This is a genomic window from Sphingomonas mollis (assembly GCF_016427505.1).
Classification (GTDB): domain Bacteria; phylum Pseudomonadota; class Alphaproteobacteria; order Sphingomonadales; family Sphingomonadaceae; genus Sphingomonas; species Sphingomonas mollis.
Map to the genome: position 1 here is coordinate 1 of NZ_JAELXS010000002.1, position 115,343 is coordinate 115,343.

Below are 115,343 nucleotides of genomic sequence, written 5' to 3' on the forward strand. Positions count from 1 at the left end.
AGCCAACCACGCGATGTAATGGCAAGGCCCGTCTCCTCGGGGGCGGGCTGAGGCGTGCAGCGATCAAGGCATCGATCTGAGGTGGCCGCGCCAATCCCTCCTGTTTGCGGGGCCATCGCAGACTCCTTTGCGCAGCCGCATCGTTTGGCAGCCCTGACAGGATCGCGATGCTCCTCGCTGTCAATTGATGAGGGCCCCAACGGGCCCCGACCCGCATCGTGCACCTGTCAGACGGCATCCGTCATGATTCAGATTTAAAGGTCAATTGCATGGCAGACGAGCGACACGCGGATGAAAACACTGCCGCAACCGACTTTCCGGGCGAGAGCAAACGTGCGGGCAGCACGCGTGGCAATGAGAATTACGGTGGCACGAAAGAGCAGAAGATCGATTCAACCTCTTCAGAAGCCGAGAAAAACAATGACCAGCAAAATCGGTAAAATCATCGGCAAAGTGAACGAGGCGGTAGGCACGATGAAGTCCAACGCTGATGATGCGTCAGTGCGTGAAGACGGCGCGGAGCAGGAGGCGCTGGGCAAAAGGCAGCAGGCGGATACCACCGGTATGAAGAAGGCTGACCACGAGTGATGTAGCTGCCCCCCCGCTTTCCAAGCGGTGGTGGGTGGTCGCGAAGCTCGAGCAGCGCAGAATATGCGTCCCGCTAGGCTCGAATGTCCCAATGGCTTAGCTGCGCTTGGGGCAGGGATCAGAAACAGTAGCCGCCGCCTGCTGGCTAATGTGCGTGGCTCGGCGAACGCAGTCGATTGTGAACGTGTCGGAGGGATAAGGCGGCGATATCGTTGATCCCCGCAAGTGTCAGGGTACGGTTAAATTCGGCCCGCAGAATTGTCAGGACACGATTGACGCCCGGCTCACCTCCGGCTGCCAAGCCATAAAGGTAGGGGCGCCCGATCGAGCAGGCTGTCGCTCCCAACGCAAGCGCCTTTACCACGTCCGAGCCACGCCTGATGCCACCGTCACAAATTACATCCGCGGCATCGCCAACGGCTTCGCGTACTGCTTCAATTTGATCGACCGGGGCAGGGGCGCCGTCCAGCTGACGCCCACCGTGGTTGGAAATCATGACGCCGGTCGCTCCCGACGCTATCGAACGGTGCGCATCTTCGGGTGTCATCACGCCTTTGATCGCGAGCGGTCCGTCCCATTCGCGAGCAAGCCATTCGACCTCGCGCCAGCCGATCGACCGGTCGAATTGACCGCCAATATAGTCGAACAGGCTCATTGGCCCCGATGCCAACGCATCAACCTTGTGACTAACGTTCGCGAGGTCAAATTTGGACCCAGTCATTGCAGGAACCGACCAGCCAGGGTGGCGTAGGAAGCTGAGCAATGACCGGACCGTCAGCTTTGGGGGCATCGAGAGGCCGCTGACCCGGTCGCGCTCCCGATTGCCGGCGACTGGCGTGTCAACGGTCAGCGCTAGGCCGTGGAAGCCTGCCGCTCGGCAGCGGGCTACGAACTCAGCGGTGAGGCCGCGATCCTTGAAAATGTATATCTGGAAAACCTTTGGTCCGGCGAACGCTTGCGCAAGGTCCTCCAGCCGCGTGGTGCCCATCGTCGACAGGCTGTAAAGGAGTCCGTGGTGCGCCGCTGCGCCGGCCACGGCCAATTCAGCTTGCCCATGAAACATGCGGGTGAGGCCGGTCGGCGACAGCATCAGCGGCCAGCGCGACGGTTGGCCGAAGATGCTGGTCTCCGTCCTGATTTCTGTTACGTCGTTGAGGACGTCCGGGATCAGCTCGTAGTCGGCGAATGCGGCGACATTCCGGCGCAGGGACACCTCGTCATCGGCGCCGCCATCGATATAGTCGAAGATCGGCCGCGGCAACCGGCGGCGCGCCATCAGACGCAGGTCGGACACGTTGTTTGCACGTTCAAGTGGCGTCATGGCGGTATCATACCTTCCGACGGAAGTGTCTTGTTGCTGGTTGTCTAGAGTCGAGGCCGACAGAAGCATCGAGCCTTCCACTGATGCTCTTGCTGTCCCCCATTCGTTTCTTCGAAGCGACGATCGGTAACGCAACCTTGCTATTCAGGATCGCTATCGATCCCGTTTCCGAGTATTATCGATGACAGCGTGCTCCGGCGTCTTTCAACTACAATATTGCGCCGATCGACTGGTCAAAGTGCGCATCCATCAGGGTGACGGCGGCGGCAGTGTCGCGGTCGGCGATCGCCAATGCGATGTCTTCATGTCGTTTCAGTACGATCGCGCGCGCGTCAGCGGTCTGGCGCGTCTCCCATGCCACCGGCACCGCGATCGTCATCATCGGTTCGAACGAGCGGACGATCTGGAGGAACAGCGCATTGCCGCTAGCGCGGGCGATTGCTTGGTGGAAGACGATGTCGTGGCGGGTCACATCGGCGATGTTGGCCGCGGTCGCCATCGCCTGCGCGGCGGTCCGGATCATTGCCGCGCTGGCGTCGCTGCGGTTACGCGCGGCCAGTTCGGCGGTGCGCAACTCGAGCGTGCGGCGGACGTCCCAGACCTCGGCGACCGAGACCTGTGCGGTCGCGACCGCATGATCGATCGAGGTTCCCATCACCGATCCGTCGATCGCGCCGACGCGCGCGCGGCGACCATTGGCGACGTCGATCAGGCGGAGCGCAGCCAATGCGCCGAATGCCTCGCGCATCACCGCGCGGCTGACGCCCATTTCGGTCGCGAACTGGCCCTCGCCAGGCAGCGTATCGCCAACCTTGAGATCGCGCTCGCGGATATGGTCGCGGACGCGGCGCACCGCGCGTTCGACCAGAGAGCCGCTTTCGTCGAGACGATCCACGGTCTTCACGCCGCCGCCTGGAGCGCGCGCAGCCGCGTCGGGGGCACCCCGAACCGCCGCGCGAACGCGCGCGTGAAGCTGGCGTTGTTCTGGTAGCCGCATCGATAGCCGATCGCCGAGACGGGCAGGTCGGTCGCGAGCAGCAACCCGTGCGCGCCCGACAGCCGCTTGTCGGCGATCGCGTCGGCCACGGTCGATCCGAACATCTGGCGGAACCCGTGCGTCAGCTTGGCGCGGTTCAGCCCGCAAGCACGCGCAACCGAATCGAGCGTCAGCTTCTCCTGCCAGCGATCGTCGATCAACCGCCGCGCCGCCGCCAGCCGACCGGCGTCGAGTTCCGACAGGACGCCCGCTCCATCGGCGGGGATCAGTGCCCCCTGATGCAGGCACGCGAAGCTCGCGCAGAGCAGTTCGATGCTCTTGGCCAGCCGCAACGTGGTCCGCGCCGGCTCCGGCATGGGGCAATCGCGCAACGCAACTACCAGCGCGCGCAATTCGGTCGGCAGGTGCCAGACGGCATCCGCATCGGGCAGGAACCCGAAAATGCGTTCGCAAGCGGCAGTGGCGACGGTCAAGACGACCATGGCTTCGGCATCCGGTGTGAAACCAGACGCGATCGTCGCGGGCCGGTCGACATCCCCCAACCCGAAACGCAACGTGATCGTGTCGGCATCACGCCCATCATGTTCGATCGGTCCAGTGCCGATGAACGACAGCATTTCGGGTGAAACGTCGATCCGCTGTTTGGGCGTGACCGTCATGATCCTCTCCTCCGTCAAGATTGACGGCATCATGTACCTTTCTGACAGGTCGTCAACTGCTATCTGATAGGTCAGTGGTTGCGGATACCGGCGCGGAACGCATCGCCAGCACAAAACCCAGTACCGCCAGCATGCCGGTGCCAACGCCCACGATCGCAAGCGCCGGACCCAGATGGGATTCACCGCCCAGCACGCTGCTGATCCCGGTCACGAGCAAGGGTGCGATGCCGAAACCGATCAACCCGGCAAAGGCGATGAACGCGCCGATACACAGGCCGCGAAGCTCGTTGGGTATGAGCACGGTCAGTGCCACCGAGGTGATGAGCCCGGTGATCGCACCGCACAACGACAGCGCGCCAAACGCCACGGCGAACCACGTCACCGTCGGGCTGATCGGGAACAGCGCGGCGGGGACGCCGATCACGGCCGCGACGACCGCGCCCAGCAGCAGTCCGCCGCGCATTCCGCTCTTCTGTCCCCAGTCCGCTGCGAACCCGCCGAGCAGTGTCCCGGCCAGGCCGCAGCCGAACACCAGCGCACCCATCCAGCCTGCGAAGTCGCCGGGATGCAGGCCATAGTGGCGCGCCAGGACGGGTGCGGCCCAGACGAGCGCGGCGTTGTCCGCCATCACCACCGCGACCTGCCCGATGAACAGGGGGGCAAGGAACACGCGACGTGCCCACAGCTCGGTCGCCAGCACCCTGAACGGCGCGTGCGTCGTCGCTGCCACCTCGTGCCGGGCTGGCTCGCGCAGAAGGAACAGCGGCAGGATCAGGATCAGCCCGACGATCGCGAGCACCGCGTGCGTGCCGCGCCACGGTGCCATGCCGCCCATGATCGGCAAGCCGCCGGCGGCGATCCGGCCAAACAGCCAGCCGCCGACGCCGAACGCCGCGGCGAGGCCAGCCATCTTGCCGATGTTGACGAGCAGCATCGCACGCCCGCGCCGTTCTGGCGCACACAGATCGGCGGTGATCGACAGCGCCGCGGTCAACGCGCCGGTGGTGCCGGTGGCGGTCAGCACGCGCGCGACGAACAGCATCGTCGGACCGTTCGCGACCGCCGTCATCGCGGTGCCGACAGTCCAGACCAGCGCGAGGGCGACGAGGACATGCGTCCGCCTGAACCGATCGACGAGGATGCCCACGGGAATCGAGAAGACGACGAGCGCCAGCGCGGCGCTGACCCCCTGGATGACCCCCAGCATCGCGTCGCTGAGGCCTAGTTCGACCTTGGCACCTTCCTGCACGGTTCCAAACGAGGCCATCATCGTGAAGCCGATCGCCATCGCCAGCGTGAGCATTAACAGCGATGGCAGCGTCCGCGGTGGCGGGGCGGTAACGGTCATGTCAGCCCCCGGCGCAGCGCGTCGAGCCGCATGGCGTGCGCACGATTGGCGACACCCGGACCGGCCATCAGGTCGAAACCGTGAAAGGCGCCAGGGTGGACGTGCAATTCGGTCGCGATGCCCGCAGCGATCAGGCGGCGGGCATATTCGATGTCCTCGTCGACGAAGAGGTCAAGCGCGCCCGACATGAGAAACGTCGGCGGCAGGCCGGCGAGGTCCTCTGCGCGGGCAGCGGCGGCGTAGGGGGAGATGCCGTCACCCCCCGGCTCCTGTCCGAGCAGCGCGGCCCAGCCGAACCGGTTGTTGTGCGAGGTCCAGATGAACTCGCCGGCATGGGCATGCGGCGGCTTCACGCAGGTGCGGTCGTCGATCATCGGATAGGTCAGGTGCTGGAAAGCGATCGCCGGGCCGCCGCGGTCCCGCGCCATCAGCGCCAAGGCCGCAGCAAGCCCGCCGCCCGCGCTTTCGCCCATCACGCCGATCCGGGCGGGATCGATGCCGAGATCGGGGGCGTTCGCATGGGTCCACGCCAGCCCGGCATAGCAATCTTCGATCGCACCGGGAAAGACGGTCTCGGGCGCGAGGCGATAGTCAACCGAGACGATGACGCAGCCGAGTTCGGCGGCGAGTGGGCGGTGGCGAAACTCGAGGTCCTTCGCCGCTCCAGCGACATAGCCGCCACCGTGAATGTGATAGATGCACCCCAACGGCCCCGTCGCGTCGCGGGGGCGATAGATATGCAACATGATGTCGGGCGCGACCGCGGGACCTGGCACCGCGCGGCGATCGTAATCGACCCCACAGTCGGGGACGGGGGGCAGCGGCAGTTCGCGCGCACGCAGCACGGTGAGACCGTCGGGTGTCAGCGTCACCGTCGGCCATGCGTCGAGCAGCGGGCGAAGTTCGGGATCGACGATTGGCAGACTGGTCATCGGATAATCCCTCGGCTGTGCGACATGCCCCTCACAGCGAGAAGATCTTGCCCGGATTCATCAGGTTCCGCGGATCGAGCGCGCGCTTGATCGTGCGCATGGTGTCGACCGCGTCGCCCAGTTCGGCGACCAGCCAGTCCTGCTTGCCGATGCCGATGCCATGCTCGCCGGTGCAGGTGCCGTCCATCGCAATGGCACGCTCGACAAGTCGGCGGTTGATCGCCTCGACTTCCTCGAATTCATCGGGAGCGTTGGGGTCGATCGAGAAGATGACGTGGAAATTGCCGTCGCCGACATGCCCCAGGATCGAGGCGGGCACGGTGCCGGCGTCGATGTCGGCGCGCGTCGCCAGGATGCATTCGGGCAGGCGGCTGATCGGCACGCATACGTCGGTCGTCCAGCCGACCGCGCCAGGGCGGACGTTGACCGCCGCGTAATAGGCTTCGTGCCGCGCCTTCCACAGCCTGGCGCGCTTCTCGGGCTGGTTCGACCAGGTAAAGGCGCCGCCGCCATTCGCCTCGGCAAGCGCCGCAACCGTCTCGACCTGCTCAGCGACACCTGCGGGCGAACCATGGAATTCAAAGAACAGCGTCGTCACTTCGGGATAGTCGAGCTTCGACCAGCGATTAACCGCCGCCATCTGCTTGTCGTCGAGAATCTCGACGCGGGCGAGCGGCACGCCGCACTGGATCGACTGCACCACGGTATCGACCGCGCCTTGCAGCGAATCGAATCCGCACACCGCGGACATGATCTGTTCGGGGATCGGATGCAGGCGCAGGCTCACCTCGGTAATGATGCCGAGTGTGCCCTCCGCGCCGACGAACAGCCGGGTGAGGTCGTAGCCCGCCGCCGATTTGCGCGCGCGCGTCGCGGTGCGGATGACGTTGCCGTCCGCGGTGACGACGGTCAGCGACAGCACCGCCTCGCGCATCGTGCCGTAACGGACGGCGTTAGTGCCGCTGGCACGGGTCGAGGCCATGCCGCCGATCGTGGCATTGGCGCCGGGATCGATCGGGAAGAACAGCCCGGTATCGCGCAGATGCGCGTTCAGTTCCTCGCGGCAGACGCCTGCCTGGACGGTGCAGTCGAAGTCCTCCGCGTTGACGGCCAGGATAGCATTCATCCTCGACAGGTTGACGCTGACCCCGCCGTTGACGGGCAGCGCATTGCCCTCGATCGAGGTGCCCGCGCCGAACGGCACGATCGCGACGCCCGCTGCGGTGCACAGGCGGACGCAGTCGGCGACCTCCGCGGTCGAGGCGGCGAAGACGACCGCGTCCGGCAAAGCTTCGGCGAAATGCGCCTCGCTGGTACCGTGCTGGCGGCGGATGCCTTCCCCCAATGCCAGTGCATCGCCGAAGCGCTGGCGGAGGGTGGCGACAAAGCCGTCGTCGAGCGGCGGACGGGGCGGGATGGGATCGTGGCGCATGTCAGAACCGGACGGTGCCGCGGATGCCGACGCGGCGACGCGGCGTCTGGATCGCGAGGTTGGAGATCAGCGGCGCGGGCAACCCGGCCCGGCGAAGCAGCGACGCGTCGAGATAGGTCTCGAGATATTTCTCGTTGAACAGGTTGGTCGCGAAGGCCCCGACCTCGAGCGGCCCGCCCTGCCAGGTGAGCGAGGCGTTGACGAGGTGATAGGCTTCGAGGAACGGCACCGAGGCGGCATCGAGCGAGGCGCCGGTGCGCCGGCCCTTGGCGACCAGGTTGGTGTCGAACACGATCGCCTGGTCCTGATGGAAGGGCAACCGCAGATTGGTGCCGATCGCGTAATTGGCGTCGGGCACAAACAGGATGCGGTTGCCCGGATAGGCATAGCCGGTGATTGCCCGGAACTGGCTGGCATCGGTGACGCGGGCGTGGAGCAGCGTCGCATTGGCATAGACGCGCCACAGCTTGCTGACGTTGAACGCCAGCTCCGCCTCGGCGCCGTAGCTTTCGACATCGCCGGAATTGAGGTTTATCGCGACGAAGCCGACCGGCTGGCCGGTGGCGGGATTGCGGATGGTCGAGGGCGCCAGCGCATTGGCGCCGATGAAGTTCCTGTAGTCGTTGTAGAACGCCGCGACGTTGGCAGTCAGGCGACCGCCGAACCCGCTCGCCTTCGAGCCGACCTCATAGGTCCAGACGCTGTCGCCGCGATAGGTGAGGTTGGGCGCCCCCGGCCCGTTCTGGCCGCCGCCGCGAACGCCACGCGCGACCGAGGCATAGGTCATGAAGTCGGGGTTCCAGCGCTTGGTCAGCGTGGCACGCGGCTGCCATTCGTTGGCCTTGTAGGCGGCGTCCAGCCCGGCGGTGGAGGCGTCGAGCTTCTGATGGTCGTACCGGATGCCGACCGCCAGATCGAGGCCGCCGCCGAAGTTGAGGAAGCCGGTGGCGAAGCCGGCGATGTTCTCGTTCTCCGACGTGGCGGTGCCGGGCACGGTGAGGCGCGCGGGCACGACGGTGGTGGTGGTGACGGCATCGGTGGTCGAACGGCCGTAAAACGCGCCGATCAGCGTCGAGAAATTGTCGCTCCACCTGGTGTCGAAGCGCAATTCGCCGGTGCGGGTCTTCAGCGTGCGGTCGGACGTGGTGCGGAAGAAGTCGAGCGCGCTGTAGTCGCCGTCGCCGGCGCTCTTGGTGTTGCTCTGGTTGTAGGCGGCGATCGCGGTGATCGTGGTGTCGATGCTGTCGACATCGAACTCGCCCTTCAGATTGGCGGCGTAATAGTCGATCGTGGCCAGACTGCGCTGGTTGGTGCTGTTGTCGAGCGTGTAGTCGCGCGGGCCGGCGACGTGGAAATAAGGGGTGGAGCCACCGAACACCCGGTCATAGCCGCCGTTCAGCGTGAACCGCGCCCAGTTGGCGGGCAGGAAACGCAGCGTGCCGCTGATGCTCTTGGTCTCCAGCGGGTTCTGGTCGCCGCCGGCGAGCAGGTTGCGCTGGAACCCGTCCTCCTTGTGATAGGCGCCACCGATGCGGAACTGGAGAACGTCGGCGACGATCGGGCCGGAGACACTGGCCGAGACGGAGGCATAATTGTCGCCCGTCGCCAGCGCGCCGTCGACGCGGCCCTGCCAGTCGTTCGACGGCTGGCGGGTGACGACGTTGATCGCGCCGCCCAGCGTGTTGTTGCCGAACAATGTGCCCTGTGGTCCGCGCAGCACCTCGACCCGCGCGACATCGACCAGTGGCGAGTTCAGATAGGTGGTGTTTGGCTGGTAGATGCCGTCGATGAAGATGCCGACGCCCGGCTGCACCGTGTCGATCAGCGTGGTGCCGATGCCGCGGATCGAGACGAACGCGCGCCCGACCGAATCGGAGTTGATGTTTAGGCCGGGGGTATAGGCGGCGACATCGCGCACGACGACCAGCTGCTGCTGCTTGATCGCGTCACCCGAGATCGCGGTGACCGCGATCGGCACATCCTGCAGCCGCTCCTCGCGCCGCCGCGCGGTGACGACGATGTCGGATGCGGCGGGATCGGTCTGAGCCTTGGTATCGGCCTGCGGATCGGCGGGCGTTCCCTGGTCGGTCGTCTGCGCGCCTTGCGGCTCGGTCAATTGAGCCGGTGCGATCGCTGGCCATGCGATGCCGAGGGCGGTGGACAATGCGAACAGCGAGCGACGACGCATGTGAAAACCTCTCCAATGACGGCGGATCGATTCGCCCACCTGTCAGAAAGGTATGTCACCACCCATAGCTATCTGAAAGGTCGGGTGACTATGCCGATCGGCTTAAATGCTTCGCCCTACCAGCATGAATAGCCGCCATCGACGAGTACGATGCTGCCCGTCATCAGGCTTGCCGCGTCCGAAGCGAGGAACTGGACGACCGAGGCGACTTCTTCGGGTTCGCCAAGCCGCCCTTGCGGCGTGCCGTCGATCCAGCGGCGATACATGTCGCTCTTCTGGTCCGCGAAGGCGTTGAGCGGGGTCGCGATATAGGTCGGCGCGACCGCGTTGACGCGCACCCCGCGTCCCGCCCATTCGGCGGCGAGGCTTTTCGTCAGTTGATGCACCGCCGCCTTAGAGGCGTTGTAGTAGCTTTGCGGCTGCGGGCGGTTGACGATGACGCCCGACATCGACCCGATGTTGACGATCGATCCGCGCCCGCGCGCCAGCATGTGCCGCCCGAAGGCGCGCGCGCACCAGAAGGTGCCGTTGAGGTTGACATCCAGGACATTCAGCCAATGTTCGTCGGCGACGTCCTCCGCTGCGGTTTCGCTGCGTGCGATCCCGGCATTGTTAACGAGAATGTCGATCGGACCCGCGCGATCCGCGGCGGCAGTGACCGCAACGGAATCGGTTACGTCGAGCACCACGCCCTCGACACGGTGTCCCTTGGCGCGAAGCGTTTCGAGACTGCGTGCGAGCAGGTCGGCGTCGCGATCGGCGACCGTCACCGCGGCGCCGAATTCGGCGAGCGCGTCGGCGCAGGCCCAGCCGATGCCCTGCGCGCCGCCCGTGACGAACGCAGTGCGGCCGTCGAGCCGCAGGCGATTGGCGTACATGCGGTTATCCTTCAGGGCAGGAAGGCGGCGGCGGGCATCACCGGCTCGAACGCCGCGGCGCCCGCGCCGATACGATAGACCTGCCGCGTGCTGCGATCGAACGGCGCCCAGGGCAGCGATCCGTCACGCGCAAAATCGACCCACAAGCGATGCATATGCGTCGCGATGTCCTGCGGCGGTGCTGGTCCCAACAGTCCCTCGAGTCCGGTCGCACAGGTGAGCGTGTCGAACACGAACGGTACATCGATCGCGTGGGCCGCGCCAAGCTCACCGCCGAACGCCGGTGATCGCCATTCGAGCTCGTAAACATGCGTGCGACCGCGATGCTCCTCAGCGAAGCGGCGGGCGGGCCAGCGGAAGACGAGGTCGGTCATCGCATCGGTCAGCGCGCGTCCTGCAGGTCGCTTGCCCGCGCCATAGGCCTTGAGGGCCGCCCAGGCGCGCGGCTGCGACTTGCGCAGCACGAACCACGACAGCAGGCGTCCGATCCTGTCGCGTACACCCGACGGGACGAGGTAGAGGTTCATTTCCTCGGCATTGGTGCCGATCAGCACCTCGACCGCCGCGCCGGCGCCGGCGGCCAGCGCATCGAGTGGCGGCACCGGCAACACGTCGTCGCCGTGAACCGGCACGAAGCGGCTGATCCCGAACACCGGCTCGCGCCCATCTGGTCCGCGCAGATCGATCCGCGTCGTCGGCAGCGAGACCTTCTCCACGGCATCGAGCATCGCCACGGGGCCAACCCCGGCAAAGCCGTCACGGGTCGGCTGGACGCCAAGCAGCGCGGCGAGTCTGATCACCAGCCGCTGCATCGTGCCGATGCCGCGCGTCATGCCGCCGTGCCCGCTCTGGATGATCGCGCGGGCGAACAATCCTTGGGCAAGCGGGGAGGTGACGAGGTCTGCGATCGCCATTGCGCCCGCCGACTCACCGAACACGGTGACGTTCGCCGCATCGCCCCCGAACTGTCCTATCTCGGTCTGCACCCATTGAAGCGCGGCGATGACGTCGCGCAGGCCCAGATTGGTCGGTACGCCCGGGATCGGCAGAAATCCGTCGATGCCGAGGCGATAGTTGATCGCGACGCATACCACGCCGTCGCGCGCGAAGGTCGCTCCATCCTGTACCGGCGCATCCTTGCTGCCGATCAAGAAGCCGCCGCCATGGACGAATACCATCACCGGCAGTTGAGTGCGGTCGTCGTCGGGGCGCCAGACGTTCAACGTTAGATAGTCGTCGCCGGCGATCCAGCCGGCACCGATCAGCGCCGTAACGTCAAGTCCCGGCACTGACTTGATCCGCTGCGGCGCATTGGCGCCTGGTTCGACGACATCGCGCACTCCCGCCCACGGTAGTGGCGGCGCGGGCGATGCAAACCGTCTGTCGCCGACCGGCGACGCCGCGTAAGGTATACCGATGTAACGATGGACGCCATCCAACGTGCGTCCACGCACCGCGCCCGCCGCGACACGGACGATGGGATCCTGTTTTTTGTGCGATGGCATGGAGCCGGTTTACACCTTTCGCAGTGCGATGCCGCCGCCGAGACTTTGCAGATCGGCATGATTGCGATGCCGGGTTCGCATAGGCGTGACCTCATGCGCACATCGCTCGCAAACCCTGAAAAATCCGTCGCATGCGTGATGCGGAAGGGACAATAGCGCTCCACCCCACATCGATGCCAAACGAAAATGTTTTAGATGAACGGATACAACGCATTTTGCGAAACCGAGATCTTTTCTCGAATAGTCGCAATAATAGCTTCCTGTCTTATGAAAGCTTAACACCATTAGTCTGCTATAAATATCCCCGGGGCACACGGCAGCAGCATAAGCGCCATGGGCTGCACGAACGGTTTGCCCTCATGATTCATGTTAGCACCGGACAAGCTCCGATCCACCAGATGCCGGGACTAAACACCTAACGAGCTCCTCGGCAATCTGGACGATCCGCAGCATTTCCGAGGGGTCGAGGATGTGAAGATGGCCGCGCGTCGCCTTTACGAACTCCACCATCATGTCGAACGCGAACTTTGGTGGTAACAACCTCAGGTCGGGCACGAGATGATCACGATCCTGGCGCCGACCGATCAGGGTCACTGGCTGACAGGCAGCTATGACGACGTGCTGGCATTGCAGCGTCCGTACCCGGCTGCGCGCATGACGGTGCGGGGGCCGGTGTTCCCGACCGAGAGGCGGTCACGACCCTCCGGTAGGAGCGAGCTTCGACCAGCGTTGTCAGGGGTTGGCCAAGCCAGGCTTGGCGGGATCGACGGTGCTGCCTTTGCTCGGCTCGTAACGGACGGTCCATTGCGGATGACCGTCTGCCGTCATCTCGATGTCAGGGATGGCGATCGGATCGTTGCCGGTCTCGATCCAGCCAGCACCGTGGCACCGGTCGCACGCCGTCCGCTTACACCGGAAACTGACGAGATCGATCTCGGTGTTCCACTGGCCGCGACCGTCACATACCGGGCACTTGGCGTCGAGGCTGCCATTGCGCGGCTGTAGCGGCACGATGTCGAAGGCGTGCGGGCTTTCGGGTCCGTTGCAGTACACGATGTTGCTGGCATGAGGCATGCCGCTCACTCTACGCAGGTATCGCAAAAAGCAATGGACGGTCGCCACAACGCCTTATTGGATGGCAGGCTCCCGTCAGGCGTCACTTCTGTTGCAACTTCGCAACAACACAAAGGCAAAAGAGCAACATCGGTGCCGTCACCTTGTCGGCTAGCGCGATCCTCATAAAGTGTCGCTGGATCGAGCGATGGGAAGCTGCTCGAAACAGGGGGAATTAATGAAGCACAGCAAGTTAGTCGCGCGCCTGTCTTTGTCCGTGTCAGCAATGGCGCTTGTAGCACCTGCCGCGGCGCAGACGATCCAATCGGCACCCAGTCAGGAAACTACCGCCGAAGCGCAGGTCGCACCAGAGGCTGACGCCGGCAGTCAGATCGTTGTCATTGGCAGCCGTGTCGCCAATCGCACCGTTTCCGATAGCCCGGTGCCGATCGATCTGATTTCCGAAAGCGCCCTGCAGGCTTCGGGGACGGGCGAACTTAACAAGACGCTCAACCAGCTCGTGCCTTCCTTCAATTTCCCGCAGCCATCGATCGCTGACGGGTCCGACGTCACCCGCCCTGCTACGCTGCGCGGCCTGAACCCCGACCAGACGCTGGTGTTGTTGAACGGTAAGCGTCGCCATGTCTCGGCGCTTCTCAACATCAATGGAACGGTCGGTCGCGGCGCAGCGGCGGTCGATATGAACATGATCCCGGCGCTGGCGATCCAGCGGATCGAAGTGCTGCGTGACGGCGCCTCGTCGCAATATGGATCGGACGCGATCGCCGGTGTGATCAACGTGCAGTTGAAGACCGCAAGTTCCGGTGGGCGGGCGCAGGTCAGTTACGGGAAATATGTCACGACATTGGACGGGGTGTCCGACTTCGACGGTCTCGTCACGTCAGGTGGCCAACCGGTTCTGGGGACCGCGGATACACGCTATCTCCAGGCGAACAGCTCGGGTGAGCGCAAGGCCCGCGACGGTGGATACACGACCTTCGGCGTCAATGTCGGCCTTCCCGTGGGCGATGGCGGATATTTCAATTTCACGGGGGAATACCGCGATCGGAACTTCACCAATCGGCAGGGTTACGATCTACGGCCCAATTACATCCGGCCGACCACCACGACGTTTGATGCGCGGGAGGCGACGTTCAACCGGCTCGACTTCCGCTATGGCGATGCCAAGACGGAGGATTTCAACTTCCTCATCAACACAGGTGTGCCGCTGGGCGATGCCGAATTCTATGGCTTCTTCACCTATGGCCACCGCGACGGCTTGTCAGCGGCGAACTTCCGTCAGCAATCGGCCGCGACGAATCGTGACTTCTCGACACTGACGCCTGGCACCGTGCCAACCAATGCAAATTTCGTCGGCCTGACGCCTGACGGCTATCTGCCGAAGATCCAGTCGAACATCGACGACATGTCGGCGACCAGCGGTATCCGTGCTGACGTTGCCGGTTTCAAGGGTGATTTCTCGCTGGGCTTCGGGCGCAACGAGTTGAACTACCGGACCGAGAACAGTGTGAACGTGTCGTTCGGGCCACAAAATCAGGGCTCATTCGATGCTGGCGGTCTCTCCTTTTCGCAGATTCTCGCCAATGCCGATCTGTCACGTCAATTCGACGTCGGCTTTGCCGGGCCACTGTCGTTCGCGTTCGGTGGCGAATACCGCCATGAAATCTATCAGATCCGTCCTGGCGATCCCCAGTCATATCTGACAGGACCGCTGTTCACTCCGGCTCGTGCAACGACAGCCGGGAATTGCACCGTGCTTGGCGGCGTCTTTGCCAATGGGATATGCTCCTTCCCCGGCCGCGCCGCCGCAGCGGGGGCGCAGGGGTTTGGCGGTCTACCTGTCTCAGCCCGCACCAACGTGAACCGCGACAGTTTTGCCGGTTATGTGGAATTCGATGCCGATCTGTTCACCGGGCTCACCGCCACCGCAGCCGGTCGATATGAGCATTACAGCGACTTCGGCGACACGCTGAACGGCAAGCTGGCGTTGCGCTATGAATTTTTGGAGGGCTTCGCGTTGCGCGGGTCGGTGTCGAACGGTTTCCGTGCGCCATCGCTGCATCAACAGTTTTTCACGACCACGTCGACCAACTTCCTCGCCGGGGTGCCGGTCGACGTATCCACCGTGCCGGTTAGCAGCCCCGTCGCCCGCGCGCTGGGGTCACAACCGCTCGACCCTGAGAAGTCATTCAACCTTTCGGGCGGCGCGACGTTCAACCCCTTCCGCGGTTTCAACCTGACAGTCGATTATTTCCGGATCAAGATCACGGACCGCGTGGTGCTGTCGGAAAATCTCGGCGCTGCCGGTGTCGGCACCGCTGCACAAAATGCTGCCGTGCAGGCCGTGCTGACCAGCAACGGCTTCAGTAACGTTGGCGCCGCCCGCTTCTTCATCAATGGCCTCGACACCACTACACAGGGGGTCGACGCAGTGGCCACTTATCGGGCCAACCTGGGTGGTCTGGGTGCGTGGAATCTTTCCGCGGCATACAACTACACGCAGAACAAGATCGACAAGCGTCTGAACAATCTTGGCCCGCTCGCACAGATTCCGGGCCTGGTGCTGTTTGGCCGCGTCGAGGGTATTCGGTTCGAGCGTGGTCAGCCGCGGACGAAGGCCGTTTTCGCCACCGACGGGAAGATCGCCGGAGTTGGCGTGTCGGCACGGACCACGCGCTATGGTTCTGTCATCTCACCAGAGACGACCGCGCCCCTTGGCGCCGATGCGACCAGCCTGACGGCGTTGGGGCCTGACGATCAGCGCCTCCGCCCGAAGTGGATCACCGACTTCTCGCTGAGCTACGATTTGCAGGGTGTGCAGCTGACGCTTGGTGTCGACAATGCATTCGACGTATATCCCGATCGTCGCCCATTCGGCCCGCGGCCGACGAGTGTCGGGGGCAGCTATCCCGCGACCTATCAGTTCCTGCCGTACAGCGGGTTCTCGCCATTCGGCTTCAACGGTCGCTTCTTGTATGCACGGGCAGCCGTGAACTTTTGATTCAACGCTGGAGGGGCCTGCGGGTCCCTCCCACATACATTTTCCATTAGCGACTACGACCGCCTGGGGGCGATTGCCGCGAAACTGGATGCCGAAAGCGGCCATAATGCGGAGATGAACGGGCGGCCGAACTCGGGGAGCTTGGAAGGGGCGTAAATGTCCAAGTATGGGTCCGAACGGACCGGCTTTCGCCGGTCCGCTGCGTGTTTTTCTCATAGCACCTGATACTATCAACGCCGGGCGATGATGCGGTTATGCTGGAATATGGATTCCACACAGCTTGTTGCCGTCCGGATCGCGGACATAGGCCAAAGTGATGGTTCCCATCGCCGACTCGCGCGGACCGGGTCGATCCTCGATTGAGGTGCCGCCGTTTGCAACGGCTGTATCGTGAAAGAGTTCGACCTGTTCGGGCGAGTTGCATGCGAACGCTACGGTGCTGCCGTTGCCCACGGTCGCGGGTTCGTCGTTGATCGGCTCGCTAACGATGAAATTCGTCCCTCCCTCATTGCGATAAAAGAGGCGGGTATGACCGCTGCCGGCTACGTTTAGCGTCGCTTCGCCACCACCAAGGGCGGCGATCACTGCATTGTAGAACCGCTTGGATCGCTCAATGTCGTTCGATCCTACCATGGTATGGAACAGCAAGTCTTCTCTCCTTAAAAAGCATCTGAGCGGCCGAAACCATGCCGCTTGGCTCTCATTAGCCTGATTATGGCCGTCGTCCCACTGCGCTTCTCGAGCCAAGACGAGGCGCTCGGCACACCGGTTGGTGTGCGAAATCAGCTGGCGACCAGTGGAGGAACCGGCGTGTAGACGAGAATGCAGGGCTGTAATGGTGAAGGCGCCACTGAATGTCACACGACTGGATCAACCAGTACTCTCTCGATGTTCGCCGAGTTGCCGCTGCAATGCATTCGACAGCTGAATTGCTGAGTAGGGCTTCTTGAGCAGCTCCATGCCCTCGGCACCTTCCGTCGCCAGGACATGGCTGTACCCGCTGGCGAGGATGACGGGCAGAGCCGGTATGTCGCGGGCGAGCCGTCTCGCCAGTTCGATCCCGCCCATGCCGGGCATGACCACATCGGAGAACACGATGTCGAAGCCACTGCCGTCCGTCCCGAGCTGCTCCAGCGCCTCCTCCGCGCTCGTCACCCACTTGGTCCGGAAGCCGAGATCGTCGAGCAACTGGCTGGCGAACTGGCCGACGCCGATATTGTCCTCGACGATCAACACGCAGCGTCCCTCGCCATCGACTGTCTGCGGCAGAGTCGCAGGCCTGCTGTCGGCTTCCGCGGTGTCGACCTGCGGCAGGTAGAGCGTGAAGATGGCGCCTTCGCCCGCGACGCTTTCGACATCGACGTCGCCACCCGACTGTTTGGCGAAGCCGAATACCTGACTCAGGCCCAGCCCAGTGCCCTTGCCGACACCCTTGGTAGTGAAGAATGGCTCGAAGATACGTTCCAGATCGTCAGGCACAATCCCGACACCGGTATCCGTCAGCGAGACTGCGACGAACCGGCCGGTGCCGGCACCGTGGCCACGAATCGCGGGCATTTGCGCATCGCAGCGTAGCTGGACGGTGATGGTGCCCACGCCATCCATGGCATCGCGGGCATTAACCGCCAGGTTGACCAGTGCCGTCTCGAACTGACTGACGTCGGCGCGGATCAGGCAGGCTTCTGGCGGCAACTCGTACCGGACCAGGACGCGCGCGCCCGTGATGCTGTCGAGCATGTCCGAAACGGCGTCGAGGCGGTGTCGAACATCGATCGTTTCCGGCTCCAGTGTCTGCCGTCGCGCGAACGCCAGGAGCTGTCCCGTTAGCTTGGCGGCGCGCTCAGCGGTGTCGCCGATGGCGTCGAGGTAGCGCTGGCGCTTCTCCGGCGCGACGTTCTCCCGGCGCAGCAGATCGACCGACCCCCGAATGACGGTCAGCAGGTTGTTGAAGTCGTGGGCGACACCGCCGGTGAGCTGGCCGATAGCCTCCATCTTCTGGCTCTGCCGCAGGGCGTCCTGTGTCCGCTCAAGCTCTTCTTGAGCACGAACTTCGGCGGTGATGTCGAGCGCGTGGTGAAAGCCGCCGATGATCCGCCCTTCATCGTCGAGGAGCGGGTTGAAGGCGATCTGCCACACCGGAACCTCGAGGTCAGGGTGGCCGAACGCTTCCCGGATGATGAGGCTCTCACCCGCCAACGCACGGGCCATCGACGAGCGGAGTAGTTCGCCTTGGTCCGGCAGGATCTGATCCGGCAGTATGTCTCCGACCTGCTGCCGGATGCCATAGGTGCGAAAGTAGGCGTCAGCATGTGCCTTATTGAACGCTGTGATCCGCATGTCCGCGTCATACGCAAACACCGGCGAATGATCCGACTGCACGATATCGCGGTAGAGGCGCAATGCGGCCGATCGCTCCTCGATGCGCTCCTCGAGCGTGACGTTGAGCTGGGCTAATGCGGTTTCCGCCCGGCGACGCTCGGTCAGGTCCTTGAAAAGGATCGCTACCTGATTTCCGTTACTTGGGCCGCTCGGCCAGGCAGAGACCTGCAGGTGCTTGGCGGTCGAGGTCAGCTCCAGTTCGAAGTGTATAGGCTGACGCGTCTCCAGCACGAGCCGATAGGTCGCAATCCAATTGACCGCCTCGTCGCCGATCAGGTCTCGAGCGCTAAGGCCGACCGAATCGGGCAGTCCGCAATGCTTCCGGAAAGCGCCATTCGCTTCCAAGTGAACGTAATCGCTCAGCGGGCCGCGTGGCGTGTCGACGAACTCAACGATGCAGAATCCTTCATCTATGCTTTCGAATAGGGCTCGGTACTTTCCCTCGCCGTCACCGCCCTGCGCGCTGTAGCGATCCAGCTCGACACGGAGCCGGGCGTTCTCAGCCCGCAGGCTGTCCAGTTCATCTCGCTCACTTGTCGACATGGATTGAGCTTATATAGGTCGACCTGACCCGGCTAGCTTTCATGCTTGTCGGCACTGGCGAAGAGCGGCTCGCCGAGACGATGTCGACATGGATGCCCGCCTGCTTGTTCTTCACGAGTAGGCCGGTGTCTGGACGCTCAATTCCGTTCTTCCGGGTAACACGGAACTGCTCGGGTGTCAGGGCGGCAACGGCCTCGTCGGTCTTGGCATAGTGTGGTCATGATTGACCTGATGGGTGTGCCGTCGCCGGTGTCGAGGTACCGGACGGCCACAGCTTCGCATCGACGTTAGGCGAGAAGCTCCAGGATCTTGCGCTCAGACATGATCCGGATCGCGCGGCCTGACCGTTGCAGTTCCAAGGCATGCCGGAATTGCGCGTCGTACCGCACGTAGCCGAACGGTTCCTCACCGATGACCGCCAGGATCGTCGTCGTGCTGCCAACGCCAGCGACGATCCGCGCACCGCTGCCCGCTAGCCGATGAGCGAGCGGGCCGTTGCGGGGCTGGCCGAGGATCGCCACCCGGTGACCTTTGAGTGGACCGTCCGGCGCGGGCAGTGGCGCCGGAGCGGCGCGCTGCCCTACCGGGAGCATCAGCCACCCTGCGAGCGGTATGCCGGTATGGTCGATAGCCTTGACGACGATCATGCCTGCGGCGCGAGCGTCACTCAGGGCATCGTGATGCCGGAGCGGGATGCCAAGGTGTTTCGACACCACGTTGAGCTTGTGGCTGGAGAGTTCGGGCCAAGCACGCTTCGCGACGCGCACGCTGTCGAGCCAAGTCGTCTTGACCATCGTCCGGTCGTGCACGCGGCAGGCCGCCGCCAGCGCGCCTTTGTCGAAATAGGAATGCGCAACCGTGGTTCGCCCGGCCAAGTGTCCGTCGACGACCTCGTGCACGTCGGCAAAGCACGGCTTGCCTGCGACATGATCGGCGGCGATGCCGTGGATGCGGGTGTTGAAGCTGCTGAAGTGATCGCGTGGATCGACCAGGGTCTCGTACTCGAACGCGACCGTGCCGGCGCGAAAGCCGACGATGCCGATCTGGCAGATGCTGCTGACGCGGGAGCAGGCGGTCTCGACGTCGATTACGACGAAGTCGAGTTCGTCAGCTGCAGCCGGGCCCGCTCCCGACAGGGCGGCCTGGGCAGGGATATCGGCAGTGGCGTCGCGGAACATAGGAGGGTCATACACCATGGCCGGCGAGGGCCAACGCTATGATCGCCGGTTTCCAAGATTGCTGGCGACGGTAATTCTCGGGAACATGCTCGTCCTTCGAGATGCTCGGCCGATGCCTTCCGATCAGGAGATATGAACAAATGACCGGTTCCGGCGAGCTGATAGGATGCCCTGAGCGTCGCCGTCCGGATCTACCGGCGGACATAATTGCGTTGCGCACGTCGACTTGGATATATGATTGATCCAAATGGTTTATCCCGACGCAAAGCCGGGAGCCTTCATGAACAAGATCGTATTCGCGCACGCCTGCCTCGTTGCCACGCTGTTCGCCGGCGCTGCGCAAGCCCAGCGTGATCCGCAAGTCGTTGGCCTCCAACCGCAGGCAGAGCCATATGCTACCAGGTCCGTGGTCAACCATCCGCGCACGATCGGCTGGCCAGAAGGGCGCAAGCCCGTGGCGCCGCGCGGTTATGAGGTCGTGAAGTTCGCCAGCGGCCTTGAGTATCCGCGCCAGGCGTTGCTGCTGCCGAACGGTGATGTACTGGTAGCAGAAGCCCGGACCAAGCCGAAGCTGGACGCCGAACCGGAGGTGCAGCGAGGGCAGGCGCTGTCCAAGACGACCGGCTTCAGCGCAAATCGCATCACGCTCCTTCGCGACGCGAACCGGGACGGCATAGCCGAGCAGCGCTTCGTGCTGCGCGAGGGGCTCAACCAGCCGTTCGGGATGCAATATGCCAATGGACGTCTTTATATTGCCAATACCGATGGCGTGGTCAGCTTCCCTTATCAGCCGGGTCAAACGCAGATCACGGCAGCGCCCGCTCCCCTGATCTCGCTGCCTGCCGGAGGCTATAATAATCACTGGACGCGCAACCTGCTGCTGAGCCCCGACGCGCGCATATTGTATGTGTCTGTAGGTTCCGCCTCCAACGTCGGCGAGCATGGGATGGACGAAGAAAAGCGCCGCGCCGCGATCCTCGCGGTGGAACTCGCGACCGGGCGTGAGCGACTATATGCTTCGGGCCTGCGCAACCCGGTCGGGATGGCGTGGGCACCTTCGACCAACACCTTATGGACCGCGGTCAACGAGCGCGATGAACTGGGCGACGACATCTCGCCTGACTATCTCGTCGGCGTGCGTGAGGGAGGCTTCTACGGCTGGCCGTATAGCTATTACGGCAAGCAGGATCCACGGCATCCTAATGAGAAGCGTGATATGCTCGCAACCACGTTGATGCCCGATGTCGCGGTTGGCCCGCATGCTGCAGCGCTGGGCCTCGCCTTCAACAAGGGGCCGGATGCCGGCAAGACAGCCTTTGTTGCCCGACACGGTTCGTGGAACCGGTCGAGCTTTATCGGTTACGACGTGCTGGTGGTGCCGTTTGCGAATGGCCGGCCGACCGGTGCGCCGCAGCCATTCCTGACCGGCTTCGTCGCCGATAAAAATAAGGGCGATGTCTATGGCCGCCCGGTCAGCGTCCAGGCCCGTGAGGACGGTGCAATCTTTGTCGTCGATGACGCCGGCGATACCGTATGGATGGTTCGCCGGACCTCGTGATGCGACTATCGACGGCGCTGCCGGCTGCCGTGGCGCTTGTCGTCACGACGCCAGCGAGCGCGCAGACCATCCCGTTCGCCGATACCGAGGATGCGACGTTGTCAGAGATTGATGTGGGGGCGGGCATCATCCATCCGGTTGTGTCGATCGATCTGCGTAATGGCGACTATGCGCGCGGCACCTATGATGATGACAATGCGGGGCTTGGTCGCGCTCCCTTCCATTTCTCGGTCGGCGGGGCCGTCGTGCTTCGCCGTCGTGTGGGCGGAGACGGGGAGGGCGCGCTGTTCCTGATCGGTCAGAGTTCGAATGGGTTTCATGCGCCCCGCCCCGATGAGAGGGTGAGTCCGCGTGGCTGGTACGAGAGCAATAACCTACTGGGTATCGCCTGGCGGCCTGTGAAAGGCGTCAGCGCAGCAGCCACCTACACGATCAAAGCCAGTCCCAATGCTATCGCTGCCACATCGCATGAGGCGAGCCTGACGTTTCTCTACACGGCCGATGACCGGCTTGGGCAGTTGAAGCCGCGACTGGCTGTCACGCGGCGGACGCGAGGTGATGGCGGTTTTTACACCATCGGCGGCATCGCACCGTCGTTTGAGCTTTCGAAGCGGAAAAATGGACCCACGCTGGGACTGCCGGCTACCGTGGGTATCGGCTGGAACGGCTTCTACGCAGCAGACAGCGGGACTCGGGCGTATGGCAGTGGCGGCATCTCCCTGTCGCAGCCTGTCAGTCTTGGCGGCGCCAAGGCGACGCTACAGGCCGAACTGTTGGCGCTGGTGCGCGATGATCGACTCCGGCGGCAGGACGGACCCTCTGGTACGACTGCGACGCTGATCCCCTACGCTACGGTATCACTGGCTATGGCGTGGTGAACGCCAATGATGAACGAACATGACGCCGCTCCATGCCACGATTTCAATGCTCAACGGCCCAGCCCTGCTATGACATGTCATTCCGAGGCTCTCCTCGTATATTGCTGGCAGGATCGGCGCAGATGTGATGCGCTGCTCCCGCGCCGCGCGAAGAACCGCCATATCGTGCCGAGCGCGACCTCGGTGCCGTGATCGGCCAGAAGCGCCTGCAACTCGGCCAAGGTGATGTCGGGCGTCGCCTTGTAAGCCTCCAGGATCAATCCGGCATGCGCCTCGATCCCCATCGATCGTCGATCTCCGCCCTGCGGCAGCGGTGCCGGCGTCCCGTGCTGGTTCGCAAGCTGCTGCCACCGGCATGAATCCTGAATCAGAAAATCCCGGCGACGGGAATCCCATTATGATTCAGCCCGGTGAGAAACCGCTCTAAGGCGGGGTGAGGCTCACAAACGCCGGATACTCACCCTCAGCCTGGATGAAAAACCGGGGGACCCTTACCTGACGTCATCTTCACAAGACAGGAATTTCCGAATTGATACGAGTAATGAAGTCGGCAAACGCTTTGACCTTGGGCGGAGGAAGTGCCTTGCTGGAGTAGATGGCATACAGAGATGGCGCCGGCTCCAGCGCAAAGTCCGGAAGCACCCTCACGAGGCGCCCAGATTCAATCTGCTCTCCGATCAGCGCAAGTGACGTGGGCACGATCCCGAGGCCTTGTTCGGCCATTCTTATGACAGCGTTCTGATCGTTTGAAGCGAAACGAGTCGATTGCGGCAATACGAAATCAGCGCCAGAGCCTCTGACTTCAAGCGTGGGCAGACGGACTGGAAGTTCGGAGCCATCGCCCCTTCCGGCTTCATCATAGGGTAAGATACCGAATACTTCGTGATTGCCGAGATCTGACGGACAAATCAGTGGAGGGGCGTTGCTGAGGTACGATGGAGATGCGACAAGTACGAGGGGCACGTCACGAAGTTTGCGTGCCACAAGTGTAGAGTCCGCCAGCCATCCGACATATAGTACGACATCGAACCCGTCTGCGCCCGGTAGCAACCGATCACCGACTTTCATCCGCAGGTTTATGGCGGGAAATTCAGTCAGAAATTGCGGCAGATACGGTGCAAGGTACGTCGAAACGTGGGAGGGCAGGCCCAGTCGCAACGTGCCTGACGGTTCATCACGGTAGGATGCGATTTCGTCATCGATGCCCGCTAAATCTGTGGCCAGGCGAACGCAGCGCCTGTGAAACACGGTACCGATTTCAGTGAGCGATACACATTTGGTGGTTCGCTCGACCAGTCTCACGCCATATTTTTGTTCCAGTCGGGTGACGGCCCGGCTGACATTCGTCTTCGAGATTTTCAGGGCGCGCGCCGCGCCCGAAATGGAGCCGAGGTCGCCGACCTTTGCAAAAATCACATGGTAGTCACTGTCGATCACATGGAAAATCCTGTGAGGCTTGTTTCTAGATGCTGACTGGCAAGCGAGGAGGTCGACTCTCGTCTTGCGTCGGTCATCCAGCAGATGCGGGTCAAGTGGTGTGTCATGAGTCCCCACAATCAAGAGCGCAATTACTATCTCTGTATATAATTCGCATCATAATGGTGATGATGCAGTTAAGCTGCCCTTTGCTGAGATGTTATTGATAAACAGGAGTCTCAAATCGGCCTGATCCTCCCGTTTCATATTTGAAACGCGACGTTTCCATAAGAATACTAGTAAAGCAATATTCTTGCGCACAGAACATGACGTAACAAAAGCATAATCGTTAAAAGCGTCGGATCGGTCGGGCGTCGTGAATGCAAGATATGGTGCGTTAAGTACCGTGCTTCTCGTTACACGAGATGGCTAATGGTACCGCTTGTGCCAAGTGGTGCTTTTGTAAAAAACGCGCCTGAATATATGGCGCACCTGCCAAAGAAGTCTTTGCGGACTTAGACCAAATCGCGGCATTTTCGCATGGTAAACGCTAGGGAGAATGGAAGATGGCGACGAACTACCGGAAGCCGACGCTTGGGCGAGCGTATGATTACTCGAATAGCAAGTTGGTCAACAACGCTAATGATTTGTATAATCCGCAGGGCGGCGGCGACGCGGAACTGATGCGGCAGTGGCACCTGAAGCAGTTGGGTGACATCGGGACGATCTGGAAGGATTTCACCGGCAAGGGCGTAAGCGTCGGCGTGTACGATGAGGGGGTTCAGAAGGCGCACTGGGACCTCGACGGCAATTACGACTCGTCGAAGCATGTCGTCATCAACGGAACGGCGATCGACGGGAGCATCCCCACCGGACCGCATGGTACGTCGGTAAGCGGACTGATCGCCGCCGAGCGCAATGGGCGCGGTGGGGTCGGCGTCGCCTATGACGCCAAGGTCACCGGCGTGAACATCTTCGATACCGATTCGCCACTCGATATCAACGGCAGTAACACCGCGGCCAGGGAAAGTGCGCTGCGGCAGGCGAACCAGTTCGACGTCGTCAATCATAGCTGGGCCGCCACAGCCCTGTACGGAATACACGCGACTTACAGTTCGCGTTCCAATCCGGATAGCTACTCCAGCTTTCTGGCGCGAACCTTCGACTATGTCGCGGAGACCGGGCGCGGTGGACTGGGGACGGTCACCGTCATGGCGGCGGGAAACGATAACCGGCTCAGCGAGGCTCACGCCGGCGTTGCCGATCGCCATGCGATCGCGGTGGGGGCGTACCGGCAGGTGGATGGCGTCTCGTCCTATTACAGCAATCACGGTGCGCATCTGCTGGTGTCGGCGCCGTCCAGCGATTTCGACATCATCGGTGGCACGGGGGTGGTCACCACCGATCTGCTGGGGGCCGCCGGCTACAACTGGTCGACCGAGCCCGAAGCGGCCAACGATTATACCGATCAGTTCGGCGGCACGTCTGCGGCGACACCGATCGTCAGTGGTGTAGTCTCGCTGATGCTAAGCGCCAACGACAATCTTGGCTGGCGCGACGTGCAGAATATCCTAGCCGCCTCGGCCAAGATGCCGATCGCCTTCGAGACCGGACAGGTCGCGATCGGATTGGCTGAGAACGGCGTTCGTAGCGAGTTCATCATGAACAATACATCGTTCAAGCTGGCCGGCGCGGACGCGAACTGGAACGGCGGCAGGATGCACTTCAGCAACGATTACGGCTATGGTGCGGTGGACGCCTATAATGCCGTTCGCATGGCCGAGGTATGGGGACTCTTCGCGGCTGCAAAGACGTCCGCCAACGAAGTGCATGAAACTCAGCAAGCGTTGATCGGATTAAGTTCTTCATCCGATTTCTATTTAAGCAATTATAGCACATCGTTCAACGATGTTATGATTGGCAATGCAACCACAAAATCCTTTGAGGTTGAAAAGGATGTCGCGCTTGAACGGCTAGACCTTACAGTTAGTTTCTCTTACGATAGCACTTTTGAGCGAAAGGGAACATTTTCAAACGGTATCCAGACCGGGGTAGATACCGGGCTGCTTCTTAGCCAGTTCAAGTTGACCGCCCCCGACGGAAGCACCGCATTCGTACCAACGACGGGGTCGTTGGTCGAGGTCGATCCCGGTACCCAAGAGTTTACACTCGGGTTTAGCGGGTTGCGGGGCGTAGAAAGCAAAGGGAAGTGGGCGCTGGATTTTTCGGCATTGGATGTCGTAATCGACGTTCAATACGCTCCCGGGGTTAGTCAATCGACGAAGGTCGACAATAAGCTGACCGTGAGCAGCGTGAAGCTGGATATGTATGGTTCCGAAGTGACGAACGACGACGTGTATACCTACACGAACGAGTTCTTCACGATGACCGACATCAAGGGCCAGTCAGGGCGCAAGGCGCTGGTGGACACCGATGGCGGCACCGACTGGATCAATGCGGCCGCCGTGTCGCATGATATTGCGCTATCGCTGGTCGGCGGCCAGGCGACCGCCTTTGACGGCGAAAAGGCCTTCACCATCGGTCGCACCAGTGTAATCGAAGGCGCGGTGACCGGTGACGGCAACGATACGTTGATCGGCAACCGTTACGACAATTACCTGTATGCCATGCGCGGCAACGACACGCTGAACGGCGGCGGCGGCAACGACTACCTGTTCGGCGGCACCGGCGGCGACCGGTTCCTTTTCGACAACGGGGGCACCAGCGGCAAGGATACCGTGCTCGACTTCTCCCGGGGAGACATGGTTGCGACGCAGACGGCGCTGCGTGGTATGGGGACCGACGGCAAGGTCACCGTCGCCAACAACGCTACCCTGCTGCTCGACGGACTGTTGACGGGCGATACGGTGCTGCTGAGCCAGAACAAGGGCGCGGTGCTTCAGTCGATGGGCCAGAAGGACGGTTACTTCTGGTATTCGTACCTTTCGGGTGCTGACCTAAATCCGAACCAGGTGATCAGGGAGGTGTCGTTCCAACCCGAACTAACTGCGGTTGGCGCCGTGCAGGCGATGACTTCCGCGGATCACTTCGGGGGTGAAGCGGGACCGACCGGTGCGACGTTGGCCGGATCAATCGATGATCACGGCAGCTTCTACCTGTACGACGCGATGTCGGGCTCGATGAGCGGCGGCGTGTTGCTCCACGCCTGAACTCCTCCCTCTCCCGGGCGGGTGACCTCGCCTGCCCGGGCCTTTTCCTCTTCCGGCCGATCGCCGGACTCCGGAGATGACCGTTGCTGCGCCGTGTCGTCATCCTCATCTTTCTTTTACCCACTTCCGGTGCCGATGCGGAAACGCTGGCGGATGCGATTGTCGACGCTTACCGGAACAATCCGCAACTCCAGTCGCAGCGTGCAGAATTGCGCGCGCTTGATGAAGGCGTGATCCAGGCGTCGGCGCCGTATCGCATGAGTGCGGGCGTAAGCGCGACGATCGGCTATAACGATCGACTGCAACGGAGCGCTTTCTCGGAAGGCTTTTCCCGTTTCGAACAGCGATCCATGGGTGCGTTGCTGTCGGTGACGCAATTGCTGAGCAGCGGCGGGCGCACCGCAGCACAGGTGTCGGCGACCGAGGCCGAGGTGCTGGCCGGACGCGAGCGCTTGCGTGAGGCCGAGAACCAGACGCTGTTCCAGGTAGTGGACGCGTACGTGGCAGCGCGCCGCGACCTTGAACTGGTCGAGATCCAGTCACGCTCCGCTGCCTCCTACCGGCGGCAGGTGGAGCAGGCGCGTCTGCGCGAACGCGAGGGCGACCTGACGGGCACCGACGTTGCGCAGGCCGAGGCACAACTACTCATCATCGAGGCGGCCCTGGCGCAGACGCAGGCAAGCCTGGAGCAGAGTCGATCGCGCTTTGCCGCGGTGGTGGGGCGCAACCCCGGCACGCTGGAGCCGCCCCCGCCATTGCCCGGCGTGCCCGGCTCGGTCGATCTCGGCTATGTACTCGCAGAGCGTGAGAGCCCGATCCTGTGGCAGGCGATTCTGACCGAGCGCGCCAGCCGGCACCGCATCGCCGCCGAGCGCGCCGAGCGGCATCCGACGATCAGCGCGCAGGGGAGTTTCGGCTATGTCAATCCGCTGAGCTATCAGGTCCGGGATCTCGGACGTACGGTGTCGGGAGGACTGACCGTCACGGTGCCGCTGTTGACGCAAGGGGTGGTCGGCTCGCGAGTGCGCGCTGCGATCGCGCAACAGCAATCGGCCGCCTTCCTGGTCGCGGATGCGCGGCGCAGCGTCGATGCCGGGTTGCTCAATGCGTGGAACCAGATCGTTACCGCCGACCGCCAGATCGACATAGGCGAGGCGGCGGTGCGCGCGGCCCGGCTGGCCCTCGACGGGGTTCGGCGTGCGTTTGCGGAGGGATTCCGCTCGAGTTTCGAGCTGATCGACTCCGAACAGCGGCTGCTGAATGCGCAGGTGATCGTCGCAAACGCGCGCTATGGGCGGTATGCGGGGGAGGCGACGCTGCTGGCGCTGCTGGGACGGTTGCAGGCCGCGACGCTGATACCCGACGCGCCGCGCTACGACCCTGAGGAAAACCTCAAGCACAACAAGGCGTGGCAGTTCGGGCCTTTCGAGCCGCTGTTGCACGTTATCGACAGACCGCAGCAGCCGAGCGATCGCTCGCGCGCGGCGCCGGTACTGCCTGCGCCGACGGGGGCGCGGCTCGCGTCCGCGGCGCCGGCTGTCGCCGGTCGTCCGCTGGCGCGCCGGCTGCCGCTGGCCGACGCGCCCGCGCTTCCCGACACGACCACCGGCGCCCCGCAGGAGACACCATGAAGATCAGACTTTCACTGCTCACCGCGATTGCCGTCGCGGCGGTTTCCACCCAGGCCGCGGCGGCCGACCTTCTGTATGCGCTGACCCCGCAGGCGACGGGCGGCTATCGTGCGACGTGGCAGATGGCGCTGAATCCAACACCGACACAGGTCGTCGACGGCGAGGGCTTCGCACTCGAGCGCGTGAGCGGTACGTTCCCGCGCGCCATCAACGGCGACGCCTATCTTGACTTCTTCTTCGCGACGAACGGCGGCGGGCTGGTGATCTCGGATGCCGACGGGCCGGGTATCCTGACAACGCTGTATGGCGGGCAGTTGTACGGCGGCCCCGAGGCGACGCCGATGATGCTGCGCGGCACATTCACGCTGACCAGGAGGCAAGATGGCGGATCGCGCTACACGCTGAACGTGACCGACGTGCCACTTGCGGTGCCCGAACCGGCGACATGGGCACTGCTGCTCAGCGGATTTGCGCTGACCGGCGCCGCGCTGCGCCGGCACTCTCGCACCACCGTCCGCTACGCCTGACCTGCCGCGGCCGGGCGCGTCGCCCCGGCTTTCACCCGCACCCGAAAGTACCGATGCTACATTCCAGCAGTTCCCATTCCGTTTCCAATCCCGTGACAGCGGCGCTGCGCGGCGCGCGGCGGCATTTCGTGTGGGCAGCGCTGTTCAGCGGGCTGGTGAACCTGCTGTACCTGGTACCGTCGATCTTCATGCTGCAGGTCTACGACCGGGTGGTACCGACGCGCGGCGGAGCGACGCTCCTGTTCCTGATCCTGATCCTGGTCGTGTCGCTGGCGGTACTGTCGGTGCTGGACATGGCGCGGATGCGGCTGCTCCTGCGCGCCAGCGTGCAACTGGAGAAGCGCGCCGCACCTCCGATCCTGCACCGCATCCTGGGCGCCACCACCGCGTCTAGCGCGGAGCGGAGCGCGGCGATCCGCAATCTCGACACCTTGCGCGGGGTGCTGACCGGGCCGGCGATCCTGGCGCTTTTCGACGCACCCTGGGCGCCGATCTACATTGCTGCATGCTTCCTGCTACATCCGTGGCTGGGCGGCTTCGCGCTGTTCGCCGCGTTGCTGCTGGCCGTCGTCGCGCTGGCGGGCGAGCAAGCGACCAGGCGCGCCGCTGCCGAGACGCAGTCACGCGTCGCGGTCCAAGCGCGGATGCAGGATTATGCCGTGCAGGCGGCGGAGGTCGGGCGCGTGCTGGGCATGCGTGAGACGATCGTGAAACTGCAGCTGGACGATCGCGCCGGCCTGGTCGCGCGGCAGGGCGCCTTGGCCGAGACGTCGGGGGCGTTTCTGGCAGTCACCAAGTTTCTGCGCCAATTGTTCCAGTCGCTGGCGCTGGCGGTGGGTGCCTGGCTGGCGATCCATCAGTCGATTTCGATGGGCGCGATCTTTGCCGCCTCGCTGCTGGTCGGGCGGGCGCTGGCGCCGGTCGAGCAGATCCTGGGATCGTGGAAGAACGTGCTGTCTGCGCGTGCCGCTTATGCCGGCCTCGCCACGTTTCTGCGACTGCCTGACGACACCGCGCCGCGCACCGCGTTGCCACGCGCGAAGGGCGCAGTGACGGTGGCGAACGTCAGCGTGCGCGTGCCGGGCAGCGACCGGCTGTTGCTGAACGACGTCAGCTTCGCGGTCGCACCCGGCGAGATCGTGGCGCTGATCGGGCCGAGCGGTGCGGGCAAGTCGACACTGCTGCGCGTGATCGCCGGCGCGATTGCGCCCGACCGTGGCGAGGTGCGCGTCGACGGAACCAGTCTCGCCGACTGGGACCGAGAGGCGCTGGGCGCGAGGGTCGGCTACACCCCGCAGACGCCGACCTTGTTCCCCGCCACCGTCACCGCGAATATCTCTCGCTTCGCCGCGGCGCGCGGTGACGGTGCACCTGCCGACATCGACGCGATGGTGGTTGCGGCCGCGATGCGCGCCGGCGCACACGAGACGATCCAGCGCTTCGCGAACGGTTATGATACGCTGCTGGCGATCCGCGAGGCTGGCGGGTTGTCCGCCGGGCAGCGTCAGTTGGTGTCGCTGTCGCGCGCGCTGTTCGGCCAACCGTCGCTACTGTTGCTCGACGAGCCCAACGCGCATCTCGACGTCAATGGCGAAGCGGCGCTGATGAAGACGCTGGCTGCGCTCCGAGCGCACGGGACCGCAATCATCGTCTCGACGCACCGCCCAAATCTGCTCCACGTCGCTGACCGCATGCTGCTGGTGCGCGACGGCACTGTCATGCCGATCGAGCAGCAAGATCCCGGCGCGCCGCCGCGCGCTGCCGGTGCGGTCACGGCCAACACGGCCAGTCAGGGAACCGGGGCATGACCGCTATGGCCGAAGCCTTCGTACCCGCCGCTCCCGGCCAATTGCCGGCCACCGCGCAACTGCGCGATTCGCCGCGCAACGCGTTGCTGGTGGGCGGGGTCACCACCTTCCTGTTCTTCGTCGTGCTGGGCGGCTGGGCGGCACTGACGCAACTTGATGCCGCCGCCTTTGGGCAGGGGCAGGTGACCGTAGCGGGCAACCGCCAGGTCGTCCAAAACCGTAACGGCGGCAACGTGGAAGCGATTGCGGTAAGGGAGGGGCAGCACGTGCGCGCCGGGCAGGTGCTGGTGCGGCTGTCGGCGGCCGAGGCGGTTGCTGGTGAGCGCGCGCTGGCGAGCACTGTCATCGACCTGCAAGCGCAGCGCGCAAGGCTTCAGGCTGAAATTGAGGGCGGGTCGATCCGTTGGCCGGCCGAGTTCGCCGTCGCCAATGTCGCCGACCGCATGCTGATCGAACGCGCGCAGCGTCTGCAGCTGGCACAACAGCGCGCACGCCGCGCGCTGTTGTCCGCCACTCAAGGCGTGCTGGGCCGCCAGCAGGGACAGATCACCGAGCAGCGCCGCGGCTTCGATGCGCAGGTCGACGCCACCTCGGTGCAGCGCGCATCGCTGCAGGCGCAACTGGAAAGCACGCGCCGTCTCGCTGACCAGGGCGTGGTGTCGCGCAACAGCGTGCGTGCGCTCGAACGCTCGATCGCCGAACTCGGCGGCAGCAACGCCGATTACGTCGCGCGAAATGCAGCCCTCGGCCAGCAGATCGCCGGCACGCAGCAGCAGGCGGCCGAGGCGGCACGCAAGGCGACCGACGATGCCGCAGCGCTACTGCGCGATACGCAGTTCCGCCTGAACGAGGCGCTGCCACGGCTCGCGGCGGCGCGCGACCAGCTCGAGCGCACATTGGTGCGCGCGCCGGTCGCCGGGCGCGTCGTCAACCTGCGGCTGTTCTCGCCCGGGGCTGTCGTCCAGCCCGGGCAGGAGATCCTCGAAATCGTTCCCGACGCTGCCCCGCTCGTCGTCAGCGCGCGCTTCGCGCCAGAGGATATCGACGGCGTCCAGGCAGGGCGCGAGGCCGGGGTAAAGCTGCTCTCGCTTCACGAACGCGACCTGCCGATCCTCACGGGAACGATCCGCACCGTCTCCGCCGACAGCGTCCGCGACCAGGCAACCGGCACCAGCTTCTTCACCGCCGAACTCGTCGTCCCCGACAGTCAGGTCGCGATGCTCCGCCGCATTCGCGGCGCCGACACCGGCATCCGGCCGGGCGTCCCCGTCCAGGTAACCGTCAAACTCCGTGCCAGGACCGCACTGCAATACTTCCTCGATCCCGTCACCGAAGCGACCTCGCACTCCTTCCATGAGCGATGAAGCACACACACGGGCGCCGCGGCCCCTGCAGCCTGCCGACGCGTCGCGACCACCGATCTGGAACGGACGGGATGGCATGAGCATCGATTTTACGAAACGGTTGGGCCTGGCATTGCTGACCACTTCGGTGGCGCTTGCGGCGTCGTCCACACCGGCGATTGCGGACTCCTTGTCTCCGGATATGCGTGCTGCAACATTGTTGCCGACCGTCCTGCTCGGCCAAGCCGCCCTGGCCGAGGAGCGACGCGAACCCGCCGGCCACGCGCTGCGCGCGTCGCTGAGCAGGGAGGAAGCCGATCGCGCGATCGCGTTGCTGACCGCGGAACGTTTCCGCTCGATCGAGCGACAGGATCGCGGCGCGCTCGCCGCAAAGGCGATCACGCTGGGCGACAGGACGCTGCGCTGGGAGAGCAAGGTCTTTGGGGCAGTGCCTCCGGGCGGGCATAGCCTGTGGATCTCGCTTCACGGCGGCGGCAACGCGCCACCGGCAGTGAACGATCAGCAATGGCGCAACCAGATCTCGCTGTATGAGCCTGCGGAGGGGATCTATCTCGCCCCTCGTGCGCCCACCGATACGTGGAACCTGTGGCATGAGGCGCACATCGATCCGTTGCTCCAGCGCCTGATCGATGCGCAGGTGGCGATCAACGGCGTCGATCCGAACCGGGTATACATCCTGGGATATTCGGCCGGTGGTGACGGTGTGTGGCAGCTGGCACCGCGGATGGCCGACCGCTTCGCCGCGGCGGCGATGATGGCCGGCCACCCGGGCGATGCATCGCTGCTGCCGTTGAGGAACCTGCCGTTCGCGATCTTCATGGGCGGCGAGGATGCCGCTTACGATCGCAACCGCCTGGCGGCGGAAAAGACGGCCGAAATGACGCGCCTCCATTCCGCCGATCCGGGCGGCTATGTGTCGATGTCGCGCATTTACCCCGGGCTGCCTCATTGGATGAACCGCAGGGATGCCGAGGCGCTGCCGTGGATGGCGCAGTTCACCCGCGATCCCTGGCCCACGCGGCTCGTGTGGGTTCAGGATGATGTGCGCAACGATCGTTTCTACTGGCTGCAAATACCGCCCGACGCTTCTGTCAGGCCCGGTGTCCGGATGGACGCCCGCGTCGATGAACAGACGATCGCGCTGACCGGCGACGTGCCGCCGGGGACGGCGCTTCGTCTGTCCGACCGCCTCGTCGACCTCGATCGCCCGATCCGGGTGACGGTCAACGGGCGCAAGGCGTTCGAGGGGCGGGTGATGCGCACGGCGGAGGCGATCCGCGCCTCGCTGCGCGAACGCGCCGATCCCGGCAGCGCGGCGACCGCCATACTGCGGCTTGGAACGGCGAGCGCGAAGCGGCCACCCGCTGCGCCGCGGAACCAATAGCGCGCCAGAGACACATGAGATCGCGGCGTGGAAGCGCCGGATAAGGGGGAGATTGACATGAAACTGACGTTCACAAGGCTTCTGGTAACCACCGTACTTGCGACCGGCATCGCGATACCTACCTCAGCGCAAGCCAACGGGCAGATTGGAGCCGGCACGACCAGCGATCCCACCAAGCCAGGGGAGGACGATAACGGTCCGGACGAAACCGCTGCTCGGCGCGACGATATCGTCGTGACCGGTACGCGCATCGTGAGCCCGAACTACAAGTCGGCAGCACCGATCCTGACTGTAACCGCAGCCGACATCGCCGCGCAGGGGGCGATCACGATCGAGGAGGTGCTGAACCGCCTGCCGCAAGTCGCACCCAACGCCGAGCAGAGCTACAACGATGGCGACGGTCGCCAGCGCGTCAAGCTGCGCAATCTCGGCTATGAGCGCACGTTGACGCTGGTCGATGGTCTGCGCATGGGTCTGCAGAACGGGCTGGACGTCGGCATCATCCCCGGCGATCTGGTCGAGCGGATCGACGTGTTGTCCGGCGGCGCCTCGTCTGTCTACGGGTCCGATGCGGTCGCGGGCGTCATCAACTATGTCATGAAGAGCGATTTCGACGGCATCAACCTGTCCGGCAACTACAATTTCTTCAACCATGACAATCGCGAGAATGCAGTGACCGCTGCGGCCAGGAAGGTCGGCTTGAGATATCCGCGCGGCATGACCAACGACGGCGCGCGCGGGAATGCGACGCTGGCTGTCGGCAAGTCGCTGTTCGATGGCATGCTCAACGTCTCGGCGTTCGGGTCCTATCGGTTCGCCGAACTCCTGCGTCTGGGCGAGCGGTCGACCGCCGCTTGCGAGGTCGTCCAGTCCGATCCCAAGAGTGCGGACCTCAATTGCTCGCCCGCGACCTACACGCAGGTCGGCACGATCATTCCGCTGAGCGGCCAGAACGCCAACCAGATACTGGTGAACAATCCGGACGGATCGGGTACTTTCCTGCCGCGTAACTCGCCCGGCACGTTTGCGACGCCGTATGACACCACCGCCTATCAGCGCGAACTGAGCCGCATCAATGCCGGCGGCTTCGTGACGCTGAAGCTCTCGGACGCGTTCGAGGTGCATACCAGCACGCTCTATTATCGATCCAAGTCGCAGACCGAGAGCCTGAACCAGAACTTCTCGCGTCTGAATTACGTCGGACAGGTTCCCTATCAGGTGAACTGCGACAACCCGTTCCTCTCGGCGTCGCAGGCGCAGGTGCTCTGCGCTACGCGGGCGGGGACAAGCACAAGCGTGCCGATCGACGTGCGGTTCCGCTTCGATAGCATCCGCGCACCGGCGCAGCGTTATGTCTCGGACGGTTTCCGGCAGACGCTGACCTTCCGGGGCGCTTTGCTGGATAATGCCTGGCACTATGACATATCGGGCATGTACTCGCGCAATACGTCGACCACAAAGTACCGCTCCTCGCCCGATCGTGATCGCACGGCGCGTTCGCTGCTGGTCGCCAACCGTAATGGCGTGCCGACCTGCCTGTCGGTCATCGACGGCAAGGATCCCGCCTGCGTGCCGTTCAACGCCTTCCGGCCGTACAATGCCAGCCAGGAACTACAGGATTACCTCTACAACGCTCAGGACGCGACCGAGGGCAGCGTCTCGCGGCTGATCCAGGGGCTGGCGACGGTCAGTGGCAATCTTGGCAAGTACGGCATTCGTTCGCCACTTTCGGAGGACGGGGTGGCGATCGCACTCGGCACCGAGTTCCGGCAGGAGTTGTTCCGCGGCGTCTCCAACCAGAGCGCCAAGCAACAGGGCCTGGGTCCCGATAGAAAGTACACCCAAAACATCTGGGAAGCGAACGTGGAGGTCCAGGTGCCGTTGGTCCAGGACAAGCCCTGGACCCGGGATCTGCAGATCAATGCCGGCTATCGCGTGTCGAAATACAACCGCCTCGAAAGCCATTTCGCCACGTGGAAGGTCGAGGGCATCTGGGCACCGATCGATGACATTACCTTTCGCGGGTCGTTCAACAAGTCGCAGCGCGCGCCGACCGTGATCGAGGCGCAGCAGGCGTTGGACGTCAGCTACAGCACCGGCTCCTATATGGACCCTTGCGCATCCTCGCCAAACCCGGACTATAATCCGTCGAAACCTGCGTCGCGTCTACTGCCACCGACCGCGTCGCTCGCAGCCTGCCAGGCAACCGGCCTACCCGCAAATCTGTATGGCAGCGAATCGCTCTACTGTCTGGACGGCTGCACTATTCGCGGGGGCGGCTCCGGGCTTACGCCCGAGACGGCCTACACCAAGACGTTCGGGGTAATCCTGCAGCCGCGCTTCTTGCCTGGCCTGTCGGTATCGCTCGATCGGTTCCTGATCGATCTCGAAGATTCGATCGGCTATTCCGCCGCAAGCGACTATCTGAACGGGTGTCTGTCGGTCCGGATCGACTATTTCTGCCGCGGCGTTATCCGCAATCCGGGGACCGGCACGCTGTCGAGCCCGACCCAGGGCGATCCGACCGCTGGCTTCATCTTACAGGGGACGCGGAACGGCTATCGCAACAAGACCCATGGTTGGGACATCCAGGGTTCTTACGCGCTGGGCTTGGGCGGCGCCGGAAAGCTGAACTTCGGGTTCAACGGCTCGCTTGCGACGCTGTTCGGCGGGCAGGATACACCTGACTCTCCGCAACGCCGATGCCAGGGATATCTGGGGCGCTTCTGCGGCGAGGGCTTTCCGAAATGGAGCCATGGGCTCAACACGACCTACACGACGCCCGACGAAGTCGCGCAACTCTATGTGAACTGGCGCTACGTCGGGCCGATGACCTACACCTCCCAGGTCACCAATCCGAGCCTGGGACTACCGGTCGATCTCAGCCAGGTCCGCAGCTTCTACGACCGTATGCCGGCGTTTAACTACATGGACGTATCGGCCAGCTTCAATGTCGCCAAGCGCTTCGTGTTGCGCTTCTCGGTCAACAACCTGTTCGACAAGGATCCACCGATCGTTCCCGGCTCGCGTGCACAAGACTTCCTGATCCGCTCGAACACGGTCTTCCGATACGACTTGCTCGGTCGCCAGATCAACGTCGGAGCTTCGGTCAAATTCTGAGTTCACTGAAATAAACGAACAACGTTCATGGCCCGTCGCTCTTTGGAGCGGCGGGCACATTGACCTGATGCGGTGGATGCGCGCTTCGAGCGGCATCGAATGATGGTTTCGCATTCAGATGCCTGATCGCCACGTGGCGTCGACCGCCCTTCTACGCTGAAATCTCTCACCTCCCGCATAGACGGCCTACCCGCGTGTCGGGCAGCGAGCCGAGACGAAGCTCAACATGGGTGGCGCTCAACTGCTATGCCGAGGAATACCTGTCGACAAAGATTGCCGCAATAATTGCTGCGCCGTAGGTTTCGAGTTCCAAACAAAAGCACAGGGCGTCCACATGGCGACCCCTGGTATCACAACCAGTCCGTCATCGGGGCTTCACGCCGCATCTGTAGCGGAATGACATGACAGCGCATCGTTCCACACAGGCATGCAATCGCTATCGGTTCGGCGCGGCGCATGGATCACGCTCGCTCGTCTGGTCGATCGTCGATCTTCTGCTGGCCTGGCATTTTCACATCGATCTTGGACTCACCGGCCCTGAGACGGGTTGGGTCCTGTTCGCACTGCTGATGTTGGGCGGCGCGGTGACCTTTATTGCAGGGCTGACACTCAGTCGCCTGGCTGCGACCGGACAGCTCGTCGTTAAGGTCCAGCTGCCTGCAGCAATCGCGGCCGCGACATTATTGCCGCTTCAATTCTACTTTCACGAGGCATTGACGGTCATTTCCGCCGGTGTCGCCTTTCGCATCGCCTATGCGGTTCAGGACGTGGCGCAGAACATGCTCGCCTCGCTGCTGCCGGTGAATGAAGCGGATGCGCGCGGCTATGCCCGGCTGCGCGTGACGCTGAGCGCCTTCGCGCGTTGCTGCGTCGTAAGCGGCTTTGCCATTGCTCTGGGGACGGGCATGACGGTGCTGCTCATATTCAGTAGCGTGGTGGTGATTATCTCCGCCATCTCGCTAAGAAAGCTGGAATTTCCATCGCGAGCCAGTCGCCCACAGCTACCAGGACAAGATTATGGCACGATCCCGACAAGGCTCCCCCGGCTACTGATCTCTTGGGCGATCGCGGCAGCCTTCTTGCCGACGTTCAATCGACTTTTCATCTTTTCACCGGCCGTCGCAGGAGCGCCGCGGTCGGGAGCCTGGATCCTTGCGGGATTTTGCTTTGGCTCGGTGTTCGGGCCGATGATTCCTAATGCGATCAGCCCTCCGATCCTTGTGACGATGGTCGTTTCGAGCGGGTCGATGATGCTCTTGCCGATGCCCGTGGCGATCGAGGGAAGTGCGGATATGGCGGGAGCGGTGGTCCATGGCGTGGCACTGAGCCTCATCGGCGTACGGCTATGGGCAGCTGCCTCGGGCATTGCCATGGCCGAGGCGCAGGGAGGCCGAAGCAGGGACGGGATCGTGTTCGGTAGCGTCATCCTGACCATTCACCTGGCTTCTGCCGTCGGCATGCTGGTGCTGGGCCCGTTGATCGAGGGGTTCGAAGCGGGGCGAGTCGGTACCACCTTGACTGCCCTGACGTTCACCGTCCTGGGCGCACTACTCCTGTCTGCGATCACTCCTAACGGAAGAACAGCGATCGTAGCGGCATGAGGGCCGCGCCGATCGCCGTGGCATCGCCCTTTACCTCGGTCGGCACGACGACAGGCATTGGAAATGGTCGGTCGTGGCGCACCGGACTGGCAGGCAGGCGCACCGACGCTGCCAGCGTCTGTGCCAACCACCCGGGCAAGCGGCCACCGATAACGACCTTCTCCGGCGCCACGATATGGCCAAGCAGGAAGGCCAGAGTGGCGAACTGATCCTTGGCTTCGGCCAGCCACTCCTCGACGCCCGCCGTCTGAGGTTCGATCGCGACCAGCATATCCTCGACGGTGGCAAACGGCACACCGCCGCCTGCTACCAGCGTGCGCAGCCTGTCTAGATCTGGATATCCCCTACCGGGCCGATCCTGACCAAGCAGCCACCAAACGGCGCCGAAATCGCCCGCATTGCCTCGCGCGCCACGCATCGGCAGGCCATCGACGATGAGCCCGCCGCCAAATCCGTTGGTAAGATGGCAATAGGCGAATGTCGACGTCGTCCGACCGATGCCCAGCAACCCCTCGGCGAGGGCCGCGGACGTCGCATCATTGTCGCACAGCAGGTTGGAGCCCAAGGCAGGCGACAGCACGTCGATCAAATCGACATCCACCCAGTCGGCGAGCATGGCAGGTGGATTGAAGCGAAGCGGGTCTCCGACCAGAAATCCGGAAAACCCCACCCCCGTTCCAACGAGGCGATCCGGATCGATCGCCGACGTGGCGAGCAGATCGGCGCGCATCGTTTTCAGGCGCTCCACGACCGCGGAACGGGATCGGTCCACTACGGCCGCGCGAGCTTTGGCGCGCACGGTGCCGGCCAGATCGACGAGCGCCATCGACAGGGCATCGCCGGTAATGCCGACACCAAGCGCGAAGGCGTGGTCCGCCAGCAACTCCAGGGTCACGCTGGGATTGCCCCGGCCCGTCGCGGTGCGCGATCGTATCGCGATCAGGCCATCGGCATGAAATCCGCTCACGAGGCGTGCCACGCTGGGCTGCGATAGCCCCAGTTGTGCAGGCATTGCCGCCTGCACAGCCGTTCCTCGTCTCAGCAATAAGTCCAGCAGCGCCCGTCCGCCCGGTCCGATCGGTTTGCTCCAGCGGGGACGAAGGAGCTGTCCGACGGGCTCCGTGCAAACGATTGTCATTTGGCTGTCACTTTTGAAGAATACATTGCAAATACTATTCGACTCGAAGGTGCCGCGACAAGCAGTGGATCGCGCCCGGGACGGAAAGGGTGTGGGCAGCAGCGCGGGGCAATGCCCGGTGTATCGATCGGGGGAGCCGCGATGAGCGGCGTCGCCGACTGCTCGTTATGAAAGCGGGGCAAATAGATGAAGTCGTTCACCATATTTCGTTTGTTGGGGGCAGGGTCCATCGTTGCTCTATCGAGTGTCGGCGCAGGAGCACAAGTCTCCGCTCCGCGCGCGGTAGCGGACGCAGCGGCGCCTAACGATCCGTCGGCTGGCGAGGACATCGTCGTCACCGGAACTTCGACCCGGCAGCGCAAGTTCGACGCGCCCTATTCGGTGTCGACGATCGATGCGGAGCAGATCGCCGATGCCGCCCCGCACAGCGTCGCCGATCTTCTGGCCGCCACACCCGGTATCACCGTCGAGGCCTCCGGCGGGGAAGGTGGCGGCGAAAACGTCGTCATTCGCGGCCTGCCGTGGAGCGGATGGCGACTGATCGACTTCAACCAGGACGGAATGCCGCTGTTCGAGAGCAATACCGAGCGGTTCATGAACATCGACCAGTTCTATCGTGTCGATCTCGACACGCAACGCGTCGAGGTCGTTCGCGGCGGTACTGCGCCGATCTTCTCGAACAACGCGCCGGGCGGCGTCGTCAATTTCATTACCAATCACGGGACCGAAACCTACCAAGGCGCGCTGCGGCTGGAATCGGGCACCGGTAACCGTGCGCGCACCGATCTCACCGTCTCGGGTCCTCTCAGCGATCGCCTGCTGGTCAGCGTCAGCGGTTTCTATCGCCGCGACGATGGCCTGCGCGACCCAGGCTATGACAATGCCGATCGGGGTGGCCAGTTCAAGGTCGGCGCGACGTACAAGCTGGATCGTGGCCGCGTGTGGGGCGACGTCAAATACCTCAACGATCGCAGCATTTTCTATACCGCATTGCCCCTGGCCGATCCGGCGACAGGGGCTTCGCTGGAGGGCCTGATCGATCCGCGAAACGGCACCCTAAGTTCGCCCGCCTTTCGCCGCGTGACGCTGCGTACGGTGGATGCAGATGGCCGTCCTACGACGATGCGCCGCCACCTGGCGGACGGCATCCACCCCGACGTCTGGACCGCGACGCTCGGTGGCGACCATGAACTGGGCGCCGGCTTCGCGGTCGCGGCCACCTATCGCCATATGGAGGGGACGACCGGCTTTGACACCATCCTGAACGGTGCGCCGGTGACGGCTGCCTCGTTCCTCGCCGGGCGGCTGGCGGGCGCCCGCTCGGCATTCGGCACCGGCGTATCGTCGCTTCGCTACGTCGTCGCCGGAAGCAACACCGGCTATGATCCGGCAACCACCGGCAATCTGGTGATGGCCAATACATGGGCGTCGATCCGCACCCGCACGCGATACGACGCGGGCGATCTTCGTCTGACCAAGACGATGGATACTCCGATCGGTCGCCAAGCACTGACTGGCGGGATCTATTATAGCGATTACCGCTATGCGCAGCAGCAGTCGTTGAATTCGCTGCTGGTGAACGTACGAAACCAGCCGATCGCGCTCGATGTCCAGGCTTTGAACGCAGCCGGGCAGGTGATCGGCAACGTCACGGAGAACGGCTTCGTCAACTATGGCGCGGGAAGCCAGAATGGCTCTCTCGACGGGCGCTCGTTCGCCTTCTGCCTCGCGGATAGCTGGCAGGTGACACCCGCCTGGTCGATCGATGCCGGGTTCCGCCGTGTGTCTCGCAAGCAGGATGGCGTTCAGGGCATTCTCGGTACGGTAAACGCCGATCCGAACGGTCCGGTCGCCGCGCGCGCGGTTTCGGGGGTGGTGCGCACCGTCGATCGGTCCGAAGATCTGAAAGGCACCAGCTGGACCGTCGGCAGTGGCTATATCTTTTCACGTCAAGCCAACGTCTTCGGTCGCTATACCCGCAGTTTCAGCTACCCGCGCTTCGATACCATCCTCGGCGGCGCGACATTGCCGGGCTCGACCCTGCCGTTGCCGGTCGCGAAGGTGCAGCAGGCGGAGGCCGGTATCAAATTCGCCACGCCGGGCATCCGCCTCACGACGACCGGCTTCTGGTCGAAGTTCGATCGGCTGAACGGCGGGACGCAGGTGGCTGCAGCGGACGGCACGATCACCAACGCCAATATCATCTTCGACACACGCACTTATGGCGTCGAGGTGGAAGCCGTCATCAGCCCCTTTGCCGGGTTCGACGTATCGGCGGTCGGCATGTGGCAGGATCCCAAGATCGTCCGGGTCGATACGCTGACCGGCGCAAATGCCCAAAGCTCACAGGGTGGCGAGATCACCCGCGTCCCACGCGTGCAGCTGACGGTGCAGCCGTCCTATGCCGTCGAGATCGGCGACGCGAAGGCGCGCATCTACGGCACGTTCTTCACGATCGGTCGGCGATTTCAGGATGCATCCAACCTCAGCCGATTGCCCGCCTATTCGTCCGTGGATCTCGGCGCCAGCGTCGAGGTGGACGGGCTGGAACTGCGCGGCACCGTCAACAACGTGTTCGACGTTGTCGGTCTGACCGAGGGCAATGCCCGCGCCGCGGTCATCGGCAGCGGCACGGGCGTGCTCGACGCGACGGTCGGACGATCGATCTTCGGACGCAACTTCACCGTCGCGCTGACAAAGCGATGGTAGCATCTCTCCCGGCGTTTGCCGCGGCGGTGCTGGCCTTGGCCAGTGGTGCTCCGGCCACAGCGCGGACGTCTGCGGCGTCCGTTGCCGCACGCTTCGGCGACCCGGCGATGCCGATGCTGGTCGTCGCGCATCGCGCCTGTCACAATCCGACACCGCATCACGGCATGCCGAACGGGATGCCGGAAAATTCGCTGGCCGGTATCGAGCGCTGCATCGCGATCGGGGTCGATGTGGCAGAGGTCGACATCCGTCGGACCCTGGATGGTTATCTGATCCTGATGCACGATGAGTCCGTCGATCGCACCACCGATGGTCATGGCAAAGTCGCGGATATTTCACTCGCCGATATTCGTGCCCTGCACCTTCGCGAGAACGAGGGCGGATCCGATGCGAGCCCGACGATGGCCCGTGTTCCGACGCTGGACGAGGCGCTGGCTGCGGCGAAAGACCGCATCATCCTCAACCTCGATGTCCAGGCCGGGCTCTATGCCGAAACGGTGGCGGTGGTCCGCCGGGCTGGTTTGGGCGACGGGGTCATCCTCAAACAGCCTGCTGGCATCGGAAGCCCGGTGCTGGCCGATGTGCCGCCATTCGACGCGGTATCCTTCATGCCCATTCTGGCCGGCCACACCGATCTCGGGACGGTAGCCGGCCGTCAACTTGGCGGAGTGCGGCACCCGGTTGCCCTGGAGCTACCGAAAATTGACGCGGCGAGGCTTGCGTCGGTGGCTGCGATCGCGCGCCGTGCAAAAGTTCGGCTCTGGGTCAACTCCCTATGGGATGGGTTCATCGAAGGCATCGGCGGCGACGTCGACGCCTTGCGCGACCCGGATGCTGTGTGGGGAACGATGCGCAGGGCCGGCATCTCGGCGATCCAGACCGACGAGCCGGAAGCGCTGATGCGCTATCTCGGCGCTCCGCGAAACCCCTGACCGGCCTGGACATAGTCACCGACGAGGCGGTGCGCTGCCGCAACTTCTACGTCCACGGCACGCCAAGCAGCTTCAGCTACGCCGAGCATGGCGGCGTTTTTACCTTTCTGACCGGTGTTCTCGAATTTATTTTCGCCGCCGCCGACCTAGTGGAGGCGGGGTGGGACATCAGGAAGTGGCGCGGGCACGGCGGCGTGCTCGCCCATCCGTTCAATCGGGTGCTGTACGAGTCGGATCAGCAGGTCGCGCTGATCCGAAGATTGCGGGAAGGCGCTGCGCCGGATGCCAGCGAATAAGGGCCGGGTCAGTCCGTCATGCCTCGGAGTTTCAGTCTAAGCGCAGGTAGTCCAACAACGTCTTCACCAGCTGGCAGCACGCACGGTGCAAACGCACTGGCTGCTTCTGAAGGAGTGGGAAAAGTTGGGAAGGGCGCGTGAACGTCGGACTTTAAGTTAAATCGCCTACGCCGGGAAAAGGGAAAGTCAGGGGCGGCCCAAAGCAAAACGGCTTCGCAATGCTGCGAAGCCGTTGAAAATCTGGTGGACGCACTTGGGCTCGAACCAAGGACCCGCTGATTAAGAGTCAGCTGCTCTACCAACTGAGCTATGCGTCCATACCGGCAGCTGGTGAGGCGCTTGGTGGGCGCCGCCGCATCGGGGAAGCGCGCTGTTAGCATCGTGTGCCGGCCGCGCAACCCCTTTTTTCCATTACCAGCGCGCACGGCGACGATTTTCGCGGTCGATCGACATCAGGATGCCCAGGCACAGGAGCACCGTCATTTGCGCCGAGCTGCCGAAACTGACCAGCGGCAGGGGGATGCCGACGACTGGCGCCAGCCCCATCACCATCATCAGATTGATCCCGACATAGAAGAAGATCGTCGAAGCGAGACCAGCGGCGGTCAGGCGGGCGAAGCGGCCCTCCGATGCCTGTGCCACCTCGATCCCCCAGCGGATCACCAGCATGAAGGCGAGGATCAGCAGGCAGCCGCCGACCAGTCCCCATTCCTCGGCCATCGTCGCGAACACGAAATCCGTATGCCCCTCGGGCAGGTAATCGAGGTGGCTCTGCGTCCCTTGCATGAAACCCTTGCCCCACACGCCGCCGGACCCGATCGCGATCTTCGACTGGCTGATGTGATAGCCGGTGCCGAGCGGATCGCTTTCAGGATCGAGAAAGATCAGGATGCGGTTGCGCTGGTAATCGTGGAGCAGGAAATTGACCGCCAGCGGGATCGACACCGCCGCCGCCAGTCCACCGCCGATGAACAGGCGCAACGGAATGCCGGCGAGGAACATAACCGTCGCACCGCCCGCACAGATCATCAGGCCGGTGCCCAGATCGGGCTGCGCCATCACCAGCGCCGCCGGCAAACCGATCAGCACCGCCGCCGGCCAGATCGCACCGAACCGCCGCGTCTCGCCTGGTGGCAACAGGTCATAGAAGCGCGCACATGCCAGCACGATCGCCGGCTTCATGAATTCCGACGGTTGCAGCCGGATGAACCCCAGATCGAGCCACCGCTGCGACCCGCCCGACACCTTGCCGAGCAATTCCACCGCCAGCAGCGACACGACGATGATCGCATAGGCCGGCAACGCGCCCGTCTTCCATATCCGCGTCGGCACATAGGACAGCGTCAGCGCCGCCCCCAGCAGGACGAAGAAGCGAATGCCCTGCGACAGTGCCCAGGGCCGCACGGAGCCGCCAGCGGCCGAATACAGCACCACCTGCCCGAAACAGGCGATCGCCAGCACCAGCAGGATCACCCGCCACGGCAGGCGGGCGATGGGTTCGGGAAGCAGGCTCGCGCTCACGGGGTACGCTCCGTCGTGCCTTCTTCGGCAGGGGTGACGCCGGCGGCCTCGTTGGCGAGGGCGGCCTGCGTCCGGTTGGCCAGATCGGTCGCCGCCTCGACCGCCGGTGCGTCGCTGGGCACCACATCGTCGGTCTTGGTCGCGACGGCGGTCGGCGGCGGATTGTGTTCGGCGCGATAGGTGGCCTCGTCCGCCGCCATGCGGGTGGCGATATCGCCGCCCCAGGTTGGCTCGACATCGGCCAGGCTGGCCAGCGCGCGGTCGCGATCGAACATATAGGTCATGATGTCGCGCCCGATCATCGGCGTGTCGAGATTGCGGACGGTGTGGCCGTTATGCTCCAGCACCACCGCCATCGCATAGCGCGGGTTGTCCGCCGGCGCGAAGCCCACGAACAGCGCGTGGTCGCGCATCTTGAACGGCAATTGCCCGTTCTTCAGCACGCCGCCACGGCGTTCGGCCATGGTGATGCGGCGTACCTGCGCGGTGCCGGTCTTGCCTGCGATGGCCACGCCCGGCACCAGCAACCGCGCCGCGCCGCCCGTACCGCCGCCATTGACCACGCCCCACATCGCCTCACGTACCAGTTGCAGATGTTCGGACTGATAGGGCAGGGCGTCGGCATCGCGGTGGACCTGCGCGGCCAGCAGGCTCGGCTGAAGCGCCCGCCCGGAGGCGAGGCGGGAGGCCATCACCGCCAGCTGCAACGGATTGGCCAGCACATATCCCTGTCCGATCGACGCGTTCAGGCCATCGGCGACGGTCCAGCGATCCTTGTATTTCGCCAGCTTCCATGCGCTGTCGGGCACGGTGCCGTATCGCTGCGTACCAAAGGGAAGCTCGAACTTCTGCCCCAGTCCTACGGCGCGCGCGACCGGCGCGATCCGGTCGTACCCCATCCGCCGGATCATCTCGTAGAAATAGATGTCGCACGACTGCGCGACCGCGCCCTTCATGTCGAGACCGCCGTGACCGCCGCGCTTGTGGCAGTGGAACACGCCCGTCCCGACCCGCAGCGCGCCGGTGCAGTTGATCCGGTCGGTCGGTGCAACGCCCGCTTCCAGCAGGGCCAGCGCGTTCATCGGCTTCACGGTGGAGCCGGGCGGATACAGCCCCTGCGTCACCTTGTTCATCAGCGGCACATGATCGTTGGCGGACAGCATCTCCCATTCCAGATGGCTGATCCCGTCCGAAAAGCTGTTGGGGTCGTATGCCGGCATCGACACCATGCACAGCATCTCGCCGGTGCGGCAGTCGATCACCACCGCCGACCCCGAATTGGTGCCGAGCCGGCGCGCGGCATATTCCTGCAATCCCGCATCGATCGTCAGGCGGGTGTTCCGGCCCGGCACATCGGGCCGGGTGGCGAGTTCGGCGACCAGCTTGCCCCGCGCCGTCACCTCGACGCGCTTGGCGCCGGGTTGCCCGCGCAACCGCTTCTCCAGCGCCTTTTCCAGCCCGTCCTTGCCCAGCCGGAAACCGGGCGTGACCAGCAAAGGATCGCGCGTTTCCTTGAACTGCTCGGCGGTCGGCGCGCCGACATAGCCGGTCAGATGCGCGACCGCCGCGCCGCCGGGATAATGGCGTGCGAAGCCACGGGTCGGCTGTACGCCCGGCAATTCGGGCAAGCGCACGCTGACCGCAGCGAACCGCTCCCAATCCAGCTTCTCGGCGACCTGCACGGGCTGGAACCCCGCCGCCCGGTCGAGATCGAGATGGATACGCTCCATCTCGTCGGGCGGCAGTTGCAGCAGTTGCGCCAGCAACGACAGCACGCGATCTTTTTCGCGCAGCCGATCGGGGATGATGTCGACGCGGAAATCCGTCCGGTTGTTGGCTACCGGCACGCCGTTGCGATCGATCAGCCAGCCCCGCCGGGGCGGGATCAGCGTGGCGTTGACGCGGTTGCTTTCCGACAGACTGTTGTACCGGGCGTTCTCGGCGATCGACAGCCACGCCATCCGCCCGGCGAGCAGCGCGCCGACGCCCAACTGGGCAGCGCCCAGCATCCAGGCCCGCCGCGAAAAGCTGTACGCCTGCATCGCTTCGGTCACGATGCGGGGAGAGCGTCTCATGCCAGCCCCCGTTTCCGGTCGATCCACGCGACCAGCCGCGCGGATACCGGGAACAGCAGGATCGTGACGACGCCCTGCGCCAGCAACGCACCATCGACATGCGCGCCGACGGGCAGGGCGATCACCCGACCACCCGCCAGGCACAGGACGATCGTCCCGCTCGCGATCAGCCAGTCCTGCCAGAAATCCCGAAACACCAGCCGCCGTTCCATCAGGTCGATCGCCAGAAAGCACAGCGACCATAGCAGAACCGCCGAGCCGAGTGGCTGCCCGCTCAACAGATCGTCGAACAACCCCAACGGTGCCGCCGCCCATGGCCTGAGCGCGAACCGCGCCAGCAACCGCCACGCGAGCAGCATCAACAAACCACACGGGGGCAGGATCGGCACCGTCGCGATCACCGGCACGGTCGTGACCAGCGACCCGGCCATCACCGTCGCCCATGGCAGCGCACGCGCGCGACCCGGCGTCAGCGTGGGGGCGAAGGGATCGAGATCGGCCGCCGGACTCATGGCGCGACCGGCGCTGACGGGGGTGGGGGCAGGGGCATGAACGCCCGTTCGACCAGCGCGAAATCGAGGCTGTCTGGATGTGCGAAGGTGCGCGCGACCACGGTGTCGGCACCACCGGCGATCACCTGCGCCACCGGCAGGCCGGGTGCGTACAGGCCGCCGATGCCGGACGTGACGAACACGTCACCCGCATTGAAGCGGACGTTGGTAGCATTGACCGACCGGATATCGACCGTGCCGTCGGCCCGCCCGGCCGCGATCGCCGGCAGGCCGTCACGCGTGCGGCGGACCGGCACGATGCTGTCCGCATCGCTCAGCAACAGGACGCGCGCGGCGTTGGGGCCCGCCTCCGTCACGCGCCCGACCAGGCCGTCGGACGCACGCACCGGCATCCCCGGCAGCACGCCGTTGAACCGTCCCGCGTTCAGCACGGCGAAGCGGCGTCCGCTCGACGCGCTGGAACTGACCAGCCGCGCCGCGACCACCGGCTCCGCCGACCGGTCGCGGATGGCGAGCAGCGTGCGCAGCCGGCGATTGTCATACGCGATTACCCGCGCGCGCATCAGCAACGGCTTCGCTCTCGCCAACTCGCGCTTCAACGCCTCGTTCTCGGCATGGGCGAAGGCCCAGCCGTTGAAGAAGCGCGGCACTTCCGCCGCCGCCGATCCGATGCCGGCGAACATCGACGATACCGGCGCAGTCACGCCCGCCGCCGCCATCCTCAATCCAGAGAACAACGGCGGATTGAACGTGCTGGCGACCAGCAACACCGCGCCCACCACCGCACCGGCGATGGCGAGCACGTAGCCCAGAAACAGTCCATATTGCCGACGACGCGAAAATCCGGTTCGCCGGTCACGGGCTGGCGCCATGCGCCGCTCCTCGCCTGGAAGATTAGCCGTTCTGCAACACGCCGCGGAACATCGGGTCCTCCAGCGCGCGACCGGTGCCCAGCGCCACGCAGGTCAGCGGATTCTCCGCCACCGTCACGGGCAGGCCCGTCTCGTCACGCAGAACCTCGTCCAGTCCCTGCAGTAACGCACCGCCACCGGTCAGGACGATGCCCTGATCGACGATATCGGCCGCCAGTTCGGGCGCGGTATTTTCCAGCGCGACGCGGACGCCCTCGACGATCGTCGCCACCGGCTCCGACAGCGCCTCGGCGATCTGGCCCTGGTTGATCTGGATTTCCTTCGGCACGCCGTTGACCAGATCGCGGCCCTTGATGTGGATGATCGTCCCGATCCCGTCGGCCGGCGGCTTCGCGCAGCCGACCTCGTGCTTGATCCGCTCCGCCGTGGCTTCGCCGATCAACAGATTGTGGTTGCGGCGGACATAGCTGACGATCGCCTCGTCCATCTTGTCGCCGCCGACGCGGACCGACGTCGTATAGGCCAGGCCGCGCAGCGACAGCACCGCGACCTCCGTCGTGCCGCCGCCGATATCGACGACCATCGATCCGATCGGCTCGGTCACCGGCATGTCGGCACCGATCGCGGCGGCCATCGGCTCCTCGATCAGCCACACCTGGCTGGCACCGGCGTTCGACGCGGCATCACGGATCGCGCGGCGTTCGACCTTGGTGGAACCCGACGGCACGCAGATCACGATCTCGGGCCAGCGGGCGAAGCGGCGGGGGCCGTGCACCTTCTGGATGAAATACTTTATCATCTGCTCGGCCACGTCGATGTCGGCGATCACGCCGTCACGCAGCGGCCGGATCGCCTCGATCGACCCCGGCGTCTTGCCCATCATCAGCTTGGCGTCGTCGCCCACGGCCTTCACGCGCTTCTGTCCGTTGATCGTCTCGACCGCCACCACCGATGGTTCGTTCAACACGATGCCGCGACCACGGACATAGACGACGGTATTCGCCGTGCCGAGGTCGATCGCCATGTCGTGGGACATGAATTTGAAGAATCGGGGCAACTTCATCTAGCGCAGGTCCATTCAACGCCGCCGGAGAGCCGGCGACCGGTCGCAGGGCATCTCGCTGGCCGCCGCATGCTCATGAGCTGCCGGATGGATGTCATGGTTAAGCGGGGTCGCGGGATGGCTTGGCTTGGTCTAGAGCCACCCTTGTGTCAATACGTCGCCTGCCCGAGCATCTGGTCAATCGCATCGCCGCCGGTGAGGTGGTGGAAAGGCCCGCCAGCGCGTTGAAGGAACTGGTCGAGAACGCGCTCGACGCCGGGGCCACGCGCATCGCCATCGCATTGGCCGAAGGGGGATTATCGCGCGTCGAGGTGGTCGATGACGGGTGCGGCATGACGCCGCCCGAACTGGCGCTGGCGCTGGAGCGGCATTGCACGTCGAAGCTGCCCGACGAGCGGATCGAGGCGGTCGAAACGCTCGGTTTTCGCGGCGAGGCGCTACCCTCGATCGCCAGCGTCGCGCGCCTGACGGTGGAGAGCCGGCCGCGCGGCGCGGACGGGTGGCGGCGCGTCGTCGATAACGGCCAGTTGATGGCGGAGGGCCCAGCCGCGCTGCCGCCGGGCACGCGAATCGTGATGGAGGAATTGTTCGCCCGCGTTCCCGCCCGCCGCAAGTTCCTGCGCTCCGCCCGCGCGGAATATGGCGCCTGCCTCGATGCCGTCCGCCGGCTGGCGATGGCGCGGCCCGACGTCGCCTTTTCGGTCGAGCATGACGGCCGCCGCGTGCTGACCGTGGCGGCGGCGGAGGGACGGCCGGCGCGCGTCGCCGCCCTCACCGACCGGGCACTCGCCGACAATGCGGTGACGATCGACTGGGTGCGCGAGGATATGGTGCTGGGCGGGGTCGCCGGCCTGCCGACCTTCCATCGCGGCGTCGCCGATCATCAATATCTGTTCGTCAACGGCCGCCCGGTGAAGGACCGGCTGCTGATCGGCGCGATCCGCGGTGCCTATGCCGAAATGATGCCGAGGGACCGCCATGCCGTGGTCGCCCTGTTCCTCGACGTGCCCGCCGATCAAGTCGACGTGAACGTCCACCCCGCCAAGACGGAGGTACGGTTCCGCGATCCGTCGCTGGTACGCGGCCTGATCGTGTCGGGCCTCCGCCGCGCGCTGGACGAGGCCGGCCACCGGGTGGTGCATCGCCCGACCGACACGGCGCTGGAGATGTGGCGGCCGGAACCCGTTCAGCCGGCACCGGCGAACCCCGACTGGTCGGCACCGTCCGCCGGCGTGGCGACCAGCCTGTTCGATCGCCGCCCCACCTTCTTCGCCGCGCCGCCACAGGCCCGCGCCGAACCCGCCTGGGCGCCGCCACCGGAGACCACCGCTCACCCGCTCGGCGTCGCGCGCGGTCAGGTCGCCAAGACCTATGTCGTGGCGGAGGCGGAGGACGGACTGGTCCTGGTCGATCAGCACGCCGCTCACGAACGCCTCGTCCTCGAACGGATGCGCGCCGCGCTCGCCGGTGGCCGCGTCGCATCGCAGGCCTTGTTGCTGCCCGAAGTCGTCGAGCTGGACGAACCCGCCTGCGACCGACTGGAGGCCCGCGCCGCCGAACTCGCCGATTTCGGGCTGGAACTGGAGCGGTTCGGCACCCGCGCGATGCTGGTCCGCGCCACCCCGGCGCTGCTGGGGCAGGCGGACCCGCGCGGGCTGATCGCCGATCTCGCGGACGAACTCGCGGCATTCGACGAGGCGCTGTCGCTGCGGGAACGGCTGGATCACGTCGCCGCGACGATGGCCTGCCACGGATCGGTTCGGGCAGGGCGCATTTTATCAGTGGTGGAGATGAACGCGTTGCTCCGCGAGATGGAGGCGACGCCGCATTCCGGCCAGTGCAATCATGGCCGGCCGACCTGGGTAAAACTGGCTCACAGCGATATCGAGAAGCTGTTCGGACGACGCTGAAAAAGCGGACCTTTGCCCGCGCCGCGATCGTTGGGCGCGCGAATGGCAAAGGAGCCTCCCATGACCGACGATCCCCGCAACGCCGGACAACACCCGTTTCCCGGCGAACCGACCCAGTCCGCCCCCGGCCTCGTCGCCGCCATGCGCAACGCGCCCGATCACGGCGAGCGGAGCTATGTCGGCAAGGACCTGCTGACCGGCAAGGTCGCCCTCATCACCGGTGGCGACTCCGGCATCGGCCGCGCGGTGGCGATCGCCTATGCCCGCGAAGGCGCCGACATCGCGATATCGTACCTGCCCGAAGAACAGGTCGATGCCGAGGAGACGCGCAACTGGGTCGAGCAGGCGGGCCGTCGTTGCGTCCTGCTACCCGGCGATCTGCGGTCGGAGGGCTATTGCCGCGATCTCGTTGCGCAGACGGTCGAGCAGTTGGGCCGGCTCGATATCCTCGTCAACAACGCCGCCGCGCAGACGATGAACAAGACGCTGGCCGACATCACGTCGACCGATGTCGAGGCCGCGTTCCAGACCAACGTCTTCGCCATGTTCTATCTCGCGCGCGAAGCGGTGCCGCACATGCAGCCGGGCGCCGTCATCATCAATACGACCAGCGAACAGGCGAAGGTCGCGAATGAGAAGATGCTGGTCTACGTCGCCACGAAGGGCGCGATCGCCAGCATGACCGTCGCCCTCTCCAACCTGCTCGCGCCCGAGGGTATCCGCGTGAACTGCGTCGCGCCCGGCCCGATCTGGACCCCGATCCAGCCGATCGCGAAGACGACGGAGGAACTGGAGCAGCTTGGCGCCGACACGCCGCTCGGCCGCGCCGGGCAGCCCGCCGAGCTGGCACCCGCCTATGTCCTGCTGGCGTCGCGGGAGGGCAGCTACATCACCGGAGCGCTGATCCCCGTCACCGGTGGCGTATCGATGCTGTAGCCAACGAAAAAGGGACCGGATCGCATCGCGATCTGGTCCCTTTGTAACGGCCGTCGGTAGATATCAGCGCGGCTGATCGGGTAACTGCACCGACGGACCGACCGTATCGACCACCTTGTGCGCATCGAAGGCGCGGATGTTATCGCGCGGGATCGGTCCCTTGCGCATCACGATCTCGGCTGCCGCCTCGTAGCGATCGACCGTGCGGATATCGAAGTCGTTACCGAACCCGCCGCCGAACCCGCCGCCCCACGGGCCCCAGCCGCCCCAGCCGCCACGGCCGTAATAGCGCCACGACGGACCCCAGAAGCCGCCGAACCCGCCATAACCAAATCCGCCGCCGCCCCATCCGCCGCCGAAGCCCGGCGTGGAATAGGTACGCGATTGCAAATTCGTGTCGCGATCGGCCATCACGAAATAATCATAGCCCTGCTGCAACGTCAGCTCGGCCGCGCGGAAGAACAGATACCGCTCCACCGTGTCGCGCGACGTCACGCTGTTGCCGGCAAAGCTGATGAGGAACCGGTTCGGCTCGATCTGCCGGTCGCTGTAACCCGTCCGATAGAAGCCCTGGCCGGTGGCCGGGCGGTAACGCGTTTCCGTCGCGCAACCTGCGACGAGAAGAGTACTGGTGGCCAACGCTGCCACAAGGGCCCTGCGGCCAAGGGAAAAAGCCATGTCGACGTCTCCGTTCGCGGCAAATGCGGCGAAACGCCCCGCCTTAGCCGTCGGTGGTGGAACGAGCGATGAACGAGTTGGCTCCCGTTCAGGAAAATGCGACCGGCAACCGCCGCGTGAACGATTATTCACCGATCAGATGCAGCGTCAGCGTGCGCCGGTGCAGCTGCCGGCGATGCTCGAACAGATAGATGCCCTGCCACGTCCCCAGCGTCATCGCGCCCTGCCGGACGGGAATCGACAGATGTACGGACGTCAGCGCGGTCCGCAGATGCGCCGGCATGTCGTCCGGCCCTTCGTCGTCATGCTCGTAATCGCGGCTTTCCGGCGCAATGCGGGCGAAATAACGCTCCACGTCCCGCCGCGCGGCGGGGGCGGCATTCTCCTGAATGAGGAGCGATGCCGACGTATGCTGGCAAAATATCGTCAGAAGGCCGCTCGCGATCCCCTGATCGTCCAGCCAACGCGCCACCTGCACAGTGATATCGATCATCCCCTGACCGTTCGTCGGGATGACCATGTCGGTAAAAGCCTGTCTCATCGACCGTCAACGCCCGCCTTGCCGCTACGGCTCCCTCCGGAACGGACCGGTCGTGACCGGTCGGGCAACGGTCCCTTTACCAATCTCCGTTAATCATGGCGTGCGAGTTCAGTTCACCTTGTCTCGCATACCTCGGCCCGGCAGGCGGATCCTGCCGGGTCGCTTTTTTGTGGCGCCAGCAATCAGGGGTAGGTGCGGAGATAGCAGGCATCGTCCTGCCGCCCGACCAGCCCCAGCCAGTGCGACAGCCGGTGCAGATCGCCAGGCTCGTCATCGCGCTCTTCCTGCGTCGCGATCGTCGCCAGAACAGCGGCGGCGCGGCGCAGCGCATTCGACCCCAGCACGATCTCGCGATCCTGCGACCGTGTATTCAGATCCTTATCAATGACCATGATGCCTTCCCCAAGCGACCGGAGCGATCCGCCCTTGCCCGATTGATGCTCAGGCGAACGGGCAAACGGCAATCGGGGTTGGGTCGACAATGAAGATAAGGTTCCCGTTGCGGGCCAAACAGCGTCCGAAACGGACCTAGTGAGCGAAATGCTCGCCGTGATGCATCAGTTCGGGACGATGCGGACAGGGAAGACGCAAGCCAGCGTCCCCAACGCCATATCGTCGCAGGACCATGGCCACGCTCGGACGATAGAAATTTATGATCCGCCGCAAACTTCGCCATATCGTCCTTCGTTCGTGACGAAGGGTGGCTCCCTGAGTAGGACTGGCACTTGCGAGCGATCGCAACGGGTTAGCCTAATTTCATTGCTCCAGATGGCGACGGGATTCTGCCGCGCCCCGGCACCGATGTCTAACCTTTTTGCGCCGGTTTCGGGGCAGGGGTTCGAGTTTCGGTGGGCGGCATGAAGCGCCCTAGTGACATCCGCGTTCTGATCGCCTGCGAGTATAGCGCGACCGTCCGTGACGCCTTCCGTGCCCGCGGATTTGATGCATGGTCATGCGACCTATTGCCGACCGAGGGCAACGCAAGCTGGCATATCGAAGGCGATGCGCTGGCCAGTGCATATAGCGGTTCATGGGACCTGATGATTGCCCATCCGCCATGCACCGATCTGGCGGTCAGCGGGGCGCGACACCTCGAGGCAAAGCGGGCTGATGGCCGGCAGCAGCGGGCGTTGGATTTCGTACGGCAGCTTCTGGATGCCCCGATCCCGCATATTGCGCTGGAGAACTCGGTAAGCATCATCAGCAGCCAAGTGCGAAAGCCCGACCAGATCATCCAGCCGTGGCAGTTTGGCCATGCAGAGACGAAGACGACGCGCCTATGGACGAAGGGGCTGCCGAAGCTGACCCACACAGACGTCGTTGAGCCGGACTATATGCGCAATGCGGACGGAACGTACTACCGCGATAAGAAGGGAAAGCGGTATTCACGCATCCACTTCATGTCCGGGAGGATGAAAGACACAGAGCGCTGGAAGGAACGCAGCCGCACCTATCATGGCATCGCCGACGCCATGGCCAAGCAGTGGGGCGACCATCTGTTGTCCATGACCTCAGAGATCGCGCATCTGACGCGGAGGGCAGCATGAGCCGCCCCCGTCTACTCGACCTATTCAACGGCATAGGCGGCTTTTCGTCGGGCTAGAGGTCGCAGGATTTCAGACCGTCGCCTTTTGCGAGGCGGATGAAGCGTGCCGACGTGTGCTGGCGAAGAACTGGCCAGGAGTGCCGATCTATGACGACGTGCGCGAACTCAGCGCCCAGCACCTCACCGCAGCTGGAATTGCCGTGGATGCCATCTGTTGGGGCTTTCCCCTGTCAGAACATCAGTCTCGCCGGTCGCATGGAAGGGATCGACGGCGCCAAGTCCGGCTTATGGCAGCACTACCGACGGCTCATTCAGGAACTCCGGCCACGGTGGGTCATCATCGAAAACTCCCCCGTCCTTCGATCTCGCGGACTGGAAACAATGCTCAGCGAGCTCACTGCGCTCGGGTATGATGCGGAGTGGCATTGTCTCCCCGCTAACGCCTTTGGCGCGCCTCACCGGCGGGATCGCCTCTGGGTTGTGGCCTACCCCACTGGCGGGCGAGACGGGCTTCCGCCGCTCGAAATTTCTACAGGGTGGGACCAGTCTCAGCACCTCGCTTGGTGGCATACCGAACCCGCTGTGGGTCGAGTGGTTGATGGGATTTCCGCCGAACCACACCGCCTTGCCCAGCTTGGGAATGCCGTCGTGCCGAGATTGTCGAAGAAATTGGGAGGGCGCTTCTCCTCTCGGAAAGGCTGGCAGCATGAACACCGACCAGATCACAGAAATCTTGGCCGCAGTATCAATGGGAGAAATGACTGTCGCAGATGCCTCCCAGCGCCTTGCCCATGAGACGGGGAACATCGAAAAAAGCACGGCAGGCGAGGCATATGGCAAATGGCACGATGCTTTGCGGACGGCTCGCGATTATGTCGCCGACGCGGCAAAAGGCAAGCTGACCTATGAAGACAGCGGCGAAGGTTTTGCCGCCATGGCTAGGGAAGACCTTCCATATTGATGCCGCGCTAGCCACCACCCACCCAGACGCCCTTGTATCAGGTTCCTCGACTGGAGGGGTGGGGCGGTGAGCCAGGATACCTACAGCACCGACGCGCCTGAGTGCCCGTATTGCGGGTACAAGCAAAGCCACGATGGCGGCTATCTCTATGACGAGGATCTGACCGAGATCGACTGCGGAAGTTGCGACCGGACGTTCAACGTCGAGGTCTATGTCAGCACCTCGTGGACATGCCGCCCGAGGCATGGAGCATGACCCCTAACGACATCAGGGTAGGGGAATGCCGTCAGGGAGAAGTAATGTGAACATGGAAGTGATCATCACCAACGCTCTGCGCGAGTGCCGGCAGGCTGCAGCCAAAGCTGCCATGCTGCGCGCCTCGATCATAGCCGCCATGCATTCTCAGTACCCGATCCACACCGACTATGACCGCGGCTATGCGCAGGGCCGACAAGACGCTGCCCGCGCTATCAGAGAGGCCCCTTCCCCGATGGGAGGGGAGGACAGACCCAAGGGAGAGAGCAAATGACGCAGGAAGCCACGTATACGATGGAACATCACATGCGGGTCTATGACGATAAGCATGGGTGGTATGTCACCATTCGGCCGGATCGCGACGGCGCCGGCGCGTACGAGATCGCTTGGAACGACGGCGACGATCAGGTGAAGGACGGGCGGACAGTTGTCATGCCGTGGGCGATGGCGCGCCTTATGGCGTCGGCTATTCTCAATACCTCTCCACCCCTTCCCGACACCGGGTTGCAGGCGTAGGCTAGGGGGATGGCGCGTGCGGTGCATTTCGTCGGGTTCCGCGGTGACGAGTATCTGGCTGCCCGGCGCGCGTTCGGGCCGCCCGACTTCGTGCATCGGATCTGGGACCGGCGATCACGGCGCGAAGTGGCGGCCGGCGACCTGATCGTGTTCGCCACGGGGTCGCACGACCAGCCATATGCCGACCGAAACGGGGATGACATCCGAGAAACCTGACTTCGTGCTTTCAGGTATGAGCGCCAGAGCGCAGTAGCCACAAACATCCATTCGCGAACAGGCGATTATCTACACCCTTCTGGTCGGGATCAGCGACTTTGCCCATCCAGCCATGCGCCCTTTAATCTGCCACCATCTCCAGCGCGCTTCTTTGTACTTATTAATAAGGTACACTGGAGGGGTTGATTTAAATAGGTTTTTTCCGGATAGGTCAGTATTAAGCCAGGACGAGTACTCACAAATTTTCGCATAGTATTCAGCTTCATTGGCCGGCATTTTTTTATCTTTATACCAAGGCCGGTGTTTGATGGTAAATTCACCAGCCACACGAACCGCTTTAAAGAAATGCCAAAGGTGAAAATATCGACGATTGTACAAAGCCAACGTTGTATCAACTTTTGCATCAAACACGTCAGGTCTAACCGGAGTCAGCCAATATCGATTTTCGTATTCGGCAATACCCATTGCAATAGGTTCATCATATTGCCGAACCTTAAGCTCTTCGAAAAGATGACTGTCACTAATATCCAGCGCACATCCTACCTTTCCGATTTTCAGCTCTTTCGATAGAACTAAAAGCCTACTCACGAAATCGGAAGGTAGCGGAGATGGCAGCTCGATGTCAGGGTCTGTGTAAAAGAAAACCTTTTCCGCAAACAAGTATGCCAACGAGTCGAAGAAATATCGAGGCCCCTTATTCGTCCGTCGTCTGATGACACGGCACCCGTGGATGCGCTCGACCTCATCAAGCATGCATTGGGTAGCTACGCCCTCGCTCGCTTGATCAATTATCACGATGTTAGCAAAGCCGTTAGCTATCAAACTGTCAACCAAGCGGCGTGTGTATGTTGGCAGATTAAAATTATTGATGTATACTGGTACAGTTTTTCGCAAAGCGCACTCGTATGCATTCACGGCGAATTTCTCCAGCGCCCCAAACCCTGAATTAGGGCCTTTGCCGAAAACTATGACAACTGCAAGCAGGCACTCCGTCAGGGACTCGTTGATCATAGCGAGAAGCTGACGGTGGCAGCGAGAGCAATGGCGTAGGGACGCATGATGCTCCATCATGCGTCCCTGGTTTCCGCATGCGGCGCTTAAGCAGTCAGCCCGTCCTTATGGCCCAGCCAGCGCGGCGAGGTCGTGTCGGTGTAGCCGTTGGGGCGTAGCGCCCATACGTTGCCGAAGAACCCAAGGAAATAGAAGGCCGCGCCGCTGGTCCGCTCGCGCATATTGCGGGCGTGCAGGCGGTCGAGTTCTCGAAGCCGTACTCCCTGTGTCGATAGCGTTGACCAAGCATTCTTGTACTGGTTGCTAGCACCCGGCGTGTAGATATTCGGATGCAGCCCAAGTTCGTACCAGTAGTTCTCTTTGCCAGCCCGCAATACCGCATCGTTCCATTGACCGATACGGGCGGGGTGACCGGTATTCATATCGTCAACGAACCCTTGATACATCGAGTCTGCCGTAATCTCCGTGCTTTCCACCGGGAAATTGTCGTAGCTATAGGCGCTATTGCCGATGCTGCGCACGATATCCATGAAGCCGGATACGTTGAGTTCATCGGCCAGATGGTCGAGCGTCGTCGTTCGCGCTTGCCCGCAGATGGTCGGGCGGAAACGGGCTGCAAAGGCGGTGGCACCGAAGATATTCTTTGCGATCGTCCATACATCTACGCTGCGCTTGCCCAGCCACTTTCGGGCTGCGCTGAACATCGCCGCGTTGCCGACGATTTCTTGCCAGCCATCACCCGGCGCAATATCGGCGCCAGCGGCAACATTGCGCTTTGCCTGCCAGAGCAAGTTGCCGCCGGGGAACACGTAGCCGTTCGCGCCAGTGCCGCTGCCGCCGTACATGATAACCTGCCCGGCCGACACAGCGGGACTTTTCCCAAGGCCGTTGCCGCCACTCTTTACCCAGATCAGATTAGGATAGGCTGTACCGTTCGCCAGACCGATCTTCGCGCCCTCGTAGGCCGGGCGGCTCTGGTTATATCCCCCACGGGCGTTGCCGAATTCGGCATGGATGATGATGTTCGGGTTAAGGTTATCCCGAATATAGGTGTACTGGTCGATATAGAACTGATCGCTGCCGGCGATGGTGTCGACATGCCCCCAGTTACGCGCCTTGTTGTTCGCCGCTTACTGCTGATTGGCAACGGCCACCATGACCTCATACGGCAGGCCGTCCGCCGCCGGAAAGCCTAGACCGCCGTTGTTGATGTAGTTTTCGCTGGTGGGCTTCGACCTGTTTTCGGGCGTATTGAATAACCCATCGCTCAATTCAGCATTGGCCCCGCCAAAGTCCAGATCACGGAAGCCACCGCCCATGTCCGCAGCCGATAGCTGCGGCAGGATGCCCCCATTGATTGACGCAGGGTCTTGGTGGTTCGGAAAATACTTGAGCGAGGTTGGGCGCGGCTTTCCTCCCAACCCGATGAAGCGGGTCCCCACCAAGGTATCCCCGGTCCAATTCACGTCATGGCGAGTACCATCGCTGTTGCTGGAAATAGTAAAACTGGTGTCGTTTAGCGGATTAGTCAACGCGCAGCCCGCGTTAGTAATAAAGTGGCCTTCCCCAAGCAAATACTTCTGTGGCGTGCGGTATGCAGATTGCGAAGACTCGAACAGCATTTCCTTGGTCACGTCATTGACGATCGGGCGTTCATCACCAACCGAACGGCCAAGATTATACCCCATCGCCAGCGGCATGAACGATGGACGGGAATAGTAGCCAACCTTACCGCTGGCGTTGGCGACCGGCGAACCGTTCTTCATGTGCTGGACTTCAAGCACCACATCCGTCCCGATGTTCGTACCGGTCACAGTCGGCGACAGCTTGATCGAAGCATTGCCTGTGCCGGTGGTCGCCGTAACGGTCGCGGCCTGCCAATCGGAAACCACGGCAGCGGTGTCCGACTTCTTGACGACACGCGCACGGAAGGCGTCAGGCGACCCGACATAGGCCACTGTCGCGATCAATTCTCCGGACGTGCGAAGCACAGGCGAGGTAACGATCATGGGCATGTCCACCTGCCCGACTGTAACCGGCCGGTTGGCGGAGTTGGATCGCGCACCGGCATGGGTTGCCGCTGTCGTCCAAGCATCTCCCCACACCGCCCCCGGCTCCGAGCTTTCCGTGCTGGACAGGGGGAAGGGGCCGAACACCACATCGCGATTAAGCGTAACGCTGATTTGACGTGGCGTGCCGGAATTTAGAAATTCAACCACGTCACCGGTGGCGAGAGCACGTGGCCACGACTTGTTCGTTCCTTCGCTGTGATTGTAGTCAGTACTGTTAAGACGACGTTTGATGTTGAACAGCGTGGAACCTCGCTGGATACCGTTCTCGAAGTACACCCCAAGGGAGTTGTCAGCGGTCACCGCCACTTGAAGTTGCGTATTGACGTTATCGACGCTGCCGATAGTGAACGATGTGTCGGCGCTTGTGCGTCGGTGTCGATTCGACCGGTGCCCGAAGTTGTTACTGGCGTAAAGGCCGGCATGTTGGGGGCAAGCGTGACGGGCGTAGAGGCCGTGGCAACCGTGATTCCGATCTGCGACGGACGCGGACTGTTCGGGCTATCCCCCAGCGCCTCGGTCAGCGTGATCGTGCTGTTCGATGCAGGTCCGCTGCCATCATAGGCCCACGTCCGCGCCGGCCGTTCACCGTATATCCCGCCGGCAGACCGCTCGCCGTGATCGTGGAGCCGGTCGCCGCCTCGGTGATCGCGCCGCTTGCCGTCGTCCCGACCGTCAGGCTGGTCGAGGATAGGAGCAGCGCGCGGAGGGACGGCTGTTCAAAGACGTTGAGCACGCCCACTGCGAGCGACGTATCGCGCGGGCTGTTCGTTGCTCCGGCCAACGTCTCGCGCAGGACGATGCTACGGGATGTCGCCGCCTCATAGTCGATGTTCGTCAGGCCGGTGACGAGGTTCGTGCCGCTGATCGCGAACCGGCCGCCGTCGTCACTGAACAGCGACAGGGTGGAACCACTCGTCTTGCCGAGAATACCGCCGATGACAGTACTGGACGCTGCGTTTTCGGTGACGCTGTTGGCGGCGAGGGAGAGGGCGGAGAGGACGGGGCGCGTCTCAAGCGACGCGATCCGGGTATCCATCTCGTTCAGGATGACGTTGATCTGGCGGTTGTCGTTCTGGGCCATGGTTTATGCTCCGAGCGCGGTAAGACGGGTGTCGAGGGCGTTCGCTGGCGCGGTGAAGCCGCTGACCTGCGATCCCAGCAGCGGAGTTCGAGCATATCGACGCGATCCTCGCCAAGAAGGCAGTACGCGACACCAGCGGCAAGCGGATCGAGGGCGGCATTCACGCGGCCCGCAAGCTACGCAAGGAACTGGTGCGCCTGTTCGAGTTTGCGGTGAAGGCGCGGATGCGACCGAACAACCCGGTCACGCAATCTGAGAAGATCAAGGATACCGCGGCCGACCGCACGAAGGGCTTCCATAGCTGGACCGAGGCGGAGATTGACCAGTACCGAGATCGTCACCCGATCGGCACGCGCGCGCGGCTCGCCATGGAAATGCTGCTATGGACGACGAAGCGGCGCAGCGACGTGCGCCAGATGGGGCCTGACGCCATCGTAGACGGCCGAATCGAGGTGACGCAGGGAAAGGGCGGCAAGACGCTGTGGATCGCCGTGGCGCCGCAGTTGCTGGAAGCCCTGACCGCCATGCCCCCGCCGCCCGCCGGCGCGACTACGTTCCTGCTGACTGAGCGCGGCCAGCCATGGAGCCGGGCAGGGTTCGGCAACTGGTTTCGCAAGCAGTGCGACGCAGCCGGGCTGTCCTAGTGTTCGGCCCATGGCCTGCGCAAGGCGAGCATGGAGGCGAATGGCTGAACTGGACATGGCGAATCAGACGCTCAAGTCGCTGTCCGGGTATAGTCGTGACGATCAGGTGGCGCATTACACGCGCGGCGCGGATCAGGTCCGCATGGCGGATGCCGCCGTCGCTGCATTGTCGAAATGGGAGAAATCCCGTCCCAAAAAGGGAGAGCGGAATGTCTAGCCCTCGCAGCTACGAATGTCTAACCTACCCCCAAACACCTACAACAGCGAGGTATTATATGAAGGGTGGCTCCCTGAGTAGGATTCGAACCTACGGCCGCTCGATTAACAGTCGAGAGCTCTACCGCTGAGCTATCAGGGATCGTTGCTGTGGGCGGGTCTATAATCGACCGAAAAGAGGATGCAACCCCGTTCGTGCACTCGGAGGCACGATCAGCCGAGAAACTGTTCCATCGTGATCCGATCGTCCAGCGCATGCTCGGGGTCGAACAATAGCGTCAACTCGCGCGCGCGGTCCATGCAGATGTCCACCTGCGCCACGTCGCGCACCTCTCGCTGGTCGGCGACGGCGGAGACGGGGCGCTTGGCCGGTTCCAGCACCGTCAGCGTGATGCGAGCCTGATCGCGCAAGATCGCGCCGTTCCAGCGACGCGGGCGGAACGGGCTGATCGGCGTCAGTGCCAGCAATCCCGCACCCAGCGGCAGGATCGGTCCATGCGCGGACAAATTATAGGCGGTCGATCCCGCCGGCGTGGCGCACAGGATGCCGTCGCACGCCAGTTCGGGCAGCACGACGCGGCCGTTCACCATCACCTCCAGCTTGGCGGTCTGGCGCGTCTCACGCAGCAGCGACACCTCGTTGATCGCGGGCAGGGTGTGGATGCGCCCGTCGATCCCGGTCGCGGTCATCTGCAACGGCGTCACCTGAAACGGCCGCGCCCGTGCCAGCCGCTCTTCCAGCCCATGCCGCCGCCACTCGTTCATCAGGAACCCAACCGTGCCGAGGTTCATGCCGAACACCGGGGTCGGCGATGTCCGCCGTTCCAGCATCCGATGCAGCGTCTGGAGCATGAAGCCATCGCCGCCCAGCGCGATCACGACATCGGCGTTCTCGACATCGACCCAGTCGGCCGCATCCGCCAGTTCCGCGGCCGCCGCTTGCGCCGGCGCGGTGGGCGAGGCGACCAGCGCCCGCCGCTCATATCCGCTCATCCGCCGGTCACGCTCATATGCCGTGCCACCGCCGGCGCCGCGCCTGCCTCGATCCGGAAGTCATGACGGGCGGGCTTCTCGCGCAGGCCGACATCGATCGCGGCATCCACCGCCGCCAGCCCGCCGTCGCGCAGCGCCGCTTTCAGATCGACCTGATCGTCATGGCCCAGGCACATGTACAGCTTGCCCTCGGTCGTCAGGCGAACCCGGTTGCAGCCATCGCAGAAATTGGCGGTCAGCGGCGAGATCAGGCCCAGCCGCGTATTGGTCCCCTCGACCCGCCAGTACCGCGCCGGCCCACCGCTGCGATGCGTGTCGCGCACCAGGGGGAAGCGCGTCGACAAATCCTCGAACACGCGCGTCAGCGGCAGGAAACGATCGACCCGGTCCTCATCGACGGCACCCAGCGGCATCGTCTCGATCAACGACAGGTCGAGGTCTTCGTCGGCGCACCAGCTCAGCATCCCGCCGATCTCGTCCTCGTTCAGCCCTTTCAGCGCGACCATGTTGATCTTCACGCGCAGCCCCGCATCGCGCGCCGCACGGATGCCACCGATCACCTGCGCAACATCGCCATGGCGGGTGATGAACCGGAAACGATCAGCGTCCAGACTGTCGAGGCTGACGTTCACCCGCCGCATGCCCGCCGCGATCAGCGTGGGCGCGTGTTCGGCCAGCCGCGTGCCGTTGGTCGTCATCGTCAGTTCGTCGAGCCCGCCCGGCCGCCCGACCATCGCGCCCAGCCGGCGCACCAGTTCGCCAACATCGCGCCGGACCAGCGGCTCGCCACCCGACAAGCGGATCTTGTTCACGCCGCGCGCCACGAATCGCTCGGCGATCACCGCGATCTCTTCCAGGCTCAGCACCTGCGATCGGGGCAGGAACGTCATCTGTTCGGACATGCAATATCGACAGCGCAGATCGCAGCGGTCGGTGACCGAAATGCGCAAATAGCGAATCGCCCGGCCATGGGCGTCGATCAGCGTGGATGGAGGAGGAGCCAGAGCGATCGACATCGGTCCCGAATTAGGGCGCGTACAGGTCATCAGCAAGAGGCGATGCCGGATTGAGGGCGACGCGACACCCGGCTACGGTTGCAACCGATGATATATCCCGATGAAGGACGCGCGGTCGACCTGATCGACGCCCGCGGACGCGCCCAGGCGGCGTTGGCCGAGGTGCGGTCTCGTGCCCGGCAGGGGGAAGCGTTGCTCGTCCTGACCGACGATGCCGCCATCGCCGACGACTTCCTCGATGCCGGCGCCTTCGCCTTCCTCGCCGCGCCGCGCGACGAGGCGGAGATCGCCGTCGCGCTTCGTTATGCCCGTCGCGCCGGCATGACGGAACGCCGCGAGCTTGCCGATGTCGATGGCGATGATGCCGCGCGGGTGCAGGACTGGCTGGCGGAACAGGTCGCGGCGAAGCGTCCCTGTGCGTTGATCGTCGTGGCCCTGTCGCGGCTCGATCTGGTCAATGCCGCGCACGGTCGCGACCGCGTCGATGCCGCCACCGCGCAGATCGCCGGCCGGATCGCCGATGCCGCCGGGCCGCACGCGTTCGTCACACGTGTCGGCGGCGCGCGTTTTCTCGTCGGACTGGACGGCGACTGGCATCCCGCGCTGGCCGCGATCGGCACGGCGCTGGCGCGTCCGTTCGATGTCGATGGCGGGCCGATGCTGCTCGGTAACCGGGTCGGCGTCGCCAAGCATGAGGGCGGGGAGGATGCCGACACGCTGGTCCGCCGCGCCGGCGACGCACTGGCACAGGCGCGGATCAGCGACGGCGCCACGACCCGCGTCGCGGGGCCGGAGGATGCGGGGTCGCTGGACGATCTCGCCGCCGACCTGCACCATGCGATCACCGGCGGCGGCATCGGCATCGTGTTCCAGCCACAGGTCGAAATCTCCAGCGGCTGCATCGTCGGTGTAGAGGCGCTGGCCCGGTGGGAGCATCCCCGGCTGGGGCCACTCGGCGCCGACACACTGTTCGCCGCCGCCGATCGCGCCGACCTCGGGATCGCGCTGTCCGACCATATCCAGCAACTGACGCTCGCCCGGGCCGCTCGCTGGCCGCGCGTGCTGGATGCGTTGCGGCTTTCCTTGAACCTGACCGCCGCCGACGTCGCGCGCGCCGGCTTCGCGCGCCTGTTCCTCGACCGCGTCGATGCCAGCGGCTTCCCACGCGGTCGCCTGACGGTCGAGATTACCGAGACGGGCATGATCCAGGAACTGGACCGGGCCGCCGCCCTGCTCACCGAGTTGCGCGGGGCAGGGTGCCGGATCGCGATCGATGATTTCGGCACCGGCTATTCCAGCCTCGCCTATCTGAAGGCGTTGCCGCTCGATTATCTCAAGATCGACAAGGCGCTCGCCCGCGACATCACCGGCAATCCGCGCGACCGGGTGGTGGTACGCGGCGTGATCGAGATCGCCCGCGCACTCGGCCTCGCGGTGATCGCCGAGGGTGTCGAGACGCCGCAGCAACTCGCGCTGCTCGCGGCGGAGGGATGCGGCTGGTATCAGGGTTTCCTGCGGGCAGGGGCGCTGGACGAGGCGGCACTGGCGGCGATGGTGGAGAAGGAACGATGATGCCTGTGGTCCTGATGCTCGCCACCGCGATCGTCGCACCGGCCGCGGCACCCGCCGCCGCTTCGTCGCCGGCCGCTGCGCTGGCGGACAGCGTCGCGGGCTGGAACACCGGCAGCCTCGATCGTTTCATGGCGGCCTATGCCGAAGACGCGATCTATGTGACCAGCAAGGGCGTGGTCCGCGGCAAGCCGACCATCGCCGAACATTATGCCCCCAGCTTCGTCGGCGGCACGAATACGCGCGGCAAGCTGACGATCGAACCGCTGGTCGAACGCCCGATCGACGCCCGCCATCACCTGCTGATCGGGCGCTGGACGCTGCATGGTCCGCAAATGCAGACCGGGCTGACGACCTTGATCTTCGAGCGTCGCGGATCGGCTTGGCGGATCATGTCCGATCACAGCAGCTGACAAAACCGTCAATCCTGTTGCCCCAAATGTCATCGGGATCGCATCATCCCGTCATGGATCTATATTGGTACTGCAATGGTAGCGTAAAAATTCCGAACTAGGGCAACCCCAGCGGCAAAGATGCCGACGGGGGAATACACATCATGGATACAAAGAACGAACGGCGCCCGCTGCGCCGGGTGGCGGATCGTCGCGCCGTGTTGCGTAACGCGGCCGGCCTCACCGTCCTGCCGCTGGGCGCCGGCCTGTTGAGCGGATGCGACGACGACAGCGGCAACCCGTCGGCCACCAGCACGACCAGCGATGCGACGACGCTCGCCTCATCGCGCGTCTCGACCGCGACGACCAGCTTCACCGTTGCGGTGCTGCCCGACACGCAATTCTATTCGCGCTACGCCACGGCGGCGGAGAACAGCCAGTTCTCCCGCAAATACGGCAGCGAGCCGTTCGCGGCCCAGACCGCTTGGATCGCCAGGAACGCCGCATCCTACAACATCCCGTTCGTCATCCACCTCGGCGACGTAGTCGATCAGGTCGGCAAGCCCGATCAGTGGAAGGTGGCCGACGCCGCGATGAAGCAACTGGAGGCGGCCCGCGTCCCCTATTCGATCCTCGCGGGCAATCACGACGTGCTCGTCGATTACGAATATCGCGGCGCCTGGGATCAGGGATCGGGCACCGATGCCCAGCGCAATCCCTCGGCCGAACCCTATATCACGTGGTTCCCGAAGACCCGCGCCGCCGCGCAGGCGACCTTCCGCGAACGCGACGGCACCGGCTTCCACGAATATCACGTGTTCGAGGCGCACGGCATCCAGTTCATGGTGCTGTCGCTGTCATGGCGCATCTCCGACAATGCCATCGCCTGGGCGCGCGACGTGATCCGCCGCAACCCGACTTTGCCGGTCATCCTGTCGAACCACCAGTTGCTCAACATCGACAAGGACGCGGTCAGCCCGCTCGAAACCGAATATGGCAAGATGTTGTGGGACAAGCTGATCCGCGACAACGACCAGATCTTCATGACGCTGAACGGCCATCACCACGGCGCCGCCCGGCTGACCAAGATCAACGATTTCGGCAACCCGGTCGAAGAGATGGTGGTCGATTACCAGATGGCCTATCAGGGCGGTAACGCGCTGATGCGGCTGTACGAATTCGATCTGTCGGCCAACCGCATCGACGTTCTGTCGTTCTCGCCTTGGGTCGTGCAGAAGCCGAAGAACACGCTCAACCAGTTCGACCGCGCCGTGCTGCCCGAAGCGAACGAGCAGTTCAGCATCGAGATGAACTTCAAGAAGCGGTTCGCGGGCTTCATGAAGTGGAAGCCGACGCTGGCCACCGTCGGCACGCCGATCCTGCCGCGCGTGAAGCAGGACCTGCTCGCCGGTTATGTCGAACCGACCGTCCCCGAACAGGTGCCGCCGCGCGACGAAAACGACTATCCGCAGGTCGCCGATACCTATGCCCATTGGCGCCCCGTCGCGGGCAAGGCCGGCATGGCGGTCGCGGTGGGCGAAACCCTGCCCGACGCGCTCGGCCAGTTTCCGATGAAGCGCGTCGCGCTCGCCGGTCCGGCACAGGTCGAGGACGTGGTCTGGTCCGACGATCGCCACCACCTGTCGTCATGCCCGGCCAGCGTGCGCTTCGTGAACACCGACAAGGTCACCGTCCGCAACAGCTCCTTCTCGACCGCGATCGACGCGGCCGTGAACAACCGCAGCTTCTGGGACGGCTATACGGTCGAAGCCTTCATCAAGGTCGACGCGAACTGGACGCGGGAGAACCATCGCTGGGGCAATATCCTCGGCCGCGTCGGCAACCGCGGCAATCTGCCCGGCTTTAACGGCGGCGACCGCGAGGCATCGTCGGTCCTGTTCGCCATCTCGTCGCTCCGCGAAGTGCAGTGGGAGGTCGTGCCGGCCACCAACTCCAGCCAGCCTCAGTCGAACTGGTCGGGCGAGATCATGCGCGACACCTGGTATCACGTCGCCATCGTCTGCGATCCCGCCACGCGGGAGACGATCATGTATGTCGAGGGCGCACCCGTCCTGCGCAACGTCACCGGCGCGATCGGCATGCGGTCGCAGGGCGTCGACAGGCCGTGGATACTCGGCGCGTCGTGGTGGAACGGTAGCCGCGTCGATGGCTATTTCGGCCATATCGGCGAAGTCCGCCTCGTCGGCCGCCCGCTGAAGCCCGAACAATGGCTCACCGCCCGCCGCGCATGATCGCGTGAACGACCGGGCCGGCGCCCTCCGCCGGCCCGCTTCGCGCGCCCCCCATTCAGGAGACACGACATGAAGAATTTCTCGATGATGGCGCTCGCCATCGCCGCCATCGCCGCCATCGCCCCCGCCATCGCCCATGCCGCCCAGTTTCAGGCGAGCGGCGACATCTTCACCGGCACCGGTTTCGGCAGCCGCTATGTCGGGCCGGGCGGCAACGCCTCGCCCAGCAACCGCGCGTTCGGATCGGTGCAGGACGGCGGCGCCGACACCTTCGACAATTTCGGCTTCTTCAACACCGGCCTCGGCGGCCTGACGCTGTCGCGGCAGGTGGAACTGCTCGACGGCAACGTCTTCCGCTTCTTCGACACCTTTACCAACGCCGGCCGGTCGGCGATCAGCACCACCGTCAACTTCTTCGGCAATCTCGGCTCCGACGGTGACGAGCTCGTCAGCACGAACAATGCCGGCCTGATCGTCAGCTGTCAGGACGACGGCGACGGCAACTGCATTGAGGATGCCGTGCTCGCGCTGGTATCGGGCAATAACGGTCTCGCCCAGGCGGCGATCACCCCCGATCGCTACAACGCCCGCTTCCTGCTGAACGTCGCCGCCGGCGAAAGCGTCAGCCTGCTGAACTTCGCGTTCCTGGCGCGTGACGAAAACGGCCCGCTCGCCAGCGACGTCACGCTCGCCCGGACCACCGGCGCCGCGCTGCAGGCCGCGCCGCGTACCGAGGGGCTGACCGCCACCCAGATCGGCCGGATCGTCAATTTCAGCGTCAGCGCCGTGCCGGAGCCCGCCAGCTGGACGATGATGATCGCCGGCTTCGGCGCGATCGGCGTCGCCATGCGCCGTCGCCGCACCGCGCGCGTCACCTTCGCCGTCTGATCGAAAGACCTTCATGGGCGCCGCCGGTGGTGGCGCCCAACATACATCATACAGGGTAACAATAATGAACGTGTTGAAGATCCGCCTGCTGGGCAGCGCGGTCGCCGTGATCGGCATGACCATCGCCGGCACCGCCGCCGCGCAGGTCACGGGCGTCGCCGCCGTCGCCCCGGCGTCTGACGATGCGACGGTGGCGGCCGATCCCGCCCCGAATCCCGACCAGTCGGGCCAGACCGCCAGCGAATCCCTGACCGACGATATCGTCGTCAACGGCCGCCGCCAGCAGAGCGCGATCGCGGAAGAACGCGCCGCCGTCGGCGTGCTCGACATCGTCACCGTCGGCGACGTGGCCATCCATTCGCAGACCAGCATCGCCGATCTCGCCAAGCAGTTGCCAGGCGTCTCGGTCAGCCGCGACCAAGGCCGCAACCAGAGCGCGACGGGCGAAGCGCAGTACGTCACCATCCGCGGCTTCGACACCGGCTACAACGCCTATACGCTGGACGGCGTCCGCCTGCCGCACACGTCGGGCAATTCGCGCGCCATCTCGCTCAACCTGTTTTCGCCCTTCGCGATCGGCAACATCGTAGCCGACAAGACGCCGGGCGCCGCCAAGGACGCGGATTCGATCGCCGGCAATCTCGACCTGCGTACCCCGACCGCGTTCGATTTCGCCGCGTCGTTCATCCGTGGCCGCGTGCTGGCGCAGGGTGCCAAACTGGCCATCCGTCGCAAGCAGGAGGGGTTCGGCGGTGCGATCGGCCTCGACACCGCACAGCGCTTCGGTGACCACAACCAGTTCGGCATCTACGTCGCCGGCTATTACGAGGAACGCGGCAACACCGCCGAATCGACCGCCGTCCAGAATGATTACAAGACGACGAGCTTCAACGTCGGCACCGCCCGCGCCAATGGCGATGCGCTGTCGGCCGACGGCGTCCAGTGGAATTTCTACAACAACAAGATCAAGCGCTACGGCGCGACGGGATCGTTCGATTTCCGCAGCGATCCCGTCGATCTGTTCGCGCGGATCAATTACGCCACGTACCTGAACACCAATACGATGAACCAGACCGCGCTCCGCAACGAACTGACACGCGGCCAGACCAACCCCAATCCGAACGGGTCGTACAATGCCGCCGGCGTGTACACGCCCTATGGCATCAATCCGGCCAGCTATTTCCGTACCGAGGATATCGAACAGGAACTGCTGTCGGCGCAGATCGGGGCCAGGGCGCATGCCGGGGCGTTTACCGCATCGATCGAGGGTGCCTATGCCGATGGTCGCCTCGACCAGCCGAACCGGATCGAGGCGGCGTTCCGCGGCATCGCCTTCAACGGCGCGGCGTCGAACACCGGCGCGGCCAGCGCGGGGGTGAACGTCGATTTGTCGAACAACAAGTCGCCGCGCCCCGTGCTGTCGTCGGCCGCCATCGCCTATATCTCGTCGCTCGATCGCCCGACCCAGCTCTACGTGCAAAAGGGTTATGACTATCTGTCGGAAACGAAGAAGACGCTGAAGGGCAGCATCGGCTGGCAGAATGAGGGCGTGCTGACCGGCGTCACCATCGGCGGCCTGTACGAGGATTCGGATCGCAAGGGACGCAGCCTGGCACCCGACAACACGCGCTATCGCTTCCTCACGCCGCTTCAGAACGGCACCGTGACGGGGCCGACGATCAACCAGTATCTGGGCGACGTGCTGAACGGCTTCCTCGATTACTATCCGCCCCGGCCGATCAAGGTCCTGTCGCGCCAGCAGCTGGACGCACAGGCGCGCCAATATGTCCCCGGTGTGCTGGCCGGCGTGTCGGCGAATACGATCAACCAGGGGCTGCTCGACGGCAACGAGAAGCGCAAGGCGGTGTACGCCACCGCCGACCTGAAGCTGGGAACGCTAGAGATCACCCCCGGCGTCCGGTACGAGGACAACGACTTCTCGGCCCGCTTCTTCCTCCGCGATGCCAACGGCGCCCGCTTCGTCAGCGCCGGCCGCCAGTACGATCATGTCGACCCCAGCATCCTGGCGGCGTGGAAGCCCGACGACCGGCTGGTCGTGCGCGGTGCGGTGCGGTCCAGCTATGCCCGCCCCGCCTTCGACCAGATCGCCGGCCCTACCCAGATCAGCGAGCCGTCGAGCGCCGGTGTCGTGACGATCGTCCAGCCCAATCCCGACCTGAAACCGGTCGAGGCTTGGAGCTATGACGCAGGCATCGAATATTATGCCGGCGTCGGCCGCTACGTACAGCTTTCCCTGTACTACAAGGACCTGAAGAACATCCTCGTGCCGACCGGCACCCGTTCGGTGGCGCAGGCCGGCAGCAGCGCGGGCACGATCCTGATCCGTCCGACCAACGGGCTTGGCGGCAATGCCAAGGGCATCGAACTGTCCGGCCGTTTCACGCTCGGCGATCTGGCGGGGTCGAGCATGCTCGGCAATCTCGGCATCGGCGGCAACGTCACCTACCAGAATACCGAGGCGAACTATCAGATTTCCGCCACTGACATCCGCCGGACCAGCCTGCCACAGGCGCCCGACCTGATCTTCAATGCCGAGCTGTTCTATGCCGCCGGCCCGGTTCGCACCAATCTCTGGTACAACCACACCGGCCGCTTCCTGGCGACGGTGCAGGACTCCCAGCCCGACATCTATGTCCAGTCGGTCGGCGAACTGAACTTCGGGTTGGCGTACGAAGTGACCGACAACCTCGAAATCGGCGCATCGGTCCGCAACCTGCTCGACCAGCACACCTATTGGGCGACGGTCGGCAAGTCGAAGAAGTACATCTCCAACGATCGTAATGGCGGCTATATGGAAACCGGCCGCGTCTATCAGTTCAGCCTGACGATGAAGATGTGACCGATCACGAGGATGGCGGTGTCCTACACCGCCATCCTCGTATATCCCTCGATCGCTCGCTCTTTCTCAACCGTCGAACGCCGGCGTTACGATGCCTCCCTCGCGCGGGCACGCCCGCGCGAGCACGTGCGCTATTGTGACTTTAGCGACTTTCCGCGTCAACCACGGGCCGCCAGCGCGACCGCCCGCAGCACATTCGCGGTCAGACCGTCGGCATCGTGGCTCAGGAAATGGCCCCCCGGCATCCCGACGATCCGCGCGTTCGGCAGGCGGATCTGCGGGCACAGGCTGTCGGTCTCCTGCTTGCCATAGATGCAGGTAAGCGGCGTCCAGTCGATCAGGTTGGCGGTCGTATCCGCCCGGCTGTCCGGCGTCCCTCGATAGGCGAGGCCGGATGGGTCGGCGCGCAGATACACCGTCTCACCCGGCACGACCAGAATGACCGCCGCGACATGACGACGCAGATCGGCGGGCAGGGCGGCCAACCCGGTCTGCAACACGTCCGCGCCGTAAGATTGGCCGATCAGGACGATCCGTTCGGTCCCCAGCCGCGCCAGCCCCTGACGCACCGCCTGCGCGATGATCGCATCGGTCTGGACTCGTGTCTGCCGCGTGCCGAACAGCGTCGGCGAATTGAACCCGACCGTCTCGATCCCATGCGCCGCCAGCGCCTGCGTCGTCGCCGCCCCCATGCCGAACCGCAGGCCCAGATCGCCTGAAAAGAACAACGCCCCCACCGAAGACCGCGGCCCCTGCGCCTCATAGACATGCATCGGATCGCGGTCGAAGAACCCGGTCGCCGCCAAAAGCCCGGCCAAGGCCAACACGACGACCGCCACGGCGATCAGGACGCGGCGCCATCGCCGGGTTTTGGACGGGGCGGTGGCGGTCGTCGGGGAGGGCATGGACGGATACTCCTTGGGCAGGATCGTCCTTCGCGGACCGGGGCCGACCGGCCGCCTTCCGGATCATGACAAATGTTTCATTCGCCGCTCACCGCCCGACCGTCAGCGCGCCGCTAGGGCGCGATCATCAATCGATCGCCCAGGTGGTGGGTGTCCGGGAGCCTGTTCGTGAGCAAACCGATCTTCTTCGATCCCAGCGGTCGCCGCAGCGTGTGGTCACGGCGCGTGGTCGCGATCATCATCGCCGGCATCGTCCTCGCCGCGATCGCCTTCGCCACGACGCTGGTCGTTACGCCGCGTGCCCATGGCCTGCCGCTGCCCTTCGCCCGCCGCCACGGCGAGCTGTTCGAACCGCGCGGCAACAAGGTGCATCACCAGCGCCACTGGCTGCCCGAACGGACGACCGGCGCACCGGGAACGCCGCTGACGGTCGGTTTCTACGTTCCCGGCGACGACGCGGGCCTCGCCTCGCTGCGCCGCCATATCCATAGGCTCGACTGGCTGGTGCCGGCGATGGTCAATGTCGGCGCCGGCGGCAGGGTGACGGTGGAAACCGATCCGCAGCTCGAACAGCTGGTCGCCGCCACGCCCCGTGCACCCCGGTTGCTGCCGATGGTCCAGAACCTCGTCGGCGATCAGTGGGACGGCGACATGGTCGCTCGTTTGTTCGCCGACCGCGCCCGCCGTCAGGCGGTGATCGCTCGGCTGGCGGCGATGGTCGCCCAGCGCCACGACGCCGGTCTGGTGATGGATTTCGAGAACCTGCCGGCGGGGTCGCAGCACGCCTATGCCGGCTTCCTCGCCCAACTGCGTGCCGCCCTGCCCAAGGGGTCGCAACTGGCGATCACCGTGCCGGCCGATGATGCCGACTGGCAACTGGCACAGTTCGCCAGAGTCGCCGACCGGATCATCCTGATGGCCTATGACGAACATTGGGAAAGCGGCACGCCCGGCCCGATCGCCTCGCAGTCTTGGTTCCTGAACGTGGTCGAGGATGCGGTGCGGCAGGTCGGTCGCGACCGGCTGGTCGTCGCGCTTGGCAGCTATGCCTATGACTGGCACGGCAAGGGTGCCGACGCGCTGTCGATCGAGGAGGCATGGCTGGCGGCACATGACAGCCGCGCCCCCGTCAGCTTCGATGCGACTAGCGGCAATGCGGGTTTCGCCTATACCGAGGATGGCGAACGTCATCAGGTCTGGATGCTCGACGCCGCGACCAGCTGGAACCAGCTGGCGGCCCTGCGCAAACTGGGCATCGACGATGTCGCGATGTGGCGGCTGGGCAGCGAAGACCCCGGCATCTGGGCCGACTTTGCCGCATTCCGCACGCCGGCCAAGGTGCCGGTGCTGAACCGCCTGCAATCCGCGCTGAACGTCGACGTCGAGGGGAACGGCGAAATCCTGCGCATCACCTCGTCCCCTACGGAGGGCCTTCGCCGCATCGGCTTCGACCCGCAGGGCATGATCCGGCGCGAAGACTATCAGGTGTTGCCGACCCCCTATGTCGTGCAGCGGGCAGGGGCGAGCGCGAAGTCGCTGGCGCTGACGTTCGACGATGGCCCGGACCCGACATGGACGCCGCGCATCCTCGACGTGCTGGAACAGGCGCATGTCCCGGCGACGTTCTTCGTCATCGGTGAGAACGCGCTGGAACATCCCGGCCTGCTTCGCCGCATCGTCGACGACGGCAGCGAGATCGGCAACCACACCTATACGCACCCCAACCTCGCCACGACGGGGGAGCGCACCACGCGGCTGGAACTGAACGCGACCCAGCGCCTGATCGAGGCGTATACCGGCCGCTCCACGACGCTGTTTCGTGCACCCTATTTCGGCGACGCCGAACCGACGACGGCGGACGAGATCGGGCCGGCGATGCTGGCGCAGGAACAGGGCTATACCGTCGTCGGCCTGCACGTCGATCCCAACGACTGGCAGCGGCCCGGCACCGACGCGATCGTCGATCAGGTTGTCGCCCAAGTCGAGACCGCGACGCCGATGAACTCCGGCAACGTCATCCTGTTGCACGATGGCGGCGGCGATCGCGAACAGACGGTGGCGGCCCTGCCGCGCATCATCGCGACGCTCCGGGCGAAGGGGTATAGTTTCGTCACCGCCAGTCAACTAGTCGGCGTGCCGCAGTCGGTGGCGATGCCGCTGGTCAAGGGCCGCGACCTGCTGGCGGTGCGGACCGACGTGACGATCTTCATCATCCTTGCGCTCATCGCTGTCGTGCTGGCGTGGCTGTTCTATCTTGCCATCGCGCTCGGCATCGCCCGTGCGGTGCTGATGGCGGCGCTCGCCTGGGTACAAGCCCGCAAGCCACGGCTGGCGCCCCCGGTGTTCCAGCCGCAGGTGTCGGTCATCATCCCCGCCTATAACGAGGAACGGGTGATCGAATCGTCCGTGGCCCGCGTGCTGGCGAGCGATTATCCCGGCCTGCAGGTCATCGTCGTCGACGACGGGTCGAAGGACGGCACCAGCGCCGTCGTCGCCCGCGCCTTTGCCGACGATCCGCGCGTGACCCTGCTGACGCTGGTCAACGGCGGCAAGGCGGCGGCGCTGAACCGCGCGTTTTTGCAGGCTCGTGGTGAAGTCGTCATCGCGCTGGACGCCGATACCCAGTTCGAACCGGAAACGATCGGTCGGCTGGCGCGCTGGTTCGCCGATCCAGTGATTGGGGCGGTGGCGGGCGATGCGCGCGTTGGCAACCGCGTGAACCTCGTCACCCGCTGGCAGGCGGTCGAATACATCACCGCCCAAAACCTTGAACGCCGCGCCCTTGCCGGATTCGACGCGATGACGGTGGTGCCGGGTGCGGTCGGCGCATGGCGGCGGGCGGCGCTTGATGCTGTCGGCGGTTATCCCGAAGATACGCTGGCCGAGGATCAGGACCTGACCATCGCGATCCAGCGCGCCGGCTGGCGCGTGACCTATGATCCCCGTGCCGTAGCCTGGACGGAGGCGCCGGAAACGTTCCGCGCGCTGGCCAAACAGCGATATCGCTGGGCGTTCGGGACGCTCCAGTGCCTGTGGAAGCATCGCCGCATCCTGCGGACCGGCAAGCCCGCCGGCCTTGCCCGGGTCGGTTTGCCCCAGGCTTGGCTGTTCCAGATCGCCTTTGCCGCGATCTCGCCCTTGATCGATCTCGCGCTGCTGCTGTCGATCGTCGGCACCACGCTGCGGATCACGCAGCATGGCTGGGCGCAGACGAGCGGCGATGTCGGCCGGATGGGGATATACTGGCTCGCCTTCACCGCGATCGACGTGGCGTGTGGCTGGGTCGCCTATCACCTCGACGGGCACAAGGCGCGGTATCCGGCGCATCTATTGGTCGCGCAGCGGCTGGTGTATCGCCAGATCATGTACTGGGTCGTCCTGCGCGCGATCTCGTCAGCGATCGGCGGCTGGATTGTCGGCTGGGGTAAGCTGGAGCGGACGGGCAGCGTTCAGGCGACGAGCGGCTGACGAGCGATGGGCCGGGGATCAGCGCGCGATCGTCAGTCTCGCCGCCAGCCCCGGCCCATGGTCGCCCAACGTCAGCGTGCCGCCATGAAGATGCGCCACGGCCGCGACGAGCGACAGGCCAAGTCCGGCACCGCTTTCCGCCCGTGCCGCATCCAGTCGCCCGAACCGCCTCAGCGCATCATCGCGGCGGTCGGCCGGAATGCCCGGGCCGTCATCCGCCACGACGATCGCCACGGCTTCCGGTTCGTCCTCGACCGTGATCGACACATGGCCAGCGCCATATTTCAGGGCATTGTCGACGAGATTGGACAATGCCTGACTGAGCAGCTCGCGATGCGCGACGACCAGCGACACTGGCGGGGTCACCGCCGCCACGGTCATGCCGCGATCCTCCGCCAGCGGTTCGAACATGTCGGCGACATTGCGGACGAGGGCGGCCATGTCGGTTTCCGCAAAGGCGTCGCGACCCAGTCCAGCTTCGGCGCGGGTGATGCGCAACGCTGTGTCGAGCATCGTCAGCAGACGGTCCCCCTCGTCCATCGCTCGCAGCACGGCGACGCGACCTGGCTCGTTCTCCGCCGCCGCCAGCGCCCGTTCCAGCGTAACGCGCAACCGGGTCAGAGGGGAGCGAAGATCGTGCGCCAGACCATCGGTGGCCATCTTCAATTCACCGACCAGCACCGCGATCCGATCGAGCATCGCATTCACCGCCGCGCCCAGCGCCTCGAATGCATCGTCGCCCCCGCCCGGTGCGACGCGACGGTGGAGATCGCCATCGGCCACGGCCGTCGCGACCTCCACCGTCCGGCCCAGCCGCGCCTCGATCATCCGGGCGGCGATCCAGCCGGCGAAACCGGCCAGTGCCAAGGCGACCGCCATCGCGACCGCCATAGCCTCTTCCATCGCGCGGGCGAAGCGCAGTTCGCTCTCCACGACATGCCCGGTCAGCAGCTTGCCGCCATCGGGCAGCGCGGTGGCGACGACGCGCATCCGTTCGGGATCGTCACGGCCGATCCGGAAAATCTCGATCGTGGTGGCAAACCCGCCCGGCCCGACGATCGGCGGCCAATCGCCGACATTGCCGGCCAGAAACCGGCCGCGACGATCGACCAGCAACACGACCGACTGCGCCACGCGATGTTGCCGTAGCCGCATGGCGATCATCGACCCCAAACGGGTCGTGCCGCCATCACGGTACGCGGCGAGCAACGTATCGCGCATCCGCGTGGCGTTTCGCTCCGCCTCCGCCGTGATCTGTCCACGCGTGATCTCGCGCACCGTGACCAGCGTCGCGCCCGCGCCGGCCAGTTGCAACGCAAAGACCAGCCCCGCAAATCGCAGCGTGGTCGATCGGGGCAGGCGCAACCCTATGGCGCCATGCTCAGTTTGTATCCCGACCCGCGCACCGTGTGGAGCAGCGGGCGGGCATGTCCTTCATCTACCTTCTTGCGCAGGCGGCTGATGTGGACGTCGGTGACGTTCGTACCCGGATCGAAATGATAATCCCACACGCCCTCCAGCAACATCGTGCGGGTGACGACCTGGTCGACATGGCGAAGCAGGAATTCGAGCAGCCGATACTCGCGCGGTTGCAGTTCCAGAACCTTGTCGCCGCGCTTCACCCGGTGCGCCAGCAGGTCCATTTCCAGATCGTCGCAACCGATCCTGGTCTCCACCGCCGGCCCACCGCTCTGGCCACGCCGCACCAGCAATCGCACCCGCGCCAGCAATTCCGCGAAGACGAACGGCTTGGTCAGATAATCGTCGGAGCCGGAGGTCAGACCCGCGACGCGGTCGTCGGGCGAACTCATCGCCGACAGGATCAGCACCGGCGTCGCCACCCCCGCCGCCCGCATCGCCGCCAGCGCCGCCATGCCGTCCATGCCGGGCAGCATCCGATCCAGCACGATGCAGTCGTAACTGCCATCCGTGGCGTGGAACAGGCCGTCACGCCCGGTCGCCGCGCGATCGACGACGAAACCCTCCTCCTTCAGGCCATTGGCCACGTAATCAGCGGTGGTATCGTCGTCTTCGACCAATAGGATTTTCGTCACGTCGGCCCTCCCGGCGGCGGCTGTAGCAGCGTCACCGGGATCACGTCACCATGCCGTCGCACCCGCAGCGAAACGATGCCATAATTTTCAGCCTGTGTAAGGATACGGAGCGTGGGCCGGGGGACACCATTCGCCGCCTCGATCATATCGCCGACCTGCAGGCCCGCCGCACCCTCGGCACCGCCGGTGCGAAGACTGGTCACCACCAGACGGCGGTCGACCACGACGAAGGTGGCGCCGCCCACCGATGAGGGGCGACGGTCGGCCGAATAGCTCGACACCAACGTCGCCGCGAACGAGCCGATCAGCACGGCGCCCCCCGCGCCAAGGCCAGCGGCGCGCAAGCCGTTCACCGTGCGGTGTCCACCGTGGCCGCCAGCAACTGGTCGAGCCGTTCCGCAATGGCGACATCCAGTTTCTCGTGCAGCCGCAGAATCTCCAGCTCGGTCCGCAGATTGACTTCATAGTCGAGGCTCGCGGCCAGCCGATCCTTCGATGCCTGCCGGTTCTGGCTCATCATGATGACCGGCGCCTGGATCGCCGCCAGCGTCGACAGCAACAGGTTGAGGAAGATGTAGGGATATGGGTCGAACGCATGTCCCCAATGCGTCAGCACGTCGCTGTTCAACAGCATCCAGCCGACGAGCACGCAGGTGAAGGCGATGATGAAGCCCCATGAACCGCCGATTGCCGCCACCCGGTCGGCCAGCCGCTCGCCGATCGTGGACCGCTCGTCGGCTACATCCGCGGCATCGCGCGAAATGGGCAGGCGTTCGTTCATCTTGTCGAGCACGCGCTCTTCTTCGGGGTCCAGCGCGCGGGCGCGATCGCCGGTGATGCGTGACGCCAGATGGCGAAAGGGAGTGTTGGCCATGACGGGAATCCTCGGTTCGCGACCTGTGTGCCATCCCCCGGCTTGGCGCGGCGTGGGCGCATCATGACGGTCGTGTCATACTGGGCGATGGCGAAGCTGGCGTGATCGTCATGAATTCGCCAGCTTGTTGCCGGGTGCCGCCCCCTATCAGCGCGAGATGACCAACACGCTCCTCCAGCTGGCGGCCCCGGCCATATTGCTGACGATGACCAGCCCCGCGATCGCGCAGAACGCTTCGTCCCCGCCGCCAGCCAGCGTCGATCTGGGCGCGGATCGCATCACGATCGGCATCGGGCCGGCGCTGCTGCCGAGCTATACCGGGTCCGACCAGTACATTCTCGTGCCCGGTATCGCGGTGCAGGGGCAGGTGTCGGGCATCGCCTTCGACACGGCGGGGTCGTCGCTCTATGTCGATGCGATCAAGGGCCATGGCGGCACGGGATGGAAGCCGCAGCTCGGCCCGCTCATCGCCGCGCGTCTGAACCGGACGACCCGGATCGGCGATCCTCGCGTCTCTGCGCTGGGTGAGTTGAATACCGCATGGGAGGTCGGCGTCTGGGGCGGTATGCAGCGCACCGGTGTCGTCACCAGCCCGTACGACACACTGTCGATCACCGCGTCTTATCAGCGCGACGTCGGCAACGCGCATCGCAGTTACATGGTCAGCCCGAGCATCAGCTATTCGACGCCGCTGTCGCATAAGGATTATGTCAGCCTGTCCGCGGGTGCCGATTATATCGGGCGCGGCTTCGGCAGCTATTATTTCGACATCTCGACCGTTGGCGCCGCCGCGAGCGGCCTTGCCGCCTATGGAGGGGCGGACCGGGCCGGCTGGCAGGACTGGAACACGAGCATGCTGGCCGCGCACTCGCTGACCGGAGACCTGACGCATGGTCTGACCGTCTTCGCGACGGCGGGGCATCAGCGGCTGCTCGGTCGCTACGCCCGCTCCCCGATCGTGGCCGATGCGGGCAACGCCGGTCAGTGGAACGGAGCATTGGGTGTCGCCTATACCTTCTGATCCCCGACCATTCCGGACGCGGGCGGCGTTGCTGGACCAGCGCATCTGTCGCCTGATCTGTCCGATCGCGGCCGGCATGGTCGGTGTCTGCCTGACAGGGATCGGTCTGCTCCATGTCGTGGTGTCGGTGAAGCGTCACGGATCGATCGCCGACGACCTGTTGTCGTTCGACGCGCTGCTGTTCCTCTTCGCGACACTGAGTTCCTACTTCGCGCTACGCGGCGGCAGTGAACGCCGGTTGCACTGGCTGGAACGGATCGCCGACCATAGTTTCATCGTCGCGATGGTGCTGCTGACCGGCGCCTGCTTCATCATCACCTACACCGTCACATGACGTAAAGTTCACAGCCCCCCCAACAGCCGGTCACCTCGCCCGGCCTATCAGGCAGTCCATCATCGGGAGAGGGTTGCCGTCATGCGTTGTATTATCGGGCTTGCCGTCGTTGCGGCGACCATGGCCGTGCCCGCCGCCGCCCAACGTCCCGGCGATGCCATCGCGGGGCTCTGGATGAACCCGTACAACAGCGTCGCGGTACGCGCCGGCGATTGCGGGTCCAAGCTGTGCGGCTGGGTCGCCTGGGCCAATGCCGAAGCGAAATCGGATGCCCGCGAAGAAGGTGTCGATCCGTTGATCGGCGTGGCGTTGTTGCAGGATTATCAGCCGAGCAATGCCAGCAACTGGTCCGGCACGATCTTCGTCCCCGATATGGACCGTCATTTCTCGTCGACCATTACGCTCCTCGATCGCGACCGGTTGAAGGTGAAAGGGTGTCTGATCGGCGGGTTCATCTGCAAATCGCAGGTCTGGCGCCGGATCGAGCATCTGCCGGATGCATAATATGCCGGACTGGATACGCGGCCACCGCGCCTATGTGACCGCGGCAGTCGTCGCCGTGGTGGTCGCGATCGGGCTGGGCGCGCTTCACCATCTGACCCGGCAGATCCGCCTGGCCGACGTGTCCGCCGCGTTCGATGCGATCGGCCGGGGGCAGGTCGCGATGGCGCTGCTCCTGACCGCGATCAGCTATGCCGCATTGACCCTGTACGATGTGCTCGCCCTGCGCATCGTCGGCCGACCGTTGCCATGGCGCACCGCCGCGCTGGCCTCGTTCACCAGCTACACGCTCAGCCATAATCTGGGCCTGTCGCTGCTGACCGGGGGGTCTGCCCGCTACCGCATCTACACCGCCGCCGGGCTGGACGGCCCCGATGTCGCCCGCGTCGTAGCGATTGCGGGCGCCACGTTCTGGATGGGGGTGCTGACCGTCACCGGCTTCGCGCTGCTCGGGCATGCGGGACCGCTGGCGATAGACAGCAAGGTGTTGCCGATATGGGTGCCGCCGCTGGCCGGAGGGTTCGTGGTCGTGCTGGCGATCGGCTTCGTGGCGCTGTGCGCGCAAGGACCGCGCCGGATCGGGTGGCGCGGCTGGAGCGTGCCTCTGCCCACCGCCGGCCAGGCGATCGCCCAGATCGCGGTGGCGACGATCGACCTCGCCGCCGCCAGCGCCGCCCTGTTCGTGCTGATCCCCGGTGCCGATCCGTCGCTGCTGCCTGCCTTCGTGCTGGGCTATGCGCTGGCGATCATCGTGGCGCTGGTCAGCCATGTTCCCGGTGGCATCGGCGTGTTCGAGGCGGTGGCGATCGCGACCATTCCCGTCGATCGCACCACCTTGTTCGCGGCGTTGATCGCCTATCGCGTCATCTATTATCTGTTCCCGCTGGCGCTGGGCGTCATCGCGCTCGGCTGGCACGAAGCACGACGACGCCTGTCGTCGCAAATGATCGTCGGCGCGCGACGCGTGGCGGAGGGGATCGCACCTTCGTTGCTCGGCGCGGCCTGTTTCGGCGGCGGGGCCGTGCTGCTGCTTTCAGGATCGCTGCCATCGGTGCCGGGGCGACTGCGCGATCTGGCGTCGGTGATGCCCTTGCCCTTTATCGAGGCTTCTCATCTGGCGGCCAGCCTTGTCGGCACCGGTCTGCTGCTGATCGCACCGGGCCTGTATCGGCGGCTGGACGGCGCGTTTCTGATGGCGCGGACGCTGCTGTTGGCGGGGGCGGCGTTCAGCCTGTTCAAGGGCATCGATTACGAGGAAGCGATCGTGTGCCTGACCATCGCCGGTCTGCTGCAACTGACGAAGCCGGCTTTCTATCGTCGGACATCGCTTGTCGGGCGGCCGTTGTCGGCGGCATGGCTCGTCAGCATCGCCGCGGTGATCGGCACGGCGATCTGGGTCGGCTTCTTTTCATACAAGCATGTCGATTACGAGCAGTCGTTGTGGTGGCAGTTCGCGGTCGGCGATGACGCGTCCCGCTTTTTGCGGTCCAGCCTGGGCATCGCAGTCGCGTTGGCGGCGGCGGCGCTGTGGTGGCTGTTCCTGCCGGCCCCCGTCCGGGCGTCGGCGGCCGTCGAACCGGAAGAGATCGACACCATCCTTGCCACCGCCACGCGGACGGACGCGATGCTGGCGCTGACCGGCGACAAGCGTTTTCTGGTATCGGCGGATGGCGATGCGTTCGTCATGTATCAGGTGCATGGCAACAGCTGGATCGCGATGGCCGATCCGGTTGGCGCCAAGGCGGCATGGCCCGACCTGTTATGGCAATTGCGATCGATGGCCGACGCGGCGCAGGGGCAGTTGCTGCTGTACCAGATCAGTGCCGACGTGCTGGAAATCGCGATCGAGATGGGCCTGTCGATCATCAAATACGGCGAGGAAGCGCTGGTCGACCTGACCGGCTTCACGGTCGAGGGCAGCGGCAAGCGATCGCTGCGCCAGACACATGCCCGCCTGACGCGGAACGGCGTGACGTTCGCCGTGATTCCGGCGACCGAGGTGCCGGCCCTGATCCCGGAACTGGCGATCGTGTCCAGCGCGTGGCTGGGCGCCAAGGCCCACCGGGAAAAGGGTTTCAGCCTCGGGCGGTTCGACCCGGCCTATATGGCGCAGTTCGACTGTGCCGTCGTTCGGGTCGATGGACAGATCGTCGCGTTCGCCAATGTGTGGCGCACCGATGATCTAGGCGAATTGTCGCTCGATCTGATGAGGCATGACGATCATGCACCATCGGGCGTGATGGATTACCTGTTCGTAGAACTAATGCTGTGGGGGCGGGCGCAAGGCTATCGGCGGTTCGCACTGGGCCTCGCGCCGCTCTCGGGCATCGCCGGACGGCGAATGGCGCCGGCATGGGCGAAAATCGCCGCGCTGCTGTTTCGCCATGGCGAACGGCTTTATGGGTTCCGCGGTCTTAGAACCTATAAGGAGAAATTCGCGCCGCTCTGGGCACCCCGGTACATCGCTGGGCCGGATGGGCTGGCGCTGGTCAAGGCGCTGCGTAACCTCAACCGGCTCATCAGCCGGACTGGCAGGGACCTGCCGGGAATACCATCATGATGCCCGTCTCGAACGGGCAGCGGCCAGTTCACGCCGGAGAGCAGCGACATCGATATTCAGTCGCTGAACCTTGTAATAGAAGGTCTTGCGAGGCACGCCGAGGCGTTGGATCGCAAGACCGATCTCGCCCTTGGCGTGGACGATCGCATCGATGATCGCCTGTCGTTCGAACATGTCCACCCGCGCAGGCAGTGTATCGACGCTGCCATCGTCATCCATCGCGCCATCGACGCCGATCACCACGCGGTCGGCATAATGAGCGAGCTCGCGGACGTTGCCCGGCCAGTCGTGTGACGCCAGGCGTTGCTGGATCGGATAGGTCAGGTCGGGCACCGATCGCCGCATCCGCGACGCCGATATGTCGAGCAGGTGCGCGAAAAGCAGCGGAACGTCCTCCAGTCGCTCCCGCAACGGCGGCAGCCGCAGCCTTACCGCGCTGAGCCGATAGAACAGGGCAGGGGGCATTCGCTCGATCGCCTGCTCGCCTGCCGTCGCGGTCAGCCGCAGATCGATCGGCATCATGTCGCGTCCGCCGATCGTGCGTTCCTCCACCAGTCGGGTCAGGCGGGCATGGAAGGCGGGTGAGGCCTGATCGACGTCGTCCAGAAACAGCGTACCACCTCCCGCCGCCGCGATCCGGCCAGTCTCCGCGAACAGATCGTCATCGAGCAAGGCATCGGGCAGCGCAGCACAGGATACCGACAGGAACGGGTGCCGCGCCCGCTTCCCCGCCCGGTGGATCAACCGGGCCACCAGCTCCTTGCCGGTGCCGGTTTCTCCCTCCAGCAGAATGTCGATATCGGCATTCGCCAGCGGTTCGATCATGCCGCGCACCTGATCGATCGCCGGCGATCGACCGACCAATGGCGAGGCATCGTTGTTTTCGACCAATGTCCTCAGGCGTCGGTTGTCGAACACCAGCGATCGATGCGCGATGGCGCGACCGACCGCCGCCAGCATCGCCTCCGGATCGAACGGTTTCGTCAGGAAATCCCAGGCGCCGGATTTCAGCGCATCGACCGCCATGGGTACGTCGCCGTGACCGGTCATCAGGATCACCGGCAAGTCGACATCGCGCCGATGCAACTCATGGAAGAACTCGATACCACCCATCTGCGGCATCCGTACGTCCGTCAGGACGACACCGCCAAAGGCAGCATCGATCGCTGCCAGCGCCGCCCGTGCACCGGGGAACTCCATCACCCGATAGCCGGCCAGATCAAGCAACTGGGCGATCGCCGTCCGGAGATCGTCATCGTCGTCGACCAGCGCAACGATCGGAAGGTCGCCGGTGCTCATGCCGGCCGCCGCAGCGACAGGCGAAAACGGGCACCGCGATCGCTTGGCAACAATTGAAGCGTGCCGCCCATATCGGTCATGATGTCGAGCGCGATCACCAGTCCCAGCCCCAGACCGGACGCCCGGCTGGTGATGAACGGCGTGAATATCCGGTCGGCCACCGTGTCGTCGATTCCCGGACCGTTATCGACGATATCGACGTGAACTTCTTCGTCCGTCACATCGACCGTCAGTATGATTGCCGCGTCGGGTCGGTCGGCCAGCGCCTCGGCGGCATTCTGCAACAGGTTGACCAACACCTGCTCCAGCCGGACCTTGCCTGCCAGCACGAGCAGGTCGGGCGCGATATCGGGTACGTGAAAGTCGATCGCCGCCAGCCGTTCCTTCAGGATCAACTGCGCGCCATCGATCGCCTCATGCAGCGCGATGGGCTGGATCACGCCCGCCCCCTTGCGGGCGAAGCCGCGGAGTTCGGCGGTCACCGTGCCGATGCGATCCGCCAGTCGCCCGATCGCCTGAAGATTGGCCTGCACCTGATTATTATCGCCGCGCTCCAATAGCCGTTCGCTGTTGGCGGCATAGGTTCGGATCGCGGCCACGGGCTGTGCCGTTTCGTGCGCGACACTGGCAGTCACCTGACCCAGCGTGGCCAGCCGGTTCGCCTGACGCAGCCCCTCGCGCAAGGTATCGGCACGGGCTTCGCTGGCGATCCGTTCGTCCATTTCGCGTCGCAGTTCGGCGGTACGGATCGCGACGGCTTCCTGCAATTCGGCCGTCCGGGCGGCGGCGCTTGCGATCTGTACTGCGCGGCGGCGATTCCGTTCGCAGATGCCCCAGGCCAGACCGATCAGCGCCAGCATGGCGAACACGGTGGCGATCTGGGCGCTGCGCATCGTCCGTTCGACATCGCCTGTTGGGACGATCAGCGCCAGTTGCCAGCCATCGACCGGGGCAAGCCGCTCCTTCAACATCGGTGCGGCCGTGCCCGCGACGACGACCCGTCGTGGGTCCGACGACAGCGAACGGAGTGGTAGCGGCAGCAGCGACCCCGCGCCGGATTGCAACTCGGTCCGGATACGCGCGGCGCGATCGGCCGGTAGCGGCCCGGTGGTCGCGAAACGCCAGTCGGGACGACTGGTGACGAGAACCACGCCAGCGGCGTCGGTTATCAACGTGATGCCGCCCGCCTGCCGCCATTGCCGTTCGATCCGGTTGAATTCCAGTTTCACGACGATCACGCCGCCTCCGGCGACCCGGCGGCTCAGATACAGGCCCGGCCGGCGGCTGACCGTGCCGAGGCCGAACTGGCTGGCCGAACCGCGACGTTCCGCTTCGACATAATAGGGCCGGAACGCATAATCCTGTCCGATAAAACTGCCGGGGGTACGCCAGTTGCTGGCCGCGATCGCGCGCCCTTGCGGATCAAGGACATAGATCACCGCTGCGCCGGTCGTATCGGCCAGTGCTTCCAGTTTGACATTCAGCAGACGGCGGGCGCTCTGCTCTCCCGTGACAGCCGCCAGCAGATCGCGATCGCCCGCCAGCGCCAGCGGCAGCAACCGAAACCGGGCGACCTCGCTAATTAGCAACGCCTGTCGCAACCGCGCATCGATCTGCGTCGCCGTCGCCAACCGGGCCAGCGCCTGACGTTGGGCGATCCCTCCCACGATCAAGGCGGCGGCAACCGGCAGCACCGCGATCAACAGCGCCCATCGCCACCACCGTGCCGTCATCGTCCTCATGATCGATGTTCAAGTCCCACAAGCGTCCTGTGCAAATTCCTGCACATTCCATGCCTGAAGGCAACAGTGCCGGCGTATAAGCCACGCTCAAGACTGAACAATTTGCGTTATATTTCAGAACCTTGGGTGGCATTCGCAAAAACTTGCCAGCGATCGGCCGTGCCCGCAAAATCAACCATCACGTAGCCCGCCTGCAGAAGCGGAAACGACCCAGAGGATGAAAGGTCCAGCCTTATGATCGACGTCACGCATCCGGCCCCGCTGCCGCCCGCCGCCAAACCCTGGTACAAGCATCTGTACGCGCAGGTGCTGATCGCGATCATCGCCGGTGTCCTGCTCGGGCATTTCTATCCCGCGACGGGCGAATCGGTGAAGCCGGTCGGCGACGCCTTCATCAAGCTGGTGAAGATGGTCATCGCTCCCGTCATCTTCCTCACCATCGTCACTGGTATCGCGGGCATGCGTGACCTGGCATCGGTCGGCCGGGTCGCCGGCAAGGCATTCGTCTATTTCTTCTTCTTCTCCACGCTCGCGCTGATCGTGGGCATGATCGTTGCCAACGTCATCCAGCCTGGCGCGGGACTGAACATCGATCCCGCGACGCTCGATGCGTCCAAGATCAGCGATTACACCGCCAAGGCCCACGATACGACGATCACCGGGTTCCTGACCGGCATCATCCCCGACACGTTCGTCTCCGCCTTTTCCGAGGGCAATATCCTGCAGGTCCTGTTCGTCGCGATCCTGTTCGGCGTCAGCCTGGCGCTGGTGGGTGAGCGGGGCGAGGGCGTCCTCAACTTCCTCAACGATATCTCGGTGGCCTTCTTCAAGCTCGTCGCGATCGTGATGAAGGTCGCGCCGATCGGTGCGTTCGGCGCCATGGCCTTCACCATCGGCAAATACGGAGTCGGCACGCTCGCCAACCTCGCGGCGCTCGTCGGCACCTTCTATCTGACCTCGCTGCTGTTCGTGCTCGTCATTCTCGGCACCGTGGCAAAGCTCGCCGGCTTCTCGATCCTACGGCTCATCAGCTATTTGAAGGCGGAATTGCTGCTCGTGCTCGGCACATCGTCGTCGGAAAGCGCGCTGCCCGCCCTGATCGAGAAGATGGAGCGCGCCGGCTGTCCGAAGTCGGTGGTCGGCCTCGTGGTGCCGACCGGTTACTCGTTCAACCTCGACGGCACCAACATCTACATGACGCTGGCGGCGCTGTTCATCGCGCAGGCGACCAACGTCGATCTAACGCTGGGTCAGCAGATCCTGTTGCTGAGCGTCGCGATGCTGAGTTCGAAGGGCGCAGCGGGCGTCACCGGGGCCGGCTTCATCACGCTGGCAGCCACCCTGTCGATCGTCCCGTCGGTGCCGGTGGCCGGCATGGCGCTGATCCTGGGCGTCGATCGCTTCATGAGCGAATGCCGCAGCCTGACGAACTTCATCGGCAATGCGGTGGCGACGGTGGTCGTATCCCGGTGGGAGGGCGCGCTGGACCGCGATCGCTTCGACGCGGCGATGCGTGGCGAGGAACTGCGGGTCGATCAATTGGGTGCCGGGGCGGTTCCGGCCGAGTAATATCGCGCTGCTCCCGCCGATCGCGCCATCCGCCGCTATAGTGGATGGTGCGATCCGCCCAATTTCTCTCTTCCAGCGTGGATAAGATGATGCAGAATATCTCAAGCCGCGCCCTTGGCGGCGGTGTCATGGCGCTTGTCGCCGTTATGGCGGATGCCCCGGCTTTTGCGGATGTCGTGTCGCCGACCGTGGTTGCGACACCAGCGACGACCGACGCCAGTGCGGCGCAACGGATGACCGCCAAGGATCAGGCCCCGCCAAGCGCAGCCGCGCCGATCGCCGATGGCTATCCGACCGAGGCGCTCGGCGAGGGGGTGACGGCCGGCGGTTACAATCAGTCGCGCTGGGCGGAAGACTGGACCAGATACCGCCACCCGAAAAAGCGCGACGATTTCCTCGACCGCCTGAAATTCATCCCGTTCGATGCGGATGGCGACATCTACCTGACGCTGTCCGGTGAATTGCGGTTGCGGGTCAACCAGACGACCAATCCCAACCTACGCGAAACCGAGGCGCAGCGGCAGGATATCAATCGCATCGTCGGCGGTGCCGATCTGCATCTGGGCAAGCATGTCCGTGTCTTCGGCGAACTGGCGCATGGCGGTCTTGGCGGCGTGAACCTCGGCACCCCGGCCGCGACGCTCAAGAACGATCTGGTCGTCCAGCAATCGTTCGTCGATGTGACCGGCACGGTCGCCGACGTCGATGTCGGCGTTCGTTACGGGCGTCAGACCTTCGCCGACGGCCCCAACCTGATGGTCGTACCGCGCGACAACAACACGATCTTCTTCGTCTATAACGGCGTCCGCGCCTGGGCACGATCGAACAAGGTACGTGCCGACATCTTCGATTATTACACGACGCGTCTGGGCGTGCAGGGTACCGGTGACGATATCAGTGACAAGGGCCGTCGCTTCTCCGGCGTATCGACGGGCATCGTCCTGCCGAAGGACTGGTTCGGCGGATCGAAGATCTACGTCGATCCTTTCGTCTGGCGTCTCCGCAACGATGCCGCGGTTTGGGGACGAACGACGGCGCGGGAGGTTCGCAACTTCTATGGCCTGCACGTCTGGGGCGATGCCGGCCCGGTCAATCTAGACTGGACGGTGAATTATCAGGGCGGCGACTATAACGGCCGGCCGATCGAGGCGTGGTTGCTGCTGATGGCGCAGACCTATCGCCTGGGCAAGGATCGCGCCGCGCCGCGTATCGGCGTCCACGTCGATTATGCTTCGGGTGGTGGCTCGTATGACGGCGGCAAGCTGCGGACCTCGCTCGCGCCGTTCGGCAACAACATCTATTACAGCTATCAGCTGTTCGCGACGCCGACGAACCTGATCGCCGTGGCACCGAATTATACGTTCACGGCACTGGGCAAGCTGCGCATCTCTGCGGAGTACCAGTTTTCATGGCGCGACACGGTGCGCGATGCGGTGTACCGGGCAAATGGTAGCGCCTTTGCCGGCACCCAGAACGTCACCAGTCGCAAGATCGCGGATACGGCGCGACTGCAGGTCGTCTATCCGATCACGCCACGCCTGAGCATCACGGGTCGGTATGAGCATCTGTCGGCGGGACCGGCCCTGACACGTGCCGGCTATGCGAGTTCCGACTTTCTCGCCGGATGGATCTCCTTCCGCTTCTGAAACGCCGGCCTGTTTTTCCGAACGTCCCCGTCGTCCTGTCGATGGGGACGTTTGTTGGGTTTCGAATTCCTTCGCGGTCACGATCGAAGGTGCTAGGATATGATCCGGGCAGGCATCCGGAACGTCTTCCTGCCCGTTATGCCTGGACGTGATGCCCAAAGGACCGAACGACGATGCACAAGATGCAGCGGGTTACCGACAAGTTCCTGCGCGGGCGTGGCCATGATCGGCTGAGCGCGGAAGAAATCGGCCTGCTGGAAACGAGCGTGGAAGGTATCCGCGACTTACCAGCACGGCACATTCTGGTGCGTGCGGGTGAGCGAGTGGTCGAAAGCACGATGTTGCTCGACGGTTTCATGTGCCGTTACATGGACGACCGGGCCGGCTATCGGCAGTTGGTCGCGATCCAGGTGCCGGGCGATTTCGTCGATCTCCACGCATTGCCGTTGCAACGACTGGATCATGATGTGGCGACGGTCGGACCGGTGCGGGTCGCCAGCTGGACGCATGACACGCTGGAGCAACTGATCGCCCCGCGGCCGCATCTTACCCGTATGCTGTGGTTCTCTACCTTGCTCGATGCGGCCATCCACCGCGAGTGGATATTCCGCCTCGGCCGGCTCGATGCCGATGGCCGCGTCGCGCATTTCATGTGCGAGATGAAGACGCGGCTGGACATGGTGGGGCTGGTGGAGAACGACCGCTTCGCGCTGCCGTTCAAGCAGGCCGATCTGGCGGAGGCGTGCGGGTTGACCGTCGTGCATGTGAACCGGGTCCTTCGATCACTGCGCGAACGCGAGTTACTGATATTCCGCAGCGGCATGGCGACGATCGTCAACTGGCCGAAACTGGTGACGCTGGCCGAATTCGATCCTTCATACCTGTATGTCCAGTCCGGCAGCGACATGTCTGCGATGTCCGTCGGGAGGCGCTGAGCGCCTGCCGCCGATACCCGCCGGGGTTCCGATCGGCACCGATCTCTCTATGCTCCGGATATTCACAGTACCGGGAGTGACATGTGCGATCGATTTTCCTGCTGGCTGGTGGCGCCGCGTTGATGGCGTCCACCGCCATGGCCCAGACCTCGTCGACGCCCACTGTGACGGCGGCGACCAATCCACTGCTCGCCGATTGGGCAGGCCCTTATGGCGGCGTACCGCCGTGGGACAAGGTGACGCCGGCCATGTTTCCGGGTGCTTTCCAGACGGCCCTGGCCGAACGCCGCGCCGATTATCGGCTGATCGCCGACGATCCCGCCACGCCGACTTTCGCCAATACTTTCGTTCCGATGCAATTGGCGGGGCAGCGACTGGGCAGGGTGATGACGCTGTTCGGTGTCATGACCGGCAACATGAACTCGCCGGCCTATCAGGCGCTCGATCGCGAATGGTCGCCGCGCTTCGCGGCTGCGCAGGACGAGATCACCTTCGATCCGAAGCTCTTCGCGCGGATCGAGGCGGTTTATGCCAAGCGAGCCTCACTTAATGCGCAGCAGCAGCGGCTGGTGACGCGGACCTATGACTCGTTCGTCCGGCAGGGCGCAAAGCTGAACGCGGCGCAGAAAGCCCGACTGTCGCAGTACAACCAGCAACTGGCGACCGCCTTCGCCGAATTTTCCGAAAAACTGCTCGCCGACGAGGGCAAGGCGATCACGGTGACGGACGAGGCGCAACTGGCGGGCGTACCGGCCAGCGTAAAGGCGGTCGCGAAGGCGGCGGCGGCGGAACGCGGCCAGCCGGGCTGGGCGATCGTCAACACACGCTCGGCGGTCGATCCGGTGCTGACCTTCGCCACCGACCGGGCGTTGCGCGAGACGGTGTGGCGGGCGTTCGTCAACCGCGGTGACAATGGCGATGCCAACGATACGAACGCTACGATCGCGCGGATCGTGAAGCTGCGGGCGGATCGCGCACACCTGTTGGGGTTCAAGACCCATGCCGACTGGCGGATGCAGGACACCATGGCGAAGACACCGGCAGCCGCGACCGATCTGATGATGCGGGTCTGGCCTTTCGCCAAGGCCCGCGTTGCCGAAGAAGTGCGCGACATGCAGGCGATCGCCAGCAAGGCGGGCACGAACCTGACGATCGAACCCTGGGACTACCGTTTCTATCAGGAGAAGGTTCGCAAGGAACGCTACGACCTCGATCAGGCGGAGTTGAAGCCGTATTTCGAGCTGAACAACATCATCCAGGGTTCGCTCTATGCCGCCAACCGGCTGTATGGCCTGGAGTTCAAGGAGATCTCCGGCACCGTCCCCGTGTTTGAGCCGAACATGCGGGTGTGGCACGTGACGCGCGCGGGCAAGGAAGTTGGCCTGTTCTACCGCGACGATTTCGCGCGCACGGGTAAGCGGTCCGGCGCATGGGCCAACACCTATCGCGGGCAGCGGCGGATGCCACCGGTGCAAACGGTGCTGTCGTCGAACAACAACAATTTCGCCAAGCCGGCGGCGGGCGAGCCGGTGCTCATCAGTCTGGACGACGCGCAGACGCTGTTTCACGAATTCGGCCACGCCATCCATGCGATGCTGCAGGACGTGTATTATCCGGGCCTCGCCGGCACGCCGCGCGATTTCGTGGAATATCCCAGCCAGGTGAACGAGCATTGGCTGCTGACCCGCGACGTGCTCGATAAATATGCCCGGCATTACCAGACGAAGGCGGCGATGCCGCAGGCGCTGCTGGACAAGATCGAGGCGTCGAAGACCTTCAATCAGGGCTTTGCGACGACCGAATATCTGTCGTCGGCGATCGTCGATATGAAGCTGCACTCCCTGCCCGACGGAGTGGTCGATCCGGACCGGTTCGAACGCGAGACGCTGGCGAGTATCGGCATGCCGAAGGAACTGGTGATGCGGCACCGCCTGCCGCAGTTCAATCACCTGTTCTCGTCGGACAGCTATTCGGCGGGCTATTACAGCTATCTGTGGTCGGAGACGATGGACGCGGACACCTTCGCCGCGTTCGAGGAAGCGGGGAGCCCATGGGATAAGGCGACGGCGGATCGCTTCGCCCGGATATTGTTGTCGACCGGCAACGAGACCGACCGGGCAGAGGCATACCGGGCATTCCGTGGCCGTGATCCCGATGTTCATGCCCTGCTGAAGAAGCGCGGCTTCGAGGGAGCGGGCAAGTGAGCGGCGCACCGGCAGGCAGGCTGAAATCGATCCTCGGCGGATCGGCGGGCAATCTGGTCGAATGGTTCGACTGGTACGTCTATTCCGCGTTCGGCCTCTACTTCGCGCCGGTGTTCTTCCCGAGGGGCAGCCCGACCGCACAGTTGCTGAGCACGGCCGCAGTATTCGCGGTCGGGTTCATCATGCGCCCGATCGGCGCGTGGATCATGGGCATCTATGCCGACCGCCACGGGCGCAAGGCGGGGCTGACGGTGTCGGTCACGCTGATGTGCGCCGGATCGTTCCTGATCGCCATCTGTCCGGGGTTCGCCTCCATCGGCTGGGTCGCGCCGGCGTTGCTGGTGACGGCGCGGTTGATGCAGGGATTGAGCGTCGGCGGCGAATATGGCGCGAGCGCGGTCTATCTGTCGGAAATGGCCGGCAAGTCGCGGCGCGGGTTCTTCTCGTCGTTCCAGTACGTCACGCTGATTGCGGGGCAGTTGCTGGCGCTGGGCGTATTGTTGCTGCTGCAGGCGGTCCTGAGCGAGGCGCAACTGGAAAGCTGGGGTTGGCGGGTGCCGTTCGCGCTCGGCGGTCTGCTGGCGATCATCGTATTCCGCATCCGTCGCGGGTTGATGGAGACGCAATCGTTCCAGAATGCGAAGAAGGACAATCACGGCAACGAGCAGAAGAAGTCGAGCGGGATGCTGCTGTTCCGCGAGCATCCACGAGAGGCGATCACGGTGATGCTGCTGACCGCCGGCGGCACGCTCGCCTTCTATGCATACACCACATACATGCAGAAATTCCTGGTCAACACCTCCGGGTTCAGCCGCGAAACGGCGACGGTGGTAATGACGGCGGCGCTGGCCCTTTATGCGGTGATGCAGCCGGCGGCGGGCGCGCTGTCCGACCGGATCGGGCGCAAGCCGTTGATGGTCGGGTTCGGCGTGCTGGGTCTGGTATCGACGGTGCCGATCTTCACCACGCTGGAAACGGTGACGAATCCCTATGCCGCCTGGGCGCTGGTGACGGCCGCATTGGTGATCGTGACGGGATATACCGCGATCAACGCGGTGGTGAAGGCCGAGCTGTTCCCGGCGCATATCCGCGCGCTGGGGGTCGCATTACCCTATGCACTGGCCAACACGATGTTCGGCGGCACGGCGGAATATGTCGCGCTGTGGCTGAAGAACGAGGGGATGGAGCGCGGCTTCTATTGGTACGTCACGGCGCTGATCGGCGTGTCGCTGATCGTATATCTGCGGATGCGCGACACCGGCCGCAACAGCCAGATCATCGAGGATTGAACGACTGGGGCCGTGCCTCGGCAGGCACGGCCCGGGCTCGTCACTTCGCCCGCAAGCGGATCGCCTGACCGCCGCCGGGGGCCAGTGCCAGTTTGAGCGTATCGCCCTTGCGGACCTGCTTCGTCTCGATCGCGATCGCGTGACGGGCATCGGTCCTGTAATCGGCGTCGGGACCATCGCTATAGATTTCGGCGGTATAGGTGCGGCCCGCATCGAGGAAATCGAGCGTCACCGTCAGGCTACGCGCATTTTCATCGGTGATGCTGCCGATATACCAGTCACGGCTGTTGCGATCGCGCCGGGCGAAGGTAGCATAATCGCCGACCTCGCCATTCAGCACGCGCGTTTCCTCCCAATCGACGGGAACGTCGCGGATGAACCTGAACGCATCCGGATATTTTGCATAATTCTCCGGCGTATCGGCCGCCATCTGCACCGGCGAATAGAGCACGACATATAGCGCCAGCTGCTTGGCGATGGTCGACAGGATCGGGCTGTTGTCCGTTCCCGTCAGGCTGAGCACGCCCGGCGTGAAATCCATCGGTCCTTCCAGCATCCGGGTGAACGCCAGATTGGCCTCGTGCTCGGGCGGGTTCTTCCCCGGCCAGGCGTTGTATTCCATCCCGCGCGATCCTTCACGCGCCAGCCAGTTGGGATAGGTGCGGCGAAGGCCGGTGTCCTTGATCGGCTCATGCGCGTCGATCGATACCTTGTACTTCGCGGCCGATTGCACGACGCGCAGATGATGGTTCGCCATCCACTGCCCCTCGTGCCATTCGCGTGAGATCGTGCCGTCCGGATTGATGCGTTCGATCTGGCCGGCGTCGGTGACGTAGCCGGTCTTGATCGTCGGGATGCCGTGATCGGCGGCATAGCGGAATGCCGCGTCGAACTGGCCCTCGTAATGGGTGGCGGCACCGCCGGTTTCGTTATGACCGATGATGTACACGTTCTTCGCCCTGGCATAGCGGGCCAGCTCGACGGCGTCGAAATCCTCCGTCGGCCGAGCGAACTGCATCGCGCTGCCATGCCCCGCCCAATCGCCGTCCCAGCCGATGTTCCAGCCCTCCACCAGCACGCCCGGAATCTTGTTCAGGCTGGCGAAGTCGATATATTTCTTGACGTTGGCGGTGGTCGCGCCGTGGCGGGGGCCACGCGCCCACGTCCAGTCGCCCTTTATCATGTTCCACCACACGCCGACGAACTTGCCCGGCTTCACCCATGACACGTCGCCCAGCTTGTTGGGTTCGTTCAGGTTTAGCTCCAGATGGCTCATGTACAGCCCCGGCGCATCGCTCGCGATGATGAGCGTCCGCCACGGCGTCGTCCAGCTACCCTGTTTCACCACCTTTGGCCGACCCGAACCGGGCGTCAGCACGGTCTTGAGGGTGTTCCCCGTCGTCTTCATGACCGCCATCGAGGCGTAATCGACCAGTGCCGCCTCATGCAGTGCGACGTGCGTGCCGCTCGCCAGCTTCATGGTGATCGGCGTGGCGGCGGTGCCCACCGCCGCCAGCGGGGTACGTTCGTAGAGATACTCCTCGCGGTTCCACAGGAACGCGGGCTTCCACCAGGCGGTGCCGCCCTCGGCGAAGGTGAACTCGGTTAGCTCGTCGGCGATGTTCGCGCCATGCAGGTTCGCCTGATCCGGCACCTCGTACCGGAATCCGACGCCATCGTCCTGAATGCGGAATACGATGTCGTAACTGCGCTGCAGATTGCCGACCTCGGTCAGCCGGACGCGCATCTCGCGATGATTGTCGCGGATCCGGTGCCATTCGCCGTAAGGCTGTGTCCAGGTCGTATCCGCCTTGCCGTGCGTGACGCGCTCGATCCGCATACCGCGTTCGATCTTCGGCTGATCGGTGAACAGGAAGCCGAGGCGCGACGGCGCGATGATCGTCTCTGCCCCACGGGTGATCGCATAGAGCGGGCGTCCATCCGGATCGGTGGTCACCGATACCTTGATCGTGCCATCGGGTGAGGTTTCCTCGGCACCCGGCGCATTGGCCTGCGGGACGAACTTGAACGTCTCGTTGGCAGGTGTCGGGGCGGGTACCGAGGCAGGCGCCGTCTGCGCGTCGGTGCCCGAGGCTGCGCACAAGGCGCACGCCAATGCCCCCAGGGCCAGGCCCGTGCGCAGCGCGCGATCGGCCGAACTGTCGCGGCGTTTGGCGAAATACATGGATATCCTCTCGCGATCCTGCCCGCCGATCTGGCGTGACAACCGTTTGCAGCCTCTCTGATCCAACCTGTCGTTGCCGTTGCCAAGAGGATGACATACGTATTCGACCAAAGCATCGCTTGGCGGAGGCGAGAAGTTCGGGCTGTGGAGCCCGGCAACGACCGTCCCGACGGTGTGGCAAGAGAGGATATTCCACCCGGTGTCGGGCCAGCGCAGAGCCACTTCGTTCGATATCGCCCATCTGGCAGGGGTGTCGCAGCCGACCGTGTCGAGGGCACTGCGCGGCAGCACGACCGTCAGCGCCGCTACGCGCCAGCGGATCGAGACGATCGCGCGTGAACTGAACTATTCGGTCGATCGCTCGGCATCGAACCTGCGATCCGGCGCGACCCGCACGCTGGCGCTGCTGCTGTTCCGTGATCCGACGCCCAACGACACGCTGATAAACCCTTTCTTCCTGGCGATGCTGGGATCGATGATGGAGACATGCGCCAAGGCAGGCTACGACCTGCTGGTGTCGTTCCAGCAGATGTCGGGCGACTGGTATCGCGATTACGAGGGGAGCCACCGGGCCGATGGCCTGATCCTGCTCGGCTATGGCGATTATGCCGATTATCATCACCGGCTGATCGATCTGGTCGATCAGGGTACGCATTTCGTGCGGTGGGGCCATGTCACGCCGGGCCAGCCGGGCCTGACGCTGGGGTGTGACAATGTCGCTGGCGGGCAGGCGGCCACGGCGCATCTGATCGAACGGGGGCGGCGACGGATCGCGTTCCTTGGCGATGCAACGGATCATTATCCAGAATTTCACGATCGCTATGGTGGCTATGCACAGGCAATGGCGGCGGCGGGCCTGTCACCCGATCCGGCGTTGCAGGTATCATCCATATCGACCGAGGAAGATGGCGTACGGGCCGCGCGGGAATTGCTGGACCGGGGCGTCGCCTTTGACGGCATCGTCGCGGCGAGCGACCTGATCGCGCTGGCGGCGATGCGGGTGCTGGCGGGGGCGGGGATCACCGTACCTGCCGACGTCGCTATCGTCGGGTTCGACGATATCCCCGCCGCCAGCCTCGCCAATCCGCCGCTGACGACGGTGGTACAGGACGCCGGCACCGCCGGGCGACGGCTGGTCGAGCTGTTGCTTGCCCGGATCAAGGGCGACACTGTCGCCAACCTCGTCCTGCCGACGCGACTGACGGTGCGTCGATCGTCCGGCGATATCAACGACGCAGCGTGATCGTCGCGGCGAGGCCGCCCTCAGGACGATTGGCCAGCACGACCTCGCCCCCCGCTTCGCGCACGATGGCACGGGCCAGTGCCAGCCCCAGGCCTATCCCACCCGTCTCGCGATTGCGTGATGTTTCCAGCCGCGTGAACGGATCGAAGACGTCGCCCATCCGGTCGGCCGGGATACCGGGACCGCGATCGGCCACGACGATCGCCACGGCGTGCTGTTCGGCCCGGAGGCTGACCTCCGCCACCTCGCCATATTTCACCGCGTTCTCGATCAGGTTGCGGACGGCGCGACGCATCAGGGCCGGGCGCAGCCGCATGCGCAGCCGGTCGATATCCTCGAACGAGACCGGCGCGCCCAGATCGCGGAAATCCTCGACCACCGCATCGACCAGCGCGGCCAGATCGACCTCGGTCAGTGGTTCGCTGGGCCGCCCAAGACGGGCGAGCGACAGGATATCGTCCAGCGTCCGGTTCATATCGGCGATCGTGTCGATCATGCGGAGCCGATCCGCCTCGTCCTCCACCGATTCGATCCGCACCCGCAATGCCGCCAGTGGCGTGCGCAGATCATGGCCGATCGCGCCCAGCATCCGGTCTTTTTCATCCAGCATCGCCGTGACGCGCAGGCGCAGGCCGTTGAACGCAGTAATCAGCGCCGCGACATCGTCAGGACCACTGACCGCAACAGGCGCGACGGGTTCGCCCGGACCGAAACGCTCGGCCGCCGCCGTCAGATCGCGCAGGGGTCGGGAAAGGCGCCGGACCGCCCAAAGGACCGGCAGCAGCACGATGACGAACAGGATCGCCGTCTGACCGGCCAGCCGCCACACCAGGCCGATGTCATGCGCGCCCCAGGGCATGCGCTGGACCAGCCAGCCCAGCCCCGGCCGCTCGACCGCGATCACCAGTTCATCGGCACTCCGCATCAGAAAACGTCGCCGGCTGACGGGCAGACGGCGCAGCAACGGACTGTCGACACGAAGCGGGCTGAGGCCGGTGACGATGCGACCGACCTGTACGCCCGATTCCGCAAGCCCGGACCGTAAGGACTTCTCGACCTCCGGCTCGCGCGGCAGCGTGGCCGGAACGGGGTTGGCGGATACCAGCCGCACCCGACCACGATCGGCCACCGGCGGTCGGCCTTGCGCACTGCGTTCGATCGCATCGGCAAAGCGCGTCGCGGCGGGCCCGGTGATCTGCGCCAGCGCGAAGAACCGCCGTTCCCGCAGCAACAGCGTGAAATTGATCGCCTGCGCGACGAACAGCGCGAGCGCGATCAGCAGCGCGATCTGGCCCGCGAGCTTGCGCGGCCAGAGGCGGGATAGGACGGTCAAAGCCGGGTCACTTCGGCGGCCAGCGTATAGCCGCCGCCCCATACCGTCTTGATGATATCGGGCGCCTTCGCATCCGCCTCGATCTTGCGTCGCAGGCGGCTGACCTGATTGTCGATCGCCCGGTCGAACGCAGCGGCTTCGCGGCCTTGCGTCAGGTCGAGCAACTGGTCGCGGGTCAGCACCTGACGGGGACGCGTAACGAGCGCCAGCAACAGATTGAATTCGCCCGTCGACAGCGGCACGGACACGCCCTCGCGATCGACCAGCGCGCGCTCGCCCGATTTCAGGACCCAGCCGGCAAAGGCATAGGAGCCCGTCTCCGGCGCATGCTGGCGCGTACCGCCGCCCTGCGTCCGCCGCAGGATCACCTTGACGCGCGTGGCCAGTTCGCGCGGCGAAAACGGCTTAACGACATAATCGTCCGCGCCCATTTCCAGCCCGACGATCCGGTCGGTTTCCTCGGCACGGGCGGTCAGCAGGATGACCGGCACGTCGCTGGTCGCGGCGATATGGCGGCACAGGCTCAGGCCGTCCTCGCCCGGCATCATGATGTCGATGATCGCCAGATCGATCGCATATGCCGCCAATCGGGACCGCGCACCCTCTGCATCGCCCGCCTGGGTGACGCGGAAACCCTGTTTGCCCAGATACACCGCCAGCGGTTCACGGATCGAACGTTCGTCATCAACGAGCAGCAGGTGCGGCAGATCTCCCATGACGCCGGGGTCTAGCATGACGCCGGTCTCTGGAAACAGTGGATCATTGCGCCGGGGGTGGCGGCGCATCGTCGCCGCGCGGCGGGCGGGGGCCGGGGCGGGCAGCGGCCAGTTCGGCCGCATCGAGGCGCCCATCCTTGTTCGTATCCAGCCGATCGAAACGGTTCGCCGCCATCTGGCGCGATTGCTCCAGCGTCAGTTCCCGGTCACCGCCGCTGCCCATCCCACCGCCCATGCCCCTACCACGTCCGCCACGACCGATGCCATCGCCGCGCCGTTCCGCCCGCATCGCCTCCATCGCGGCCCGCCGCTCTTCGGGCGTAACCTTGCCGTCATGGTTGCTGTCCATGCGGGCGAACATCCCATTCGCCTGCGCCATCGCTTCCGCACGGGTCACGATGCCATCGCCATTGGCATCGGCACGGCGAAGCCCGGCGGGGCCGCCGGGGGGTGGGGCAGGTGGAGTGACGGTCTGAGTCATGGCGGCGAGCAGCAGCGAGATAATCATCGGATAGCTCCGGCCGGCGCGTGGACCATCCGCGTGCCGAATGGATCATCCTATCGCCCACCACTGTCGCATCCTTGTGTCGATCGACCCGACGATGTGTCGCAATTTGTACGGACGGGTTGTTCAGGCGAAGATCGCGACACCCTGCATCTGCTCGGCGACAGGCGTCAGATCGGTATTCCACACGGCCATCCGCTGGCTGGAATATCCCTCGCTGGCGTGATCGGTGTGCGCATTGAGCAACCACCAGCCGTCTCGCGTCCGTGGCACCGGCATCAACAGGTTGACGAGCCACGTCATCGAACTGACGGGCGCCGGCCGGCCGATCAGCCGCAACGCCGCTGGCGGCAGGCAGTCGGCAACAGCCAGCAATTCCACCGCCGGATCGAGGGCGGTGCGGTCACGCAATCGCACCCATCGCCGCCATGCCGTCGGCGTCGTCGCATCGGGCCGGTCGATGAACTCGAAATTCTTCGTGAACGCGACTGCCGGAATGCCGAAGGAACCCGGCTCCTCGAGCATAGGTGGCGGGCAATCGGTATGCCGACCCGTCCGATGGTCGATCGACGATGCCATCGTCGCCACGAACACGAACATCGCGCGCAGTCCGAGCCCCGCATCGCCGCTGATATCGACCTGGACATAGGCCGCGTTACGGCCCCGCCGCAATCGCTCGGCGCGTAGGGTGATGACGCCGGAAAGCGGACCGATAAAGGCGATCTGCGCCGATCGAAGCGGCGGCAGATCGACGTCCGACCGTTGTGCGACGTGCAGGGCCAGCGCACTCGACAGGCCGCCATAAGCGGTACGCCCCTGCAACCAGCCATCGGGGACAGTCGTCTGCCAACCATCTCCCGACGGCTTCAGCGCGGCGATCAGCGCGCCTACCCCAAGTGTCTCACTGCCCATGGACGTCCAACCGGTCAGCGCGCCGTCTGGCCGAAGAGGATCTTCTTCGCCTCCTCATCGTCCACGACGTTGCGTTCGCTGATTTCCTTCCCTTTCGCATAGGCCGTGACGGTCGCCGGCCGCGAAGCGATGCGATCGAACCAACGGTGCAAATGGGGAAAATCCTCCAGCTTCTGGCCCTGCGCTTCATGTGGAACGATCCAGGGATAACAGGCCATGTCGGCAATCGAATAGTCACCGGCGATAAAGTCACGCCCCTCCAGCTGTCTATTGAGTACACCGTATAGACGGCTGGTTTCGTTCACATATCGGTCGATCGCATAGGGGATCTTCTCCGGCGCATAGCGATTGAAGTGATGGTTCTGCCCCAACATCGGACCAAGACCACCCATCTGCCACATCAGCCACTGCGTCGTCACCACCCGGCCACGCATATCCGTCGGCAGGAAGCGGCCGGTCTTCTCCGCGAGATACAACAGGATAGCGCCGGATTCAAATACGGAAACCGGTGCGCCCCCATCGCTCGGCTCATGATCCACGATCGCCGGCATCCGGTTGTTTGGCGCGATCGCCAGAAAATCGGGCACGAACTGTTCACCCTTGCCGATATTGACCGGCAGGATGCGATAGGGGAGGCCAGTCTCTTCGAGGAAGAGCGTGATCTTGTGCCCGTTGGGCGTCGGCCAGTAATGCAGATCGATCATCGGGGTTGCTCCTTACAGGGTCGCGCTGAATATGGGCGGTCCCCGACGACCCCGAAAGGAGCGGGTAATCAGGCCGCGGCCATCCGGTCGTCGAACAGGCCGTACAGCAGCGTCGACGCATACATCGCCACGGCGCGATCGCGCGGCATCGTGCCTGCCCATTTACGCATGTCGAACGCGGCATTCTGTAGCGCCATCAGCGCCTGTGCGGCGATCAGCGCATCGACCGGACGGCATGACCCCTCCGCCACGCCATCCATGATCGTGCCGGCATAGCGGCGCGCGATCCGGTTCGACCGATCGACCATCGCGTCGCGCACGCCGGCCGGCAATCCACTCAGCGCCGTGGTGCGCAACAGCGGCGCGGCCTCGGCAAACTGCACGTCCAGCAGGGTCGCGACCGTGCTCGCCAATCGCTGCCAATGGCTGTCATCGCGCGCATCGGCCAGTACCTGCGCCTCGGATATCGTATCGAAAGACCGCCGATAACAGGCGGTGACCAACTCGTCCTTCGCATCGAGATGGTGATAGAAGCTGCCCTTGGTGACGTTCAGTTCCGATGCGATCCGCTGCACCGACGCACCGCGATATCCCAGTTCGTTGATGAGGCGCGTCGCCGCCAGCAGGAAGGCCGCCCGGCCGGGCTCGCGTTCGTCATGGCTCAGGTCGAGCGTCGTCGGTGCCCAACGCGCATCGGATGCGGCGATGCCGTTCGCGAAGACGTCCATCAACCGCGCTTCCACCCGCGGATACTGATCGGCATCATATCGTTGAATCCAGATCGGCAGCCAGAATGTGTTTTCGAGCAGTACATGCGCCCGCGCGCTGGTCAGGTCCTTCAGCGACCGGCTGGTGGGATCGCCCCATAGAGCACGGGTGGTGCGAAACACCTTTTGCCATCCCGCCATCAGGCGCGAACGGATCGGATCTTCCGTGGCGCGCAGGTCCGACAGCACGGCAAAGGCGGTTTCTTCCCCCCGGTCGATCCGCTCCAGCCGTTCCATGTTGAGCCGCAGATAGCGCGCGACGCGGGCGCGGGGGGTATCGGCGCGCAGCGCGTCCTCCAGCATCTCCATCAGGCGATCGAGCGTATTCTCAAACGCCGCGGCGGCCAGATCCTCCTTGCGCTTGAAGTAATAGGTGACGCTGGTGGTGTTCAGCCCGACCCGCCGGGCGACATCGGCAAAGGTCATGCCCTTGGCCGATTGTTCGTTGATCGCCTCGGCCGCGGCGGCGAGGATCGCGTCGCGCTTGGCGCGAAAGCGCTTTGTTCCGATTTCTACGCTCTCGTCCGCCGTCATCCTGCCATCTGTACCAGCTTCCCTTTGCAGAGCCAGTCCCTTTTCCGGTATCCTCATACACGGCACTTTTCGGATAGGTCTACGGCTTTACCGAACATCCGGTACGGTCTAGGAGAAGAAAGACAACGATGGCTGGAGAGTGCCGGTGGACTTCACGCTGAGCGAGCGCGAAACTTATTTCAGGGAACAGGTGAAGGCGTTCATCGACCGTGAAATCCGGCCAAGGCACGCCGATTATATCGCACAAGGTCATACCGGCGAGCGCTGGAAGGTGTTGCCCGTGATCGAGGAGGTCAAAGAGAAGGCAAAGGCAGCCGGTCTCTGGAACTTCTTCATGCCGCCCCGCTCCGGCCGCGCCCATGTCGACGATAGCTTCACGTTCGAGGGGACGCAGCTGACCAACCTCGAATATGCCCTATGTGCCGAAGAGATGGGGAAGATCAGCTGGGCCTCGGAATGCTTCAACTGCTCGGCCCCTGACACGGGCAATATGGAGGTGTTCCTGCGCTATGGCACCGCCGAGCAAAAGGAACGATGGCTGCGTCCGCTGATGAACGGCGACATCCGCTCCGCTTTCCTGATGACGGAGCCGCAGGTGGCCTCGTCCGATGCGACGAATATCCAGACCAGCATGGTGCGCGATGGCGACGATTACGTCGTCAACGGCCGCAAATGGTGGTCGAGCGGCGTCGGCGATCCGCGCTGCAAGGTCGCCATCCTGATGGGCAAGACCAGCTTCGAAGGGTCACGGCACAGCCAGCAGTCGATGATGATCCTCGACATGGAAACGCCCGGCGTGTCGATCGAACGGATGCTGTCGGTCTATGGATACGACCACGCACCGCACGGCCATGGCGAGGTGTCGTTGACCGACGTCCGCGTACCCGCCTCGAATGTCCTGCTGGGCGAGGGGCGGGGGTTCGAGATCGCGCAGGGAAGGCTGGGTCCGGGCCGCATCCATCATTGCATGCGAACAATCGGCGTCGCCGAAACCGCGCTGGCGGCGATGGCGAAGCGCCTGCAATCACGCATCGTGTTCGGCAAACGCATCTCCGATCATTCGATATGGGAACAGCGCGTCGCCAAGGCACGGATCGACATCGAGATGACCCGCCTGTTGTGCCTGAAGGCCGCCGACATGATGGACAAGGCAGGTAACAAGGCGGCGCAGGTCGAAATCGCGATGATAAAGGTCGCGGCCCCGACGATGGCGCTGCAAATCCTCGACGACGCCATTCAGGCGCATGGCGGCGGCGGCGTCAGTGAGGACTTTTCACTCGCCCATGATTGGGCGGCGATGCGCACACTACGTTTCGCCGATGGCCCGGACGAGGTCCACAACCGCTCCATCGCCCGCGCCGAATTCGGCAAATATGGTGACGTGGCGGCAGAGCGACCCGTCCGGTGACCGCACCGGACGGCACGATCGAGGTGGCGACCCGCGACCGGTTGGATCTGGACCGGCTGGGCGACTGGATGCAGGCCCATGTCGATGGCTTTCACGGGCCGCTGACCTATCGCCGGTTTTCGGGCGGTCAATCGAACCCGACCTATCGGATCGATACGCAGGCTCGGGCCTATGTCCTGCGGCGCAAACCGTTCGGTCCGATCCTTCCCTCCGCCCACGCGGTGGAACGCGAGTTTCGCGTAATCGCCGGCCTTCACCCGACCGGCTTTCCGGTGCCGCAGCCATTGGGGTTGTGCGAGGACGATCAGGTCATCGGATCGCCCTTCTACGTGATGGAACTGATCGCCGGACGGACGATCTGGGACGGCGCGATGCCCGGTTTGGTGCCTGCCGATCGACGGGCGCATTACGATGCGATGGTCGACACGCTCGCGGCGTTGCACCAGACCGACTACGCAGCGGCGGGGTTGTCGGATTACGGCCGACCGGGCAATTATTTCGAACGGCAGGTCGCACGCTGGACCAAGCAATATCGCGCCGCCGAGACGGAACGGATGGAGGCGGTGGAGCGGCTGATCGACTGGTTGCCACGGACGCTTCCCGAACAGACCCGTACGTCGATCGTCCATGGCGACTACCGGATCGACAACATGATCTTCGCCGACCGCGGCCCGCGCGTGCTGGCGGTGCTGGATTGGGAGCTATCGACGCTGGGTGATCCGCTCGCCGATTTCTCCTACCTCCTGATGAACTGGGTAACGGCGCCAGAGGGCCGGTCGGGCGTGCTGGGCCTGACAGGCCCGGATACGGGCATTCCGACGCTGGAAGAGGTCGTCGAACGCTATTGCAAGGCAACCGGCCGAGATGGCGTGCCGCAGCTCGACTGGTATTTTGCCTATAACCTGTTCCGGCTGACCGGCATCGTACAGGGCATCAAGCGCCGGATCATCGACGGTAACGCGGCCAGTGCCCAGGCGCAGGAAACCGCGGCGCGGGTCGGCGGACTGGCGGATGCCGCCTGGGCCTTTGCCGAACGGGCAGGGGCATAAAGGGAGAAGAGCGCGATGGCACGGTTCACAGGAAAGTCGGTCATCGTCACCGGTGCGGGATCGGGCATCGGGCGGGCTGCCGCGATCGCCTTCGCGGCCGAGGGCGCGCGGGTGGTGGTCGCGGATCTGACCGAAGGAGCGGAGGAAACCGCGGCTACGATCGGCCCGGCAGCGCGTGCGATCCGGATCGATGCGGGACGAGAAGACGACGTCCTACGCATGATCGCGCTCGCCGAGGAAGCGCATGGAGGACTGGACATCATGTTCGCCAATGCCGGCATCTCCGGTGGCATGGCGAATATCTTCGATACCGACGTAGCCTTGATGACCGAGGTGCTCCGCGTGAACCTGATCGGCCCGTTCCTGGCCATCAAGCACGCCGCCCCACGGATCGCGGCGCGCGGCGGCGGCGCGATCATCCTCACCGCCAGTGTCGCGGGACTGCGATCGGGCGCCGGATCGCCAGCCTATTCCGCTTCGAAGGCCGGTGTCATCAATCTGGCTCAGGTCGCCGCCCAGCAATTGTCTGGATCGAACGTGCGGGCGAATGCACTGTTACCCGGACTGACCGAAACGGGGATGACGCAGGTGGTCTTCGATCACGCGCGTGAAGTCGGGAAACTGGACCGGGTCGGCCGATTGAACCCGCTGCGTCGCGGCGGCTCGCCGGAGGAGCTGGCCAGGGTGGCGCTTTTTCTCGCCTCCGATGACGCAAGCTACGTCAACGGGCAGGCGATCGTCGCCGATGGTGGGCTGTCATCCAGTCATCCCGTCATCCGGCAGGAATACGGGATAACCGCCGCGTAGTTTACGCGCCATTATATAATCCTTTGCTACCTGAACGACATGGTTCGATCTGCCGACACCGATCATGTCATTGCCGACGCTGTATGGGATGCCATTCAGCGCGCGCAGGCAGTGATGGCCTTCACGCCTGACGGACGGATCGTCGATGTGAACGATCGAATGCTGGGCATGCTGGATCGGCGCCGGGATGCCATTCTGGGCATGGCGCATGATGATGTCTGGGAAGCCACGGAAGGTGAGGATCCCCGGCAGTCCTGGACTCGGCTGTGCAGCGGCCATTCCGTCCTCGGCCAATATCAGGGTCGCGACCATGGCGATCGCCCGATCTGGATCGATGCGGCCTATTATCCGATCGTCGATGACTGCGGATCGGTGATCCGTATCATCATGATCGGACACGATATCACGGCCGCACGGCAACGCGCCAACGAAGCCGAGCGCTGGCGCACCGCGATCGACGCATCGCAGGCGGTGATCGAATTCGACATCGACGGCACCGTGTTGGAAGCGAATGATATCTTCCTGGAACTGTTCGGTTATCGGCACGAAGAAGTCCTCGGCAGGCACCACCGCATCTTCTGCGACACGGCCCATGTCGCCAGTCCGGAATATCGCGCATTCTGGGCAATGCTTGGCAGCGGCCGTTTCGTCGCCGATCGTTTCCGCCGCATCGCCGCGGACGGTTCGTCGCGCTGGATTCAGGCGACCTATACGCCGATCCTCGACGTGACCGGAAAGCCGGTGAAGATCGTCAAGCTGGCCACCGACGTGACGGCGCAGTTCCGTCTGGAAGAAGAGGTCGCCGCCCGATTGGAGGAAACCGGCCGGTTCCGCAACGAGGCCGAGGCGCGTCGGCGGGAAGCCGAACAACTGATCGTTCAGTTGAGCAAGGTGGTCGAAACCGTCGCCGGGATCGCTACGCAAACGAACCTGCTGGCGCTGAACGCCAGTATCGAAGCGGCACGCGCCGGCGAAGCTGGACTTGGCTTTTCCGTCGTAGCAGCCGAGGTGAAGAAATTGGCCAGCGACACGCGCAAGGCGACCGCCCTTGCCCGACGGATGATCGCCGACTGAGCGGATCAACCGCGCTGGCGGATCAAACCTTCCTGCGCGACGCTCGCCACCAGCCGCCCATCCTGTGTGAAGACCGATCCACGATTAAAACCACGGGCATGGCCGGCCCACGGACTACGCATCGCGTAGAGCAACCACTCGTCGGCACGGAACGGCTCGTGCAACCACAACGCATGGTCGAGGCTCGCGACCTGCATCTTCAGATTCATCCAGCCGACGCCGTGCGGGATCATTCCCGTCCCGAGCAGCCCCATGTCGGAAGCATAGGCCAGAACCGCGCGGTGGAGCGCCGGATCGTCGCCGATCGGCGCCACCAGCCTGAACCACATCGCCTGAACGGGGTCGCCCGGTGCCGGATCGATCCAGCTACGCGGGCAAACCGGCCGGATGTCGATCGGTCGCGGCCTCAGCAATACGCGGTGATATTCCGGCGGTATCCGGTCGGTCATCGCCCGTCGCAACGCCGCTTCGCTCGCCAACGTGTCCGGCGCCGGCACGTCCGGCATCGTATCCTGATGCGTAAAGCCTTCCTCGGGCACCTGAAACGAACAGGCCATGTTGAGGATCGGTTTGCCGCGCTGCATCGCGATCACCCGGCGGGTGGCGAAGCTGCGCCCCTCGAAATCGCGCACGACGCGAAAGACGATCGGGTGGTTCTCGTCGCCCGGCCGCATGAAATACGCGTGCAGCGAATGGGCGACCTTAGGCGCATCGGTCGATCGCTGAGCCGCCTGCAACGCCTGGGCGATCACTTGGCCACCGAACACCCGCCCCTCACCGCCGGGCTGGCGAGCGCCGCGGAACAGGTCGACATCGATCTGTTCGACATCGAGCAGTGTGACGAGCCCCGCTACCAGGGCGGCGGGATCGACATCGACAGGCATGTTCTGGTCCATGCCGCCTGCCTTCGCGGTCGCCCGAAACAGCGTCAATAGCCGGCGGCGATCGCCAGTCGATCGGCATGGAAATTCGGGTCGCCCCACAGTTCGGTCAACACCCGCGCACGCTTCATATAGAAGCCGACATCATATTCGTCGGTCATGCCGATGCCGCCATGCATCTGGACACTCTCGTTGACGGACAGCGTCGTCGCCATGCCCGACATCGCCTTGGCAACCAAGACCGCCTCATCCGCGCGGTTGGAATCGGCATCGAGCAGTTGCTGCGCCTTCAGCACGGCAGCGCGGGCAACCTCCATCTCGCTGTACAGATGCGCGGCGCGATGTTGCAGCGCCTGATAGCTGCCGATTGCCTGACCAAACTGCTTGCGCTGTTTCAGATAGCCCATCGTCATGTCCATCGCACCGCCACCGACGCCCAGCAGCTCCGCCGACGCGCCCGTCCGTCCGGCGCGCAGCAACCGGTCGAGCGGCGCGCGTCCGGCATCGACTTCGCCGATCACCGCATCGGCATCCACGTCCACGCCCTCGAATGCCAAATGGGCGGCAATGCTTGAGTCCGCCAGACGCGCGGGTGTGATCGTCAGGTTCGCGGCATCGCGCGGGATGGCGAACAGGGTGATGCCGTCGCGATCCGCTTCGCTGCCGGCCGTCCGGGCTGCAACGATCAACAGATCGGCGACATACCCATGCGTCACAAACCGCTTCGCCCCCGTCAGACGAAAGCCGTTACCGGATCGCGTTGCCGTCAATTCGATGCGGTCACGATGTTTGGCCGCTTCGTCGATCGCCAGCGCCGCGACGGTCTCGCCGGCAAGGATACGAGAAAACCAGCGATCCGCTTGCGCAGAGCCCCGCAACGCCTCGACCGCGGCAACGGCGGTGGTCAGGAACGGGGAGGGCGAAAGGTTGCGGCCGATCTCCTCCAGCACGACACCGGCCTCGACATGGCCGAGACCCAGGCCCCCGGCGGCTTCGTCGATCAGGATGCCGGTGAAGCCCATGTCGGCAAATCGCTTCCAAAGATCGCGGCTGAAGCCGGCTGGATCATCGGCATCGCGCAGCGCGCGCAGATGCGAAACCGGCGCGGCATCGGCGATGAAATCGCGGATCGTGTCCTGCAACGCCGTCTGGTCGTCGTCGAGGTAGAGGGGCATGTGAACCTCCATTCCGGCCGGGACCGGAGTCTGCTGTCATGAGGGTAATCGTGATCCGTCGATCAACGATCAGGAGGGCAGCTCCAAAATGCGCTTGGCGATGATGTTCAGCTGTATTTCGGAGGTACCACCCTCGATCGAATTGGCCTTCGTTCGTAGCCAGGCGCGGGGCATGGCGCCGGTGTTCGACGCGTCGCTTTCCCATTCCAGCGCATCCGATCCACCCGCCGCCATCATCAGTTCGTGACGATCCTTGTTCAGCTCGGTGCCATAATATTTCATCATCGATGGCTGGGCAGGGTGCGCGCGACCCGCCTTCAGTTCGTCGATGAAGCGCTCCGACATGGCGGAAAAGGCCTGGGCCCGCACCTCGAACAGGGCGATCTGCGCGCGCAGGATCGGATCGGCAAGCCGACCGTCATGGTCCAGGCCTATCGTGGCGATGGCACCGGCGATCAGCGGGTTCTTGCCCGATCCGCCAAGGCCCATGCCGGATATCATCTCGCGCTCATGGCCGAGCAGATATTTCGCGACGTCCCAGCCCTTGTTCTCGTCGTGAACGCGGTTGGCCTTGGGCACCTTCACATTGTCGAAGAACGTTTCGCAAAAGGGCGAATTTCCAGAGATCAGCAGGATCGGCCTGGTCGATACGCCGTCCGATGCCATATCGAACAGGACGAAGCTGATGCCACCCTGCTTGGAGGCCTTTGACGTTCGGACGAGGCAGAAAATCCAGTCGGCCTTGTCGGCGTAACTGGTCCACACCTTCTGCCCATTGACGATGTAATGGTCGCCGCCATCCTCCGCACTCGTCGCCAGACTGGCGAGATCGGACCCGGCATTGGGTTCGGAATATCCCTGGCACCAGCGGATTTCACCACGGGCGATCTTGGGCAGGTGATCGAGCTTCTGCTCCTCGGTGCCGTATTTCAGAAGCGCGGGTCCCAGCATGGAGATACCGAAGGAATTGAGCGGCGACCGGGCGCGGATCGCGGCCATCTCTTCGCGCAGAACCTTCGTCTCTGCCGGTGAAAGACCCCCGCCGCCATATTGTATCGGCCAGTCGGGCACGGTCCACCCGCGTGCCGCCATCGCGTCCAGCCATTGTTTCTGTTCGGGACTGGACGGTGCATAACGCCGGCCACCCCAGCACACGTCGTCGTCGGAACGGAGCGGCTGACGCATTGCGGCGGGGCAGTTTGCCGTCAACCAGGCGCGCGTGTCCGTGCGGAACCTATCGAGATCGGTCATGACATCCTCTCCTCGTCCAGTCCCCATGGCGGTCGTTTCGCTTCTTCGGGGGAGGTCCCGGCAGAAGCCGGGATGATGGCTGCGCGTTACTTGATCCGGCCTCCGCTGGCGGCGGCTTGCTTCAGCGACGACGCGACGGTGAAGCCGTGGCTTTCCAGTCCGGCGACGACCTTGCCCAGTCCCTCGGTCTGCGCCCAGAACATCGGGCCGCCGCGATAGACCGGCCAGCCATAGCCATAGATCCAGACGACATCGATGTCGGACGCGCGCTGTGCCTTGCCCTCTTCCAGAATCAGCGCACCCTCATTGACCATCGTGTAGAGCGTGCGGGCGACGATCTCCTCGTCGGTGATCTCCCGTGGCGTGACGCCTTCGCGCTTGCGAAAATCCTCGATGATCTCGGCGACGCGGGCGCTGTTCGACGGCGTGCGCTTCTCGTCGTAATCGTAGAAGCCGGCCTTCGTCTTCTGACCCCAGCGGTTCTCGGCGGCGAGGGCGTCGCGGATGTTCTCGATCCGGGTCGGATCGCGGTGCCAGCCGATATCGACACCGGCGAGATCGGCCATCTGGAACGGCCCCATCGGCATGCCGAACGCGACATGCACGCGGTCGATCTGTTCCGGCGTGGCACCTTCCAGCAACAGCTTCGTCGCCTCGACCTGGCGCGGCATCAGCATGCGGTTGCCGATGAAGCCATAGGTGACGCCGGCGACGACGGCGACCTTCCTGATCTTCTTCGCCAGCGCCATGACGGTCGCCAGCACGTCGCCCGCCGTCTTCTCGCCGCGCACGACCTCCAGCAGCTTCATGACGTTGGCGGGCGAGAAGAAATGCATGCCGACCACATCCTGCGGGCGGGCGGTCACGGCGGCGATCTCGTCGATATCGAGATAGCTGGTGTTCGAGGCCAGGATGGCGCCGGGCTTGGCGATTGCATCCAGCCGCGTGAAGATGTCCTTCTTCACGCTCATTTCCTCATACACTGCCTCGATGATGAGGTCGCAATCGCGCAGGTCATCGAAGTTGAGCGTCGGGTTCAGCGCGCCCATCGCCTGTTCGACCTGCTCCGGTTTCATCCGGCCCTTCGCGGCGGTCGCCTCGTAATTCTTGCGGATCGTACCGGTGCCGCGCTCCAGCGCCTCGGCCTGCATCTCGACGATCGTCACCGGAATGCCGGCGGACAGGAAGTTCATCGATATGCCGCCGCCCATCGTGCCGGCGCCGATCACGCCGACGCGCTTGATGTCGCGCAACTTGGTGTCGGCAGGGACGTCGTCGATCTTCGACGCCTGACGTTCGGCAAAGAAGATGTGACGCTGAGCGGCGGATTGAACGCCCATCATCAGGCGCATGAATTCCTGCCGCTCGAACGCGATGCCCTCGGCAAAGCTCGCCCCGGAGGCGGCCTTTTCGACGCAGGCGATATTGGCAGCCGGCGCATCGAAGCCACGGAAGCGGCGGGCATTTTCCTTTTTGAACGCCTCGACGGCCTCGGGATCGGCTTTCGCTTCCTTCTCGCTGGCGCGAGGTATCGGTCGGTTCGCCTTGATCTCACGCGCGAAAGCGATCGCGTCGTCGGCCAGACTGTCTTCTCCGGCGAGACCATCGATCAAGCCGGCTTCCAGCGCCTTCCTTGCGGGGATCGGATCACCCTTGGCCGTCAGTTCCAGCGCCAGTTTCACGCCCGCGATCCGCGGCAACCGCTGCGTTCCGCCCGCACCGGGCAGCAGGCCAAGCTTCACTTCCGGCGTACCGATCTTGGCCGAAGGTACTGCGATCCGGTAATGGCACCCCAGCGCGACTTCGCACCCACCGCCCAGCGCGGTGCCGTGGATGGCGGCGACGACGGGTTTCGACGACGCTTCGATGATATCCACCACGGTCGGGAGCAAAGGCTCGACCGGGGGCTTGGTGAATTCGGTGATATCCGCGCCGGCAAAGAACGTGCGGCCGTCGCACCGGATGACCATCGCCTCGATCGAGGCGTCGGCGACACCTTCCTTGATCGCCGCATCGATCCCCTGACGCACCGCCGCGCTCAGCGCGTTGACGGGGGGATTGTCCGAAATGATGACCAGCACATCGTCATGGCGCTCGGTACGGATCGGCGAAGTCATGGTCGTCTCCTGAACGGTCGGGCGGGATCGCTGCCCCGTACCCCTGCTTCTAAGAACGTTCCGTCTATCGCCGCGCAACGAGACAAAATCAACAGCAATTGGTCTGCCGCGCGCTTTGTGCGGCAGACCCGACATTCAACTTATCATCCGTCGCTGGCTTCCCTAGCGGCAACGAACCTGCTGGTTCTGCTCGACCGCACGACCGGCCAATGCACCAGCCGCCGCGCCGAGCAAGGTGCCCACCGTGCGGCTCCGTCCGCCATCGATGACGTTGCCGAGCAGGCCACCCGCCGCGCCCCCAACGATCAGGCCCGTCGTGCCATCGGACCGACGGCAGTAATAACGCCCGTCATAACCGGCATAGACCCGCTCGTCGGTGGACAGCACGCGCTCGCGGTACTGGCCGCCGGTGCGATAATCGCGCGCCGGGTCATAGACGGCGGTGTCGTCATAGCCGTTCTCGTACCGATCGGGTGCCTGACGATAGGGACCGTCGTCGCGTGTCCGTCGATCGTCGCGAACTTCCTGATACCGGTCCACCTCCTGTCGATAGAGCTGATACTCGCGATCGAACCGCTCCTGCGCGGCACGGAACCGGGCTTCCTGCGCGTTGCTCTGGGCCAGGGCGGGCGACCCGGCAACGGTGGCGACGACGAGACCGATCGTGAGAAGACGGGAAAGCATGTCACTGGTCCTCCAGCCCGCGAATCGGGCATGGATGCTGATACCGCCAGCAGCCCCGATCGTTCCTGAACGGCCCCATCGAAAGCATGCGGCGTTGCGTCACGCCGTGTGCTAGGACGGCATATCACTTGACCGACCCCGTAGGCATGCTTGTGATGACGGATACCCGACAGAGGCCGCCGCTTACGCGTAGAAGGATCGTCCGATGGACGTGGACCACGCCTCCACCAGCCAGATGATGCAGGAAGCATCGCCCTTTGACAGCGCATCGGATGCCCCGGTCCGCGCCCAGTCGACGGTGGAGCGCGCCTATCAACTGGCGCGGCAGGGACCATGCACGACGCTGGACGATATCCGGCGTCAGCTGGAACAGGAGCGCTACGCCTCGGTCAACGCCCATCTGTCCGGCCCCACGATCCGCCGTCAGCTGCGCCAGATCTGCCGCGACCGGATCGTCCGGCCGACACCGACCGAATAGGTCGGACGTCGGCGTGACTCAGTTCAGGGTCACGAACGTATCCATCACCCGCTTGCGTCCCGCATTCTCGAAATCGATCTCCAGCTTGTTGCCCTCGATCTCGGCGATCGCGCCATAGCCGAACTTCTGGTGGAACACGCGCTGCCCGACTGACAGGTCACCGCGCCCCTTGTTGCCGAGGCTGACCGCGCTGGCCCGGCTTTCGACGATTCGTTTGGGGGCGGTCGTGAAGCTGGACCCGCCCATCTGCCCGGCGGCACGTTGCCATCCCGGCCCCCGCCCGGTGCCGCGCGCGACATCGGCGAACGGATCGGCGCGTTCCGACCAGTTGGCCCGCCACAGGCTTTCGCCGCCGCTCATGCTGGTTTCGGTATCGATATGCTCGGGCGGCAGCTCGCCGACGAAGCGGCTGGGGATGCTCGACGTCCACTGGCCATAGATGCGCCGATTGGCGGCATGCAGGATGAATGCCCGCCGCCGCGCCCGCGTGATGGCGACATAGGCTAGCCGCCGTTCCTCTTCCAGGCTCTTTGTCCCGCCCTCGTCCAGCGATCGTTGTGAGGGGAACAGCCCTTCCTCCCAACCGGCGAGGAAGACGGTGTCGAACTCCAGACCCTTCGCCGCGTGGATCGTCATGATCGTTACCTGCGGATCGTTACGGCCGCCCTCGTTATCCATGACCAGCGACACATGTTCGAGGAACGCGCCCAGCGACTCATATTCCTCCATCGCCCGCACGAGTTCGGTCAGGTTCTCCAGCCGGCCCGCCGCCTCGACTGATTTCTCCGCCTGATACATCGCCGTATAGCCGCTCTCGTCCAGCAGTTGCCGGGCCAGTTCGGGGTGGGGCAGGGTCTGCGCCATGTCGCGCCAACGGGCGATATCGCCGATCAGCCGCCCCAAGGACCGCCGCGCCTGCGCGGTCAGTTCATCGGTATCGAGAATACGGGCCGACGCCGTGGTCAGCG

Annotated in this window: 98 protein-coding genes, 2 tRNA genes and 1 pseudogene (1 of these 101 running past the window's edge); 49 read left to right on the plus strand and 52 right to left on the minus strand. The window is 64.3% G+C overall.

What is annotated here, in order from left to right; all coding sequences use genetic code 11:
- Window positions 1-218: 218 nt before the first annotated feature.
- Window positions 219-440 carry a hypothetical protein gene (locus JAO74_RS03480; RefSeq protein WP_199035221.1) on the plus strand — a complete coding sequence of 74 codons (222 nt, stop codon included), beginning with the start codon at window positions 219-221 and terminating at the stop codon, window positions 438-440.
- The gene (locus JAO74_RS03485; protein ID WP_199035222.1) at window positions 421-588 is read left to right on the plus strand and encodes a hypothetical protein; all 168 of its coding nucleotides are present in this window, start codon (window positions 421-423) and stop codon (window positions 586-588) included. The genes JAO74_RS03480 and JAO74_RS03485 overlap by 20 nt, the downstream gene beginning before the upstream one ends.
- Window positions 589-733: 145 nt before the next feature.
- Here JAO74_RS03485 and JAO74_RS03490 read toward each other — a convergent pair whose 3' ends face one another.
- The 10 genes from JAO74_RS03490 to JAO74_RS03535 form a co-directional block, all read right to left on the minus strand.
- Window positions 734-1,978, minus strand: coding sequence for an alpha-hydroxy acid oxidase (locus JAO74_RS03490; RefSeq protein WP_233150645.1), 1,245 nt, complete (start codon window positions 1,976-1,978; stop codon window positions 734-736).
- A 139-nt stretch (window positions 1,979-2,117) separates the two neighbouring features.
- Window positions 2,118-2,813, minus strand: a complete 696-nt coding sequence (locus JAO74_RS03495) for a FadR/GntR family transcriptional regulator (RefSeq protein WP_332908721.1) — start codon at window positions 2,811-2,813, stop codon at window positions 2,118-2,120.
- Entirely contained in the window at window positions 2,810-3,565 is a 756-nt protein-coding gene (locus tag JAO74_RS03500; RefSeq protein ID WP_199035225.1) for a helix-turn-helix domain-containing protein, read from the minus strand. Before JAO74_RS03500 ends, JAO74_RS03495 begins: the two co-directional genes overlap by 4 nt.
- A gap of 52 nt (window positions 3,566-3,617) precedes the next feature.
- A complete protein-coding gene (locus JAO74_RS03505; protein ID WP_199035227.1) occupies window positions 3,618-4,913 on the minus strand; it encodes an MFS transporter in 1,296 nt (431 codons plus the stop codon).
- A complete protein-coding gene (locus JAO74_RS03510; RefSeq protein WP_199035229.1) occupies window positions 4,910-5,845 on the minus strand; it encodes an alpha/beta hydrolase in 936 nt (311 codons plus the stop codon). The genes JAO74_RS03505 and JAO74_RS03510 overlap by 4 nt, the downstream gene beginning before the upstream one ends.
- Window positions 5,846-5,876: 31 nt before the next feature.
- Window positions 5,877-7,277: an FAD-binding oxidoreductase gene (locus JAO74_RS03515; RefSeq protein WP_199035238.1), complete on the minus strand. Its 1,401-nt coding sequence runs from the start codon at window positions 7,275-7,277 to the stop codon at window positions 5,877-5,879.
- 1 nt (window position 7,278) lies between these two features.
- The gene (locus tag JAO74_RS03520; RefSeq protein WP_199035240.1) at window positions 7,279-9,465 is read right to left on the minus strand and encodes a TonB-dependent receptor; all 2,187 of its coding nucleotides are present in this window, start codon (window positions 9,463-9,465) and stop codon (window positions 7,279-7,281) included.
- Between the two features lie 116 nt (window positions 9,466-9,581).
- Window positions 9,582-10,343 carry an SDR family NAD(P)-dependent oxidoreductase gene (locus JAO74_RS03525; protein ID WP_199035241.1) on the minus strand — a complete coding sequence of 254 codons (762 nt, stop codon included), beginning with the start codon at window positions 10,341-10,343 and terminating at the stop codon, window positions 9,582-9,584.
- 11 nt (window positions 10,344-10,354) lie between these two features.
- Window positions 10,355-11,848, minus strand: coding sequence for a carboxylesterase/lipase family protein (locus JAO74_RS03530; RefSeq protein WP_199035242.1), 1,494 nt, complete (start codon window positions 11,846-11,848; stop codon window positions 10,355-10,357).
- A 732-nt stretch (window positions 11,849-12,580) separates the two neighbouring features.
- Window positions 12,581-12,922, minus strand: coding sequence for a hypothetical protein (locus JAO74_RS03535; RefSeq protein ID WP_199036039.1), 342 nt, complete (start codon window positions 12,920-12,922; stop codon window positions 12,581-12,583).
- Window positions 12,923-13,109: 187 nt separating this feature from the next.
- On the opposite strand from JAO74_RS03535, the gene JAO74_RS03540 reads away from it, so the two are divergent.
- The gene (locus JAO74_RS03540) at window positions 13,110-15,923 is read left to right on the plus strand and encodes a TonB-dependent receptor plug domain-containing protein (protein ID WP_233150646.1); all 2,814 of its coding nucleotides are present in this window, start codon (window positions 13,110-13,112) and stop codon (window positions 15,921-15,923) included.
- Between the two features lie 252 nt (window positions 15,924-16,175).
- Here JAO74_RS03540 and JAO74_RS03545 read toward each other — a convergent pair whose 3' ends face one another.
- From JAO74_RS03545 to JAO74_RS03555, 3 genes are all read right to left on the minus strand, one after another.
- Complete coding sequence (locus JAO74_RS03545) at window positions 16,176-16,571, minus strand: VOC family protein (RefSeq protein WP_233150647.1); 396 nt, start codon at window positions 16,569-16,571, stop codon at window positions 16,176-16,178.
- A 222-nt stretch (window positions 16,572-16,793) separates the two neighbouring features.
- Window positions 16,794-18,845, minus strand: a complete 2,052-nt coding sequence (locus tag JAO74_RS03550; RefSeq protein WP_199035244.1) for a hybrid sensor histidine kinase/response regulator — start codon at window positions 18,843-18,845, stop codon at window positions 16,794-16,796.
- A 287-nt stretch (window positions 18,846-19,132) separates the two neighbouring features.
- The gene (locus JAO74_RS03555) at window positions 19,133-20,023 is read right to left on the minus strand and encodes an exonuclease domain-containing protein (protein ID WP_199035245.1); all 891 of its coding nucleotides are present in this window, start codon (window positions 20,021-20,023) and stop codon (window positions 19,133-19,135) included.
- Between the two features lie 280 nt (window positions 20,024-20,303).
- Here JAO74_RS03555 and JAO74_RS03560 point away from each other — a divergent pair, with 280 nt between their 5' ends.
- Window positions 20,304-21,581 carry a PQQ-dependent sugar dehydrogenase gene (locus JAO74_RS03560; RefSeq protein ID WP_199035246.1) on the plus strand — a complete coding sequence of 426 codons (1,278 nt, stop codon included), beginning with the start codon at window positions 20,304-20,306 and terminating at the stop codon, window positions 21,579-21,581.
- A 29-nt stretch (window positions 21,582-21,610) separates the two neighbouring features.
- Entirely contained in the window at window positions 21,611-22,459 is an 849-nt protein-coding gene (locus JAO74_RS03565) for a hypothetical protein (RefSeq protein ID WP_233150648.1), read from the plus strand.
- A 77-nt stretch (window positions 22,460-22,536) separates the two neighbouring features.
- On the opposite strand, the gene JAO74_RS03570 is transcribed toward JAO74_RS03565, so the two are convergent.
- On the minus strand, window positions 22,537-22,743 hold the full coding sequence (locus JAO74_RS03570; RefSeq protein WP_199035248.1) for a hypothetical protein: 207 nt from the start codon (window positions 22,741-22,743) through the stop codon (window positions 22,537-22,539).
- 223 nt (window positions 22,744-22,966) lie between these two features.
- A complete protein-coding gene (locus JAO74_RS03575; protein ID WP_199035249.1) occupies window positions 22,967-23,896 on the minus strand; it encodes a LysR family transcriptional regulator in 930 nt (309 codons plus the stop codon).
- A gap of 545 nt (window positions 23,897-24,441) precedes the next feature.
- Between JAO74_RS03575 and JAO74_RS03580 the strand changes: the two genes are divergently transcribed.
- From JAO74_RS03580 to JAO74_RS03615, 8 genes are all read left to right on the plus strand, one after another.
- Entirely contained in the window at window positions 24,442-27,045 is a 2,604-nt protein-coding gene (locus tag JAO74_RS03580) for a S8 family serine peptidase (protein WP_199035250.1), read from the plus strand.
- An 83-nt stretch (window positions 27,046-27,128) separates the two neighbouring features.
- On the plus strand, window positions 27,129-28,676 hold the full coding sequence (locus JAO74_RS03585) for a TolC family outer membrane protein (RefSeq protein ID WP_199035252.1): 1,548 nt from the start codon (window positions 27,129-27,131) through the stop codon (window positions 28,674-28,676).
- Window positions 28,673-29,203, plus strand: coding sequence for a PEPxxWA-CTERM sorting domain-containing protein (locus tag JAO74_RS03590; RefSeq protein ID WP_199035254.1), 531 nt, complete (start codon window positions 28,673-28,675; stop codon window positions 29,201-29,203). The genes JAO74_RS03585 and JAO74_RS03590 overlap by 4 nt, the downstream gene beginning before the upstream one ends.
- Window positions 29,204-29,295: 92 nt before the next feature.
- Window positions 29,296-31,011, plus strand: a complete 1,716-nt coding sequence (locus JAO74_RS03595) for a type I secretion system permease/ATPase (protein ID WP_199035256.1) — start codon at window positions 29,296-29,298, stop codon at window positions 31,009-31,011.
- The gene (locus JAO74_RS03600; RefSeq protein ID WP_199035258.1) at window positions 31,008-32,375 is read left to right on the plus strand and encodes an HlyD family type I secretion periplasmic adaptor subunit; all 1,368 of its coding nucleotides are present in this window, start codon (window positions 31,008-31,010) and stop codon (window positions 32,373-32,375) included. Before JAO74_RS03595 ends, JAO74_RS03600 begins: the two co-directional genes overlap by 4 nt.
- Window positions 32,376-32,556: 181 nt before the next feature.
- Entirely contained in the window at window positions 32,557-33,759 is a 1,203-nt protein-coding gene (locus tag JAO74_RS03605) for a hypothetical protein (RefSeq protein ID WP_199035260.1), read from the plus strand.
- A 57-nt stretch (window positions 33,760-33,816) separates the two neighbouring features.
- Entirely contained in the window at window positions 33,817-36,879 is a 3,063-nt protein-coding gene (locus JAO74_RS03610; RefSeq protein WP_199035262.1) for a TonB-dependent receptor domain-containing protein, read from the plus strand.
- A 401-nt stretch (window positions 36,880-37,280) separates the two neighbouring features.
- The gene (locus JAO74_RS03615) at window positions 37,281-38,480 is read left to right on the plus strand and encodes a hypothetical protein (RefSeq protein ID WP_199035264.1); all 1,200 of its coding nucleotides are present in this window, start codon (window positions 37,281-37,283) and stop codon (window positions 38,478-38,480) included.
- On the opposite strand, the gene JAO74_RS03620 is transcribed toward JAO74_RS03615, so the two are convergent.
- Window positions 38,449-39,618 carry an ROK family protein gene (locus tag JAO74_RS03620; protein ID WP_416194278.1) on the minus strand — a complete coding sequence of 390 codons (1,170 nt, stop codon included), beginning with the start codon at window positions 39,616-39,618 and terminating at the stop codon, window positions 38,449-38,451. The two genes, JAO74_RS03615 and JAO74_RS03620, sit on opposite strands and share 32 nt — an antisense overlap.
- Window positions 39,619-39,945: 327 nt before the next feature.
- Between JAO74_RS03620 and JAO74_RS03625 the strand changes: the two genes are divergently transcribed.
- From JAO74_RS03625 to JAO74_RS03635, 3 genes are read left to right on the plus strand one after another with little or no spacing between them, the layout of a single operon-like run.
- On the plus strand, window positions 39,946-42,327 hold the full coding sequence (locus tag JAO74_RS03625) for a TonB-dependent receptor (RefSeq protein ID WP_332908737.1): 2,382 nt from the start codon (window positions 39,946-39,948) through the stop codon (window positions 42,325-42,327).
- Between the two features lie 26 nt (window positions 42,328-42,353).
- Window positions 42,354-43,259 (plus strand): glycerophosphodiester phosphodiesterase family protein, encoded by a 906-nt coding sequence (locus tag JAO74_RS03630; RefSeq protein ID WP_332908722.1) that lies wholly within the window; start codon window positions 42,354-42,356, stop codon window positions 43,257-43,259.
- Window positions 43,260-43,288: 29 nt separating this feature from the next.
- Window positions 43,289-43,555 carry a hypothetical protein gene (locus JAO74_RS03635; protein ID WP_199035270.1) on the plus strand — a complete coding sequence of 89 codons (267 nt, stop codon included), beginning with the start codon at window positions 43,289-43,291 and terminating at the stop codon, window positions 43,553-43,555.
- A gap of 241 nt (window positions 43,556-43,796) precedes the next feature.
- Here the strand turns inward: JAO74_RS03635 and JAO74_RS03640 are convergent.
- The 6 genes from JAO74_RS03640 to JAO74_RS03665 form a co-directional block, all read right to left on the minus strand.
- A tRNA-Lys gene (locus JAO74_RS03640) sits at window positions 43,797-43,872 on the minus strand.
- Window positions 43,873-43,966: 94 nt separating this feature from the next.
- Window positions 43,967-45,076 carry a rod shape-determining protein RodA gene (gene rodA, locus JAO74_RS03645; protein ID WP_332908723.1) on the minus strand — a complete coding sequence of 370 codons (1,110 nt, stop codon included), beginning with the start codon at window positions 45,074-45,076 and terminating at the stop codon, window positions 43,967-43,969.
- The gene (mrdA, locus tag JAO74_RS03650) at window positions 45,073-47,151 is read right to left on the minus strand and encodes a penicillin-binding protein 2 (protein WP_199035271.1); all 2,079 of its coding nucleotides are present in this window, start codon (window positions 47,149-47,151) and stop codon (window positions 45,073-45,075) included. Before mrdA ends, rodA begins: the two co-directional genes overlap by 4 nt.
- The gene (locus tag JAO74_RS03655; RefSeq protein ID WP_199035272.1) at window positions 47,148-47,663 is read right to left on the minus strand and encodes a rod shape-determining protein MreD; all 516 of its coding nucleotides are present in this window, start codon (window positions 47,661-47,663) and stop codon (window positions 47,148-47,150) included. Before JAO74_RS03655 ends, mrdA begins: the two co-directional genes overlap by 4 nt.
- Window positions 47,660-48,535, minus strand: coding sequence for a rod shape-determining protein MreC (locus JAO74_RS03660; RefSeq protein ID WP_199035273.1), 876 nt, complete (start codon window positions 48,533-48,535; stop codon window positions 47,660-47,662). The genes JAO74_RS03655 and JAO74_RS03660 overlap by 4 nt, the downstream gene beginning before the upstream one ends.
- A 22-nt stretch (window positions 48,536-48,557) precedes the next feature.
- Window positions 48,558-49,598: a rod shape-determining protein gene (locus tag JAO74_RS03665; RefSeq protein WP_199035275.1), complete on the minus strand. Its 1,041-nt coding sequence runs from the start codon at window positions 49,596-49,598 to the stop codon at window positions 48,558-48,560.
- 146 nt (window positions 49,599-49,744) lie between these two features.
- On the opposite strand from JAO74_RS03665, the gene mutL reads away from it, so the two are divergent.
- Together mutL and JAO74_RS03675 are read left to right on the plus strand one after the other, a co-directional pair.
- Entirely contained in the window at window positions 49,745-51,508 is a 1,764-nt protein-coding gene (mutL, locus tag JAO74_RS03670) for a DNA mismatch repair endonuclease MutL (protein WP_199035277.1), read from the plus strand.
- 60 nt (window positions 51,509-51,568) lie between these two features.
- The gene (locus tag JAO74_RS03675; protein WP_199035279.1) at window positions 51,569-52,444 is read left to right on the plus strand and encodes an SDR family oxidoreductase; all 876 of its coding nucleotides are present in this window, start codon (window positions 51,569-51,571) and stop codon (window positions 52,442-52,444) included.
- Window positions 52,445-52,507: 63 nt separating this feature from the next.
- On the opposite strand, the gene JAO74_RS03680 is transcribed toward JAO74_RS03675, so the two are convergent.
- The 3 genes from JAO74_RS03680 to JAO74_RS03690 all read right to left on the minus strand — a co-directional run bounded on the left by JAO74_RS03680 (window position 52,508) and on the right by JAO74_RS03690 (window position 54,055).
- A complete protein-coding gene (locus JAO74_RS03680; RefSeq protein ID WP_199035281.1) occupies window positions 52,508-53,122 on the minus strand; it encodes a CC0125/CC1285 family lipoprotein in 615 nt (204 codons plus the stop codon).
- Between the two features lie 124 nt (window positions 53,123-53,246).
- Window positions 53,247-53,663, minus strand: coding sequence for a secondary thiamine-phosphate synthase enzyme YjbQ (locus tag JAO74_RS03685; RefSeq protein WP_199035283.1), 417 nt, complete (start codon window positions 53,661-53,663; stop codon window positions 53,247-53,249).
- 182 nt (window positions 53,664-53,845) lie between these two features.
- Entirely contained in the window at window positions 53,846-54,055 is a 210-nt protein-coding gene (locus JAO74_RS03690) for a hypothetical protein (RefSeq protein WP_199035285.1), read from the minus strand.
- A gap of 465 nt (window positions 54,056-54,520) precedes the next feature.
- On the opposite strand from JAO74_RS03690, the gene JAO74_RS03695 reads away from it, so the two are divergent.
- The 7 genes from JAO74_RS03695 (at window position 54,521) to JAO74_RS03725 (ending at window position 57,157) form a co-directional block, all read left to right on the plus strand.
- Window positions 54,521-55,210 carry a hypothetical protein gene (locus JAO74_RS03695; RefSeq protein WP_199035287.1) on the plus strand — a complete coding sequence of 230 codons (690 nt, stop codon included), beginning with the start codon at window positions 54,521-54,523 and terminating at the stop codon, window positions 55,208-55,210.
- A gap of 203 nt (window positions 55,211-55,413) precedes the next feature.
- Complete coding sequence (locus tag JAO74_RS19225; protein WP_416194287.1) at window positions 55,414-56,004, plus strand: DNA cytosine methyltransferase; 591 nt, start codon at window positions 55,414-55,416, stop codon at window positions 56,002-56,004.
- The gene (locus tag JAO74_RS03705; protein WP_199036111.1) at window positions 55,916-56,170 is read left to right on the plus strand and encodes a hypothetical protein; all 255 of its coding nucleotides are present in this window, start codon (window positions 55,916-55,918) and stop codon (window positions 56,168-56,170) included. The genes JAO74_RS19225 and JAO74_RS03705 overlap by 89 nt, the downstream gene beginning before the upstream one ends.
- Window positions 56,171-56,236: 66 nt before the next feature.
- A complete protein-coding gene (locus tag JAO74_RS03710; RefSeq protein ID WP_199035291.1) occupies window positions 56,237-56,425 on the plus strand; it encodes a hypothetical protein in 189 nt (62 codons plus the stop codon).
- A 52-nt stretch (window positions 56,426-56,477) separates the two neighbouring features.
- Window positions 56,478-56,699 (plus strand): hypothetical protein, encoded by a 222-nt coding sequence (locus JAO74_RS03715; protein ID WP_199035293.1) that lies wholly within the window; start codon window positions 56,478-56,480, stop codon window positions 56,697-56,699.
- Entirely contained in the window at window positions 56,696-56,941 is a 246-nt protein-coding gene (locus JAO74_RS03720; protein ID WP_199035295.1) for a hypothetical protein, read from the plus strand. The genes JAO74_RS03715 and JAO74_RS03720 overlap by 4 nt, the downstream gene beginning before the upstream one ends.
- Window positions 56,942-56,950: 9 nt before the next feature.
- Window positions 56,951-57,157: a hypothetical protein gene (locus JAO74_RS03725; RefSeq protein WP_199035297.1), complete on the plus strand. Its 207-nt coding sequence runs from the start codon at window positions 56,951-56,953 to the stop codon at window positions 57,155-57,157.
- Between the two features lie 69 nt (window positions 57,158-57,226).
- On the opposite strand, the gene JAO74_RS03730 is transcribed toward JAO74_RS03725, so the two are convergent.
- The 4 genes from JAO74_RS03730 to JAO74_RS03745 form a co-directional block, all read right to left on the minus strand.
- On the minus strand, window positions 57,227-58,168 hold the full coding sequence (locus JAO74_RS03730; protein ID WP_199035299.1) for a glycosyltransferase family protein: 942 nt from the start codon (window positions 58,166-58,168) through the stop codon (window positions 57,227-57,229).
- Between the two features lie 86 nt (window positions 58,169-58,254).
- Window positions 58,255-59,013 carry a hypothetical protein gene (locus tag JAO74_RS03735; RefSeq protein WP_199035301.1) on the minus strand — a complete coding sequence of 253 codons (759 nt, stop codon included), beginning with the start codon at window positions 59,011-59,013 and terminating at the stop codon, window positions 58,255-58,257.
- 285 nt (window positions 59,014-59,298) lie between these two features.
- Window positions 59,299-60,540 (minus strand): hypothetical protein, encoded by a 1,242-nt coding sequence (locus JAO74_RS03740; protein WP_233150652.1) that lies wholly within the window; start codon window positions 60,538-60,540, stop codon window positions 59,299-59,301.
- A gap of 217 nt (window positions 60,541-60,757) precedes the next feature.
- On the minus strand, window positions 60,758-61,321 hold the full coding sequence (locus JAO74_RS03745) for a hypothetical protein (RefSeq protein WP_199035304.1): 564 nt from the start codon (window positions 61,319-61,321) through the stop codon (window positions 60,758-60,760).
- A gap of 191 nt (window positions 61,322-61,512) precedes the next feature.
- On the opposite strand from JAO74_RS03745, the gene JAO74_RS03750 reads away from it, so the two are divergent.
- A complete protein-coding gene (locus JAO74_RS03750) occupies window positions 61,513-61,965 on the plus strand; it encodes a site-specific integrase (RefSeq protein ID WP_199035306.1) in 453 nt (150 codons plus the stop codon).
- Window positions 61,966-62,005: 40 nt separating this feature from the next.
- Window positions 62,006-62,182 (plus strand): hypothetical protein, encoded by a 177-nt coding sequence (locus JAO74_RS03755; protein ID WP_199035308.1) that lies wholly within the window; start codon window positions 62,006-62,008, stop codon window positions 62,180-62,182.
- Between the two features lie 66 nt (window positions 62,183-62,248).
- Here the strand turns inward: JAO74_RS03755 and JAO74_RS03760 are convergent.
- From JAO74_RS03760 to moaA, 3 genes are all read right to left on the minus strand, one after another.
- Window positions 62,249-62,323: transfer RNA gene (locus JAO74_RS03760), tRNA-Asn, on the minus strand.
- A 71-nt stretch (window positions 62,324-62,394) separates the two neighbouring features.
- Window positions 62,395-63,174, minus strand: coding sequence for an NAD kinase (locus JAO74_RS03765; RefSeq protein WP_199035310.1), 780 nt, complete (start codon window positions 63,172-63,174; stop codon window positions 62,395-62,397).
- Window positions 63,171-64,190 (minus strand): GTP 3',8-cyclase MoaA, encoded by a 1,020-nt coding sequence (gene moaA / locus JAO74_RS03770; protein WP_199035312.1) that lies wholly within the window; start codon window positions 64,188-64,190, stop codon window positions 63,171-63,173. Before moaA ends, JAO74_RS03765 begins: the two co-directional genes overlap by 4 nt.
- A gap of 87 nt (window positions 64,191-64,277) precedes the next feature.
- On the opposite strand from moaA, the gene JAO74_RS03775 reads away from it, so the two are divergent.
- From JAO74_RS03775 to JAO74_RS03795, 5 genes are all read left to right on the plus strand, one after another.
- Complete coding sequence (locus JAO74_RS03775) at window positions 64,278-65,762, plus strand: GGDEF domain-containing phosphodiesterase (RefSeq protein ID WP_199035314.1); 1,485 nt, start codon at window positions 64,278-64,280, stop codon at window positions 65,760-65,762.
- Window positions 65,759-66,172, plus strand: a complete 414-nt coding sequence (locus JAO74_RS03780; RefSeq protein WP_199035316.1) for a YybH family protein — start codon at window positions 65,759-65,761, stop codon at window positions 66,170-66,172. Before JAO74_RS03775 ends, JAO74_RS03780 begins: the two co-directional genes overlap by 4 nt.
- A 143-nt stretch (window positions 66,173-66,315) precedes the next feature.
- The gene (locus JAO74_RS03785; protein ID WP_199035318.1) at window positions 66,316-68,403 is read left to right on the plus strand and encodes a LamG-like jellyroll fold domain-containing protein; all 2,088 of its coding nucleotides are present in this window, start codon (window positions 66,316-66,318) and stop codon (window positions 68,401-68,403) included.
- A 69-nt stretch (window positions 68,404-68,472) separates the two neighbouring features.
- Window positions 68,473-69,291: a PEPxxWA-CTERM sorting domain-containing protein gene (locus JAO74_RS03790; protein WP_233150653.1), complete on the plus strand. Its 819-nt coding sequence runs from the start codon at window positions 68,473-68,475 to the stop codon at window positions 69,289-69,291.
- 64 nt (window positions 69,292-69,355) lie between these two features.
- Window positions 69,356-72,151 (plus strand): TonB-dependent receptor, encoded by a 2,796-nt coding sequence (locus tag JAO74_RS03795; protein WP_199035320.1) that lies wholly within the window; start codon window positions 69,356-69,358, stop codon window positions 72,149-72,151.
- Between the two features lie 158 nt (window positions 72,152-72,309).
- On the opposite strand, the gene JAO74_RS03800 is transcribed toward JAO74_RS03795, so the two are convergent.
- Window positions 72,310-73,056, minus strand: a complete 747-nt coding sequence (locus JAO74_RS03800) for an AcvB/VirJ family lysyl-phosphatidylglycerol hydrolase (RefSeq protein ID WP_199035322.1) — start codon at window positions 73,054-73,056, stop codon at window positions 72,310-72,312.
- A gap of 168 nt (window positions 73,057-73,224) precedes the next feature.
- On the opposite strand from JAO74_RS03800, the gene JAO74_RS03805 reads away from it, so the two are divergent.
- Window positions 73,225-76,524, plus strand: coding sequence for a glycosyltransferase (locus JAO74_RS03805; protein WP_199035330.1), 3,300 nt, complete (start codon window positions 73,225-73,227; stop codon window positions 76,522-76,524).
- Between the two features lie 18 nt (window positions 76,525-76,542).
- Here the strand turns inward: JAO74_RS03805 and JAO74_RS03810 are convergent, their stop codons facing one another.
- From JAO74_RS03810 to JAO74_RS03825, 4 genes are read right to left on the minus strand one after another with little or no spacing between them, the layout of a single operon-like run.
- Window positions 76,543-77,889: a sensor histidine kinase gene (locus tag JAO74_RS03810; RefSeq protein ID WP_233150654.1), complete on the minus strand. Its 1,347-nt coding sequence runs from the start codon at window positions 77,887-77,889 to the stop codon at window positions 76,543-76,545.
- A gap of 2 nt (window positions 77,890-77,891) precedes the next feature.
- Window positions 77,892-78,578 (minus strand): winged helix-turn-helix domain-containing protein, encoded by a 687-nt coding sequence (locus JAO74_RS03815; RefSeq protein ID WP_199035332.1) that lies wholly within the window; start codon window positions 78,576-78,578, stop codon window positions 77,892-77,894.
- A complete protein-coding gene (locus JAO74_RS03820) occupies window positions 78,575-78,931 on the minus strand; it encodes a PDZ domain-containing protein (RefSeq protein ID WP_199035334.1) in 357 nt (118 codons plus the stop codon). The genes JAO74_RS03815 and JAO74_RS03820 overlap by 4 nt, the downstream gene beginning before the upstream one ends.
- Window positions 78,928-79,452: a DUF1003 domain-containing protein gene (locus JAO74_RS03825; RefSeq protein WP_199035335.1), complete on the minus strand. Its 525-nt coding sequence runs from the start codon at window positions 79,450-79,452 to the stop codon at window positions 78,928-78,930. The genes JAO74_RS03820 and JAO74_RS03825 overlap by 4 nt, the downstream gene beginning before the upstream one ends.
- Before the next feature lie 157 nt (window positions 79,453-79,609).
- On the opposite strand from JAO74_RS03825, the gene JAO74_RS03830 reads away from it, so the two are divergent.
- From JAO74_RS03830 to mprF, 4 genes are all read left to right on the plus strand, one after another.
- Window positions 79,610-80,473 (plus strand): MipA/OmpV family protein, encoded by an 864-nt coding sequence (locus JAO74_RS03830; protein ID WP_233150655.1) that lies wholly within the window; start codon window positions 79,610-79,612, stop codon window positions 80,471-80,473.
- Window positions 80,454-80,807: a hypothetical protein gene (locus JAO74_RS03835; protein ID WP_332908724.1), complete on the plus strand. Its 354-nt coding sequence runs from the start codon at window positions 80,454-80,456 to the stop codon at window positions 80,805-80,807. The genes JAO74_RS03830 and JAO74_RS03835 overlap by 20 nt, the downstream gene beginning before the upstream one ends.
- A gap of 81 nt (window positions 80,808-80,888) precedes the next feature.
- Window positions 80,889-81,311: a DUF2147 domain-containing protein gene (locus tag JAO74_RS03840; RefSeq protein WP_199035337.1), complete on the plus strand. Its 423-nt coding sequence runs from the start codon at window positions 80,889-80,891 to the stop codon at window positions 81,309-81,311.
- Entirely contained in the window at window positions 81,304-83,868 is a 2,565-nt protein-coding gene (gene mprF, locus JAO74_RS03845; RefSeq protein WP_199035338.1) for a bifunctional lysylphosphatidylglycerol flippase/synthetase MprF, read from the plus strand. Before JAO74_RS03840 ends, mprF begins: the two co-directional genes overlap by 8 nt.
- On the opposite strand, the gene JAO74_RS03850 is transcribed toward mprF, so the two are convergent.
- Together JAO74_RS03850 and JAO74_RS03855 are read right to left on the minus strand one after the other, a co-directional pair.
- Entirely contained in the window at window positions 83,863-85,167 is a 1,305-nt protein-coding gene (locus JAO74_RS03850) for a sigma-54-dependent transcriptional regulator (RefSeq protein WP_199035339.1), read from the minus strand. The genes mprF and JAO74_RS03850 overlap by 6 nt on opposite strands.
- On the minus strand, window positions 85,164-86,909 hold the full coding sequence (locus JAO74_RS03855; protein ID WP_233150657.1) for a sensor histidine kinase: 1,746 nt from the start codon (window positions 86,907-86,909) through the stop codon (window positions 85,164-85,166). The genes JAO74_RS03850 and JAO74_RS03855 overlap by 4 nt, the downstream gene beginning before the upstream one ends.
- A gap of 234 nt (window positions 86,910-87,143) precedes the next feature.
- On the opposite strand from JAO74_RS03855, the gene JAO74_RS03860 reads away from it, so the two are divergent.
- The 5 genes from JAO74_RS03860 (at window position 87,144) to JAO74_RS03880 (ending at window position 94,552) form a co-directional block, all read left to right on the plus strand.
- Complete coding sequence (locus tag JAO74_RS03860; protein WP_199035340.1) at window positions 87,144-88,478, plus strand: dicarboxylate/amino acid:cation symporter; 1,335 nt, start codon at window positions 87,144-87,146, stop codon at window positions 88,476-88,478.
- Between the two features lie 233 nt (window positions 88,479-88,711).
- Window positions 88,712-90,124, plus strand: a complete 1,413-nt coding sequence (locus tag JAO74_RS03865; RefSeq protein WP_416194288.1) for an alginate export family protein — start codon at window positions 88,712-88,714, stop codon at window positions 90,122-90,124.
- 173 nt (window positions 90,125-90,297) lie between these two features.
- Window positions 90,298-91,059, plus strand: a complete 762-nt coding sequence (locus JAO74_RS03870; RefSeq protein WP_233150658.1) for a Crp/Fnr family transcriptional regulator — start codon at window positions 90,298-90,300, stop codon at window positions 91,057-91,059.
- 83 nt (window positions 91,060-91,142) lie between these two features.
- Window positions 91,143-93,263 carry a M3 family metallopeptidase gene (locus tag JAO74_RS03875; RefSeq protein ID WP_332908725.1) on the plus strand — a complete coding sequence of 707 codons (2,121 nt, stop codon included), beginning with the start codon at window positions 91,143-91,145 and terminating at the stop codon, window positions 93,261-93,263.
- Window positions 93,260-94,552, plus strand: coding sequence for an MFS transporter (locus JAO74_RS03880; protein ID WP_199035343.1), 1,293 nt, complete (start codon window positions 93,260-93,262; stop codon window positions 94,550-94,552). Before JAO74_RS03875 ends, JAO74_RS03880 begins: the two co-directional genes overlap by 4 nt.
- A gap of 40 nt (window positions 94,553-94,592) precedes the next feature.
- Here the strand turns inward: JAO74_RS03880 and JAO74_RS03885 are convergent, their stop codons facing one another.
- Window positions 94,593-96,737, minus strand: coding sequence for a glycoside hydrolase family 97 protein (locus JAO74_RS03885; RefSeq protein ID WP_199036050.1), 2,145 nt, complete (start codon window positions 96,735-96,737; stop codon window positions 94,593-94,595).
- 199 nt (window positions 96,738-96,936) lie between these two features.
- On the opposite strand from JAO74_RS03885, the gene JAO74_RS03890 reads away from it, so the two are divergent.
- The gene (locus JAO74_RS03890) at window positions 96,937-97,980 is read left to right on the plus strand and encodes a LacI family DNA-binding transcriptional regulator (protein WP_199035344.1); all 1,044 of its coding nucleotides are present in this window, start codon (window positions 96,937-96,939) and stop codon (window positions 97,978-97,980) included.
- On the opposite strand, the gene JAO74_RS03895 is transcribed toward JAO74_RS03890, so the two are convergent.
- The 6 genes from JAO74_RS03895 to JAO74_RS03920 form a co-directional block, all read right to left on the minus strand.
- Window positions 97,964-99,313: a sensor histidine kinase gene (locus JAO74_RS03895; RefSeq protein WP_233150659.1), complete on the minus strand. Its 1,350-nt coding sequence runs from the start codon at window positions 99,311-99,313 to the stop codon at window positions 97,964-97,966. The genes JAO74_RS03890 and JAO74_RS03895 overlap by 17 nt on opposite strands.
- The gene (locus tag JAO74_RS03900) at window positions 99,310-100,029 is read right to left on the minus strand and encodes a response regulator (protein ID WP_199036052.1); all 720 of its coding nucleotides are present in this window, start codon (window positions 100,027-100,029) and stop codon (window positions 99,310-99,312) included. The genes JAO74_RS03895 and JAO74_RS03900 overlap by 4 nt, the downstream gene beginning before the upstream one ends.
- A gap of 43 nt (window positions 100,030-100,072) precedes the next feature.
- Window positions 100,073-100,537 carry an EF-hand domain-containing protein gene (locus tag JAO74_RS03905; protein WP_199035348.1) on the minus strand — a complete coding sequence of 155 codons (465 nt, stop codon included), beginning with the start codon at window positions 100,535-100,537 and terminating at the stop codon, window positions 100,073-100,075.
- Between the two features lie 123 nt (window positions 100,538-100,660).
- Window positions 100,661-101,446 (minus strand): thioesterase family protein, encoded by a 786-nt coding sequence (locus JAO74_RS03910; RefSeq protein WP_199035350.1) that lies wholly within the window; start codon window positions 101,444-101,446, stop codon window positions 100,661-100,663.
- A 14-nt stretch (window positions 101,447-101,460) separates the two neighbouring features.
- On the minus strand, window positions 101,461-102,150 hold the full coding sequence (locus JAO74_RS03915) for a glutathione binding-like protein (protein WP_199035352.1): 690 nt from the start codon (window positions 102,148-102,150) through the stop codon (window positions 101,461-101,463).
- A 68-nt stretch (window positions 102,151-102,218) separates the two neighbouring features.
- Window positions 102,219-103,451 (minus strand): TetR/AcrR family transcriptional regulator, encoded by a 1,233-nt coding sequence (locus tag JAO74_RS03920; RefSeq protein ID WP_199035354.1) that lies wholly within the window; start codon window positions 103,449-103,451, stop codon window positions 102,219-102,221.
- A 145-nt stretch (window positions 103,452-103,596) separates the two neighbouring features.
- Here JAO74_RS03920 and JAO74_RS03925 point away from each other — a divergent pair, with 145 nt between their 5' ends.
- The 5 genes and pseudogenes from JAO74_RS03925 to JAO74_RS19020 all read left to right on the plus strand — a co-directional run bounded on the left by JAO74_RS03925 (window position 103,597) and on the right by JAO74_RS19020 (window position 107,789).
- Window positions 103,597-104,859, plus strand: a complete 1,263-nt coding sequence (locus tag JAO74_RS03925) for an acyl-CoA dehydrogenase family protein (RefSeq protein WP_199035359.1) — start codon at window positions 103,597-103,599, stop codon at window positions 104,857-104,859.
- Window positions 104,860-104,927: 68 nt separating this feature from the next.
- Window positions 104,928-105,908 carry a phosphotransferase family protein gene (locus tag JAO74_RS03930; protein WP_199036054.1) on the plus strand — a complete coding sequence of 327 codons (981 nt, stop codon included), beginning with the start codon at window positions 104,928-104,930 and terminating at the stop codon, window positions 105,906-105,908.
- Window positions 105,909-105,923: 15 nt separating this feature from the next.
- Window positions 105,924-106,715: an SDR family NAD(P)-dependent oxidoreductase gene (locus JAO74_RS03935; protein ID WP_199035360.1), complete on the plus strand. Its 792-nt coding sequence runs from the start codon at window positions 105,924-105,926 to the stop codon at window positions 106,713-106,715.
- 159 nt (window positions 106,716-106,874) lie between these two features.
- Window positions 106,875-107,075 (plus strand): annotated as a pseudogene (locus JAO74_RS19230) (hypothetical protein); the annotation flags it as partial.
- 27 nt (window positions 107,076-107,102) lie between these two features.
- Window positions 107,103-107,789 carry a methyl-accepting chemotaxis protein gene (locus JAO74_RS19020; protein WP_269845922.1) on the plus strand — a complete coding sequence of 229 codons (687 nt, stop codon included), beginning with the start codon at window positions 107,103-107,105 and terminating at the stop codon, window positions 107,787-107,789.
- 5 nt (window positions 107,790-107,794) lie between these two features.
- Here the strand turns inward: JAO74_RS19020 and JAO74_RS03945 are convergent, their stop codons facing one another.
- The 5 genes from JAO74_RS03945 to JAO74_RS03965 all read right to left on the minus strand — a co-directional run bounded on the left by JAO74_RS03945 (window position 107,795) and on the right by JAO74_RS03965 (window position 113,897).
- Window positions 107,795-108,673 (minus strand): acyl-CoA thioesterase, encoded by an 879-nt coding sequence (locus JAO74_RS03945; RefSeq protein WP_199036056.1) that lies wholly within the window; start codon window positions 108,671-108,673, stop codon window positions 107,795-107,797.
- 44 nt (window positions 108,674-108,717) lie between these two features.
- Window positions 108,718-109,845 (minus strand): acyl-CoA dehydrogenase family protein, encoded by a 1,128-nt coding sequence (locus JAO74_RS03950; RefSeq protein WP_199035374.1) that lies wholly within the window; start codon window positions 109,843-109,845, stop codon window positions 108,718-108,720.
- A 69-nt stretch (window positions 109,846-109,914) separates the two neighbouring features.
- A complete protein-coding gene (locus JAO74_RS03955; RefSeq protein ID WP_199035377.1) occupies window positions 109,915-111,096 on the minus strand; it encodes an acyl-CoA dehydrogenase family protein in 1,182 nt (393 codons plus the stop codon).
- Between the two features lie 86 nt (window positions 111,097-111,182).
- Window positions 111,183-113,213 (minus strand): 3-hydroxyacyl-CoA dehydrogenase NAD-binding domain-containing protein, encoded by a 2,031-nt coding sequence (locus JAO74_RS03960; protein ID WP_199035384.1) that lies wholly within the window; start codon window positions 113,211-113,213, stop codon window positions 111,183-111,185.
- A gap of 162 nt (window positions 113,214-113,375) precedes the next feature.
- Window positions 113,376-113,897: a glycine zipper 2TM domain-containing protein gene (locus JAO74_RS03965; protein ID WP_199035393.1), complete on the minus strand. Its 522-nt coding sequence runs from the start codon at window positions 113,895-113,897 to the stop codon at window positions 113,376-113,378.
- Window positions 113,898-114,102: 205 nt separating this feature from the next.
- Between JAO74_RS03965 and JAO74_RS03970 the strand changes: the two genes are divergently transcribed.
- On the plus strand, window positions 114,103-114,375 hold the full coding sequence (locus JAO74_RS03970; RefSeq protein WP_056527885.1) for a hypothetical protein: 273 nt from the start codon (window positions 114,103-114,105) through the stop codon (window positions 114,373-114,375).
- An 18-nt stretch (window positions 114,376-114,393) separates the two neighbouring features.
- On the opposite strand, the gene JAO74_RS03975 is transcribed toward JAO74_RS03970, so the two are convergent.
- A protein-coding gene (locus tag JAO74_RS03975) for an ATP-dependent helicase (RefSeq protein WP_332908727.1) crosses the window boundary here: on the minus strand, window positions 114,394-115,343 show its 3' portion. Its footprint extends 1,342 nt past the window's final position; 950 of the gene's 2,292 nt are visible here — the last part of the coding sequence; its start codon lies beyond the right edge, outside the window — the gene reads right to left on this strand; its stop codon occupies window positions 114,394-114,396.

Coding starts and splice junctions, on each gene's coding strand:
- JAO74_RS03580 (WP_199035250.1), top strand. CDS start 24,442: ATGGCGACGAACTACCGGAAGCCGACGCTTGGGCGAGCGTATGATTAC.
- JAO74_RS03860 (WP_199035340.1), top strand. CDS start 87,144: ATGATCGACGTCACGCATCCGGCCCCGCTGCCGCCCGCCGCCAAACCC.
- JAO74_RS03685 (WP_199035283.1), bottom strand. CDS start 53,663: ATGAGACAGGCTTTTACCGACATGGTCATCCCGACGAACGGTCAGGGG.
- JAO74_RS03560 (WP_199035246.1), top strand. CDS start 20,304: ATGAACAAGATCGTATTCGCGCACGCCTGCCTCGTTGCCACGCTGTTC.
- mprF (WP_199035338.1), top strand. CDS start 81,304: ATGCATAATATGCCGGACTGGATACGCGGCCACCGCGCCTATGTGACC.
- JAO74_RS03615 (WP_199035264.1), top strand. CDS start 37,281: ATGACAGCGCATCGTTCCACACAGGCATGCAATCGCTATCGGTTCGGC.
- JAO74_RS03610 (WP_199035262.1), top strand. CDS start 33,817: ATGAAACTGACGTTCACAAGGCTTCTGGTAACCACCGTACTTGCGACC.
- JAO74_RS03665 (WP_199035275.1), bottom strand. CDS start 49,598: ATGAAGTTGCCCCGATTCTTCAAATTCATGTCCCACGACATGGCGATC.
- JAO74_RS03795 (WP_199035320.1), top strand. CDS start 69,356: ATGAACGTGTTGAAGATCCGCCTGCTGGGCAGCGCGGTCGCCGTGATC.
- JAO74_RS03885 (WP_199036050.1), bottom strand. CDS start 96,737: ATGTATTTCGCCAAACGCCGCGACAGTTCGGCCGATCGCGCGCTGCGC.
- JAO74_RS03500 (WP_199035225.1), bottom strand. CDS start 3,565: ATGACGGTCACGCCCAAACAGCGGATCGACGTTTCACCCGAAATGCTG.
- JAO74_RS03485 (WP_199035222.1), top strand. CDS start 421: ATGACCAGCAAAATCGGTAAAATCATCGGCAAAGTGAACGAGGCGGTA.
- JAO74_RS03600 (WP_199035258.1), top strand. CDS start 31,008: ATGACCGCTATGGCCGAAGCCTTCGTACCCGCCGCTCCCGGCCAATTG.
- JAO74_RS03520 (WP_199035240.1), bottom strand. CDS start 9,465: ATGCGTCGTCGCTCGCTGTTCGCATTGTCCACCGCCCTCGGCATCGCA.
- JAO74_RS03570 (WP_199035248.1), bottom strand. CDS start 22,743: ATGGGGATCGAGGCGCATGCCGGATTGATCCTGGAGGCTTACAAGGCG.
- JAO74_RS03555 (WP_199035245.1), bottom strand. CDS start 20,023: ATGTTCCGCGACGCCACTGCCGATATCCCTGCCCAGGCCGCCCTGTCG.
- JAO74_RS03905 (WP_199035348.1), bottom strand. CDS start 100,537: ATGATTATCTCGCTGCTGCTCGCCGCCATGACTCAGACCGTCACTCCA.
- JAO74_RS03765 (WP_199035310.1), bottom strand. CDS start 63,174: ATGAGCGGATATGAGCGGCGGGCGCTGGTCGCCTCGCCCACCGCGCCG.
- JAO74_RS03505 (WP_199035227.1), bottom strand. CDS start 4,913: ATGACCGTTACCGCCCCGCCACCGCGGACGCTGCCATCGCTGTTAATG.
- JAO74_RS03855 (WP_233150657.1), bottom strand. CDS start 86,909: ATGAGGACGATGACGGCACGGTGGTGGCGATGGGCGCTGTTGATCGCG.
- JAO74_RS03870 (WP_233150658.1), top strand. CDS start 90,298: ATGCACAAGATGCAGCGGGTTACCGACAAGTTCCTGCGCGGGCGTGGC.
- JAO74_RS03605 (WP_199035260.1), top strand. CDS start 32,557: ATGCGTGCTGCAACATTGTTGCCGACCGTCCTGCTCGGCCAAGCCGCC.
- JAO74_RS03525 (WP_199035241.1), bottom strand. CDS start 10,343: ATGTACGCCAATCGCCTGCGGCTCGACGGCCGCACTGCGTTCGTCACG.
- JAO74_RS03900 (WP_199036052.1), bottom strand. CDS start 100,029: ATGGGAGATCTGCCGCACCTGCTGCTCGTTGATGACGAACGTTCGATC.
- JAO74_RS03510 (WP_199035229.1), bottom strand. CDS start 5,845: ATGACCAGTCTGCCAATCGTCGATCCCGAACTTCGCCCGCTGCTCGAC.
- JAO74_RS03745 (WP_199035304.1), bottom strand. CDS start 61,321: ATGGCCCAGAACGACAACCGCCAGATCAACGTCATCCTGAACGAGATG.
- JAO74_RS03590 (WP_199035254.1), top strand. CDS start 28,673: ATGAAGATCAGACTTTCACTGCTCACCGCGATTGCCGTCGCGGCGGTT.
- moaA (WP_199035312.1), bottom strand. CDS start 64,190: ATGTCGATCGCTCTGGCTCCTCCTCCATCCACGCTGATCGACGCCCAT.
- JAO74_RS03825 (WP_199035335.1), bottom strand. CDS start 79,452: ATGGCCAACACTCCCTTTCGCCATCTGGCGTCACGCATCACCGGCGAT.
- JAO74_RS03535 (WP_199036039.1), bottom strand. CDS start 12,922: ATGCCTCATGCCAGCAACATCGTGTACTGCAACGGACCCGAAAGCCCG.
- JAO74_RS03730 (WP_199035299.1), bottom strand. CDS start 58,168: ATGATCAACGAGTCCCTGACGGAGTGCCTGCTTGCAGTTGTCATAGTT.
- JAO74_RS03840 (WP_199035337.1), top strand. CDS start 80,889: ATGCGTTGTATTATCGGGCTTGCCGTCGTTGCGGCGACCATGGCCGTG.
- JAO74_RS03690 (WP_199035285.1), bottom strand. CDS start 54,055: ATGGTCATTGATAAGGATCTGAATACACGGTCGCAGGATCGCGAGATC.
- JAO74_RS03910 (WP_199035350.1), bottom strand. CDS start 101,446: ATGGGCAGTGAGACACTTGGGGTAGGCGCGCTGATCGCCGCGCTGAAG.
- JAO74_RS03935 (WP_199035360.1), top strand. CDS start 105,924: ATGGCACGGTTCACAGGAAAGTCGGTCATCGTCACCGGTGCGGGATCG.
- JAO74_RS03490 (WP_233150645.1), bottom strand. CDS start 1,978: ATGCTTCTGTCGGCCTCGACTCTAGACAACCAGCAACAAGACACTTCC.
- JAO74_RS03950 (WP_199035374.1), bottom strand. CDS start 109,845: ATGCCCCTCTACCTCGACGACGACCAGACGGCGTTGCAGGACACGATC.
- JAO74_RS03725 (WP_199035297.1), top strand. CDS start 56,951: ATGGCGCGTGCGGTGCATTTCGTCGGGTTCCGCGGTGACGAGTATCTG.
- JAO74_RS03915 (WP_199035352.1), bottom strand. CDS start 102,150: ATGATCGATCTGCATTACTGGCCGACGCCCAACGGGCACAAGATCACG.
- JAO74_RS03960 (WP_199035384.1), bottom strand. CDS start 113,213: ATGACTTCGCCGATCCGTACCGAGCGCCATGACGATGTGCTGGTCATC.
- JAO74_RS03715 (WP_199035293.1), top strand. CDS start 56,478: ATGGAAGTGATCATCACCAACGCTCTGCGCGAGTGCCGGCAGGCTGCA.
- JAO74_RS03850 (WP_199035339.1), bottom strand. CDS start 85,167: ATGAGCACCGGCGACCTTCCGATCGTTGCGCTGGTCGACGACGATGAC.
- JAO74_RS03945 (WP_199036056.1), bottom strand. CDS start 108,673: ATGCCTGTCGATGTCGATCCCGCCGCCCTGGTAGCGGGGCTCGTCACA.
- JAO74_RS03705 (WP_199036111.1), top strand. CDS start 55,916: ATGAACACCGACCAGATCACAGAAATCTTGGCCGCAGTATCAATGGGA.
- JAO74_RS03865 (WP_416194288.1), top strand. CDS start 88,712: ATGACCGCCAAGGATCAGGCCCCGCCAAGCGCAGCCGCGCCGATCGCC.
- JAO74_RS03830 (WP_233150655.1), top strand. CDS start 79,610: ATGACCAACACGCTCCTCCAGCTGGCGGCCCCGGCCATATTGCTGACG.
- JAO74_RS03655 (WP_199035272.1), bottom strand. CDS start 47,663: ATGAGTCCGGCGGCCGATCTCGATCCCTTCGCCCCCACGCTGACGCCG.
- JAO74_RS03550 (WP_199035244.1), bottom strand. CDS start 18,845: ATGTCGACAAGTGAGCGAGATGAACTGGACAGCCTGCGGGCTGAGAAC.
- JAO74_RS03785 (WP_199035318.1), top strand. CDS start 66,316: ATGGATACAAAGAACGAACGGCGCCCGCTGCGCCGGGTGGCGGATCGT.
- JAO74_RS03965 (WP_199035393.1), bottom strand. CDS start 113,897: ATGCTTTCCCGTCTTCTCACGATCGGTCTCGTCGTCGCCACCGTTGCC.
- JAO74_RS19225 (WP_416194287.1), top strand. CDS start 55,414: ATGCCATCTGTTGGGGCTTTCCCCTGTCAGAACATCAGTCTCGCCGGT.
- JAO74_RS03955 (WP_199035377.1), bottom strand. CDS start 111,096: ATGACCGATCTCGATAGGTTCCGCACGGACACGCGCGCCTGGTTGACG.
- JAO74_RS03515 (WP_199035238.1), bottom strand. CDS start 7,277: ATGCGCCACGATCCCATCCCGCCCCGTCCGCCGCTCGACGACGGCTTT.
- JAO74_RS03660 (WP_199035273.1), bottom strand. CDS start 48,535: ATGGCGCCAGCCCGTGACCGGCGAACCGGATTTTCGCGTCGTCGGCAA.
- JAO74_RS03675 (WP_199035279.1), top strand. CDS start 51,569: ATGACCGACGATCCCCGCAACGCCGGACAACACCCGTTTCCCGGCGAA.
- JAO74_RS03755 (WP_199035308.1), top strand. CDS start 62,006: ATGGCTGAACTGGACATGGCGAATCAGACGCTCAAGTCGCTGTCCGGG.
- JAO74_RS03530 (WP_199035242.1), bottom strand. CDS start 11,848: ATGCCATCGCACAAAAAACAGGATCCCATCGTCCGTGTCGCGGCGGGC.
- JAO74_RS03720 (WP_199035295.1), top strand. CDS start 56,696: ATGACGCAGGAAGCCACGTATACGATGGAACATCACATGCGGGTCTAT.
- JAO74_RS03695 (WP_199035287.1), top strand. CDS start 54,521: ATGAAGCGCCCTAGTGACATCCGCGTTCTGATCGCCTGCGAGTATAGC.
- JAO74_RS03970 (WP_056527885.1), top strand. CDS start 114,103: ATGGACGTGGACCACGCCTCCACCAGCCAGATGATGCAGGAAGCATCG.
- JAO74_RS03920 (WP_199035354.1), bottom strand. CDS start 103,451: ATGACGGCGGACGAGAGCGTAGAAATCGGAACAAAGCGCTTTCGCGCC.
- JAO74_RS03680 (WP_199035281.1), bottom strand. CDS start 53,122: ATGGCTTTTTCCCTTGGCCGCAGGGCCCTTGTGGCAGCGTTGGCCACC.
- JAO74_RS03790 (WP_233150653.1), top strand. CDS start 68,473: ATGAAGAATTTCTCGATGATGGCGCTCGCCATCGCCGCCATCGCCGCC.
- JAO74_RS19020 (WP_269845922.1), top strand. CDS start 107,103: ATGATCGGACACGATATCACGGCCGCACGGCAACGCGCCAACGAAGCC.
- JAO74_RS03540 (WP_233150646.1), top strand. CDS start 13,110: ATGGGAAGCTGCTCGAAACAGGGGGAATTAATGAAGCACAGCAAGTTA.
- JAO74_RS03780 (WP_199035316.1), top strand. CDS start 65,759: ATGATGCCTGTGGTCCTGATGCTCGCCACCGCGATCGTCGCACCGGCC.
- JAO74_RS03930 (WP_199036054.1), top strand. CDS start 104,928: ATGCAGGCCCATGTCGATGGCTTTCACGGGCCGCTGACCTATCGCCGG.
- JAO74_RS03775 (WP_199035314.1), top strand. CDS start 64,278: ATGATATATCCCGATGAAGGACGCGCGGTCGACCTGATCGACGCCCGC.
- mrdA (WP_199035271.1), bottom strand. CDS start 47,151: ATGAGACGCTCTCCCCGCATCGTGACCGAAGCGATGCAGGCGTACAGC.
- JAO74_RS03735 (WP_199035301.1), bottom strand. CDS start 59,013: ATGTACGGCGGCAGCGGCACTGGCGCGAACGGCTACGTGTTCCCCGGC.
- JAO74_RS03800 (WP_199035322.1), bottom strand. CDS start 73,056: ATGCCCTCCCCGACGACCGCCACCGCCCCGTCCAAAACCCGGCGATGG.
- JAO74_RS03620 (WP_416194278.1), bottom strand. CDS start 39,618: ATGACAATCGTTTGCACGGAGCCCGTCGGACAGCTCCTTCGTCCCCGC.